General features: G+C 30.8%; 103 protein-coding genes, 1 tRNA gene, 1 pseudogene and 1 riboswitch (2 of these 106 cut by a window edge). Of the genes and pseudogenes, 55 read left to right on the top strand and 50 right to left on the bottom strand.

Annotation, left to right across the window (positions count from 1 at the left end):
- Positions 1-523, bottom strand: partial view of an aspartate ammonia-lyase gene (gene aspA, locus GCL60_RS01285; RefSeq protein ID WP_153418047.1) — the beginning only. Its footprint begins 1,325 nt before the window's first position; only the first 523 of its 1,848 coding nucleotides appear in the window; its start codon is at positions 521-523; the stop codon falls past the left edge of the window.
- Between the two features lie 142 nt (positions 524-665).
- On the opposite strand from aspA, the gene GCL60_RS01280 reads away from it, so the two are divergent.
- The 3 genes from GCL60_RS01280 to GCL60_RS01270 all read left to right on the top strand — a co-directional run bounded on the left by GCL60_RS01280 (position 666) and on the right by GCL60_RS01270 (position 3,455).
- The gene (locus GCL60_RS01280) at positions 666-1,649 is read left to right on the top strand and encodes a hypothetical protein (RefSeq protein ID WP_153418046.1); all 984 of its coding nucleotides are present in this window, start codon (positions 666-668) and stop codon (positions 1,647-1,649) included.
- Positions 1,650-1,771: 122 nt separating this feature from the next.
- Positions 1,772-2,800 carry a rod shape-determining protein gene (locus GCL60_RS01275; protein WP_148697668.1) on the top strand — a complete coding sequence of 343 codons (1,029 nt, stop codon included), beginning with the start codon at positions 1,772-1,774 and terminating at the stop codon, positions 2,798-2,800.
- A gap of 43 nt (positions 2,801-2,843) precedes the next feature.
- Positions 2,844-3,455, top strand: a complete 612-nt coding sequence (locus tag GCL60_RS01270) for a hypothetical protein (protein WP_153418045.1) — start codon at positions 2,844-2,846, stop codon at positions 3,453-3,455.
- A gap of 18 nt (positions 3,456-3,473) precedes the next feature.
- Here the strand turns inward: GCL60_RS01270 and GCL60_RS01265 are convergent, their stop codons facing one another.
- The 9 genes from GCL60_RS01265 to GCL60_RS01225 all read right to left on the bottom strand — a co-directional run bounded on the left by GCL60_RS01265 (position 3,474) and on the right by GCL60_RS01225 (position 15,399).
- On the bottom strand, positions 3,474-5,981 hold the full coding sequence (locus tag GCL60_RS01265; RefSeq protein WP_153418044.1) for a DEAD/DEAH box helicase family protein: 2,508 nt from the start codon (positions 5,979-5,981) through the stop codon (positions 3,474-3,476).
- Between the two features lie 15 nt (positions 5,982-5,996).
- Positions 5,997-7,898, bottom strand: a complete 1,902-nt coding sequence (locus GCL60_RS01260; protein ID WP_161998029.1) for a site-specific DNA-methyltransferase — start codon at positions 7,896-7,898, stop codon at positions 5,997-5,999.
- Between the two features lie 216 nt (positions 7,899-8,114).
- The gene (locus GCL60_RS01255; protein ID WP_153418042.1) at positions 8,115-9,161 is read right to left on the bottom strand and encodes an NAD(P)-dependent alcohol dehydrogenase; all 1,047 of its coding nucleotides are present in this window, start codon (positions 9,159-9,161) and stop codon (positions 8,115-8,117) included.
- Positions 9,162-9,282: 121 nt separating this feature from the next.
- A complete protein-coding gene (locus GCL60_RS01250) occupies positions 9,283-10,071 on the bottom strand; it encodes a type 2 periplasmic-binding domain-containing protein (protein ID WP_153418041.1) in 789 nt (262 codons plus the stop codon).
- A 138-nt stretch (positions 10,072-10,209) separates the two neighbouring features.
- A complete protein-coding gene (gene mnmE / locus GCL60_RS01245) occupies positions 10,210-11,697 on the bottom strand; it encodes a tRNA uridine-5-carboxymethylaminomethyl(34) synthesis GTPase MnmE (protein WP_161998028.1) in 1,488 nt (495 codons plus the stop codon).
- 92 nt (positions 11,698-11,789) lie between these two features.
- Positions 11,790-12,917: a Jag family protein gene (locus tag GCL60_RS01240; protein ID WP_153418039.1), complete on the bottom strand. Its 1,128-nt coding sequence runs from the start codon at positions 12,915-12,917 to the stop codon at positions 11,790-11,792.
- Between the two features lie 99 nt (positions 12,918-13,016).
- On the bottom strand, positions 13,017-14,741 hold the full coding sequence (yidC, locus tag GCL60_RS01235) for a membrane protein insertase YidC (protein WP_153418038.1): 1,725 nt from the start codon (positions 14,739-14,741) through the stop codon (positions 13,017-13,019).
- Positions 14,742-14,773: 32 nt separating this feature from the next.
- Complete coding sequence (yidD, locus tag GCL60_RS01230) at positions 14,774-15,007, bottom strand: membrane protein insertion efficiency factor YidD (RefSeq protein WP_153418037.1); 234 nt, start codon at positions 15,005-15,007, stop codon at positions 14,774-14,776.
- The gene (locus GCL60_RS01225; RefSeq protein WP_153418036.1) at positions 15,004-15,399 is read right to left on the bottom strand and encodes a ribonuclease P protein component; all 396 of its coding nucleotides are present in this window, start codon (positions 15,397-15,399) and stop codon (positions 15,004-15,006) included. The genes yidD and GCL60_RS01225 overlap by 4 nt, the downstream gene beginning before the upstream one ends.
- Positions 15,400-15,417: 18 nt before the next feature.
- Between GCL60_RS01225 and GCL60_RS01220 the strand changes: the two genes are divergently transcribed.
- The 3 genes from GCL60_RS01220 to GCL60_RS01210 are packed head-to-tail and all read left to right on the top strand — an operon-like array spanning position 15,418 to position 18,464.
- A complete protein-coding gene (locus GCL60_RS01220) occupies positions 15,418-16,659 on the top strand; it encodes a FecR domain-containing protein (protein ID WP_153418035.1) in 1,242 nt (413 codons plus the stop codon).
- 23 nt (positions 16,660-16,682) lie between these two features.
- Positions 16,683-17,759 (top strand): hypothetical protein, encoded by a 1,077-nt coding sequence (locus tag GCL60_RS01215; RefSeq protein WP_153418034.1) that lies wholly within the window; start codon positions 16,683-16,685, stop codon positions 17,757-17,759.
- Positions 17,760-17,819: 60 nt separating this feature from the next.
- Positions 17,820-18,464 (top strand): hypothetical protein, encoded by a 645-nt coding sequence (locus tag GCL60_RS01210; RefSeq protein ID WP_153418033.1) that lies wholly within the window; start codon positions 17,820-17,822, stop codon positions 18,462-18,464.
- Here GCL60_RS01210 and GCL60_RS01205 read toward each other — a convergent pair.
- The 3 genes from GCL60_RS01205 to GCL60_RS01195 form a co-directional block, all read right to left on the bottom strand.
- A complete protein-coding gene (locus tag GCL60_RS01205) occupies positions 18,461-18,676 on the bottom strand; it encodes a hypothetical protein (RefSeq protein WP_153418032.1) in 216 nt (71 codons plus the stop codon). The genes GCL60_RS01210 and GCL60_RS01205 overlap by 4 nt on opposite strands.
- Before the next feature lie 66 nt (positions 18,677-18,742).
- Positions 18,743-20,389: a peptide ABC transporter substrate-binding protein gene (locus tag GCL60_RS01200; protein WP_153418031.1), complete on the bottom strand. Its 1,647-nt coding sequence runs from the start codon at positions 20,387-20,389 to the stop codon at positions 18,743-18,745.
- Between the two features lie 148 nt (positions 20,390-20,537).
- Complete coding sequence (locus tag GCL60_RS01195; protein ID WP_153418030.1) at positions 20,538-20,939, bottom strand: TraR/DksA family transcriptional regulator; 402 nt, start codon at positions 20,937-20,939, stop codon at positions 20,538-20,540.
- A 220-nt stretch (positions 20,940-21,159) separates the two neighbouring features.
- On the opposite strand from GCL60_RS01195, the gene mmsA reads away from it, so the two are divergent.
- From mmsA to GCL60_RS01175, 4 genes are all read left to right on the top strand, one after another.
- A complete protein-coding gene (mmsA, locus tag GCL60_RS01190; RefSeq protein ID WP_153418029.1) occupies positions 21,160-22,638 on the top strand; it encodes a CoA-acylating methylmalonate-semialdehyde dehydrogenase in 1,479 nt (492 codons plus the stop codon).
- A gap of 18 nt (positions 22,639-22,656) precedes the next feature.
- Positions 22,657-23,904: a GTP cyclohydrolase II gene (locus GCL60_RS01185; protein ID WP_153418028.1), complete on the top strand. Its 1,248-nt coding sequence runs from the start codon at positions 22,657-22,659 to the stop codon at positions 23,902-23,904.
- Complete coding sequence (locus tag GCL60_RS01180; RefSeq protein WP_202613981.1) at positions 23,897-25,141, top strand: DUF1688 family protein; 1,245 nt, start codon at positions 23,897-23,899, stop codon at positions 25,139-25,141. The genes GCL60_RS01185 and GCL60_RS01180 overlap by 8 nt, the downstream gene beginning before the upstream one ends.
- Positions 25,142-25,519: 378 nt before the next feature.
- The gene (locus GCL60_RS01175) at positions 25,520-26,317 is read left to right on the top strand and encodes a DUF3626 domain-containing protein (protein ID WP_153418027.1); all 798 of its coding nucleotides are present in this window, start codon (positions 25,520-25,522) and stop codon (positions 26,315-26,317) included.
- Positions 26,318-26,324: 7 nt separating this feature from the next.
- On the opposite strand, the gene GCL60_RS01170 is transcribed toward GCL60_RS01175, so the two are convergent.
- From GCL60_RS01170 to GCL60_RS01160, 3 genes are all read right to left on the bottom strand, one after another.
- Positions 26,325-26,684 (bottom strand): TlpA family protein disulfide reductase, encoded by a 360-nt coding sequence (locus tag GCL60_RS01170; RefSeq protein ID WP_153418026.1) that lies wholly within the window; start codon positions 26,682-26,684, stop codon positions 26,325-26,327.
- Between the two features lie 12 nt (positions 26,685-26,696).
- On the bottom strand, positions 26,697-27,692 hold the full coding sequence (locus tag GCL60_RS01165; protein ID WP_153418025.1) for a hypothetical protein: 996 nt from the start codon (positions 27,690-27,692) through the stop codon (positions 26,697-26,699).
- Positions 27,693-27,871: 179 nt separating this feature from the next.
- The gene (locus GCL60_RS01160; protein WP_153418024.1) at positions 27,872-28,189 is read right to left on the bottom strand and encodes a hypothetical protein; all 318 of its coding nucleotides are present in this window, start codon (positions 28,187-28,189) and stop codon (positions 27,872-27,874) included.
- Positions 28,190-28,245: 56 nt separating this feature from the next.
- On the opposite strand from GCL60_RS01160, the gene GCL60_RS01155 reads away from it, so the two are divergent.
- The 5 genes and pseudogenes from GCL60_RS01155 (at position 28,246) to GCL60_RS17395 (ending at position 31,495) form a co-directional block, all read left to right on the top strand.
- Positions 28,246-29,043 (top strand): hypothetical protein, encoded by a 798-nt coding sequence (locus GCL60_RS01155; protein WP_153418023.1) that lies wholly within the window; start codon positions 28,246-28,248, stop codon positions 29,041-29,043.
- A gap of 45 nt (positions 29,044-29,088) precedes the next feature.
- The gene (locus tag GCL60_RS01150) at positions 29,089-30,378 is read left to right on the top strand and encodes a gluzincin family metallopeptidase (RefSeq protein WP_153418022.1); all 1,290 of its coding nucleotides are present in this window, start codon (positions 29,089-29,091) and stop codon (positions 30,376-30,378) included.
- Positions 30,375-30,962 (top strand): hypothetical protein, encoded by a 588-nt coding sequence (locus GCL60_RS01145; RefSeq protein WP_153418021.1) that lies wholly within the window; start codon positions 30,375-30,377, stop codon positions 30,960-30,962. Before GCL60_RS01150 ends, GCL60_RS01145 begins: the two co-directional genes overlap by 4 nt.
- An 89-nt stretch (positions 30,963-31,051) precedes the next feature.
- Positions 31,052-31,330, top strand: a pseudogene (locus tag GCL60_RS17495) (RNA recognition motif domain-containing protein); the annotation flags it as partial.
- A 24-nt stretch (positions 31,331-31,354) separates the two neighbouring features.
- The gene (locus GCL60_RS17395; protein WP_237639039.1) at positions 31,355-31,495 is read left to right on the top strand and encodes a hypothetical protein; all 141 of its coding nucleotides are present in this window, start codon (positions 31,355-31,357) and stop codon (positions 31,493-31,495) included.
- Positions 31,496-31,571: 76 nt separating this feature from the next.
- On the opposite strand, the gene GCL60_RS01135 is transcribed toward GCL60_RS17395, so the two are convergent.
- The gene (locus tag GCL60_RS01135) at positions 31,572-32,063 is read right to left on the bottom strand and encodes a hypothetical protein (protein WP_153418019.1); all 492 of its coding nucleotides are present in this window, start codon (positions 32,061-32,063) and stop codon (positions 31,572-31,574) included.
- Positions 32,064-32,180: 117 nt separating this feature from the next.
- Here GCL60_RS01135 and tmk point away from each other — a divergent pair, with 117 nt between their 5' ends.
- The 12 genes from tmk (at position 32,181) to cspE (ending at position 47,082) form a co-directional block, all read left to right on the top strand.
- Positions 32,181-32,837 carry a dTMP kinase gene (tmk, locus tag GCL60_RS01130; RefSeq protein ID WP_153418018.1) on the top strand — a complete coding sequence of 219 codons (657 nt, stop codon included), beginning with the start codon at positions 32,181-32,183 and terminating at the stop codon, positions 32,835-32,837.
- Complete coding sequence (locus tag GCL60_RS01125; RefSeq protein ID WP_153418017.1) at positions 32,834-33,676, top strand: hypothetical protein; 843 nt, start codon at positions 32,834-32,836, stop codon at positions 33,674-33,676. Before tmk ends, GCL60_RS01125 begins: the two co-directional genes overlap by 4 nt.
- A gap of 63 nt (positions 33,677-33,739) precedes the next feature.
- Positions 33,740-36,214: an alpha-glucan family phosphorylase gene (gene glgP, locus GCL60_RS01120; protein ID WP_153418016.1), complete on the top strand. Its 2,475-nt coding sequence runs from the start codon at positions 33,740-33,742 to the stop codon at positions 36,212-36,214.
- Positions 36,215-36,267: 53 nt separating this feature from the next.
- On the top strand, positions 36,268-37,683 hold the full coding sequence (locus tag GCL60_RS01115) for a glycosyltransferase (protein ID WP_153418015.1): 1,416 nt from the start codon (positions 36,268-36,270) through the stop codon (positions 37,681-37,683).
- An 11-nt stretch (positions 37,684-37,694) separates the two neighbouring features.
- Positions 37,695-39,026 carry a glycoside hydrolase family 57 protein gene (locus GCL60_RS01110; protein WP_153418014.1) on the top strand — a complete coding sequence of 444 codons (1,332 nt, stop codon included), beginning with the start codon at positions 37,695-37,697 and terminating at the stop codon, positions 39,024-39,026.
- The gene (locus GCL60_RS01105; RefSeq protein WP_153418013.1) at positions 38,954-40,831 is read left to right on the top strand and encodes a glycoside hydrolase family 15 protein; all 1,878 of its coding nucleotides are present in this window, start codon (positions 38,954-38,956) and stop codon (positions 40,829-40,831) included. Before GCL60_RS01110 ends, GCL60_RS01105 begins: the two co-directional genes overlap by 73 nt.
- A gap of 24 nt (positions 40,832-40,855) precedes the next feature.
- Positions 40,856-41,845 (top strand): ABC transporter substrate-binding protein, encoded by a 990-nt coding sequence (locus GCL60_RS01100; protein ID WP_153418012.1) that lies wholly within the window; start codon positions 40,856-40,858, stop codon positions 41,843-41,845.
- Between the two features lie 527 nt (positions 41,846-42,372).
- The gene (locus tag GCL60_RS01095; protein WP_419964826.1) at positions 42,373-42,966 is read left to right on the top strand and encodes a substrate-binding periplasmic protein; all 594 of its coding nucleotides are present in this window, start codon (positions 42,373-42,375) and stop codon (positions 42,964-42,966) included.
- 136 nt (positions 42,967-43,102) lie between these two features.
- A complete protein-coding gene (locus GCL60_RS01090; protein WP_153418010.1) occupies positions 43,103-43,843 on the top strand; it encodes a substrate-binding periplasmic protein in 741 nt (246 codons plus the stop codon).
- 141 nt (positions 43,844-43,984) lie between these two features.
- Positions 43,985-45,886 (top strand): tRNA uridine-5-carboxymethylaminomethyl(34) synthesis enzyme MnmG, encoded by a 1,902-nt coding sequence (gene mnmG, locus GCL60_RS01085; protein ID WP_153418009.1) that lies wholly within the window; start codon positions 43,985-43,987, stop codon positions 45,884-45,886.
- Between the two features lie 144 nt (positions 45,887-46,030).
- On the top strand, positions 46,031-46,756 hold the full coding sequence (locus tag GCL60_RS01080; RefSeq protein WP_153418008.1) for a substrate-binding periplasmic protein: 726 nt from the start codon (positions 46,031-46,033) through the stop codon (positions 46,754-46,756).
- A 107-nt stretch (positions 46,757-46,863) separates the two neighbouring features.
- Positions 46,864-47,082 carry a transcription antiterminator/RNA stability regulator CspE gene (gene cspE, locus GCL60_RS01075; RefSeq protein WP_153418007.1) on the top strand — a complete coding sequence of 73 codons (219 nt, stop codon included), beginning with the start codon at positions 46,864-46,866 and terminating at the stop codon, positions 47,080-47,082.
- Between the two features lie 4 nt (positions 47,083-47,086).
- Here cspE and GCL60_RS01070 read toward each other — a convergent pair whose 3' ends face one another.
- Positions 47,087-47,779: an MBL fold metallo-hydrolase gene (locus GCL60_RS01070; protein ID WP_153418006.1), complete on the bottom strand. Its 693-nt coding sequence runs from the start codon at positions 47,777-47,779 to the stop codon at positions 47,087-47,089.
- Positions 47,780-47,881: 102 nt separating this feature from the next.
- Complete coding sequence (gene thiD, locus GCL60_RS01065; RefSeq protein ID WP_153418005.1) at positions 47,882-48,709, bottom strand: bifunctional hydroxymethylpyrimidine kinase/phosphomethylpyrimidine kinase; 828 nt, start codon at positions 48,707-48,709, stop codon at positions 47,882-47,884.
- Between the two features lie 35 nt (positions 48,710-48,744).
- Positions 48,745-48,850, top strand: a riboswitch (TPP riboswitch).
- 152 nt (positions 48,851-49,002) lie between these two features.
- On the opposite strand from thiD, the gene thiC reads away from it, so the two are divergent.
- The 7 genes from thiC to GCL60_RS01030 all read left to right on the top strand — a co-directional run bounded on the left by thiC (position 49,003) and on the right by GCL60_RS01030 (position 56,848).
- Positions 49,003-50,658 carry a phosphomethylpyrimidine synthase ThiC gene (gene thiC, locus GCL60_RS01060; protein WP_153418004.1) on the top strand — a complete coding sequence of 552 codons (1,656 nt, stop codon included), beginning with the start codon at positions 49,003-49,005 and terminating at the stop codon, positions 50,656-50,658.
- Positions 50,659-50,677: 19 nt separating this feature from the next.
- Positions 50,678-51,775 carry an FAD-dependent oxidoreductase gene (locus GCL60_RS01055; RefSeq protein ID WP_153418003.1) on the top strand — a complete coding sequence of 366 codons (1,098 nt, stop codon included), beginning with the start codon at positions 50,678-50,680 and terminating at the stop codon, positions 51,773-51,775.
- Positions 51,763-51,975, top strand: a complete 213-nt coding sequence (thiS, locus tag GCL60_RS01050) for a sulfur carrier protein ThiS (protein WP_153418002.1) — start codon at positions 51,763-51,765, stop codon at positions 51,973-51,975. Before GCL60_RS01055 ends, thiS begins: the two co-directional genes overlap by 13 nt.
- Positions 51,976-52,746: a thiazole synthase gene (locus GCL60_RS01045; protein WP_153418001.1), complete on the top strand. Its 771-nt coding sequence runs from the start codon at positions 51,976-51,978 to the stop codon at positions 52,744-52,746.
- Positions 52,747-52,760: 14 nt separating this feature from the next.
- Positions 52,761-53,408: a thiamine phosphate synthase gene (locus GCL60_RS01040; RefSeq protein WP_153418000.1), complete on the top strand. Its 648-nt coding sequence runs from the start codon at positions 52,761-52,763 to the stop codon at positions 53,406-53,408.
- Positions 53,395-54,486: a HesA/MoeB/ThiF family protein gene (locus GCL60_RS01035; protein WP_153417999.1), complete on the top strand. Its 1,092-nt coding sequence runs from the start codon at positions 53,395-53,397 to the stop codon at positions 54,484-54,486. The genes GCL60_RS01040 and GCL60_RS01035 overlap by 14 nt, the downstream gene beginning before the upstream one ends.
- Positions 54,487-54,628: 142 nt before the next feature.
- Positions 54,629-56,848 (top strand): hypothetical protein, encoded by a 2,220-nt coding sequence (locus GCL60_RS01030; protein WP_153417998.1) that lies wholly within the window; start codon positions 54,629-54,631, stop codon positions 56,846-56,848.
- Between the two features lie 61 nt (positions 56,849-56,909).
- Here the strand turns inward: GCL60_RS01030 and GCL60_RS01025 are convergent, their stop codons facing one another.
- The 6 genes from GCL60_RS01025 to GCL60_RS01000 are packed head-to-tail and all read right to left on the bottom strand — an operon-like array spanning position 56,910 to position 61,839.
- Entirely contained in the window at positions 56,910-57,839 is a 930-nt protein-coding gene (locus tag GCL60_RS01025; protein ID WP_153417997.1) for a chemotaxis protein CheV, read from the bottom strand.
- Complete coding sequence (locus GCL60_RS01020; protein ID WP_153417996.1) at positions 57,836-58,288, bottom strand: chemotaxis protein CheW; 453 nt, start codon at positions 58,286-58,288, stop codon at positions 57,836-57,838. The genes GCL60_RS01025 and GCL60_RS01020 overlap by 4 nt, the downstream gene beginning before the upstream one ends.
- On the bottom strand, positions 58,285-60,030 hold the full coding sequence (locus tag GCL60_RS01015; protein ID WP_153417995.1) for a chemotaxis protein CheA: 1,746 nt from the start codon (positions 60,028-60,030) through the stop codon (positions 58,285-58,287). Before GCL60_RS01015 ends, GCL60_RS01020 begins: the two co-directional genes overlap by 4 nt.
- A 30-nt stretch (positions 60,031-60,060) precedes the next feature.
- On the bottom strand, positions 60,061-60,435 hold the full coding sequence (locus GCL60_RS01010; protein ID WP_153417994.1) for a methyl-accepting chemotaxis protein: 375 nt from the start codon (positions 60,433-60,435) through the stop codon (positions 60,061-60,063).
- Between the two features lie 14 nt (positions 60,436-60,449).
- Positions 60,450-61,184 (bottom strand): oxygen-binding di-iron domain-containing protein, encoded by a 735-nt coding sequence (locus GCL60_RS01005; protein ID WP_153417993.1) that lies wholly within the window; start codon positions 61,182-61,184, stop codon positions 60,450-60,452.
- A gap of 10 nt (positions 61,185-61,194) precedes the next feature.
- Positions 61,195-61,839, bottom strand: coding sequence for a hypothetical protein (locus GCL60_RS01000; protein ID WP_153417992.1), 645 nt, complete (start codon positions 61,837-61,839; stop codon positions 61,195-61,197).
- Positions 61,840-62,110: 271 nt separating this feature from the next.
- On the opposite strand from GCL60_RS01000, the gene GCL60_RS00995 reads away from it, so the two are divergent.
- Complete coding sequence (locus GCL60_RS00995) at positions 62,111-63,364, top strand: protoglobin domain-containing protein (protein ID WP_161998026.1); 1,254 nt, start codon at positions 62,111-62,113, stop codon at positions 63,362-63,364.
- Positions 63,365-63,381: 17 nt separating this feature from the next.
- Here GCL60_RS00995 and GCL60_RS00990 read toward each other — a convergent pair whose 3' ends face one another.
- Both GCL60_RS00990 and GCL60_RS00985 read right to left on the bottom strand, forming a co-directional pair.
- Positions 63,382-63,825 carry an acyl-CoA thioesterase gene (locus GCL60_RS00990; RefSeq protein WP_153417990.1) on the bottom strand — a complete coding sequence of 148 codons (444 nt, stop codon included), beginning with the start codon at positions 63,823-63,825 and terminating at the stop codon, positions 63,382-63,384.
- A gap of 102 nt (positions 63,826-63,927) precedes the next feature.
- A complete protein-coding gene (locus GCL60_RS00985) occupies positions 63,928-66,984 on the bottom strand; it encodes a hypothetical protein (RefSeq protein WP_153417989.1) in 3,057 nt (1,018 codons plus the stop codon).
- Positions 66,985-67,322: 338 nt separating this feature from the next.
- On the opposite strand from GCL60_RS00985, the gene GCL60_RS00980 reads away from it, so the two are divergent.
- Positions 67,323-68,819, top strand: coding sequence for a hypothetical protein (locus GCL60_RS00980; protein ID WP_153417988.1), 1,497 nt, complete (start codon positions 67,323-67,325; stop codon positions 68,817-68,819).
- A gap of 80 nt (positions 68,820-68,899) precedes the next feature.
- On the opposite strand, the gene GCL60_RS00975 is transcribed toward GCL60_RS00980, so the two are convergent.
- The 8 genes from GCL60_RS00975 to GCL60_RS00940 all read right to left on the bottom strand — a co-directional run bounded on the left by GCL60_RS00975 (position 68,900) and on the right by GCL60_RS00940 (position 75,545).
- Positions 68,900-69,988: a mandelate racemase/muconate lactonizing enzyme family protein gene (locus GCL60_RS00975; RefSeq protein ID WP_153417987.1), complete on the bottom strand. Its 1,089-nt coding sequence runs from the start codon at positions 69,986-69,988 to the stop codon at positions 68,900-68,902.
- A complete protein-coding gene (locus GCL60_RS00970) occupies positions 69,985-70,308 on the bottom strand; it encodes an HU family DNA-binding protein (protein WP_202613980.1) in 324 nt (107 codons plus the stop codon). Before GCL60_RS00970 ends, GCL60_RS00975 begins: the two co-directional genes overlap by 4 nt.
- 78 nt (positions 70,309-70,386) lie before the next feature.
- Complete coding sequence (locus GCL60_RS00965) at positions 70,387-72,303, bottom strand: Lnb N-terminal periplasmic domain-containing protein (protein ID WP_153417986.1); 1,917 nt, start codon at positions 72,301-72,303, stop codon at positions 70,387-70,389.
- A 2-nt stretch (positions 72,304-72,305) separates the two neighbouring features.
- A complete protein-coding gene (locus GCL60_RS00960) occupies positions 72,306-72,815 on the bottom strand; it encodes a DUF3015 family protein (protein ID WP_153417985.1) in 510 nt (169 codons plus the stop codon).
- A 188-nt stretch (positions 72,816-73,003) separates the two neighbouring features.
- On the bottom strand, positions 73,004-73,501 hold the full coding sequence (locus GCL60_RS00955; RefSeq protein ID WP_153417984.1) for a DUF3015 family protein: 498 nt from the start codon (positions 73,499-73,501) through the stop codon (positions 73,004-73,006).
- A 98-nt stretch (positions 73,502-73,599) separates the two neighbouring features.
- Positions 73,600-74,088 (bottom strand): DUF3015 family protein, encoded by a 489-nt coding sequence (locus tag GCL60_RS00950; RefSeq protein WP_153417983.1) that lies wholly within the window; start codon positions 74,086-74,088, stop codon positions 73,600-73,602.
- A gap of 108 nt (positions 74,089-74,196) precedes the next feature.
- On the bottom strand, positions 74,197-75,048 hold the full coding sequence (locus GCL60_RS00945) for an MnmC family methyltransferase (protein WP_153417982.1): 852 nt from the start codon (positions 75,046-75,048) through the stop codon (positions 74,197-74,199).
- Positions 75,039-75,545 carry a Fur family transcriptional regulator gene (locus GCL60_RS00940; protein WP_161998025.1) on the bottom strand — a complete coding sequence of 169 codons (507 nt, stop codon included), beginning with the start codon at positions 75,543-75,545 and terminating at the stop codon, positions 75,039-75,041. Before GCL60_RS00940 ends, GCL60_RS00945 begins: the two co-directional genes overlap by 10 nt.
- 125 nt (positions 75,546-75,670) lie before the next feature.
- Here GCL60_RS00940 and GCL60_RS00935 point away from each other — a divergent pair, with 125 nt between their 5' ends.
- The 10 genes from GCL60_RS00935 to GCL60_RS00890 all read left to right on the top strand — a co-directional run bounded on the left by GCL60_RS00935 (position 75,671) and on the right by GCL60_RS00890 (position 87,882).
- On the top strand, positions 75,671-76,231 hold the full coding sequence (locus GCL60_RS00935) for a ZrgA family zinc uptake protein (RefSeq protein ID WP_161998024.1): 561 nt from the start codon (positions 75,671-75,673) through the stop codon (positions 76,229-76,231).
- Positions 76,228-76,911 carry an ABC transporter ATP-binding protein gene (locus GCL60_RS00930; protein WP_153417979.1) on the top strand — a complete coding sequence of 228 codons (684 nt, stop codon included), beginning with the start codon at positions 76,228-76,230 and terminating at the stop codon, positions 76,909-76,911. Before GCL60_RS00935 ends, GCL60_RS00930 begins: the two co-directional genes overlap by 4 nt.
- The gene (locus GCL60_RS00925) at positions 76,908-78,176 is read left to right on the top strand and encodes an ABC transporter permease (RefSeq protein WP_153417978.1); all 1,269 of its coding nucleotides are present in this window, start codon (positions 76,908-76,910) and stop codon (positions 78,174-78,176) included. The genes GCL60_RS00930 and GCL60_RS00925 overlap by 4 nt, the downstream gene beginning before the upstream one ends.
- Positions 78,173-79,129 carry a metal ABC transporter substrate-binding protein gene (locus GCL60_RS00920; protein ID WP_153417977.1) on the top strand — a complete coding sequence of 319 codons (957 nt, stop codon included), beginning with the start codon at positions 78,173-78,175 and terminating at the stop codon, positions 79,127-79,129. The genes GCL60_RS00925 and GCL60_RS00920 overlap by 4 nt, the downstream gene beginning before the upstream one ends.
- Positions 79,130-79,151: 22 nt before the next feature.
- Positions 79,152-79,823: a metal ABC transporter ATP-binding protein gene (locus tag GCL60_RS00915; protein ID WP_153417976.1), complete on the top strand. Its 672-nt coding sequence runs from the start codon at positions 79,152-79,154 to the stop codon at positions 79,821-79,823.
- Positions 79,824-79,892: 69 nt separating this feature from the next.
- Positions 79,893-80,732 carry a metal ABC transporter permease gene (locus GCL60_RS00910; RefSeq protein ID WP_153417975.1) on the top strand — a complete coding sequence of 280 codons (840 nt, stop codon included), beginning with the start codon at positions 79,893-79,895 and terminating at the stop codon, positions 80,730-80,732.
- 10 nt (positions 80,733-80,742) lie between these two features.
- Positions 80,743-82,236: a lysine--tRNA ligase gene (gene lysS, locus GCL60_RS00905; RefSeq protein WP_153417974.1), complete on the top strand. Its 1,494-nt coding sequence runs from the start codon at positions 80,743-80,745 to the stop codon at positions 82,234-82,236.
- Positions 82,237-82,288: 52 nt separating this feature from the next.
- The gene (polA, locus tag GCL60_RS00900; RefSeq protein WP_153417973.1) at positions 82,289-85,189 is read left to right on the top strand and encodes a DNA polymerase I; all 2,901 of its coding nucleotides are present in this window, start codon (positions 82,289-82,291) and stop codon (positions 85,187-85,189) included.
- Positions 85,190-86,047 (top strand): twin-arginine translocase subunit TatC, encoded by an 858-nt coding sequence (gene tatC, locus GCL60_RS00895; RefSeq protein ID WP_153417972.1) that lies wholly within the window; start codon positions 85,190-85,192, stop codon positions 86,045-86,047.
- A 380-nt stretch (positions 86,048-86,427) separates the two neighbouring features.
- A complete protein-coding gene (locus GCL60_RS00890; protein WP_153417971.1) occupies positions 86,428-87,882 on the top strand; it encodes an autotransporter outer membrane beta-barrel domain-containing protein in 1,455 nt (484 codons plus the stop codon).
- 111 nt (positions 87,883-87,993) lie between these two features.
- Here the strand turns inward: GCL60_RS00890 and GCL60_RS00885 are convergent, their stop codons facing one another.
- The 9 genes from GCL60_RS00885 to ccsA form a co-directional block, all read right to left on the bottom strand.
- Entirely contained in the window at positions 87,994-89,388 is a 1,395-nt protein-coding gene (locus tag GCL60_RS00885) for a TIGR01777 family oxidoreductase (protein WP_153417970.1), read from the bottom strand.
- Between the two features lie 80 nt (positions 89,389-89,468).
- Positions 89,469-89,786, bottom strand: coding sequence for a Grx4 family monothiol glutaredoxin (grxD, locus tag GCL60_RS00880; protein ID WP_153417969.1), 318 nt, complete (start codon positions 89,784-89,786; stop codon positions 89,469-89,471).
- 37 nt (positions 89,787-89,823) lie between these two features.
- Complete coding sequence (locus GCL60_RS00875; protein WP_153417968.1) at positions 89,824-90,078, bottom strand: BolA family protein; 255 nt, start codon at positions 90,076-90,078, stop codon at positions 89,824-89,826.
- Positions 90,079-90,106: 28 nt separating this feature from the next.
- Complete coding sequence (locus tag GCL60_RS00870; RefSeq protein WP_153417967.1) at positions 90,107-90,616, bottom strand: hypothetical protein; 510 nt, start codon at positions 90,614-90,616, stop codon at positions 90,107-90,109.
- A 110-nt stretch (positions 90,617-90,726) separates the two neighbouring features.
- On the bottom strand, positions 90,727-91,473 hold the full coding sequence (locus tag GCL60_RS00865; RefSeq protein ID WP_153417966.1) for a uroporphyrinogen-III synthase: 747 nt from the start codon (positions 91,471-91,473) through the stop codon (positions 90,727-90,729).
- A 13-nt stretch (positions 91,474-91,486) separates the two neighbouring features.
- Positions 91,487-92,584: a hydroxymethylbilane synthase gene (hemC, locus tag GCL60_RS00860; protein WP_153417965.1), complete on the bottom strand. Its 1,098-nt coding sequence runs from the start codon at positions 92,582-92,584 to the stop codon at positions 91,487-91,489.
- Positions 92,585-92,612: 28 nt separating this feature from the next.
- Positions 92,613-93,992, bottom strand: coding sequence for a glutamyl-tRNA reductase (gene hemA / locus GCL60_RS00855; RefSeq protein WP_153417964.1), 1,380 nt, complete (start codon positions 93,990-93,992; stop codon positions 92,613-92,615).
- A 10-nt stretch (positions 93,993-94,002) separates the two neighbouring features.
- Positions 94,003-95,052, bottom strand: a complete 1,050-nt coding sequence (locus tag GCL60_RS00850) for an asparaginase (protein ID WP_153417963.1) — start codon at positions 95,050-95,052, stop codon at positions 94,003-94,005.
- A gap of 24 nt (positions 95,053-95,076) precedes the next feature.
- The gene (ccsA, locus tag GCL60_RS00845; protein WP_153417962.1) at positions 95,077-95,928 is read right to left on the bottom strand and encodes a cytochrome c biogenesis protein CcsA; all 852 of its coding nucleotides are present in this window, start codon (positions 95,926-95,928) and stop codon (positions 95,077-95,079) included.
- Positions 95,929-96,049: 121 nt separating this feature from the next.
- On the opposite strand from ccsA, the gene GCL60_RS00840 reads away from it, so the two are divergent.
- From GCL60_RS00840 to GCL60_RS00830, 3 genes are all read left to right on the top strand, one after another.
- The gene (locus tag GCL60_RS00840) at positions 96,050-96,436 is read left to right on the top strand and encodes a J domain-containing protein (RefSeq protein WP_153417961.1); all 387 of its coding nucleotides are present in this window, start codon (positions 96,050-96,052) and stop codon (positions 96,434-96,436) included.
- A gap of 69 nt (positions 96,437-96,505) precedes the next feature.
- Positions 96,506-97,984 carry a M20/M25/M40 family metallo-hydrolase gene (locus GCL60_RS00835; protein WP_153417960.1) on the top strand — a complete coding sequence of 493 codons (1,479 nt, stop codon included), beginning with the start codon at positions 96,506-96,508 and terminating at the stop codon, positions 97,982-97,984.
- Between the two features lie 76 nt (positions 97,985-98,060).
- The gene (locus tag GCL60_RS00830; protein ID WP_153417959.1) at positions 98,061-99,050 is read left to right on the top strand and encodes a hypothetical protein; all 990 of its coding nucleotides are present in this window, start codon (positions 98,061-98,063) and stop codon (positions 99,048-99,050) included.
- Between the two features lie 166 nt (positions 99,051-99,216).
- Here the strand turns inward: GCL60_RS00830 and GCL60_RS00825 are convergent, their stop codons facing one another.
- Positions 99,217-101,202 (bottom strand): alkyl/aryl-sulfatase, encoded by a 1,986-nt coding sequence (locus GCL60_RS00825; protein WP_153417958.1) that lies wholly within the window; start codon positions 101,200-101,202, stop codon positions 99,217-99,219.
- Positions 101,203-101,673: 471 nt separating this feature from the next.
- On the opposite strand from GCL60_RS00825, the gene GCL60_RS00820 reads away from it, so the two are divergent.
- Positions 101,674-103,809, top strand: coding sequence for a hypothetical protein (locus GCL60_RS00820; RefSeq protein WP_153417957.1), 2,136 nt, complete (start codon positions 101,674-101,676; stop codon positions 103,807-103,809).
- A 49-nt stretch (positions 103,810-103,858) separates the two neighbouring features.
- Here GCL60_RS00820 and GCL60_RS00815 read toward each other — a convergent pair whose 3' ends face one another.
- Positions 103,859-104,530: a lysophospholipid acyltransferase family protein gene (locus GCL60_RS00815; protein ID WP_153417956.1), complete on the bottom strand. Its 672-nt coding sequence runs from the start codon at positions 104,528-104,530 to the stop codon at positions 103,859-103,861.
- A gap of 230 nt (positions 104,531-104,760) precedes the next feature.
- On the opposite strand from GCL60_RS00815, the gene GCL60_RS00810 reads away from it, so the two are divergent.
- The 5 genes from GCL60_RS00810 to GCL60_RS00790 all read left to right on the top strand — a co-directional run bounded on the left by GCL60_RS00810 (position 104,761) and on the right by GCL60_RS00790 (position 112,797).
- Positions 104,761-106,296, top strand: a complete 1,536-nt coding sequence (locus GCL60_RS00810; protein WP_153417955.1) for a tetratricopeptide repeat protein — start codon at positions 104,761-104,763, stop codon at positions 106,294-106,296.
- A gap of 54 nt (positions 106,297-106,350) precedes the next feature.
- The gene (locus tag GCL60_RS00805; RefSeq protein ID WP_153417954.1) at positions 106,351-108,174 is read left to right on the top strand and encodes an acyl-CoA dehydrogenase; all 1,824 of its coding nucleotides are present in this window, start codon (positions 106,351-106,353) and stop codon (positions 108,172-108,174) included.
- A 221-nt stretch (positions 108,175-108,395) separates the two neighbouring features.
- Positions 108,396-109,397: a C1 family peptidase gene (locus tag GCL60_RS00800; protein ID WP_153417953.1), complete on the top strand. Its 1,002-nt coding sequence runs from the start codon at positions 108,396-108,398 to the stop codon at positions 109,395-109,397.
- Positions 109,398-109,655: 258 nt separating this feature from the next.
- Entirely contained in the window at positions 109,656-111,038 is a 1,383-nt protein-coding gene (locus GCL60_RS00795; RefSeq protein ID WP_153417952.1) for an O-antigen ligase family protein, read from the top strand.
- A gap of 148 nt (positions 111,039-111,186) precedes the next feature.
- The gene (locus tag GCL60_RS00790) at positions 111,187-112,797 is read left to right on the top strand and encodes a hypothetical protein (RefSeq protein ID WP_153417951.1); all 1,611 of its coding nucleotides are present in this window, start codon (positions 111,187-111,189) and stop codon (positions 112,795-112,797) included.
- 159 nt (positions 112,798-112,956) lie between these two features.
- On the opposite strand, the gene GCL60_RS00785 is transcribed toward GCL60_RS00790, so the two are convergent.
- The 4 genes from GCL60_RS00785 to GCL60_RS00770 all read right to left on the bottom strand — a co-directional run.
- The gene (locus GCL60_RS00785; RefSeq protein ID WP_153417950.1) at positions 112,957-113,628 is read right to left on the bottom strand and encodes an O-methyltransferase; all 672 of its coding nucleotides are present in this window, start codon (positions 113,626-113,628) and stop codon (positions 112,957-112,959) included.
- Positions 113,629-113,721: 93 nt separating this feature from the next.
- Positions 113,722-113,797, bottom strand: a tRNA-Phe gene (locus GCL60_RS00780).
- 66 nt (positions 113,798-113,863) lie between these two features.
- Complete coding sequence (locus tag GCL60_RS00775) at positions 113,864-114,877, bottom strand: TadE/TadG family type IV pilus assembly protein (protein ID WP_153417949.1); 1,014 nt, start codon at positions 114,875-114,877, stop codon at positions 113,864-113,866.
- Positions 114,874-115,343, bottom strand: partial view of a hypothetical protein gene (locus tag GCL60_RS00770; RefSeq protein WP_153417948.1) — the 3' end only. The gene runs 661 nt beyond the window's last position; 470 of the gene's 1,131 nt are visible here — the last part of the coding sequence; its start codon lies beyond the right edge, outside the window — the gene reads right to left on this strand; the stop codon is at positions 114,874-114,876. The genes GCL60_RS00775 and GCL60_RS00770 overlap by 4 nt, the downstream gene beginning before the upstream one ends.

Here is a 115,343-nt window from a genome sequence, read left to right as displayed (position 1 = left end):
CACCATAATAAGCTTCGTCCGAAATTTCTCTATCACCTAAAAGATCATGTTCATGGCGTTTTTTACCAGAACCATAGCCAGAAAAATGGACGTTTCCATGGCTTGCCCCGCGTGAAAGTTTATTAAAAACAAATGTCCCAATATTCATTTGAATTTTACAAGAAATATCTTGATGTTCTTTCATTAATTTTAGAAAATTTGCTCGTGATAGAATCACCATTTCAACATTAGTTACCGCAATGGATTTTGCTTTATGAAGGGTTCCTTCTTGAAGCAGAGCGGCTTCCCCAAGAAACTGACCTGGACCATATATTGTTGTTGGTTCTTCAAAATCATAGGTTTGAGCCGATACTTCAATACGACCTTTTAAAATGAGACGAAGCTTGTCTCTTACTTGTCCGGGTGTATAAATGGTGGCACCCTTTTTAAAGGTTAAGTGTTCAAAATATTTTGAAAGGGTTTTAATTTCTTTCTCTGAAAGGCTTGAAAAAAGACTAAAATGTGGAAAAAAAGCAAGATCCATGGCAATAATTCCTCCATATATGGATTCATTTTGTGTTACACCTATTTTATAGCGGTGACAATGGGAGTACTTGATGCTACATCCCTATAGTTGATTAAGAATAAAAATACTAATCAACTCAATAAGATATGAGGTTATCCTTTTGGCTTTTCGCGAAACAGAAATTCATTATTCCCTTTGGCTTTATCCTGAAAAAAAGGATAATTTACAGTATATTGTATTAATTTCTGTTCTATTTCACGTTCTATTTGGCTACTTTTTATACTATTTTAAACCAAATGAAAATCAATTAAAAGAGATAACAAGCTCTACAACGCCAAACAAACCTCCTATTCATATTCAATTTACAGATGGACAAATGTCTAGTTCATCTCCAATTAATGAACATTCCAATAAAAAATTAGGGACAAAAAATATTCCTAAAAATCATTCTGGAGGTGTTCTTGCCGATAACAATCCAAATTCTAAAAGCAAAACTTTTGTCCCCGAAAGCTTAGTTTCTCCAGACAGAGAAGCTAATAAAAATCCTTTTATTTCTAAGAGAATTCCTACAAAAAATAATAAGGATGAAACTATTTCTCTTCCTAAAAATATTCAAAAAAATACTAAAAACGGTTTAGATTCCTTTTTACCAAATTCAAGCTCGGCTTACATAGATGAACTCCGTAAAAGTACTCAAAAACAACAAAAAATTGAAGGCGATAGTGGTGACATTCCAATTGTAGGAGATGACCTCACCCCTAGAAATGGTCCTAAAATTATGGAACGTTATTCTGTAAAGGATTTAGGGCTTTATCAATTTAGTCAAGAGTTCAAAGAAAAATTTTCAGGTATATGGAATTCTCATGAAAGATGGGTTCCACCAAGTTCCCCACTACGCCCAGGAGATATCGTGTATTATAAACTTTATATTAAAGGGGACGGATCCCTTCAAAAGTTCGAAAACCTTTCTCACAAAAGGCTTCCAGAAAAGGATTTTTCAGCAGTGGATAAAATGATTGAAGAGGTTGTATCACAAGTATTTCCTATGACGGTACCCCCTCGATTTGCTCAAAATATGGTGACAGAAATTGTTGCTATCCAGGTAGTAGGTACAAACAGTCCTGTTCAATATTCTTTTCAATAGAGTAAAAATTGGTTTGTTTTGATAGAATAACCGTTCTCAAAGTGATACCTTTTTTGATATAGCATGAATTAAACTTTGAATGCACTTAAGTTCATTCTCTCCAATTTCCCTAGGGAGGATCCATGTTTGATTGGTTTTTTAGGCTACTTTCCCACGATTTAGCTATAGATTTAGGAACTGCCAACACTTTAGTTTATGTTAAAAACAGAGGGATTGTGGCAAACGAACCGTCGGTAGTTGCTGTTCAACGTGACTCCCGTGGACTTCGTACTGTAAAAGCAGTTGGTAGAGCAGCAAAAGAAATGCTTGGAAGAACTCCAGGTACAATTGAAGCTGTTCGTCCAATGAAAGACGGCGTGATTGCCGACTTTGAATTAACGGAAAAAATGTTAAGTTACTTTATTGGTGTTGCTCATAATCACCGATCTCTTGTTAGACCAAGAGCCGTTATTTGTATTCCATATGGGATTACAGAAGTAGAAAAAAGAGCTGTTCGTGAATCTGCTGAATCTGCAGGATGCTCTTCTGTTTACTTAATTGAAGAACCTATGGCAGCATCTATTGGAGCAGACTTGCCCATTCATGAAGCAAGCGGAAATATGATTGTAGATATCGGCGGCGGAACAACAGAAGTCGCGGTAATATCTCTATTAGGTATTGTATATTCAAAAAGCGTTCGTGTTGGTGGTGATAAAATGGATGAGTCCATTGTAAATTATTTAAAACGACGTTTTAACGTATTAATTGGGGAAAGAACGGCAGAACAAATTAAAATTGCAATTGGCTCTGCTTATCCAGAAGAAGAAATTCGCACCATGCAAGTAAAAGGTCGTGACCTTGTTGCCGGAATACCAAAAACAATTGAAGTAACAAGCGAAGAAATTCGCGAAGCAATGCAGGAACCCGTAAATGCAATAGTAGAAGCGGTGCGCCTTGCTCTTGAAAAAACACCTCCAGAATTAGCAGCAGATATAGTTGATAAAGGAATTGTTTTAGTAGGGGGAGGAGCTCTCATTCGAAATTTGGACGTTTTATTACGTGAAGAAACAGGACTTCCTATTGTTGTTGCTGAAAATCCGTTAACTGCAGTTGTACTTGGCTCGGGACGCGTTCTTGACAATCCTGAACTTCTCAGAGAAGTTACTTTTTAAATAAAAAATATTTTTTTATTTTAAGTAACTTTTTGAGGTTTCCATGTCTTCTATTTTCACTGCAGCACAAAGAAGATCTCTTGATAGAATTTCAGGTAATTATTTACATTTTTTAGATCAAGAATCCGATTTTACTTTATCAGATGTATTTTCTTTAGGAATTCTTTTAACCCAAGCAACTCAAAATAGCAAAAGAAACAAACAACTCATAGAATATTATAAATCGGCATATTCTATAACTTGTGGAGCTCTTCATATTAAAAATCCGGAATTATTTTTAATTCGCATATCAAATAAAACAAATTCTGAAACTTGGAATGATTTTTCCGATTTCAAAGCGGTTTGGTATCCTAAATGGTTTACAAATCAACTTGAATTAAGAAAAAATATTTTTCTTTTTGCAAGTGAAGAAATTCAAAAAAATACTCCCGACTTTTGGGGAGAAACCTGTTCCGATGAAAATGTTAAAAAAGATCTTTTAACTGTTAAATCTGCATTTACTCAAATTCATGTTGGGGTTTTAGCTGTTGTTCTAAAAATTGATGCTGCTTTAGCATCACTAATAGGATGGCCAACAGGGAATCATGTATCGTGGGAAATATTACTTGAAAAATATCATTTTCCTAAAATTCCAAAAATAGAGAAAACAATTTAATTAAAATTGTTTTCTCTATTAACATAAACTCAAAATCGTAGAAATAAATATATTTATAAATTTATCTGGATTTTTTAAAAACATCAATTTTCTATCTTCCGTTAATCCTTTGTAAATATCAAAAATACTATGCCTAGTTAAATTTGTAACTTCAGATACTTTTTGCAATAAATTGATATATGGATGAATTATTTCAGTTGTAACTAAATTGTCTTCTTCTTTTAAAAAAGAAGACAATGAGTTAAATTCTAAAAAATTTGAATAGGTTAATATTTTTCCATTTTCAAACAAAATAAATGAACTTTGATCATGATTATTAAAAATATCTTTTAATTTAAAACCTAATAAATTTTGATCATTTAAATTATATGAAAGACTTTCACCAATTTTTAATTTTATAAATAAAGGTTTTTTATCATTTATATCTTTAACTATTTTTATTTTAACGCAATCAATCTCAAATTCATGTAAATAGAGATAATAATTTTGATAAAAAATAACTCCTCTCGATTTTGGAATATAATTATCAGGAAAATGAGTTAAATTTAATTTATCTATACATTTTTGTATAAATAAATCCATATTATTAGTAAAATTGAATTTTTTTTGCTTAGCTTTTAAATCGAATTTTTTCTCATTTGATATATCCTTAACTTTATTTTCTTTATCATTATGAATTACCGTTTTAGCAAAAAAAGTAAAACCTTCTTCTTGATATTCTCTTTGAAGATTATCTGCATATTTTTCATAATTTTCGTTTGCAACAATTGTAAGACAATTTGCTATTTCAAAGTAGGGGTCATCTTTTATAATTCTTTTTCCTGTTTGATCTATACATAAACGAAGCCCTCTTCCAATTTCCTGTCTTTTTTTTATAGTTGATTTTGTCTGGTTTAAAGTACAAATTTGAAATACATTTGGATTGTCCCAACCTTCTTTAAGTGCAGAATGAGCAAAAATAAAGGAAACTGGACTTGCAAAAGAGAGTAAACTAGATTTATCTTTCATTATTAATTCAAATGATTTCTTGGATGCCTGTCTTTGCTCTTTTGTCCATTTTTCTTCATTTAGTTCTATATATTCTTCCGAATTTTTGATTTGTCTTTTTGCAAAGTAAGATGCTTGAATATCATTTATATTTAAATTTGAAAAATAAGAAGACTTATATTTTAAACTTTCATATTCTTCTTCAAAAATATCTTTAATGATTCCATTTTTATTATTTTCTTTAATATAATTTGAAACTTTATCCACAAAAAATAAAGATAATACTTTTATACCTCTAGTAAATAATTTATTTTGTTTTTCTATATGGGTCAATATGGTTTGTCTAATTTGAGAACGAAACAAATATTCAATGGAAGAAAATTTGATCGCATCTTTAAAGAATTTTTGTCCATTTTCAAATAAAATATATTCTCCATCTTCACCAATATATATTTCTTTTACTATATAATTATTATCTTTATATTCATAATAATTTGATTTCAAATAAAGATCGTCTCCTTGGTTTAATAATATTTCTGCTTCTTTTTTTTCTCCATTTTTCAAAATATTCAAGCATAAAATAAAAGCCGTAATTTTATTATGAATTCTTTTTGCTTCTTTTAAAACAATAGATCCATTATTTTTTAAATTATTTTCTAAACCTATTACTTCTATTCTTTTAACTAATTTATTATGATAAGCTTCAAAAGGAGATAATTTAAAAAGCAAATTTGGAAAATGCTTATGTGTAGCGCTATACCTCAGAACAAATAAGGGTTTTAAAGAGCGAATAGCTTGACTATTTTTTTCAGTTCCAAATTTAGTTTGAGGCTCATCTAAAATAATAATTGGTCTTGTTTTCTGAATAAATTGATAAGGTAGCTCTTCTCTTCCAAAAATATACCCTTCTTTAAATAAATTATTATAATTTACTTTATTAAATGAATCTAAAGAAATTAATAAAACGTCTATTCCATTTGAATTAAAAGAAAAATTTTTAATTTCATTTTGTTTATAAAAACCATCATAATGATACAAAGTTAAAATTTCATTATTGTATAAATATTTAAAATGCTCCTCCATAGCATTAAATGCTTGAATAACACCTTCATAAATAGCAATACTAGGGACAACAATAATAAATTTTTTGAAATTATTTTTTTGCTTTAATTCATAAATTGTTCTTAAATAAACATATGTTTTACCTGTACCCGTTTCCATTTCAACAGTAAAATGCGGACAGGAATGTTTCTCATTTAAACTTGGTGATAAATCTTCTAAAAGATTACCTTCATCATAAAATACTTCATTTGAAGAAGAAATTCCATTTCGAATTTGAACTTCCATTATATTTTTTCTTAAAACTTCATCACTCATATCTAAATTTAATGGATAATTAGAATATATGTCATTTCTATGATAGTATTCATATAATTTTTCATTGTTTTCAATTTGATTAAAAACATCAACTACTGCACAAATTGCATTTATTTGATGAGGAAGATTAGAGTCAAATTTTAATTTAATTTCATTAGTCAAAATTTTCACCCTTTTTTATAGAGTTTTTATCTTAAATTTATCAGATAATCGAATCTTAATATCATCTCTTTTATAAAGAGCTTTATCTTTTAAAATTAAAATAAATCTATTATCAATATCAGATTTTTCTAAATTTAATAACTCAAATTCAGTTTCATAATTAATTTTATCATCAAAGCAAATAAGAAGTTCATGAAAACACCAATTCGAACTAATTCTATAAAAAATATTATTTATAATTTTCATTTCTTTTTTAATTTTACTATGTAATGGAAATCCTTCTTGCAAAATAATTTCCCAAATAATATCTTCTTCTATTCTATTACTTTTTAATGTTTCTTGGTAGTTAGAAAATAAATTTTCTAACTCACTTAATGATTCTACATTTTTATTATCAAAATTTTTAAAATTTGTTTCTTTCAATGAAAAACATTTAAATCCTAAATCTGAATTTTTAGTTTTTGAGAATTCAGAATGACTTGTAATCTTTTTAATTGCCTTATTTATTCTTTCAATTGTGAGTTCAGAAATTGTTTCATATTTACTATTTATACCTTTAATTTTTAAGGGAATTTGAATTGATATACAATTTATTGAGAAATCTTTAATAGAATTTTCATATAAGACAGAATGAAGAGTTGTTCCTGAGCCCGCAAAAAAATCTAAAACATAATCATTTTCTTTTAAATTACATGCCTTAAATATATACTGCATCAGCCCAATTGGTTTAGGATTATCAAAAACACATTTTTCATTTTCAAACAACGAATAAAGCTCTTCACTCCCTTTTTCATTATAACAATCTGAGTTATCTAATAAATCACTTAATACCTTCTTTTTTTCAAGTTCTTCATCTAAGACTTTTCTTCTGAATCCAAAATGTTTTGTAATAAAAATAGATTTATTAATAATTTGTTGATTTACTCGCCAAGGAGCATTCACTTCTACATCATTTTGTAAAATGCCATTTTTAATAATAAGTTCATTTAATAATTCAAACTTAAATGAACGAACAGAATATTCACCTGCTTTATAAACTCCATCATCACATTTTGCCTGTATCCCTTTATAAAGTGTTCTATTTGTTAATTTATTGCCTTCATTAAAAACAGGTCTTGTGCCATCAGAAACTTGCTCTACACTTAATATTTCTGACAATTCACCTTTTGAATAAATGACTAAATAATCACATAAGTCTGACATGGTTTTTGATAAGAATGTAGACTTTCGAGAAGCTCTTCTTTTAATCACTCCACAAAAGTTTCCTTGACCAAATATTTCATCCATTAAATGTCTTAAATTATGTATTTCATTATCATCAATAGATATAAAAATAACACCGTCTTCGCATAATAAATTCCTAGCAAGTTCTAGCCTTGGGTACATCATAGACAACCAATTTGAATGAAAACGTCCACTTGCTATAGGATTTGATGTCAGTAATTGTCCATTTTCATCTGCTTGTTTCGTTTTTTTATAGTAATCATTTTTACCTTCAGAATATTTATCGTGATATATGAAGTCATTACCTGTATTATAAGGAGGATCTATATAAATAAGTTTAATTTTATTTGCATATGATTTTTGTAATAGTTTTAAAACCTCTAAGTTTTCACCTTCAATAAAAATATTTTTTGTATTTTCAATATCAACACCACAGTCTTTTAATAGAGATAAAGTTCCTTGCGTTTGTGATCTGGAATTTTCTTTTGCTTTTTTTTTACCAGGCCAAAATAAGCCATAAAACTCATTATTTATTTCATTTTCCTCATTACTATTATTACATAATTCTTTTAATTTTAATATATCCAAGTTTCCGTCTGAAAATATTTCAGGAAAAATTTCTTTTAATTTTTTCTTTTTTTCTTCAATGAAATTTAAACTTTGAACTCTTATTTTTTCATTATTTTCTTTCATAATAAGATCCTTTTTCATTTCATTATTTAAGAGCAATTTCTAATTTAGAATAGATTTAGCTCTTTTCATAACTTTAGCTGAATTTTAAGTTATATCAACTAAATAAAATTTTAAAATAGTTAAATATGTTTTAAATACATACTTATTATAAAAATTTTAAAATGAAAAATAATGATAAATTAAAGATTACCTAAAAAGATTTTTGATAATGATTATTTATTTAAAAGATTTCATATCAATGACAAAACGATAACGAACATCTCCTTTAACAACACGTTCATAAGCTTCATTTATTTTTTCCATAGAAATTAATTCAATGTCGGATGAAATATTATGTTTACCACAAAAATCAAGCATTTCTTGGGTTTCTTTTATGCCACCTATCAAGGAGCCTGCAAGCCTTCTTCTGCGAAAAATGAGAGGAAATATGTTTAATGAATTGGGTTTTTCAGGAGCACCAACCTGCACCATGGTTGAATCTAATTTTAATAAATTTAAAAAGGGAGTCAAATCAAGATCGGATGAAACGGTATTTAAAATAAAATCAAATTTATTTGCATTTTGATTAAGCATATCAGGCTCTGAGGTATTAATATAATGTTTAGCACCTAACTTAGTAGAATCTGATTTTTTATTATTCGAACGGCTTATTACAGTCACCTCAGCTCCCATGGCTACAGCTAACTTAACAGCCATGTGACCTAATCCACCAAGTCCAATAATGGCAACTTGATCTCCCTGCTTTACTTTCCATTGGCGCAGTGGAGAATACGTTGTTACTCCTGCACATAAAAGCGGTGCTGCTTTATCTAAAGGCAAATTTGCTGGAATTTTTAAAACAAAATCTTCATTCACCACAATTTGTTTTGCATACCCACCATATGTTTGCGTTTCAGAGCCTTTTAATTTGCTATTATAAGTAAATGTACTTCCATTATCACAATATTGTTCTGTTCCATTTTTACATGAAAAACAATTTCGGCATGAATCCACCATACAACCAACACCCACAGAATCCCCAACTTTATACTTTGTTACAGCAGGTCCAACTTCAGTTACTTTACCAACAATTTCATGTCCAGGAACTACGGGATAAATAGATCCACCCCATTCATTTCTAGCAGTATGAATATCAGAGTGACATACACCACTATAATGAATTTCAATTTGGACATCATGATCGCCCGTTTTTCTATTTTGAAATTGAAATCTACGTAATGGCTCATTTGATTTAAAAGCAGCGTAAGCTTCTATTAATGGCATAATTAATTTCCTTAAATAAAATTATGTTTATATTTCTATTTAAAAAAGTACCATTTTTTCATTCAATCAGCAAAGAAAGGATTTTTATTATTTTTTACTTGAGAAAAATTAAAATGAGTTATTATTGAGAATAATATTTAGAAATCAATCCAGAAATAAGCTCTTTATTATTAAAAACATTTTTTATTTCATTCCAAAATAATAATTTATCTTTATCAGAAAGTTTCGATTTTTTAGAAAAAGGAACGTAATATGATTTTTGTACATAGAATTTTTTATGTATTTTTATTTCATTTGAAATCTTTTGAAATTTTTTCAAATCTAATAAATAAGCAAAATGTGTGATCACACTTCCTTCTTTATCACGAATGAGTTTTTGAATATTTATGGTGTCACTTTTACTAACTTCCAAATCATTTTGAAAAATAGTTTCTAATTCATTAACAATGGAATACCCTCTAGAAACCCTAACTGGTCTTGGAAGTTGTTTGGGATCTCCTTTGTATTCAAAACGATTCGATTTTAAAGTAATAATAACGTAACCAGAACAGGCAACCTTATAAAGTGAAGAACAAGGTTTTTTTTCTTTTGCTCCAGAATCTGGAGGATAATCAAGAAATAATGCCCGATCTGTTCTATATGATGCATTTAAAGCTGCATCCATTTCACCTTTTTGAAGCATAGAAAAGCATCTGTTCCAGGGCATAAATTCAAATTTAAAATCAACATCAACTTTTTGTTTAAAGTTATTAATTGCAATTTTTAATACATCAATACTAACATTTGTATTTGATTTACTAGAATCTTCTAATCTCAAATCATTTGCACAAATATGTAATACTAATTTATTAGAATAAACTTTTGTATAAGACAAAAAAATCACTAAATAAAGTAATATTTTAAAAAACATTATTATAATCCCAAATTTAAATAGATATCTTTCTATAAAGATAACTTTTTTAATAAAAAAAATCAAATTAAAATAATTTAAACAAATACATTATTGGTAAGCTAAGAAAATAATAAAAAAAATAATTTAGATTATCACTTATTTACCAATACAAAAAGTTGAAAATATTTTTTCAAGCACATTGTCTAAATGAATCTCACCAACAATCTCTTGAAGAGATTGTCTTGCATGATTGATAATTGATGAAATTTTTTCAGGAAAATCTCTTTGTTTAATTAAATTAACAGCATCGTCAATGCATTTTATTGCAATTTCTACTTTATTTTTTTGTCTCATAGAAATTAGTGCTGGATTTTCATTTTTCGTCAACATACCTGTTAATTCTTCATGTAAAATTACAAGATGCTTTGATAATAAGTCTGTATTTTCTGTTGAAGTAACAACAATATTTGAATCTAAACAAAAGCCAAAAGGTTCAGTTCTAAATTCAGAAATACAAGATTTAAAAATATTTTCAATATTTTTAATAATTTTCTCATTTAAAAGATCTTTTTTACTAATAACAATTAATATTTTTTGGTCTTTGCTTAATTTAGCTTCACTTAAAAAAGCTTTAATTTCAAACTTAATAACGTCTGAAATTTTTTCATACTCAATATTTTCAAGATTTATAATAAAACAAATAATATCAGCAATACTTGCCGTTTTTAAACTCCGTTCAACCCCTATTTTTTCAACTGTATCCGTTGTATTTCGAATACCTGCCGTATCGATCAAAACAAAATCTTTATTTTGTATTACTAATCTATCCTCAAGAACATCACGAGTGGTACCAGGAATATTAGTAACAATTGCTCTTTCGTAACGTAATAATGCATTATATAAGCTTGATTTTCCTGCATTAGGTTTACCTAAAAGAGCAACTTTTACTCCTTCTCTTACTTTAAGACCTGTCGAATAGGTATTTAATAGCGCCTCTAATTTAGATTTTGCTTCTTCCATTTGAGGTAAAAGAGAAGATGGATTATAATCACCAACTTCATCGGGTGCAAAGTCGATATGTGCTTCTAAATAAGATAACATTGATATTAATTGATCACGGATTAATTCTGTTTCTTTAGATAAAACGCCTTCAACTGTATTTCGGGCAAGTTGAATTCCACCTAATGTTTCCGTGTGAATAAGCTGATTAATTCCTTCGGCTTGTGCTAAATCCATTTTTCCATTTAATACTGCCCTTTGGGTAAATTCCCCTGGTTCAGCATCACGCATTCCAATTGAACGCAATAAACTTTGTAATTTAGCAGAAATTAATGGATTCCCATGCACTCCTATCTCAATGATATCTTCACCAGTATAACTTTTAGGAGCTGGAAAAAAAGTTATCATAACATCATCAATTAAATTTAAATTTTGATCTTTTAAATAAACATAATGAGAAATAGCTTTTCCATTTGATTTTTGTAATAATAAATCAATATTTAAATTTTCATTTTGATTTGAAGGTTTATATACATATTTTGATATTATTTCAAATAAATTTCTTCCAGATACTCTATGCAAATGAATTGCACTTCTTTGTGAAGTTGAAGCTAAAGCAAAAATTGAATCAAAATTTGAACTCAAACCATATTTCCTTTTAATTTAAGTTTATAATTAAAAAAAATTTAAACCTTGCTTTTGTGAGTAAATAGCAAGGTTTTTACAAGAAAATATAATTAATTTTCTTTATTAAGGACTGCATTTTTTTTCACATTAACTTTTTTTAATTCATCTTCATCAGAAGATTCATTATAAGAAAAAGCCCCCACTCTCTCTCTATTTTGTTTAGTAACAATATTTTGATTGTTTCTTTTTTTATGTGGTTTCTTTTTAAATTTTGAAGGGACAGATGAATTTGATTCATTTTTATCTGTTGAAGGTGCTTTGTTTCCATTATTATTTTGTTGGGCTAAATTTTGAACCTTATTATTTTGTCTTTTTTCTGTTGAATAAATAACAAGTCGTCTTTTATCCCCTGTACCTACACTTCGAGTCGCTACACCAACAAAACCATCAAGAGCAAGATGAATCACTCTACGCTCTTGGCTACTTTTTGATGACAAAATAACACTTTTACCTGTCTTCTTTACTTTTTCAGCTAAAGTTCGAGCCATTCCAATGAGACGTTCTTCGCGTTTTTCAGAAGACTCTCCTGCATCAAGAGTAATCCTTGTTGAAATATCTCCTAATTTTTTTTGAGCTACTCTTTTAAAGACGTGTTCAAAAGCTAAAGATAATTTGTCACTTTTACTTAAATACTTTTCAATTTCTGGATCGGATACACGAACAACGGTTTCATTATCATGAATAATTGTTTCAATGTTATCCTGGGAAATACCAAATGCAGCAAAAAATAATTTATTATAATGATCAAATAATTCTTCAACACCTTCGCTTTCCATATTTAAAATGGAACGATTTATTTGTGCATCAGGACGAGTTGAATGTCTTTTTAAGGAATGACTTTGTTTTTCATTTTGTTGAATTTGGTAAGATTCTTTTTTTATAGCTGTTTCTTTAGAGTCTTTTTTTGTATTTGTAACAGGAGAAAGATTAGGTTTAGATGAGTTACTTTTTACTAAGGTTTGTCGCACAACTTCTCTAGCAGCAGCTTGGAGATCTTCTTTTACTGTTTCGACCCATGCTTCAATGCGAATGGAACGAGAAAATAGCCTAGAAAACAATCCAGCAGAAGGTTGTTGAATTACATTATAACAAAGCAAATCCTTATTAGTTGAAAAAGACTTAGCAGCTTCAGATAAAGCCTCCTCTAGAGTCTTTCCCGTAAATTGCCTTTTATCCATGAAAACTCCATATTTTGGATTATATTAACAACCTCAGATTATGAAAATAAAATGAGGTCATGATTGAGTCTTATGAAAGACCCATAGATTAAGTTTACTTTATTTTGCAGAAGCTTTCTTGTAATGACGTGTCAGGAACGCCTGCCTAATCATTGAGATGAGGGTATTCGTTATTACATAAAGAGCTAATCCCGACGGATAGAAAACCATGAATACTGAAAAAAGAATAGGAAGAAATTTCATCATCTTAGCTTGAGTCGGATCCATTGAAGGCATTGGCATCATTTTTTGATAACCAATCATTAAAAACGCCATAAGAATTGGTAAAACAAAATAAGGATCATGCTGAGTTAAGTCTTTAATCCAGAAGAAAAAAGGAGACTGACGTAAATCAAAGGTATGTCTCAAACAAGAATCTAGTGCAAAAAACACAGGGATTTGTGGCAATAATGGCAAACATCCGCTTAATGGATTTACACCGCTTTTTGACATTAATGCCATTGTTTCTCTTTGTAATGCTTGCTTATCTTCTTTGTATTTTTCCTGTAAAGCTTTCATTTGAGGTTGAATTACTTGTAACTTTTGAGCTGAAGCATAACCTTTAATTTGGAGTGGCAAAAAGATAATATTAATTAAAATTGTTAAGATTATAATTGCAATACCCCAGTTATTAACAAGTCCATGAATAAAATAAATAATATGATACATAGGACGTGCTATAATTTTAAAGAAACCATAGTCAATCGTTTCACTTAAATGGTACTGATCAAAATCTTTTAAAATGGTTTCATTTTTAGGACCAATATAAATTTTGTAATTATAAACAACAGACTGACCAATCGCAAGATTGACCGGTTGTTTTACCCAAGCTTGATAACCTGTTTGATCAACTTGCGAAAGCGCATCTTTACCGTAATTAAACCCTGTTCTCATAATTTCAAAACCAACAGGCATTTGATTTAATGGCATTACTGTATTCATCCAGTATAGAGAATCAGCTGTCATCCAACTAAAAAAACTTCCAGACTCATTTAAAAGAGTTTTTGGGCCTGCAGATTCATCAAAAGGAGTAAATTCTCTCAAAACTTTTCCATCTGGTAAACGAACTGCTGCTGAGTGGTACTGTGGTGGCACGGAAGAAAACATTCCGCCATGATTTTTATTGTCCGATGTCGCTCCTAACTCAAAATCAACATTGGTATTTTGAGGAGACTGTGAAATATTTTTAATGATAATTTGTAAATCACCACTATAATTTTTATCTGAGAATTTAAAAACCCTAGTAATCTCAAGACCACCTGCTCTTTGCACAATTTGCAAATCACCTTGTGGGGTTTTAGAAATTCCTGCAGGCTGCTCACGGAGATCTAACGTCCCTATACGGAATCCATAAGCTTTACAAATATAATAATTTTGAACGACAGAAACGGGAGACGGATCGTCGTAAGCAAGCTTTTCACCTACTAAACTGTTATTCCCAAGACAGCCACCAACAGGAGTGAATTCAAATGTTGCATAAGATTTTTTTATGATTAGATCAGCAGGATTTGCAACAGTTAGAGGCTGTAAAGCCACTTCCTTTTCAGGAACTGGTAGAGAGGTAGCCTGACTTTGAACATTAGAAGCGATACTTGTCGTCGCCTGAGGAGTTGCTGCCATAGATTCATTTGGTGAAGTATGGTTTTTGGGCTGAGTTGCTTTTAAATTATTTTGACGTTCATTCATTTCTTGTTGTTGTTTTTGAGCATAATGATTATTAACAGCAAAATACCCACCAAATAAAACGAACAAACCTAACATAAAACCAATTGTTTCTTTTTTCACTTCAAAATCCCGTTCATTACTTTGTTAAAACTTTAAGGGAGATCAACTCCGCCTCTATGAAAAGGATGGCACTTGCAAATTCGGACAGTTGTTTTGCCAAAACCTTTTAATGCACCATACTTTTGAAATACTTCCAAACTGTATTGAGAACAACTTGGATAAAACCGACATCGTGAGCCAAGTGCTGGAGAAATACACTGCTTATAAACCTTGATCAAGAAAACGAACAAAAGAACAACAAAATCGTTCCATTTTTTTAAACTCATAGTTTTGCTTCCAAATTTGAACAGCCTCTTGATATAACTTTTTGCATCGCATTTTGAACCGCGGTAAGAAGATCATCCCAATCAGCCTCTAATACACTTCTATTTGCCATAAATAGAACCTGAATTTCAATACCTAATGGCAATTGAGCTGTTTTAATATAATGCATAAAAGCATATTTTAATCTTCTTCTCGCCCTATTTCTTTTTACAGCTCTTTTATGCACTCCTTTTTTTGAGGTAACAACAGCAAAATTTAATGAGCCTTTTTCATCTTCTGTTTTTTTAAAAGACATATAAGTTAGAAAATAAGTTGTCCTATATTTTGATGCATTTGAATAAAATTCAGCAAAATTTGTTATTTTAGAAACAGGATAAAAAGAGGGAATTATCATTTTAAGGTGTCGTCCTTTTTGGCACTAATTTCACATTTAAAGCAAGATACTGGTTATGCTCTAAATATAGTCATTCATCCGATTCAAAGGAAAAATATGGTTGCAAACATATACGCCCAAAATCGAAGAAACACTTTTTCCAAACTATTAAGGCTTATATTACTGTCCCTTTGCATTGCAACATTTGTTTTTCCTTTCTCCTGTTTTGCGCAAACTTCTGAGGGTATTGGCAAATTAACAAACGTGATTGGTAAAGTTGAAGTTGTCCGTTCTGGCAAAACCCTAACAGCTGAAAAGGACTTTGTCTTACAAGAAACAGACGAACTTGTAACCTATGACAAAACAGCGCTCAAAATCACTTTTAATGATGGAAGTAATTTAATGGTATTTCAAAATGCACGCATTAAATTAGCAGAATTCAAAATAAAAGCCAAAGCAGAAAACGTAAATGATGTTAAATCCGCAATTGATATTGTAAAAGGGAAAGTACGTTTTTTTGTCAAACCTCAAGAAGAAGCAGATTCTGGGACAGGAAAAACGGACGCCAAATTTAAAACCTCAAACTCCGTGATGGGTATACGTGGTACAAGCGGTTTTATTGATGCTTCCGTACCAGGAAACACTCAAATTGTTGTTACTACAGGAACGGTTCAAGTAACAAGTATTGCGGATCCGAGTAAATCTGTTGTTGTACCTGCAAATTTATTTACCGAAGTTGTTGGGAATAAATCACCTACTGTTCCTAAACCTGTACCACCTGCTGTGTTAAATAAACTAAATGCAGATGCGGCAGCTGTAGATCCAAATTTTAAACAAAATGAATCAAAAATTAAAAATAAAAATCAACAAAATAATAATCAACAACAAAATAATGAAGGCAAAGGCAAACAAGGAAATGAATCTGGCTCTACGACTCCAAATGGCTCTTCAGGAGATCAAAAGACAGTAGGAACCTCTTCTGGATCTGCTGAAATTAATTCAGCCGTAACAGACCAACGTAAACAAATATTTAATCCCGATGGAACAAGCACAGTAATTAGTACAAATTCAAATTTAAACGATTTACTTGTTACTCAAGGAAATATTTCTGTAAGACCAACTAGCTATGGAGATATTGATCCAATTAAAAATTCGCTGCAACAGGTAACAGATATTACAAACTTAATTAACAGACAAGTCAATTCAATTATACAAACTGTGACAACATCACAAACACAAAAAACAGTTAATATTAATGTCAGTAGTCCAAGTTTACCTTAACAGTAACAGGAAAAAAAATAAGTATGAAGACAATTATTAAAGATGCAAATATTCATCTAAAATCAATTGAAAAAAACTCAAGAATAATTGAAATTTTAAAAGCATCTCTTAATTTAAATTCACAAGATGAATCTGTTTCTCCTCTTCAAAAAGATTTTTTAGCTATTGAAATTGCGTATTCTTATAGACACTTTGGCTTTAGTTTATTTTCAAAAACTAGTCTTGAATTTATTGTAAAAGAAATGACAAGATTATCAGGTGTTAACCATAATTTTATAAAAAATTGGCTCGCCATTACAGCAGATTTAATTTTGCAGGAAGTATCTGTCGAAAAAAAAGAATCTTTATATGAAGAAAATATTTTGGAAGAAATTTTTGCTCATGATTTTGTAAAAAGAATTTTTTGTTCCGAACAAGAAGAAGATTATTTAACCGGAATGGCAATATATCCAAGTGAAACCGTAGAAAAAATAAGAGAAATATCAAGAAGTAAAATTGCAAAATTAACTTCAAATGATAAAAACAATTATGATGACTTTATTCTAGAAAATAATGAATTTTTCTTAGATGAATTTCCATATATAAAAACATCTATTTTTAATTATTTAAATCAATTACAATCCGATCCATTATCATTGTTATCATGGAGATTAGAATCTTTTATCAGTTTTATTGAAAAATATAATGACTTTATCTTTATTTTAAAAGAAATCAATTCTGAGAAAAAATTTGATTCCAAAAAAATTATGGCTATAGTTTCTTTATTAGTCCCACATAGTGATGATACTGGTAATTTATTATTGCCTCATTCTCCAATTACAGCATCACAAATCTCAAAAATTTTTTCTCCCGATTTTAAATCAGAAAAATTTCAAGTTGATATTTTAAAAAATTGGATTAATCCTTCTCCAGGAGAAGGAATTAAAAAGGACATAGAAAATTTATTAGAAACAGGTGTCGATTTTGGGTTGTTTTTTAAAATACCTAGTGGAAATAAATCTTTTTCATATGGATTAAGTGAAAACGGTTTGAAAATTATCAAACCATTTCATAAAGTTTTAACAGATACTATTCTCTCAAGTTCTATTGACCAATTATAAATGGAATATTAGTTTAAGCAAATTGAATAGGATTATCCTATTTTAAGCTTGAGGTTTAGTATGCCACGTCCTGTTATTGATCACTCTGAAACAAATGAATATTTTACTATAAAAGTAACAAAACCAAGTCTTCGGTATATAGATTTTTTCTTAAAACTAAAGTCTGCAGCAAAACTTATTGATACAGGTTTTTATCCAAATGCTAAAGAAATATCTGAAACTCAAGGAGCATTTGAGGCCGTAAGACACAAATTAAAATTAGATTATAACGATGAATCTATAGCAATTCTTGTGGTAGGTGATGGGTATAATCCAAGAACAGGATATTATATAGCAAATATGACTAAGTGGACTATTTTTTCAATTGATCCGGCAATGGAAAGAGATTACAATAAAATACTTGAGAAAATAAATGATAAAAAAAATATAAATATTATTGCTAAAAAAATTGAAGACTGTTCTTTAAATTTAAATTCTTTTCAAAAAATCGTTTTATTATTTGTACATTCACATGCAAGTTTAAAAGAAACAATCAACTCTATTCAAATAAATCCCAATTCAGAACTTCACGCGGTTTCTATGCCTTGCTGTTTTGATGATGATTTAGGAATTCCTTATGATATAACTTATGATGATCCATATGTTATTTCTGTTCACCGTTCTTTATTTATTTATAAAAATATAATGAGACATTTTGTAAATTAATTATTAAATGCTTTTGAAATTGCATCAATTACTTTTTCTCTATCAATAGATTTTTTATTTGATTGATCGTCTTCATCTTCGGGATACAATTTTAATTCTTTTTGTATTGCAACAAATAGTGAAGTTTTTTTACTAACTTGAATTGATAAAATACCAAACCAAATCACTCCAAAAAATATAAATATAGTAATGTATTTAATTAATCCGCCCATGCTTTTAAACTCCCAGAATAATATCGTGACTAAAGTTTAAAAGCTTAACGTCAAAGGAGTGACTCGTTATCTTTGTTCATGTTCTTTTATATATAACTCAAAGGATTGGGTGGAGTCTTGTGGGTTTTTTCCAGTATAACCGCCAACATGTTTTTTAACCAAGTGAGTAGTAACAGCAGAATATAAAGGAACAATAGGATAAGAATTCATCATTAAAGCTGATGCTTCTTCAAGAATTTTTTGCCTTTTCTTTAAATCTAGTTCTTTTGTCGCTATTTTTAATAGTTCATCATATTTTGGATTGTTATATTTTGAAGTATTCATTTCACTACTAGATCTTGATAAATCTGCAAATGTATTCGCATCATTATAATCCGCTATCCATCTATTCCAAACAACATCAAATTCACCTTTATTTCTTGAATTTAAAAAGACTTTCCATTCTTGATTTTCAGTAACAGCATTTACTCCTAAAGTTTGTTTCCACATAGATGCAAGAGCTAAAACTAATTTTTTACTATTATCATTTGTATTATATAATATTCTAATATTTAAAGGCTTAGCTGCTGAATATCCAGCTTCTTCATATAATTTTTTTGCTAATTGAATTCTTTCTTGAATAGATTTATCACTCCAATCATATTTAAATTGATTGTAATTTTTTGTTCCAATAGCAACAATATCATACAAAGGTTTTTCACCTCTCATTGTTACTTTTTTTGTTATGACATCACGATCAACCACAAGTGATAATGCTTTACGCAATTTAATATTATCTTTAAAAGGTGGTTTATCTAAATTAAAACTAAACCAATAAGAAGTTAAAGCAGGGTTTGTTTTAACTTCGTCAGTTAGCTTTCTTTTTAAAGAATCGTATTTATCCATAGGAATTTCATTCGTAATATCTATCTGACCTGATTCATACATTTGTTCTTCAGATGTTAAATTTTGAGTAGGATAAAAATTAACTTCTTCAATTATCGTTTTTTTCGCATTCCAATAATTTTGATTTTTAACCAATGTGATTTTGTCTCCAACTTTCCAATACTTTAAAGTATAAGGCCCGTTTGAAACTAAAATTCCAGCTTGAAAAAATTGATCTTTCTTTTTATCCATTGCATTTTTATTTGCTGGTACACAGTTACTTAAAGTTAAAATTTCAAATAAATAGGGAGTCGGTTCATTTAAAGATATTTGTAAAGTATAATCGTTTAAAGCAACCACACCAAGCTTATTTAAAGGCTCTTTTCCTGCATTTATTAATTCTGCATTTTTAATTGAAGATACAATAAAGGCATAAGAAGATGCTATTTTAGGATCAACGAGTCGCTGAAAACCATATACATAATCATGTGCAGTAATAATATCTCCATTTGACCATTTTGAATTTTTTCTAAGATGAAAAATATAAGTCAATCCATCTTTACTAATTGTCCAATCTGTAGCTCCCGCTGGCCTTAATATTCCTTGAGCATCATAACGAACAAGACCTTCAAAAAGATCTAAACCTACATTTGCAGCTTGAACATCTTCTATTTTTTGAGGATCAATAGTTGGGATTTCGGCTCCATTTCCACGATTTAAAACTTGATTTTTAGATAACTTAATACCATTTGGTAAGTCCGCTGCATAAGAGAAATTTGATAAACTTAAAGTTAATGGTAGATATAATAAATAGCTTTTATTTAACATTTTTTTGAAATTATGAGACATTAAAATCCCCTTATGAATTGTTTTATAAATGAATGAATTTTGAAAATATCACTAATGTAAATGGCAGTCCAGAAAAGAAATGTTTCATATAAAAAAAACCTCTAAAGAGAAATCCCTTTAGAGGTTTATTAAATACGAATAAATAAAATCAATTTGCTCTTCTTCCCCTTTCAAGATCTTCTTGATGGCGTAGAGAATAGAGAGCCCAAGGTTGTATTTGCAAACGTTTAAATCCGATTGGATCGCCCGTTCCTTCACATAGTCCATAGGTTCCATCATTGGCTTCAATTTTTCTTAGAGCTTTTTCAATTAAAGCAATTTTTACTCTATCAGCTTCTGCAAGTTTCATATTTACTTCTTGATCTGTTTCAACAGATGCTAAGTCGGTTTCATCAGATATATCATCCCGACTTATTTCATAGGCTCCTTCATTTTTACGTGCAACTTCTTTTGCATAGAGCTCATCACGCAATTTTGTAAGTAAAGTTTTGAGTTGACTTACTTCCGCTCGAGTCAGCTCTTGTGGTTGAGAAGGCATTTTAGGCGGCATCGTTTTTTATTCTCCTACACAACACTGATACCAAAAATAACGTTGGTATGACTTTATTGGATGCAAATTAAAACATCAAATGTCTGAATTCGCCTTTTTATTAGTGGGCTGAATTTACCGCACCGGAAAATTGACATACACTAAATTCTCACCAATAGTCTAGGGATAGTACGCATACTCTTTTTGTTCAGCAAAGCCAAGGAAAAAGGATAAAGATCTTATGTCCTCTTCAAGCACAAGCCCAAAGATTGTAGAATGCCTTAATTTTATTGAAGGAAAATGGGAGACTCCCGATGAAAAATTAGGAGTTATATTAAGCCCTTTTAATGGAAAAACAATTGCAAATACTTACCGAAGTTCTTTTAAAACAATTGATAAAGCAGTTCAAACTTCAAAAACAGCACAAAAAGAATGGGGGCAACTAAGTTATCGTGACAGAGCCCTTGTTATGAATCAATTTAAATCATGGCTTCTTGATAACATGCCTATACTGTCACAAACAATAAGCAATGAGTGCGGCAAACTTCCCGAAGAAGCTCGCGACGGCGTTTTAAAAGGAGTTGAGATCATTGAATTTGCGATAGGGCTTCAAAATAATGATCCCCTTATCAAAATGATGGTCTCAAAAGGCATTCAATGTGAATACAGAAGAGAACCTTTAGGAGTAGTTGCTGGTATCACACCAAGTAATTTTCCCGCAATGGTACCCATGTGGATGATTCCTATAGCCATCATGGTTGGGAATGCTTTTATCTGGAAGCCTTCCGAGAAAACAGCAATGACTTCGCTTCTAATTGCAAATGCTCTTAAAGAATGTGGATTACCCGATGGGATATTAAATGTAGTTCAAGGCGATAAAGTAACAGTAGACGCTCTTTGTGATCATGAAGACATAAAGGCAATTGGATTTGTTGGTTCTTCTCCTGTTGCAAAATATGTTTACACACGATCAACGGCAAACGGAAAAAGAGCTTTAACGTTAGGGGGTGCAAAAAATCATATTTTTTTAATGCCAGATGCTCAAAAAGAACTTGCCGTGGATGGAATTTTATCTTCCTTTTCAGGATGTGCTGGGCAACGCTGCATGGCAGCAAGTGTATTATTGTCTGTTGGAGAAACCGACTCCCTTATTCAAGAAATAGCAAATAAAGCAGCAAAGTTTCAAGCGAGCAAAGATATAGGAGCGATTATAACGAAACAATCTTTGGATCGATTAAAAAATGCAATTGAAAAATCTTCATCTGAAGGTGCTAAAATTCTTGTAGATGGACGTAAGGTAACAGTACCAGATGAACTTTCAGGCGGTAATTGGCTTAATCCAACAATATTAGATCATGTTGATCCTCAAAGTTATTCTGCTAAAGAAGAATTATTTGGCCCTATTTTATCAATCATTCGTTGCAAAAATTTGGAACAAGCTATGAAAATAGAAAATGCAAATCCTTATGGAAATGCCGCTTCTGTTTTTACATCTCGTGGAGATATCGCGGAATATGTTTCTGCAAATGCAAAAGCGGGAATGATAGGAATAAACATTGGTATTCCTGTACCAAGAGAACCTTTTTCTTTTGGCGGAATAAATCTTTCTAAATTTGGACATGGAGATATCACTGGTGATGGTGGTATAGAATTTTGGAGTAATCGTAAAAAAGTAACAACAAAATGGTTTCAAATCACCAATCAAAATTGGATGTCCTAAAAGAATTAGGAGTAAAAAATGACAAGTAATGGTCACGTATTATTAACTTCACATCCTGCAAGTATATTTAAACACGCCGCCCCTCTAAATTGGGGAGAAGCAGACCCATTATTAAGAGGTCCAGTTGTTGCATCTTTAACAACCCGCGAACATCGAAATTCCATAGGTACACATAGTGGAAGTTATACCGTTTATCGTGCCTTAGCAAATGCATCTGGCGCCTTAACGATGGAACATAAACCAGATTTAACAAATACATCTCCAGTAATAAATATTGGCCCTTTTCCATCTTGGGAAGACCCTGAAAAAATAGTAAGCTTAGACCCATGGGGAGCAAAAGTTGGCGAAGTTTTTAAATCTTTTTTTGAAAAAGGTTATGACATAAGACCAACTATTGCAATAACTACTGCACATATAAATATGCCAGAAATCTCTCAAGCAATTGAAGCCGGTAGACTTCATATAGATGATAAAATCATATCTAAAAATAAAGACGTTTTAGTAACAAAAGCGGCTATAGATCCAGTGTGGTATTTACCAGGAATTGCAAAAAGATTTAACGTCTCAGAAGGTGATTTAAGAAGAGTTTTATTTGATCAAACAGGCGGCATGTTTCCAGAATTAATTACACGCCGCGATCTAAAAGTGTTACTTCCTCCAATTGGAAGTACCAGCGTTTATATTTTTGGAGATGTAAAAAACGTTTCCGATCTTTCGAAAAAATTAACAGTTCGAATTCATGATGAATGCAATGGTTCCGATGTTTTTGGTTCCGATATTTGCACTTGTAGACCTTATTTAACCCATGGAATTGAAGAATCCATTCGTACCGCACAAGAAGGCGGTTCAGGATTAATTGTTTACTTTAGAAAAGAAGGCAGAGCTCTTGGTGAAGTAACAAAATTTTTAGTATATAATGCAAGAAAACGCCAAGAAGGTGGTGATAGTGCCGCCACTTATTTTCATAGAACAGAATGTGTTGCTGGCGTTCAAGACATGCGTTTTCAACAACTCATGCCAGATGTTTTGCATTGGTTAGGAATTCAACGCATTGATAATCTCGTTTCTATGAGCGATATGAAATACAATGCAATTGTAGGAAGTGGAATTGAAGTTGTTAGAAGGGTTTCTATACCAGATGAATTGATTCCGCCCGATGCTCAAGTAGAAATGGAAGCTAAAAAAGCCGCCGGTTACTTTACAGAGGGAAAAACAAAAAGTGTCTCCGAACTTAAAAAAGTGAAAGGGCGCAAATTAGATGAATAAGCTTATGAATGACTTTAGCGGTGATATTCACGATATCGAAAATATTTTTTCTCCTTTAACAATTAGAAAAAAAGCTCATGAAATATTTAATTTAGCCTTATCTGGCAATACCAACTTTATTGTTCATATGGATAAATTAGATGAAGTTTCTAAATTTGTTACTTCTGTTACTTTAGAAAATTATCCCAATTTAAATATCCCTTTTCATTCAAGATGGAACCATTTCAATGTGGGAAATTTTGATAGATTAACAGAATTAAAATTAGCCCTAACTCGTTTCACAACAAATCAAAGAACAAAATCTAAATTAGACCTGGTTGTTTTAAGCGTTTTATTAGATGCAGGGGCAGGTATTCGTTGGCGATATTCTGAAAAAAATACAGGAAAAGAATACACACGTTCTGAAGGCCTTGCTGTCGCAAGTCTAAGAATGTTTTTATCAGGATTATTTTCTTCAGAAAAAGAAAATCCTTATCAAGTAAATGCAGAACGTTTAAAATCTCTTACTTTAGAAGAATTTGCACAAGGACTTCAAGTTACCGAAAAAAATTCTTTAATTGGAATGGAAGGCCGTTTAAAACTTCTTCAAAATTTAGGAGAAACACTTTTAAAAGACAGCGATATTTTTGGAAGTGAAAATCCTCGTATTGGAAATATGCTCGATTATTTACAAGAAAAATGCCCAACAGGGAACGTAACAGCGACACAAATTTTACGAACAATTCAGCAGGGATTAGGATCTATTTGGCCAGGAAGAGCTTCTATCAACCAAATTAATTTGGGAGATGTTTGGTCATACAAAGCTTTAGGAGAAGGAATTTCTTCCTTGGTCCCATTCCACAAACTTTCTCAATGGCTTTCCTATTCCTTATTTGAACCTTTAATGGAAGCAGGATTTACCATTTCTCATATAGATGCCTTAACAGGACTTGCTGAATATCGTAACGGTGGATTGATTATTGACACAGGTTTAATTACTTTAAAAAATAAAGATGAATTTGAAAAATTACATCATCCTGGCGCGCCTTTAATTGTTGAGTGGCGCGCCTTAACTATTGCTTTACTAGATGAAATAGGAAAAAAAGTAACAGAAATGTTAGGTAAAAAATCTTCCGATTTTCCTCTTGCTCGCGTTTTAGAAGGTGGAACTTGGTGGGCAGGAAGAAAAATTGCGGCTCAATTAAGAAAAGACGGAAGCCCTCCTCTCAAAATTGAAAGTGATGGAACTGTTTTTTAATTGAAGCTTAATAAGTATCAATATTATTCTATATTTATATTTATTTTACAAGCTTCACAAAAATAGACCACGTTAAATATTTATTAAAAAATATATATTATTATCAATAATATACAATAAATTCATACACAAATAAATAAGTTCATTGATAAATTAAACATTTAGTGATATTTAATCTAAATGTTATATTATATTTATTTGATTATTGGAGATAATTTATGACATTAAACAAAGAAAATCATTCTACTTACGCAAAAATATTTCAAAAAAATATTTTAAAAAAATATTTTAAAAAACGTAGATGACAGATGTACTCTTAATCAAAAAATAAATTACGAAAAAGCTTTTAAACGAGTTCGAGGATTATGCAAAAGCGACATGGAAGCTAATGAATTAATTTCTAAAATTATTAATGTTTTACAAAATTCAAGACTAACAATAAATTTTAATTCTTCCAAATTAGATTTTACAAGCCTTCTTAAAAAAGGTGAAATTTACAATTGTTTTCGTTTATCAGGCAGGCCAAATGATTTACCAGCATATAATGTTGGAAGAGACTCTATTGAAAATTCCGCTTTTCAATTAAACAATTTGACGGATTCTCCTTATCAAAAATTAGCTGTCACGGGTGGTTATAGTAACTCTTTTAACCCATTAAATAGAGATTTCCAGGGAATAAGTAGGCCTATCTATGCTGCACTCGATTTTTTAGGATATAAACATGGTGGCGCATCTCATTATGGAAAATCTTTTTTTGTACTAAATGATTATGTAAAACACGTTTGCACTTATTCACCTTTTGATATTTATGGAAATCGATTCAACTCAGATTATAATAAGTTGTGTACTTTTTTTAGTTTTGAAAACTTAATTGCAAACTGCCAAAACGATTTTTTTGGCTATAATTGTTTTAAAAGTTTAATAAATAAAGCAAATAACACAAACGCACCTATTCATAGTAATTATGGAAAAGGAGCTGAAGGTAATTATATTGAATCCCATATACATGGCCAAGTTAAAATAGAGACAGATATAAAAAATATATATATTTCTAAAAGCGAGCTTCAAGAAATATACCCAAAAATAGATATGAATCAAAATTTAAAATTAATTAAAGAAGTAAATAGTAAATTTCCAAGAAAATCAAATCAAGATTTTATTCTTTTCACAGATTAAATTTAATTTAAGGTTCTATTATTTTTTTGGGTACGGACTTCACATTATATTTTTTAGCAATTAATCTATCTTTATCAAAAATACATTTATGATTAATTTTTAAAGACTTTAATGCAATATCTCCTTTCCCAACAGAATCAAAGGTATTAATTAAAATATAATTTTCATTTAAATCATTTTTTATTTTAAGCAATTCTTCTTTACAATCAGAGCACCATGATGAAAAAAATATCAATTGAATATTTTTTTTTCCATGAACACTTTTTATAAAGCTATCTAAATCGACAACCTCACATAAAGCATAAGAAATACTTGAATTTAATAATAAAATAAGACTTAAAAATTTTAAAATGAAATTATATTTCACAATATACCTTTTTTAAAAAAATGTTCTTTCATAAGCAACTAAAGCTGAGTTTGAAGTCGTTTGATTTGAATTTGTATAAGGTCCCAAATTTCCATCATAAGCGCCACCAATTGTATAGGTAAATCTGAGAGTATCCAAATCTGTTACGTTAAATTTAGCAAGGAAAAATGCAGAATTTGATTGAGCTGGAGAAATTGTTTTTGATGTTTGATTTCCAGCAGAATTTTCTAAATAAATTGTTTCTTCACCAATATAATCGAGAATCATACCTGCCTGAACAGAAAATTTATAATCTGTAAAAGCATGACCCACTGTAAGAACAGTAGTGTATTGTAAATCACGAGTACGTTTTACTTGATTGATTCCACCACCAAAATCATTGCCTGGAGTTCTATTAAAAGAATAGGTGATTAATTGACTTGCACCAAATTGAATCATAGGCATTCCCCACCAAAAATCAATTCCTCCATTTGTTTGATGAAAACCATTGCCTACAGTATCAACTGCGCCACCATCTCGATCAACCATATTTTTTGCTAATCCAGGTTTGTATCCAGCCATTAATTGTATTTGAGGACGATAAATATTATCCATTCCCATATTCACTAAATTGTATCTTCCAGAAAGAATAGGATCGCCTAATAAATACTTAGTTTTTGTGCCATTTGCATAATTCATTGAATCGGCAGGGCCTTCATTTTGAATCACAGATCCTGTTAAAGTAACAAAAGAATTTTCACTCGTTCTATAACCAACAGCAAGAGTTAAGGTTTTTCTTGAAGTCAACATTTTATTTGCTGTTCTTGTTGTTGCTGAAGCTCCATAGCCACCATAATTCATGTACCCAAAATTCTGAGATATTCCTAAATACATTTTTAAATTTTCATTTGGATTTAAAACAAGTGGAGCGGTTGCACTTGATCCACAAGAAGAACAAGCAAATGAACTTTCTGAAATAAATCCTGTTACTAAAATAGATCCTAATACACTTATCTTTTTTAAATTCATTACAAGAAACCCTTACATGACAATAATAGAATATAAATATAATAATAAATTTAAGTCATTATTATACTGACATCCTTAAGTATGAGTTCTTTTCATAAATTTCAATAAAAAAAGATGAAACAAATTGTTGCGGCAGTTGGCTATTTAAAAACTAAGTCGTGATATTTAAAAGACTAAAATTATTTATCTTCTGGAAACGAACTGCTAAATGTATAGTTATAGACCGTCATATTTTCATTAAATCGAATTGTAAAATCTTTTGTTTGGCTTTCAGAAAAAAGGGAATACTTATAATATCCATAAGAATACGTTTTCATTCCTGAATCATAACCAACACGATAAGGTGGGCCAAATGCTTTTTCAATTTCGGTTTTTGTTGTAACATTCGGTTTGATCCAATTTACAACACTTGGAAATTGGTTTCCAACTGTTAAGCATGAAGTTGTTGTTAAAGAAACAGCTACAAGCATGTTTAAATATAAAGTTTTTTTTAGCATAGTTCTGAAACTCCATTAACTATAATGTTTATCTTCTTTACAAAGGTAGATTCCAATTGAAACAAGTTACACTTTTATGTTTCTTAACATTCTTTATAACATTTTCTGCCCACGCTCAAAGAGGAAGTGACTTTATTGAGCAAACCCCTCCGGTAGAAACTCCTTTAGGTTTTTTTTCTGGTTACTTTGACACGGGAATGGTCCCAGAAAATCGTTTTACTTTTGATCTGCCGCTCACCGGATTTGATTATGGAATAACAGACAATTTCACTATAGGAACAAATACAGCATCAACCCTTGTTACTTCATTTACATTTAATCCTTTTTTATTTTTAAAAGCAAGATACCGTTTCTTTAGTAACAAATCTATAAGTTCAGTAATAACTGGTTACTTAGGATATTTTTTAATTCCTTCTTCAAGCAGTACTCCAGAAAACACAACTTGGTTAATCAATTTTACAAATAATACATCCTATTTTTTTAACTCAAATAATATTTTAACATTTCATTTTAATACTCTTAATTTTAGTTCTCAAAATGGTGATTCTAATGATAAAAAATATTTTAAATTATCATTGAATGCCATTGCATTTGGTTTGGGTTATCAAACTTTTTTTACAGATAGATTTGGTATAGAAGGACAATTTTTATATTCTCCTTACTTTAGCATTTCATATGACGATCCTGGACAACAAACTTCTCTAGATTTTAACACAAACACACAATCTATTCCTTTTTTTGTTCGTATATTATTGAATTATAAAACAGGGAAAGAATCAAATTTAAATTTTGGTTATTGGAATTTTACAAATTTGGTTTCAGGCCCTTGGCTGGGATGGCAAGTTTTATTTTAAAAAATTTAAATATGAAATAAATTATTTTTAAAGGAGAATGAAACCTTGGTCCAAAAGAAAAAATTTTTTAAATTATTTATTATTTGTACTTTATTTGTATTTATAAATAACTGTACAAATCAAGATAAGGCCCCTGGCCCACCTTACACTGCTGAAGTCTTACAAATGAATAGCATGACTTCAACCCAAAAACGCTCTGAAGCACCAACATTTAAATTTGATAAAGCAACTTTTACTTGGTTACAGGATCTTAACTCTTTAAATGGAAATTATTTTAATTTTGTTTTTGGCGGGATTTTAAAAGCAAGTTATGTATCTGGATCAATTGTCTCAGCAAAAAGTTTCGAGCAGTCCAAAGATTTAAATTTAAGATATAATGTTAAAAATGGTGTTGTTGTTCCAAAAGATTATTCTACCTTAGCTATGCTTTCTTCTTATTATCAGTTTGATGTTGTTGCAAACAATATCCAAACTATGACTGGATATTCAATGGACTCTATTTTTTCAAAATATGGAAAAATTCGTATCTTTTTTGAACCAAAAATTATTCTAGAAAGCGATGGCAGCACAATTCAATCCTCTGGAAAATTAAATGCGGCCTATGTGCCTGGAGCACATCAATTTATCATGTTTCAAAGATCAAATTTAGAAAACATTCCCCTTGCCGCAAATTTACAAGTAATTGCTCATGAATTTGGACATTCTATTTGGGAATTGGCATTTGATAATGGGAGCACCCCTGATTGTGACAGATTAAACCAGGAATATGTTATCCGTGGATTAAATGAAGGATTCGCAGATATGAATAGTTATACTTTAACAGGAAGTACAAATATTCTTCAAAATAGCATCGATTTTGGTAACGGAGGAACTCAAAGAAATTTTTCTACCATCACGTTTACTTATGACAACATCACAGGAGGAGTAGCAGATTCATCTAATTCCACCTGTGAACAAAGTTTTTATTGTATTGGTACTTTATTTGCCAATGCTCTATTTAATGCTCAAAAAAACTTAGGGTATGATCAAACTTCTTTATCAGGAAGTTTGGCTCGTGGTGCTTTTATGACTTTAGTGACGAATGCCATTAAAACAACAAAAAGTAACATGAGTAATTTACCAAGCAGTAGTTTAATAAAATTTTATGACTATTGTAAACCTAGCCCAGGAGACAGCAATAATTCCGATTACAACGGCCTCATTTTAGGATCTTTTTTTAATTCCTTTTTAACGCAAATAGGATCGGGGGCAACACAAACTCAAATTTGCACTCAATTAAAAGCAAATTTTGGATCTGTTGGTTTTCCAAGCACTTATCGTGTGGGTTGCACATGAAAAAACGAAAATTTTTATATTTATTTTTTATTTTTCTACATTTTTTTATAGCTAAAGTTGCTTTTGCCGATAAAAAAAACTTTCACTTAGCAGTGGGAGGCGGCGCTAGTTTTTATGTTCGGGAAGAATACGGAGAAACTACATTTAAACAGATTGCTCCTGAAATTGTCACATATGGATATCTCCCTCTATACAAAAGCATTTGGTTTCGTCCTGGCTTTCGAATGAATTATTCGTGGCAACAGCCTGACATGCCTAAGGCTTTGAGAATTGAAGAAAAAGATTTTAGATATTCTTTGGAAACAGGAATTTTATATGACTGGGTTGTTATTCCAAGCTTAAGTTATTCATTTGGATATATTTACAGACAAACAAAATTTATAACTCAGTACCCAATTACCTATGCTGTGGATGACATTTCAGGGACTGAAAATATCCCTTTTTCTCAATTTCAATTAGGTTTAGGATTTCCAATACTTAAAGGATTAATTGTTTTTGAACCCTTTATTCGATACATAATAGTGCAAAACGACAAAAGATATAAATGGGGTTACGGCTGCGAAGCTACTTTTTTAATCTTTTAACTAATTATTACGACTGATTTTTTCTACTGCAACATTTTTCTCTTGCAAGTAAACACGTTCCGTGAAACACTCAAGATTGAGAATACTCCGTGCGTCTTGAAAGTTTTCAGAGCCACCGATTGTCTCAAAGTTTTACTGTTCGATACAACGCGTGGCATGGGGCTTTTGTGTTTGATCGGCACGTGTACAATTCAACTGGAGATCCTGTGGGTACCAAGTTATACGTAGGCAATTTGCCTTTTTCAGCAACAGAGAATGATATCGCAAGCCTTTTTGAAAAAGCAGGCAAAGTAGCTTCTGTTCGCGCTGTAATGGATCGCGAAACTGGCCGTTTTAAAGGTTTTTGTTTTGTCGAAATGGAATCAAAAGAAGATGCTGATAAAGCAATCGAAATGTTTAATGGTAGTGAGCTAAACAATCGCCCTATGGTTGTTAACCCAGCACGCCCTCCAGAACCACGCAACAACCGTGGCGGATTTAACGGCGGCGGACACCGTGGTGGTGAGCGTCAAGGACGTCCACCTCGCTATTAATCAGCACAAAAGCCAAATTTTTTGATTTTTCATGAAATTGGATAGCCTAGTTATGTCTCATAACTAGGCTATTTTTTTATCCTACTTTTGAATAGGGTTTATCCTGTAACAACCATTTTTTCCATGTTTCTACAGTCTTAATAAACTTTTTATCTTCTTGGACTTTAGCCAAATCGGCAAGCCAGCCTCCAATCATTTTATCTTCTTGATGCACTTTGACGCTCTTTTTTAGGGGTTTGTATTTAATTTTATAAAGCTTTGTTGGGACTTCACCTTCATAAAAAGATGCCAAAGCAAACTCAGGCGGAACTCCAATTTCTTTTGCAAGCAAAGTAGAAATACAGCGAATGACTTCTGCTTGTGAAGCATTTTCACTGCCTTTCGCCGTAAGCTCATCAAAAGAATAAACGACAGCTTCTGCTAGATATTTTTCTAAATTTTCCACATCATGAGCCATAACCACTGGTAATGCATAGCTTAAAAACCCTCTCCAAAGTTCTCTATCACGGGCATGAGAAGAGTCGGAATAAGCTGAGACACCTGTTAAATCAAGATCTAACTTTTCCATGAGAAAGACCTCCATCAAATTCTATTTTCCACTTCTCTCCCTTTCGGTCATGTTCTATGTTAGCTAAGCGTAGGGGATTGCCCCTCGGTAAAAACTGCATTTAACCAGGGAACACAAATGGCATTTATAGTATTTGAAGGTGGCGAAGGTGTTGGGAAAAGTACTCAAATAGAACTTCTTTTTACAGCCATAAAACAACTTGGCATTCCTTGCACCTCAACTCGTGAACCTGGTGGCACGCCCTTTGCCGAAAGCATTCGCTCTTTATTTAAGCAAGTTAACACGCATAATGACGCCCCTCTTCCGCTCACAGAACTTTTGTTGGTATCTGCGGCACGAGCGCAACATATTCAAAAAATCATTCAACCCGAGCTTAAAAAAGGCCATTTTGTTTTATGTGATCGATTTTTAGATAGCACATATGTTTATCAATGTATTTTAGGCAATATTAATAAAGATGTTGTTGATAGTATTTCAAAACAAATTATTGATAATTTAATACCCGATCTCACATTTGTTTTTATTGCTGACCCAAATACAGCGGTCAAACGCATCCACAGTGAAAAACAACGACAACAAGACCGTATGGACTCCCAACAAAAAAATATTCATTTTTTAATTAAAGATGGTTATCTTAAAATTTTAAATACACCATTTACTTATCCAAATGGTAAAGTACCAAAAAGAATCCTTATCAATGCAAATTTATCTATTGAAGAGATTTTTAAAGAAATAAAACAATCTATTTTGACTCATTTAGGAATTACATTATGAATTCATTTGAAGAGTTCATTAAAAACATTCAAGATTACAAACATCACGCCCTACTCTTAGTTTGTAAACAATTTGAAAATATGAGTTTTCCAGAAGAGCATTTTAAAACACTTGTGAAAGAAATTTCAGGAGTCGCGCTTTTTCAAACAAATGATGTTTCTCTTTTTGATATCGCCGCTAGTCATAATGATATTTTTATTGCTGACAGAACACGCAAAATTTTACGAATAGAAGACTTAGCTAAAATCAAAGAATTGGTTCTTTACCAACCCTCAGAAGGAAAAAGACGTTTATTTTTCATTGAAAACTGTGAAAGAATGAATACAAATTCAGCAAATGCTCTTTTAAAGTCTTTGGAAGAACCTCAAGCAAAATCAATTTTTATCCTCACGACAAAAAATCTAAGTCTTGTACTTCCCACAATTTCGAGTCGCTGCCAAAAAGTTTTTATTCATTTTAAAGAAATTTCGAAAAAAAGCATTCTTGATAGCATCTCTCAAGAAGATTTTAATTTAATAAAGTTACAAATAGATTCCTTTAAAAATTTCATGCCAAATCTTGTAAATTCACTTCAAGAAAAAGAAACCAAAACCGTAACTTTAAATGAAATAAAAAGTGTTCTTGAAATATCAGAAAAACTCTCAAAAGAATATCAAGCAAATTTATTGCAAGACTTAATTGTTTTGGCTACAAATGAAAGATTAAAAAAAGACCCTTCTTTTCTCGTTATTGCAAAATCTATTCTCGCCAATGTAACAGAATGGAAAAATGCAGAAACCCTGAATCCATCTAGTCAATTATGGTTAAATAGAATTTTCTTAGGTTACAAACTGAATTAGAATAGTTGCAATTCTCTAAATTACAAGTCAATATTTATTGGCAAAAAAATTAGGGGAATATAAATGCGTACTATTCAACTCCATATTCGATCGTCATTACCAAAAAATTTAGAACCACTCTGGGATCTTGCTCGCAATGTTTGGTGGTCATGGAACAGCAACGCTATTAATTTATTTAGAAGAATAGATCCTCAAGAATACGAAGCAAGTGGTCCTTGTCCTTTAAAGTTATTAAATACACTACCCTCATCTACTTGGGAAAATTTAAAAGAAGACAATGGTTTTTTAGAACATTTAAATGAAGTTTATAATGAGTTTAAAAATTATTTAGAAAATGGCGTTACAAAAGTAACAGATTATAATCCTGCAAATAAAATTGCTTATTTTTCAATGGAATTTGGTTTACATGAAAGCATTTTATTGTATTCAGGAGGGCTTGGCGTTTTATCAGGAGATCATTTAAAAACAGCAAGTGACCTTTGCCTACCGCTTGTTGCAGTTGGGTTATTTTATTCTGAAGGTTACTTTAGGCAAAATTTAAATAGTGATGGCTGGCAAAATGAAAATTATGATCCAAATGATCCTTTTTATTTACCAATGCAACTTGTTACAGAATCAACAAATAAACCGTTATTAATAGATGTAAATATTGCTGGTGAAACTGTTTATTCACAAATATGGAAATTAAATGTTGGAAGAATTCCACTATTTTTATTAGACACAAATGTAAGAGAAAATTCATATGAGAGCAGAAATATCACATCAAGACTATATTCTGGTGGACAAGAGTTACGCATTCAACAAGAGATTGTTTTAGGAGTTGGAGGTATAAAAGCTCTCCAAAAACTAAATATATCGCCCGCCGTATATCATTTAAATGAAGGACACTCTGCTTTTTTAACATTAGAAAGAATTTCTCAATTTATTAAAAAAGGATTAAATTGGCAAGAAGCATTAATTGCAACTAAAGGAACACAAATATTTACAGTCCATACACCTGTTCCAGCAGGCAATGATGCTTTTCCAATTCAAATGTTATCAAAATATTTAGGAAATATTTTTGAAAAATATGGAATTTCAGATGAAGAGTTTTATAATTTAGGGCGTTCGCCAGACAATCATTCTGAATTTTCTATGCCCGTTTTTGCGTTAAGAACAAGTGGACACCGAAATGGAGTAAGCCAACTTCATAAAAAAGTTTCTAAAAAAATTTGGAAGCCATTGTGGCCAACACTTACTGAAAATGAAATTCCTATTAATGGAATTACGAATGGAGTTCATACACGCACATGGTTGTGTAATGAGCTTGTTGAGTTATTTGATTTTTATCTTGGCAAAGGATGGGACGCAAAATTAAATGAACCAAATATTTGGAAAAGAGTCGAAAACATTCCTAATTCTGAACTATGGAATGTACATCTTAACAGAAAAAGTCGTTTGATATCTACAATACCTAAATCAGAACTATCAGCAGAATATTTAACCATAGGTTTTGCTCGACGTTTTGCGAGTTATAAAAGAGGTCATCTTATTTTTAGAAATATTGATCGCCTAAAAAAAATATTATTAAATTCGGAAAAACCAGTTCAACTAATAATTTCAGGAAAAGCACATCCTGCAGATAATTTAGGAAAAGAAATTATTCAAAAAGTGGTCAAATCAATTCAAAATGAAAAATTAAGCAGTCGAATTATTTTTCTTGAAAATTATGACATGCATATTGCGCAAAAACTTGTGAGAGGCGTTGATGTTTGGTTAAATACACCGATTCGTCCTTTAGAAGCTTCAGGAACGAGTGGTATTAAAGTAGCCTTAAATGGTGGATTAAATTTTTCCATCTTAGATGGATGGTGGGATGAAGCCTTTGATCCCGATCTTGGCTGGAGTATAGGAAACCGGGAAGAAGTTTTAAATGAAAACAATCGTGATGATAGAGATGCAGTTAGTTTATATGACACATTAGAATATGAGATTATACCTCTTTATTATAGCTCTAAAATACCTACAGAATGGATTGAGAAAATGAAAAAATCTATTTCTGTATTAACTCCAAAATTTAGTGCTCACAGAATGCTTGCAGACTATATTTCTAAATCCTATTTACCAGCAGCAAAATTTCACGAAAATTGGTCCATTCATTCTGATGGGCAAATTGAATCCTTAAAAAAACATATTAACAATGTCCAATTTTTAAAAGAAAAATGGAAAGAAGTTCAAATTACAAGAACCGAATTAAAACCATCTGACACTGTAATTGTAGGAGAAAATGTTTCCTTACAATTAGAAATTCATTCCCCATTCCCTGAGAATTGGTTAGAAGTTTCTTTAGTTCTTGAAAATTCGGATAATATGTATGGCATAAGTGATAGAAAAGATGTTAATTTAGTTTTTGTTGAGACAGATCCCACGCATAATCAATTTATTTATGCGATAGATCTTGAGACAAAAAATCCAGAAATTAGAACATATACAATTCGAGTTTGTCCAAATCCAATAATTTTTCCAGAACATCTTGATTTAGATTTAGTAGCAAGATAATTTTTTTAATCATTTAACGTTACATTAAATAATGATAACAAACGGCGGAATTCATGAAAATATTAATGCTAGGTTGGGAGTATCCTCCAATGATTTCTGGAGGATTAGGTACAGCAACTGAGGGATTAATTAATGGTTTAATAAAAATGGGCAATGAAGTAACACTTATTTTGCCTTATTTTCCACATCTAGTTAAAATACCAGGATTGAAAATTGTTAGCCCAGAAAATCCCTTTGTTTTTGAAAAAAATGAAAAATTAGAAATTCAAGAAAATTTAATAATTAAAAAAACGAACGATTCCATCACCGCTGTAAATGAAACATATAATGAAATTAAAAATTCAATACAAGAAAAATTAAATGCTCATAAAAATTCTCACTATAATTATAAAATAGAAAACAAAGAACTGTCTTTTTCTGAAAAGAAAAAAATTGAATATAATTTAAAAAAAATACACGAATGCATAATTAATCTAAATGAAAATAAAGAAAATCAAAACAACAGAAATATAGATTTTTCATTTTCAAGAGATGCTTCTATAAATGAAAAATGTTACATTGTTGGTCTATTAGCTTTAGATGTTTTAAGTAAAGATGAAAATTATCAAGTCATCCACGCAAATGATTGGATGACTTTCACAGCAACTCAAATGATTCGAAATAAATACCAAATACCCATAGTTGCGCATATTCATTCTACTGAAATTGACCGATCTGGTGAAATAAATAATAATAAAAATATTTTAGAAATTGAAAAAATGGGCGTGTCAATTTGTGATATTGTAATTGCAGTTTCAGAATACACAAAAAATTTATTAGTAGAAAAATTTAATATTCCTCCTGAAAAAATTAAAGTAGTCTATAACGCGAACAATTATCAGCATGTTCAAAAATTAAATGAAAAAATAGAACCTGTTTTAGAAAATTCAGAAGAAGAAATAAAACCTGTTGTAACTTTTGTAGGAAGAATTACATTTCAAAAAGGTCCATCCTATTTTGTTTTAGCAGCAGAAAAAGTTTTAAAAGAAAACCCAAATGTTATTTTCAAAGTTGTTGGTACTGGAGATCTACTTCCTGCAATGAAACAATTAACTTGGGAACTTGGCATTCATAAGAATTTTCAGTTTGAAGGATTTTTAAATTCAACAGGAGTTCAATTAGCGTTACAAACTTCAGATTTATTTATTATGCCGAGTGTCTCTGAACCTTTTGGGATAGTAGCTTTAGAAGCCATTGCTCAAAATATACCAATCATAATTTCAAAACAGTCCGGCGTCTCCGAAGTTCTGCATCACGCCATGAAAGTTGATTTTTGGGATATTGATCTCATGGCAGACAGAATTTTAAGTATTTTAAAGTATAGTCCTATGAAAAAAGAAATGATCACAAATTCTATTCAGGATTTAAATGATAGAACATGGCTTCATTCTGCCCAAACACTTATTTCCGCTTATTCCGAAATTAATTGAAAGGATCTTAAATGGTAGCGATTTGTTTTTACTTTGAAGTTCATCAACCATTTCGTATTAATCATTATAGAATTAAAGATATAAGTAAACATAATTCATATTTTAACGACTCTTCTAATAAAAGTATTTTTGAAAAAGTAGCAAAAAAATGTTACTGGCCAGCAGGACTTTTGTTAGCATCATTATTAAAAAGACATCCTAATGATTTTAAAGTAACGTTTTCAATGTCTGGAACATTTTTAGAGCAATGTGAATTATACGACCCAAAACTTTTAGAGTTATATCAAGACATAATTTCGTTACCTAATGCTGAAATCATTTGTGAAACGTCTCATCATAGCTTAGCAGCCTTGTGGGACGAAGAAGAATTTTTTTCACAAATAAAAATTCAAAAAAATAAATTAAAAAAATTATTTAATGTAGAACCTAAAGCTTTTAGAAATACAGAATTAATTTATTCAGATAATATTGGAAGACTAATTCATAAAGCTGGATTTCAAGTATGTTTACTTGAAGGTTGGGAACCGTTTATTCCCGAAGGCTGGAATACGCATCATGTTTTTCATCATCCTGAAATATCGGAACTTAAATTATTGCCTAAAAGCTATAAATTATCTGATGATTTAGCCTTTCGATTTTCAAACCGAGGTTGGGAATCTTGGCCATTAACTGCAGATAAATATCATTCCTGGCTGGAAAAGCTTTTAGATGGGAACCATGAATTTATAGGACTCTTTATGGATTATGAAACTTTTGGTGAACACCAATGGGCTGATACGGGAATATTTGAATTCCTAGATCATTTTGTAACAAATATGGCTTTTGATTCACGTTTTCAATTTATGACAGTCAGTGAAACGGCACAAAATTTCTCTTCACGGGCACCTATGAATGTCGATCGTCCACTAAGTTGGGCGGATACAGAAAGAGATATTTCAGCTTGGTTAGGTAACAGAATACAAGAGGATGCTATTCAAAGAGTTTATAAATTAAAAACAGAAATCATGTTACTAGATGATAAAGAAATAATAGAAGAATGGCGTAAATTATTAACAAGCGATCATTTTTATTACATGTGCATTAAATGGTCTAGCGATGGAGATGTGCATAAATACTTTAGCCCTTTTGACAGCCCCTACGAAGCCTACCTCGATTATGTCAATATACTAGAAGATCTTGAAATAAAGTGTGCTGAAAAATTAAGAATTAAAAATTTAGCACAAAAAAATATTGAAATATTGAATAAAGAAACAGCTGGAGAAAATCTAGAATGCGAGAAAACTACTCAAGTATCACCGCCTCGGAAAAACTCCTCGCCTGCCTCGGTGAAGATGGTCAACTAAAGGGCTTATTTTGGCCCTTTAAAGATAGTAGACATTCCCATTTAAATTTTTCTATTTGTGGATTAGCTATTAATGGGGAAAGTATTTGGCTAGATCCTGCACGCGATCAAATTCAATTTTCTTTTTGCCCAAATGAAAATATTATTATCGTTTCTTGGGAATTAAAACATCCAAAATACAGTGGAATTTTAATTCGAAAAAAAAGTCTAGCAATTCATTCTTCATTTATTGAAAAATGGGAACTCACAATTCCAATAGAATATGCATCACATAAAATAAATTTATGGCTATTATCTAACTGGAATATGCATTCAGAAAAAAGATTTCAATCGGTATATTCAGAAACAGGCGAAGATATGATTTTTGCTTTTTCAGAAAATTTTTGGGTTGGAATTGGTGCCTGCAATGGAGCTTGTTACTCTCATTTTCAATCTGTACGAGCTATTCAAAGCTCTAGCAGTGAGTCTTTAGGAGAATTAGTAGATCATTTTTTATCGGAACCCAATAAATTCAGAAGAATTGAAATGGGAAATGTTTATGCTGCTGCTTGTACTCAGCCTCTTGTATTTACAAAATCAATTGAAAATGACTTGTTGTATGAAGGCGAAGTTTCCATTTTTTACGGATTTGGAAATAATCAAGAAGAATTAGAATATAGATTGTCAATGTATTTTGATAATTCTGCATTAGAAAAAGAAGTTAATGAAACAATTCAAATTTTAAAAAATAACTCTCCTATTAAAATTTCCAATTTACCATTGCCACAAAAAAGATTTTTATTAAAAGAAATATCATTAAAAGTTTTAAAATCGTTAATAGACGAAAATGGCGGAATTATCGCCGCTCCCGAGTGTGATCTCGATTTTCAACATAGTGGTGGCTATGGGTTTGTTTGGCCTAGAGACGCCGCATTTTGCGCTTTAAGCCTTATGAAATGCAATCAGTTTAAAGAAGCAAAATCTATTCTTTTATTTTTAGCCAAAGTTCAAAGTCATCATGGCGATTTTTTTCAAAGATACGATTGCCAAGGAAATAAAGCCCCAAGTTGGTGTGAGCTACAGGCGGATCAATTAGGTCTTGTTATTACAGCTATGATTGAATATTTAAATTATGAAAAAAATGAAGTTTTATTGGATTCTATAAAAAAAGGGATTCAAAAATTAGCTAATGACTTCTCTGAAAAAGGCTCCTTAGTAAACAGTTTTGATCTTTGGGAAGAAATTTATGGCTTACATTTTTATGCACACGTTACAGCTTATGGAGCACTATATCGTTCCTTAAATTTATTTCCTGATCTTCAAGATCTTATTCATTCCGGTTTAAAATCTTGCAAAAATTTTTGTTACCATCACTTGTATGTGTCAAAACAAAAACGCTTTGCAAGAGCGGTAGATCCACATAATAATAGAGATCTTCAAGCGGATATTTCATTATTATCTTGTATTTTCCCTTTTTCAGAATTTCCAATTGAAGATAGTATAAAGTTATCTATTTTTGAATTTTGTTACGATAAATTAACAACAAAAATGGGAACGTTAAGATATGAAAATGATCATTATATTGGCGGAAATAGTTGGGTCTTAGCAGGTTTTTGGATGGCACAAGCAGCAAGAGAATTATCTAAAATAGAGCCGCACTTTGCTGATTTGTCATTTGATATCTTTAAAAAAACAATGAATTCCTCAAATGAAGCAGGTTTTTTTTCTGAGCAAATTGATTCAAACACAGGAAAGCCATTATGGGTAATGCCTCTTGGATGGAGCCATGCTTTTTTTCTTTGGGCAAACGAAGATTTTAAGAATTAAAAAAATATGAATTAAGGAGTGTTTATGAAAAAAAGAAAAAATACTTTTTTTATTATATGTTTCCTTTTTTTTACTTTCCAAGTATTTGCCGGAGAAAAAGATATTGTTGTTGTTGAAAGCTACAGCCAAAAAATTCAATGGGATGTAGATTATGCAAATGAAATTAAAAAATCATTAGGTAACGATTACAAAATTACATTTTTTGAAATGAATACAAAAGTATTGCCTCCTCAAGAACATCAAGGAATGGGAATAAAAGCTATAAATTTAATTTCTAAAATAAAGCCTACTTTAGTTATTCTTGGGGATGATCCTGCTTTAAAATTTGTAGGACCTCAACTTGAAAAAGATCAAATTCGCACAGTTTACTTAGGGATAAACGATAATCCTCGAATTTATTTTGATCAAGAACCAAAATATGTGACGGGCGTTTTAGAGCGTCCCTTGATCAGAAGATCTGCCGCTTTTATTAAAAAAATAATCCCACAAGCTAAAAAGGTATTAATTTTATTTGATCATGCTAGAACATCGGAAATTGTCTTTAAAGATTTTTTTGATAATCAATCTTCTGTTTCATTTTCAGATATTAAATATGATATTTTTCTTTTAAATAAATTTTCAGATTGGAAAAATTTAGTTATAAAAGCAAATAAAGAATACGATGCTATTATTATTGGTCTCTACTTTTCATTAAATGAAAATAATAAAAATGTGAATCACGAAGAAGTATTAAAATGGTCATCAAAAAACTCAAAAAAACCAGTTTTTGCTTTTTGGGATTTTGCTGTAGGAAAAGAAAAATCATTAGGAGGACTCGTCATAACAGGCACTAGTCAGGGAATAGCGGCTGCAGAAGTAGCACAAAAACTTTTGAAAAACTCACAACTAATGCCAAACTCAATTTATCCAATTTATTTACAAGAAGGAAAATTTATTTTTAGTAAATATGAGTTAAAACAAAAAAACATAACTTTACCCGAAAGCATTTCAAATGAAAGCATATTTTTAGAATAGCTCATAAATTCATATTATAAAATTATTCCATATACTTTTAATGCAGAAAACGACAATACTACAGGTAAATATAATATAATGTAATATAATAAACTCATAAATTACCTCTTAAATAAAAATAATATGAATTATATAGTTACAATAAATATCAAATAATTTAAATTGGATAAAAGTAATTGACGAATATTTAATCTTTTTTTAACTTAATTTTAATCTTATTAAATTTAATGCTTCAAAAGCTAAATAGGCTGCCGTCATTTTTTTTACATGCCACTTTTTATAATTTATTTAAAATATTTCATTATTAATAATAAAAGAATAATTGTTTAAATTTATAAAATAGAATGGAATTAAAATTGACAAAAGCTCACTTATTTTACGTTTTTATCTTATATTTGATAAATTTTTTCATTTTTCACAACGCAGAAGCTTTTACCTTTGATAACATAGAAGTCTTTACGACGGATAAGCTTAATCCAATAGTTATAATTAATAAAAATAAACTGGAAGGAATAAGTGGAGAATTTTTGGCTGAATCAACCAAAAATCAGGTAAAAAATTTAAATTTAAATGTACTTCCTTGGCCTAGGGCACAATCTGAATTGCAAAAAGTGAAAAATAGTTTAATTTTACCTTTATCAAGAACTAAAGATCGAGAAATTAAATACAAATGGGTTTCAAAAGTATTTGATGACCCTGTCTGCGTATTTACTTCCCGACCTGATATTATTGTTAAAACAAAAGAGGATCTTAAAAAACTAAAATCCATTGGAATCATACGAAGCGGTTCAGAAGCAGAGCATCTAAAAGATTATCCTCTAGAAGATTCTATAGATTTAAATGAACTTGCCGTAAAATTAAATTTGCATAAAGTCGATGCCGTTGTATCAGGATATTCGGTAACAAGCTATAATTGGAAAATGAATAATTTTGACCCATCCATTTTAAAATGTGCCCTTATTGTTTCTATAAATCAGCAATATATAGCAGCTTCTTTAACTAGCGATGATAATTTTGTATCCACTTTGGCTAAAACAATGGAAAAATACAAAACCACAGTAGAATATAAATCTTTGTTAAAAAAATATAACGTAAGCTCTGAAAATAAAAACACAAAATAAAAATATTTAGAACTCTATAAATTCTAAAAACTTTTATTAATTTTTGTGTCATTTTTTTTTCATAACATAAAATTTTATTGTATTTATGCTAGAATTGATAAAAATTTAGTGCACGTAACTTTATGAAAGGAAGTTTATGTATTTTACAAAAAATTTCACAAAATTTTTGTTTCTTTGTTTTTCAATTTTGTTAACTCCACTTTCTTTTGCTGCCAATAAACTTGTTTTAGTTACGGAAAACTATCCACCATTTAATATGGAAGAAGGTGGAAAAATTGTAGGAATGTCGACAGATGTTATGAGAGAACTTCTAAAAAGAGAAAAAATAGAGTATTCACTTGAACTTTTTCCATGGGCAAGATCTTATAAAATGGGATTAGAAGAAAAAAATACGGTTGTTTACTCAACAACAAGAACTCCAGAAAGAGAAGCTCTGTTTAAATGGGTTGGCCCTCTTGTTTCCAATGACTGGGTCTTTTTTGCTAAAAAAGGCAGTACTATAAAAATTAATAGCTTGGATGATGCCCGTAAATACTCAGTGGGTGGTTACAATGAAGATGCCATCTCTGATTATTTGCTAAAGCAAAATTTTGTAAAAGGTAAAAATATTCAACTTGCTACAAATGAAAAACAAAATGCTTTAAAATTAGAAGCAGGTAGAATTGATCTTTGGGCAACTGGATCCCAATTAGGACCATGGGTTTCTAAAGCGGAAAAAACAGGAAAAATAGTTCCACTTTTTACATTTAAAAAAGCAGAAATGTATGCCGCTTTCAATAAAGACACAGATGATGCTTTAATTAAAAAATTAAATGATACTTTAGATAAAATGAAAAAAGATGGTACAGTAGGAAAACTTTTTGATAAATATAAATAAAGAAATTCAGTCCTTCCTAATATGATTCCTCTCGTCTTTTTAATAACCCTTGTACCGTAACACGATTACAGGTAATACAACTGAATCTAGAGTCTGCTATCTCAGGGGCTCCGATTTATCTTAGTAATTACAGGGGTTTTTATGCGTTCACTAAACTATGATGTTGTTGTTGTTGGCGGTGGTCATGCGGGTTGCGAGGCAGCCCTTGCTTCCGCACGCATGAATAAAAAAACACTGCTCATCACAATGAGTATAGATCGCATAGGACAAATGTCCTGTAATCCTGCCATTGGTGGTACAGCTAAAGGACATTTAGTAAAAGAAATCGACGCTTTAGGTGGCGAAATGGGTGCTGCTATTGATAAAACAGGCATTCAATTTCGAGTATTAAATAAAAGCAAAGGTCCTGCTATTTGGTCGAGCCGCGCTCAGGCGGATATGGATCTTTACCGCAGTTATATGCGTAAAACACTTGAAGACACCCCAAATCTAGATATTTTACAAGATACTGTCGCTTCCTTAATCATTGATAACAATGCCGTTGTTGGCGTAAATACTTCACTTGATCAATCTGTTCATTCCTCCTGTGTTATCTTAACGACAGGAACTTTTTTAAATGGTTTGATACACATAGGTGAACGACGCATAACGGCAGGACGTGCTGGCGAACCTGCTAGTATAGAACTCGCTCAAGCTCTTAAAGATTATGGCTTTCAAGTAGGAAGAATGAAAACGGGGACAACCCCTCGTCTCGATGCTCGATCCATTGATTTTTCAAAACTAGAACGTCAAGATAGCGATCCTGACTTTGTTCCTTTTAGCATGCGAACAAAAGAAATGAACCAAAAGCTTGTTCCTTGTTACATTACACATACAAATGAAAAAACACATGAAGTTATCCGCAGCCACATGCATTTATCTCCATTATATAGTGGAATTATAACGGGGATTGGCCCTCGCTATTGCCCCAGCATTGAAGATAAAGTTGTAAAATTCCCAGAAAGAATTAGCCACCAAATTTTTATTGAGCCAGAAGGCTATCAAACACACGAAATTTATCCAAATGGAATTAGCACGAGTTTACCAATTCATGTCCAAGAAGCCTTTTTAAAGACAATAGCTGGTTTTGAAAATGTGATTATCATGAAGCCAGGGTATGCTATTGAATATGACTATGTTCAACCTACAGAGTTACACCCTACCCTAGAAACAAAAAAAATTGCGAATTTATATTTTGCGGGACAATTAAACGGCACAACGGGTTATGAAGAGGCTGCCGCTCAAGGTTTAATTGCAGGAATAAATGCTGCTTTAAAAGCAGATGGAAAAGCTCCTTTTATCTTAAGCAGATCAGAAAGCTATATTGGCGTTTTAATTGATGATCTTACAACTCTTGGAACAAATGAACCTTATCGTATGTTTACAAGCCGTGCAGAAAATAGGTTAAAATTAAGAGAAGACAACGCTGACGCCCGTCTTTCTGAATATGGAAAAAAACTTGGGCTAATAAATGAAGAAATCTATGTTGAGTTTAAAGATCGCATTCAAAAAATGGAGTCTGAAAGAGCACGCATCAAAGGAATTTGGTTAAATCCAACCCCTGAATTAAATGCAAAGTTAACTTCATTCCAATTACCTGAAGTCTCAAATAATGTAACGTTAGAAGCTTATTTAAAAAGACCTGAAACAAATATACGTAATTTAAGAGAATCAGGTCTAATTTCAAATTATGATCTTCGTATTTTAAGATGTCTTGAAATTGAAGTAAAATATGATGGGTATATTAAAAGAGAAGAAACTTTAAGTGATAAATTAAAAACATTTGATCATGTTTGGATCCCAAAAGAATTTAATTATGCTAAAGTGAGTGGCCTTTCTCGTGAAGTTGTAGAAAAGCTAAAACGTCATAATCCAAGTACACTTGGCCAAGCATCTAGAATTAGTGGAATCACTCCAGCAGCTGTTACATTATTACATACCATGATTGACAGAGAAAGAGTGATTAAAAAGACAAAAGAAACAACTATAGAACACTCCTTATAAGGAAAAAAGAGATTCTTTTTTCCTTTTTTTAATTGTTTATTTTCATATTGCCAAAAAATTATCTCATTAAAAATTAAAATATGATAAATTAAAGTCTATATTATAAATCAAATATATTAACTTTATCAAATCTATTGGTGATTCATGAAAAAATTAATTATTAGACTATTATTATTATTATTTACTCAAAATTCGTATTCACAAAATCAAGGCAATATTGATATTGCTAAAATCATGTATACGGAAAATCAAATATTAGGATCAAAAATTCTGAAAGAAATATACTCAAAACTAAATATAAATGTTTATTTTATAGACTTACCAGGTTTTAGAGCGATTGAAGAAGTAACACAAGGAAGAGTAGTAGGTGAAGTCCATAGACCTTTTTCCTTTGGAGAAGAGCATCCTATGCTAATTCGAATCACACCCGCAATAAATTATATGCAACTAAAAGCATTTTCAAAAAATAAAAGCATAAAAGTTGATGGCTGGAATTCTATTTCAAACTACAGAATTGGCATAATAAAAGGTTCTGTCTATGTTGAAAAAGCAACAAAAAATATGCCAAATGTATTTTCTGTGAATACATTAGAACAATTGATAGAAATGAATTTAAAAGATCATATTGATTTATTTATTACCGATGAATATAATGCATTAATTATTTTAAAAAGATTAAAACAAAGTGATAAAATTAAACCTTTATCTAAACCCTTAACAGGAAGAATAGATTTATATCATTATATAAATAAAAACTACAAAGATATAGCAGATAAAGTTCAGGTTGTAGTTGAAAAAATGAATAAAAGTGGAGAATTGGAAACTTTAAATAAAAAATTGAGAATAGAATCTATCAAAAATGCAAAATAGTTTATTCCATTTTTCTATTAAAATAAATTTTTAAAAAATGAAAATCGTTTACAAAACAAATCATTTTATATATACTGATTACAGTATCATTTGGAGGTTCGAAAAATATGGATAGTAGTGCTAAAATAAAAGGAACAGTAAAGTGGTTTAACGAAACTAAAGGATTTGGTTTTATTACACCTGATGATGGCTCTAAAGATGTTTTTGTTCACTTTTCAGCAATCAATAGTAACGGCTTTAAATCTCTTGCTGAAGGCCAAAAGGTCGAGTTTCAAATTCAACAAGGACAAAAAGGCCCTTCTGCTGTGAATGTAGTTCCCATGTAAAAAATCATTCTAAACCACCTAAAATATTTGCAGGCACGGACTCACTTATTTTTTTTGGTGGTGGCAAGTTCCATGAATTCAATTCTTTTTCAAAATCATCATAATTTGTTAGCTTAATCATTTTATTTAATAACTTTTCTTCTTTAATATTTGAAACAAATCGGTTGTTATAGTCATGCCCTGGATAAATTAATGTATCTTCATGTAAACTTATAATTTTTTGTAAAGAAGAATACATTTCTTTTATACTTCCTTGCTGAAAATCAGTTCTTCCACAAGAACCTATAAATAAACAATCACCCGTCATTAGACGATTATTATCAAATAAAATAGAAACAGAATCTTTTGTATGCCCCGGAGTTTCAAAAAATTGAATTGTATAGCCACCAATTTTTCTAGAATCTTTATCATTTACTCGAGTTACTTCATAGGTCGCATCCGAAAGTTTTCCTACAATCACTTCCGAAAATGGAAAATGTTTTTTAAGTTGCATAATAGCAGTTATATGATCTGCATGCGTGTGTGTCTCTATTAAATATTTTAAATTCCAATCATTTTTAAATAACAATTCTTTATATTCATTCACATTTTCTCTTACAGAATCTATTATTGCGACTTCTTTAGTTAAGGAATCGCCTAAAATATAAGTATAGGTTGAAGTTGTTGGATCTTTTAATTGCCTAAATATTATGCCCATATAAACTCCTCGCCATTTTAAACTGTAACAGCAATATATAATGGAATTATCTAACTGGCAAAAAGAATTTATATTTTTTATTTTATCATAATAATTTTTAAACTAGTCTTGAAAATGACAAACAGGCCCCATTCCATTTCCAATCTTATATAAAGATCCTTTTAAAAGTGAGTTCGATATATATTTTTTAGCAAATCGAAAGGATTCTTCTACTGAAAAACCTTTTGCTAAATGAGCAGTAATGGCGGACGAAAACGTACATCCTGTTCCATGTGAATTTTTAGTTTCTATTTTATTGGATTCTAGCCAGAGAATTTTCACTTTTGAGTTTTCGCGCATTGCCAAACAATCAGGAGAAACCGATGAATCATGAAAATGCCCTCCTTTAATAATTACAGATTTAGGACCCATGGATAACAATTCAATGGCAGCATATTTCATTTCATTTAATGAATTGATTTTTTTTCCTAAAATAATTTCAGCTTCAGGTAAATTAGGAGTTAAAATATCTGAAATTGGAAATAAATTTATTTTTAATTTATCTAAAGCACCATCTTCAATTAATTTAAAATTATTTTTAGAAAAGATAACAGGGTCTAAGACAATATTTTTACAAGAATAAGATAATAATTTATCTGTAACAATATCAATAATATCTTTCGAAAAAAGCATACCTATTTTAATTGCATCAAATCCAATATCGCCTAATACACAATCTAATTGAGAGATGATAATCTTTTTTGGAATTTCATGTATATCATAAACCCCTAAAGTATTTTGAGAAGTAACAGCTGTTACGACAGAAGCTCCATAGCACTTAAATTCATGAAATGTTTTTAAATCGGCTTGAATCCCTGCTCCTCCTCCCGAATCCGATCCTGCAATTGTTAAGGCTTTATCATAATACTTATAGTCGTCTTCGATTTTCATGACTAGACATCCTAAAAAATTAAAGTTATAAAATTCTTGATCACCAGAGGAGCCCTTACAGGGCTGAGATTGCTATTTCAGCTAAACTCTTGGAACCTGATCTGGATTATGCCAGCGTAGGAAGAGTGATAAGTTTTGTTTAATAAAGCCTTACATAAACATTTTAAAAATTTTGGTTTTCATGCAGCGCAAAAGCAAAATTTTTACCTAAAATCAATTAAACACATCTTTGTTTTCTTTTCCATAATTTTAGCTGGATTTCCAAAAAATTTTTTAAATAAAGGAATCACCAGGTGGAAATTTTTGATAATTTTAATCCAAAAGAAATTTTTAAAGACCAGCCAGAAAGCAAAAAAAATTATATTAATGGAACGATTTATAACAATATAAAAGTTCCTATGCGTGAAATAAAAATTTTAGGAAATAAGAAAAAAGATCAAGAAAAAAAATTATATGTTTATGATTCTTCAGGCCCTTACTCAGATGAAGATACCAATATTAATATCAAAGAAGGACTACACCCTTTAAGAAAAGAATGGTTATTAAAAAGAAAACCAATTCATGGTTCTACGAGTCAAATTTCTTATGCAAAAAAAGGAATTATTACAGAAGAAATGGAATTCGTTGCCATAAGAGAGTCTCAAAAAAATGAAATTTTATTTGAAAAAAACTTAGAAAGAGAAAATCGTTTAAAAAGCAGAAATAAACATTTTACAATTCCTGAAATCATTACTCCAGAATTTGTCAGAAAAGAAATTGCTTCTGGAAGAGCTATTATTCCCTCTAATATAAATCATCCCGAAGTTGAGCCCATGATTATTGGCAGATCTTTTTTAACAAAAGTAAATGCAAATATAGGAAATTCGGCAATTCATTCTTCAATTGAAGGAGAATTAGAAAAGTTACTATGGTCTCTTCGCTGGGGAGCAGATACGATAATGGATCTCTCTACGGGAAAAAATATTAAAGAAACAAGAGAATGGATCTTAAGAAACTCACCAATTCCAGTTGGAACAGTTCCGATGTACCAAGCATTAGAGAAAGTTGGTGGCAATATTGAAGATTTAAATTGGAATGTATATCGAGATGTTATTATAGAACAAGCAGAACAAGGAGTGGATTACTTTACAGTGCATGCCGGTATATTGTTACCTCATGTGCAATTAACAAAAAATAGAATGACAGGAATTGTCTCTCGTGGCGGTGCCATTATGGCAAAATGGTGCACAACACATCATAAAGAAAATTTTATTTATACCCATTTTAAAGAGCTTTGTGAAATCATGCGTCATTACGATATTTCATTTTCTCTTGGTGATGCACTTCGCCCTGGCTCCATTGCAGACGCAAATGATGAAGCCCAATTTGCAGAACTAAAAACCCTTGGTGAACTTACAAAAATAGCATGGAATTATGATGTACAAACAATGATTGAAGGACCTGGTCATGTTCCTTTACATTTAATTCAAGAAAATATGGAAAAACAATTTGAATATTGTCATGAAGCTCCTTTTTATACGCTTGGACCTCTAACAACCGACTTTGCTCCTGGATATGATCATATTACAAGCGCAATTGGTGCCGCTGTGATAGGATGGTATGGATGCGCTATGCTTTGTTACGTTACACCAAAGGAACACCTGGGATTACCCAATAAAGATGATGTAAAACAAGGACTCATCGCATATAAAATAGCTGCCCATGCTTCGGATCTTGCCAAAGGACATCCCGCAGCACGAAGTAGAGATGACGCGTTATCATATGCTCGTTACCATTTTCACTGGGAAGACCAATTTCATTTATCATTAGATCCTGAAACAGCTCGCAAACATCATGATGAGTCTTTACCAGAAGAAAAAAACTTACATACACCTTATTGCTCTATGTGTGGTCCTCGATTTTGTTCTATGAGAATCAGTTCTCAAATTTATGAAGATAAAAAGATATAAAAAGAAAGAGGTAACATAAGTGAAAATTGGAATTATAGGTGCTGGTATTATGGGGCGCCTTATAGCAATTGAACTTCTAAAAAAGAATTATCCTATTTCACTTTTTGAAAAAGATGACATTTTATCAAGCCATTCTTGCGCAGCTACAGCAGCAGGAATGCTTGCACCATGGTCAGAAGCAACGGAATCTACCGATTTGGTTTTTGAATTAGGATTGTACTCATTAGATCTTTGGCCTGAAATATTAAACTCTATAAATTCGAGTGATCTCTTTATGAGAAATGGAACAGCTCATTTAGCTCTTTATAGAGAAAAATACAAATTAGACAATGCCCTAAGTCGTCTTAAAATGAGAAATATAAATATTAATTATAAAGAAATAAATGATTTAAACAAGGAGCAGTTGATTGGTAATTATTCCGAAAATTACTCAGCTGGATATTATTTACCAAATGAAGCAAGCATAGATCCAAGAGCATTTTTAGAGCGTAGTAATTTATTTTTTAAAAAAAATAATTTAAATTTTTTTGCAAATACAAAAGTAAACCATTTTAGTAAAAATAAAATATCTACAAACGAAGGCAATTATGAATTTGATATTGTTATTAATACAACGGGAATGGGATGTAAAAAAGAATTTAAGGCAAATCTCAATCTTTTAAGAGGTGTGCGTGGCTCTTTATTACTTGTGGAAGCCCCCCTTGTTAATATTCATTCTATTATTCGTTTAATGCATTTACGATATCCTGTTTATATTGTCCCACGAGGAAATCATAAATATATTATTGGTGCAACCAGTCATGAATCAGAATGTATAAAACCCATGACAGTGGAATCTTTATTGGAATTATTAAGTGTAGCGACTCATTTTGATAAAGGATTTTTAGAGGCTCATATATTAGAACAAAGAGTAAATTTAAGACCTACTTTTGAAAATGGATCACCACAAATTCACAAAATAAACGATGTTTATTACATTAATGGGTTATATCGAAACGGAATTACAATTTCACCAGCAATAGCAAATATTTTTTGTAAATATTTAGATGATTTTAAATTTAAAAATACAAATAATAATATTGATAAATATTTATTGGAGAAATTATGGATAAATTAAAATTAAAAATAAATGGTGTAGAAAAATTTTATGATAATGAAATTTATTCTATAAAAAATTTACTAGATAAGGAAAATATTAATATCCAAGGTGTTGCTATTTCTTTAAATCGAGTCTTTGTTCCAAAGAATAAAATATCAAATATCGTTCTAAAAAACAATGATGATATTGAAATTGTTACACCTTATGAAGGAGGCTAAATGTTAAATTTATATGGTGAAAATTTTACTTCACGTTTTCTTATTGGAAGCGCCAAGTATACCTCACTTAAAGTTTTAAAAGAATCTGTTATGGCTTCAAACTCAGAAATTATTACAGTTTCTTTAAGAAGACTTTCACCAAATGTATCTGAAAAAAATACATTTTGGGAAACCATAAAATCATTAAATTTAAAAATACTACCTAATACTTCTGGCTGTTACCAAGCTAAAGATGCTGTAACAACAGCTCTTATGTCTAGAGAAATATTTGAGACAAATTGGATTAAATTAGAAATATTTGGAGATAGTCTTACCTTACAACCTAATCCCTATGAATTACTAAAAGCAACAGAACAACTTATAAAACAAGATTTTTGTATTTTTCCTTATATGACAGAAGACTTAGTGATTGCAAAAGAACTTGTTAACTTAGGTTGTAAAGTTTTAATGCCTTGGGCCTCTCCCATTGGATCTGGAAAAGGAATTATGAATCCTTTTCATTTAAAGATTTTAAGAGAAAGATTTCCTGAAATTAAAATTATTATTGATGCAGGACTAGGAGCACCAAGTCATGCTGCTTATGCATTAGAACTTGGAATGGACGCCGTACTTTTAAATACAGCAATTTCAGACGCTCATGACCCCATTGAAATGGCAAAAGCATTTTCCTTATCCATTCAAGCAGGTAGAAAAGCTTACTGCAGCGGTTTAATTCCTCAAAATGATTTTGCTATTTCAAGTTCACCCATCATAGGAATTCCATTTCAATAAGGAAATTGTTGTTCATGCTTTTTGAAGAAAAACAAAATATGAAACTATATCCCATTGCGGATAGCTATAGCTGGATAGTAAAATTAATTTCGTGGGGTGTAAAAACAGTTCAATTAAGAATTAAATTAGATCCTCTGACAGAAAATAATAGTCTTCAAAAAATCGAAAATGAAATTAAAAATTCAATACAATATTGTCAAAGTCATAATTGCCAGCTTTTTATCAATGACTACTGGGAAATTGCTTTAAAGTATAAAGCTTTTGGAGTTCATTTAGGGTATGAAGATTCATTTCATGCAGATATATCTTCTCTTCATAAAAATAAAATTAGATTCGGTTTAAGTACGCATGATACAAATGAATTAAATTATGCCTTAGAATTAAACCCTTCTTATATTGCATTGGGGCCAATTTTTCCTACAAAAACAAAAGAAATGAAATTTTCACCTCAAGGAATAGAAAAAATAAGTATATGGAGAAATAAAATTCCAAAAAGTATTCCTTTAGTTGCTATTGGTGGGATTAAATTAGAAAATGCACATGAAATTTACATATATGGTGCGGATAGTATTTCTATTATTCATGATTTTATGAGCTCATCATGTCCTGAAGAAAGAATAAAAGATTGGCTAAATATGGCGAATAATAATGAATTTAAATAAATACTCTAGACAAATAGCTCTTCCTTTTATTGGCATAGAAGGCCAAGTAAGTTTATTTCAAACTAAAATTTTAATTATTGGAGCAGGTGCATTATCACATAGTTCTTCTATTTATTTAACAACAAGTGGAATTGGACATATTTCGATTATTGATTTTGATATTATAGAAGAATCGAACTTATCACGTCAAATTTTTTTTAGACAAGAAGATATTGGAAAGTATAAAGCTGAAATACTATCTAAAAATTTAAAAAATTATAATAAAGACCTCAATATTAGTTTTTATAATACAAAATTTACCGAAAATATTTTTAATGAAATGAAAACAAATTTTGATATTATTTTAAATGCTAGTGACAATTTTGAAACTAGAAAAATAATAAATACCATAAGTTTAAAATATAATATACCATGGGTTGATATTGGAATCTTTCAAACTAAAGCTCACTACTGTTTATTTAAGCCAGGATATGGCTGTTACCATTGTTTATTTCCAGATATTATTGAATCAAATGAAAATTGTTCTTTAATGGGTGTACTCAGTCCTATTTGCGGCATAATGGGTTCTTTTGCAGCAAATGAAATTATTAAGTTTATTATTTTAAATCCTAATTCCAAAATTAATCACTATTTTAATTTTAATTTTATGGAAAATACATTTAAAGAATATTATTGGACTAAAAATTTAGAGTGTGAATTATGTTGTAATTATAAATATTCATTAGAAATAAAATCGAAATTAAAAAAGGATCAATATGAAATTAATTTTGAACATATATTAAACAGAAATGACAACTATTTCATTATTTATTTAGATGAAGATTTTAAAAAAACAAAACAATACTTAACTTTAAAACAACAAAGTATACCCTTTATTCAAAAATCTATTTATCATTTTTTTGATAATAATAAAATTGAAAAACTAGCTAATAAACACTATTTTTATAATAAAAAATTAATTTTAATCTGTAAATTTGGGATAAAAAGCAAAACAGCTTGTGATATCCTTAGAAAAAATAAATTTCATTCCTATTTCTTAAGCAAGACCCAAAAGCAAAGTATCTTAAATTTAGACTAATTCTAAAAATATAATATTTAAATTGATATTTCTAAAACATTAATAACATTAATAAATAATATTAAACATTTAATTCTAAATTCTTTATTGACAAAACCGATAAGGATAACAGTTCATAATCATAACAACTTAGGAGAAAATTATGAAGAACTATCCTTTTCAATCTCAAAGTAAAAGGTCTTTATCAATAAAAACATTATCGTTTTTATTGACTCTTTTTCTACTCTCTTCTTGCTCTAAAGGAGGAGGTAGTGGTGGTGGTAGCGATTCTCAAAATGCCTCAGCCAATGTTGTAAATGAAAATCCAGCATCAAATATGCAAAATTATTTGCTTATTGGTGCTAAAGGAAGATCAGAGACGGGATCTGTCTTTAAATGCAGTCTAGATGGTACAGATTGTGTTGAGTTTTTAGGTGGAAAAATAGGTCTACCTAGCTCTCCTGAATTAAAGTTACAAAATGACGATTCCTTTGGTTCAAGTATTTCAGCAAATGATAAATATATTTTTATTGGATCTAATTATAAAAATGGATTTGATCAGTACAACAAACCAGCAGCAAAAAATCCGAATGGCGCTATTTATAAATGCGATTTAAATGGTAAAAACTGCACAATTATTGCAACTGATTCCTTAAAATTAATTACAAATGATAACTTTGGTACAAGTTTATTTGCAACAAAAGACGCGATTTATACTGGTGCCATTGGTAGAGACGGCGGTACTCCATCACAAACAAATTTATATGATTTTGGTGCTGTTTTTAAATGCGACAGTGAAGGTGCAAATTGTACTGAATTTATTGCAGGTAAAAATGCAAATAGTACGATTAAAAAAGATTTAAAAGTAAATGATCATTTAGGTACAGCAATATATATATCAAACTCTAATATTTATATTGGTGCAAAAGATAAAAATAATTTTAATGGCTCTGTTTTCAAATGTGATTTATCAGGCCAAAATTGTATTCAGTTTGATACAGCGCCTTTAAAATTAATTACAAATGATAATTTTGGTGTGAGTTTGTCAGGGAATGAAAACAATATTTTTATCGGTGGCATTGGTAGAGATAGTGGTCAAACAAATGTTCCTGATTTATACGATACAGGATCTGTATTTCAATGCGATTTAAATGGTAAAAACTGTCTAGAACTTCTTGGTGGCCAAAACCAAACAAGTCGAAAAGCACTTGGACTTGCTGTCAATGACAATTTTGGATCTAGTATTGCCGTAATTGGTGATAGCATTTACATTGGCGCGATGAATAGAAAAGATGTTTCTGGCAAAAGAACTGGTTCTGTTTTTAAATGTAAAATTGATGGAACAAATTGCAATGAGCTCATTGGTGGCAAATCTATAAACTTGAATTCATCAAATACTCTGAGCTTAAAAGAAGGTGATTTATTTGGTTCTAGCATTACTATTGTTACTTTACCAAAAACAGAAACTGGGTTTATTTTAAGAGATATTTATAAAACAATAGCAAAATCTTCTTATAGCCTATTTAATAGCAATGTTACACCTGTGTTCAGTGCTCAAATAGCTACTGCTTGCGATTCCTCTGAAGTAACTAACCAAGAATTGAATCCAGATTCAAAAATTTTAAAATTAGCAAAAGACAAAAACTGTAAAATATCCATTACAAGCTTAAAATTAGATAAGGAAGAATTAAAGCCTACAGACCCAAGCACAGCGCTTCAATTTTCTGTGGATAATGATAAAAAAACATCTGCATTAGATAAAGCGGTATTATATACTTCAACTTCTGGGGCAAAATATTATTTAAATATTACTTCTAATAATCCAGGAACATTTGTTATTGGAGTAACAGACTTAGAAAAAAGATTTACTGCTTCAAACTTTAATTTTGTAAGCTTTGATTTAATTTACGATGGAAAAACAAATGCACCATCTGTATTAGACAAAACAAATTACTATAAAGATAAAGTACCAGCAAGCCATTCAATTGGTTATGTATTACCTAACTCAAAAGAAGACAAAGCTCATACCATTACTTGGGGTGGCGATACAGGAAAAAACCCTCCAACATTTAATATAAATATTCATAACTTAACTGACTCAAGCACAAATCAAATTACTTTAGTAGGTAACAGTATTCCTGGAAATTGTCCTACATACACAAATTGGCCATTAACAACTGCTGTTGGAATTGCTTGTGGTCCTGAAGCAAGTGGTAATTTCTCTAAAGGATTTACAGTTAAATTTGATCCTGCTTTAAATGCTTCTTTAGCCCCTGGAAAATATGTGGGTGGTTTTCACTTACAAGCAATCGACTGGCATGATCCAAATATATTTCAAAATATTGTAATCATGTTAGATATTACAATTCCAAAAAAACCATAAACCTTTTTAATAATCAGAAATTGGCCTCAGAGTTTTAACAAGCTCTGAGGTTTTTTATATATTAATTTTTATGAAATAAATTTATAATAGATTGATATAAAGTTTCTTCATTAAACTTTGTTATCATATCTCCATAGCCTTCACCCATTAAATCTTTGCTAAATTCTGGGTTAGAAATAGAGGAGTGAAATAATATAGGCAAACTTGAATTTTTATGAATAGATTTAAACTGTTTTATCATTTCTATTCCATTCATATTAGGCATTTCAATGTCCGTTATCACAAAGTCATATTTATTTGCATTTTTAAGTAATAAATCTAATCCTATTTTTCCATCTGCAGCCAAATCTAATGCCATTTCATATTTTTCAAAAAACTTTTTGGCTAAGAGCTGATAGACACGAGAATCTTCAACAACAAGGCCTTTTTTTCCCTTTAAAATGTGATTATTTTCTTTAAATTCACTAGAAACACTTCCAATATTTAATCCAATATTTGAAATGTATCTCTCTATATCAAATACATAACGATAATAGTCTTTTTCATTCAATAAACCACTTACAAAAAAACTGTTACTTTGTTCCCAGATTTCGGGAATAGGCTGTAAACTTGCATTTTGTACTGTTTTTATTTTCTTAGTGAAATCTACTATAATACCTATATAAATGGAAAGAACATGACAAACTATGATTCTTTTTTTTGTCTGCTTTTTTTTATCTACGGATTTTACTTGAGATTGAGTTAAATCATTATTTTCTACCAGTTTACTTAATTCAAGAACGGGGACAGGAATGCCCTGCATGTCTATCATATAAACAAAGGGAGGCATAACCCCTGGAAGAACAGAATATTCACCGACTTCAATAACAGCAGCAATTTTTTGAACATTTAAACACATATGAAGCTCTATTTCTTTATTCACTAAAGAAAAAGGGAGAATAATAATACTTCTCTCATTTGCATTGTTAATGATTTGCTGATTCTCTATCATGCAGTTTCCTTAAATAAGTTTTCAAAATTGCTTTCGTCAATATAAAATGATGGAATACCGTTTAAATTAATTGTTTGACCTGCAATTAAAAATTTAGATTTTTGAGTACATTTATGAACTTTATCTGTTTTAATTGCATTTAATTTACCTGTTTCAAATTCCAAAATAATAATTTTAAATTTATCTTTTTTGTTAAATGAAAAATTTTTATCAAATTGAATTAAAGGAATAATTTCCCCTCTCACATTTAAAATTCCAATATGATTATTTAATTTTTCTGGATAAGGAGTATAATCAATAGACTCTAATATTTCGTGGACATTTTTAATATCAACTGCATAATTTTTATCACCAACATGAAAACGAATAAGTGTAAATTGATCGATATCTTCTAAGTTTTTTTTATCTATTATTAATTGATTTTTTTTAATTTGATTGATGTCTATCATAATTCACCACTTTTTTTATTTACAATCATATTCGTATTTTTTTCACAGTATTTGTTTAGTGAAATTAAAAATGTTGGTTCTCCTGTTGCTAAAATAGAAATTCCTGAAACATAATTAAATTTGGGAGCACTAGATGGATATTCTTTTACAACAATTTCTGCATTTTCTAAAAATTCTCCAATTTGAACAGCAATTAATTTTCCTGTTTGGCCAATAATACAAATAGATAATTTCTCTTTTTGATCATAAAAATCAGATTCTTTTTTTAGATGCGAAAACAAACCATCTTCAATATTAATGCATTTTATAAATTCATTACCACGTTTATAATATCTCTCATTCCCATTTTGAATAACTTCTTTTGGATTTATTTTTTTTAATTCTAAAACTTCACTATTTAATATAGCAAATTTAATATTATTTGCTTTTGCAATGATAACAGGAACAACAGACATACCTAAAGGAAGTTTGAGATTAAATTCGGTTCCCTTGCCTATTTCTGTTTTTATCCCTAAATTTCCACCAATACTTTCCACATAAGTTTTTACTGCATCCATCCCAATTCCACGACCAGAAACATCACTCACTTTTTCAACAGTACTAAAACCAGGTAAGAAAATAAGATTGATTATTTCTTCTTTTGTCTGCACATTACTTACATTTAAACCTTTTTTTATTGCAGATTTTAATACATTATTTTCATCTATTCCTCTACCATCATCACTGACACATAAAATAGCTTCATTTGCTACTATTTGAATTTCAAACTTAATAACAGCCTGAGGATCTTTGCCTAAGTTTATTCTTTCTTGTTTTGTTTCAATTCCATGATCCATGGCATTGCGAGTTAAATGAATAAGAGGTTCCGCAAGAGAATCAATTATTTTTTTATCAATTTCGACATCTTCTCCTTCAATTTCAACACGAATATCTTTATCAGAAGAAGTTTCTAAATAACTGCGTATTGTCTTTTCCATTCTGCGTAATAAACTTTTAATAGGAGTCATACGCATCGACATAGAAATTCCTTCTAACTCGCCAATACTTTTTCGGAGCGAATTATCGAGAATTTCCCAATCTTGGAAAAAAAGGTCTGAATAAACACCTTCTGCAGCGTATTTTTCAACCAAATAACGCATTTGATTTCGAATTAAAAATATTTCCGAAATAACATCAAAGTTTTTTTGAAGCCTATCTGTTGGAACTCGAATATAATCATTCATATTTTTTGAATTTTTATTTTCTTTAATTTCCATTTTTTCTAAATTATTTGTTTCTTTATTTTTATTTAGGGCTAAAGATTTTGGTTTTTCTTCCTCTTTAGAAAAAATTTCCATTTCTTTTTTTTCAACACTAGCTTCTACTTTTTCAAATATTTCAAAATCTTTTTTTTCTTGAGAGGGATCGGGTTCTTGGTAAGGGCTAACAACTTCACCTGAAATTATACTTTCAACATAATCAAAAAACTTAATAATTTTATCAACAGCGCTTTTGTCTACTTTATTTTCATTATTTTTAAATTCTAAAAGCGAGGTTTCTAAGTCATGAGAATATTTTCGAATATCATTATAGCCTATTGTTCCTGCATTTCCCTTAATAGTATGTATGACTCTTAAAACATCTTTAAATTTTTCAATTTTATTTTCTGATAATAAAAAATTATCTAATGAGTTGCGACTCCGTTCAATTAGGTCGGTTACTTCTTCGTTAAATATTTGTATAAGTTCATCATTAAATTCCATATTATTTCCATAAATAGGAAAGCGTTTTTATTACTTTTTTTCCATTGACATTTTAATCATTTCTTTTGTTTTAATTAAAAACTCTCTTAAATTTTCAAAACCATCTTTAAAGGAATCAACAGCAGTCTCTATCTCAGAAATAGAATCTTGGGTCTTTTCTGCAAGCCGAGCGACCTCATCTGCCACAACAGCAAAACCTTTTCCAGACTGCCCCGCACGTACGGCTTCTATTGAAGCATTTAGTGATAAAAGATCGGTTTTTGTTGAAATATCACGAACCGTAAAAACCATTTTTTCAATTTTATTTAAAGCTACAGAAAGCTCTTCTACATTTTTTTCAGATGCCATAAAATTAGTTAAAATGGTATCTAATTTATTTTCATCTAATAAAGCTGCGCCACTCATAAATATTTCCTCATTTATTTTGCTTTTCCTACTTCTAGTTCTTCAATCCAATTTAAAAAATTATGAACATTTTCTCCCGTAAAGACAGCGCCATGTTGTGGACAAAGCATTTTTGGATTTAATTTTCGAACACGACTGACCCATCTATTTTTGGCTTCATTTGAAGGCATCCATCTTTGATGAAATTTTTCCATATACTTTATGTGTTCTTTAAAATCTTCTACTATGGTTGGATAATCCACAGGAACTAAAGCTGCTCCCATATCACCAGAAAAAAATATTTTTGATTCCGGATCAAAAAAATGAAAATTACCAGAAGAATGGCAATAGTGGGCAGGCACAAATTCAAATCTTTTTTGATTAAATTCTAATGGCCCCCCTTCATCTGGTAACGAAACAAAGTTCTTTACATATTCACCACCAAAATGTGCAATAAATCCAGCCCAAAGCCAGGATAAATAAACTTTTGCATCGGGTGTTAAGCCTAGCCATAATTGAAGTGAAGACATAATATCAGGATCTTGGTGACTACATAAATAGGCTTTGATATTTTTAACATCTAAAATTTCTGAGATTGCCGTTAATACTGCTGGAAAAATTTCAATCCCACCTGGATCTAATAATATAGCTTCATTATTGACAATAATAGCGTACTCATTGGTATCAATAACACTGTTTTTCTTTTGTGGGTCACGTCCAAACATAACCCATTTGCAGTGATTATCTTCATAAAGAATTTTTGTAAGCATAATTCCTCATTTAATAATTTAAACTAATTACTTTAACTAAACGTGATATTTTTTTTAAAATTAAAAACAATTTATCTATAGATGAAATTGTTATTTCAAATGAATGATATAAACTCTCACTCAAGGTTTTTATAGCTGAATAAGAAGTACCTTCTAGTTGTATTGCTTCAATAAGTAAACAGTTATAAACACCAAATAATTTATATTGAAGTTGTAAAATTGATTTTAAGAATGATTTTGTTTGATAAACATGAGTTATCAATTCTTTAATTGTCTTATATTCTAATTTTCTTAATATTTTTATCTTTTCATCAATAAATAGAACATTGTTTTTTAATGACTTACTACTATTCACTAAATGATATTTATTATTCATCATATCATTTGACAATATTTTTAAAGTTAAATTTAAAATAGAATTGACTTCATTTCTATTTTTAAGAATAAAACTTTTCATTTTTTTTGAAGAAATAGCGATATGATTTGAAATTTCAGTATAGACACGAATCGACTTTCCTGTTTGTCCCGCTGTCACAGCCGCATTCATTGCGATTTCATTTAAATTTTCAGCTTCGACATTTAAATAATTAAACTCCTGCCGTAAGTCTGCCAAAATATTAAATAATGATTTTAAGTTGCTTTCAAAGTTTGCCATTGAAACCTTTATTTCAAAAAATTTATCTCTTAGTATGTCGTAAAAATAGTTTTTTTATTAAATGACGTGCTTTTGGTATGTCAAAGAACAACTAGGTAAAATTTAAGCAGAGTAAAAGTAATTCCCCTCGAATGCAACACTCTAATAATGCTTTATTTTTAAAATTATTATGAAGACATGTCAAATAAATTTCTATTCAATAGCAATATTAAAAAATGATATCATTAGAATTATCTTTAAACATGATATCTCTTAAGAAAGAATGATTACTATGCTAGATATAGAAGGTTTTAATCTATTTATAAAAGACTACTTTTTAAACAATAAAATTGAAGATCTTGAATTCGCTTTAAAGTTTGACGATATTAAAAAAAATAAAGCTAAAAAATTAGCTCCTATAATTAAAGAAAATATTGATTATATCATAAAAGAATTTTATGAATATAATTTAAATAATGACAAAATCAAAAAATATTTTAAAGGGCACGCTGAAATAGAGCGTCTTATGAAAGTAAATCAAAAATACTTTGAATATATTTTTTCAGGCCCCTTTGATATTGAGTATTACAAAGAAAAAATTAAAATAGGTTATATGCATTATATAAGATCAATTCCGAATGATGCTTATTTAGCTTCTCTTGGTAATTTAAATTCAATTTTAAATAAATTATGGCAAAACAAATTTACGGATGTCATCGAATTATTTGAAGCTCAGTCGATTACAAGTGATTTATTATTTATTGAAATTTACTTTACGGTAAATACTTATTATACTTTTATAGAGAAAAAATTGTCTGATGAAAAAACAAAAATGAAAGAAATTCTTGACAACATGCAAGATTGTTACTTTATTATTAATAAAGACTTAATGACAAGTGATGTTGTTTCTAAATCTTGTTTGCATATTTTTAATAATGATATCTCGGGTAGAAATATCATAGAAGTTTTTGATGAGCTTGAAGTAAGTAAAAAAGATATTTTTATTTTATCCATTAAACAATATTTTGAAAATATTTTTAACTTGGAATCTATTTTTAATATGCTTCCCGGAACAATTGAAGTAAAAAATAAGACTATAAAAATGAGTTATACTCCTATTTTAGATTCTGATAAAAAACCTCACAAAATTATAATTTGCTGCAGTGATATTACGGAGCATATTAAAAAACAAAAATTTTTAGAGGAGTATCATACAAAAAATTTAACAATTATTGAAATTATCAAAAAACGTACTGAGTTTGATCAAATATTAAAAGAAATTGCAGTTAAAAATGTTACTTTATTAGATTGCGATGATATTACTATTGGAAAAAATATACTATTTGAATACAAAAATTATTTTTCTAAATTTGCTTTATCCAATATTGCTACATTAACACACAATTTAGAATTAGAACTTTTAGAAAAAGAAAAAAATGAGAAGTTTAATGCCAAAGAATTTTTTTCTATTTCTTGCTGCATGATTTCAGACCTATTAAAGAAATTTTTAGAAGAAAATTATGAAATTTTGGGGATTCCGAGTTGAAGCAATGAGAAAATAATTCACTTTATAAGTATTTGCTCCCCCTCTAATGCTAAAATATTTTCATACAGTTGTTTTGGATGTTTACTTTTTTTCTTTTCAGCAAATGAAAATGAAACAATTTTACCTTCGCCCTCAGCGGCTATTTTTTCATATTGATGGCTATAAATAGAATATTTCATAAGATAATAATCTTCCCCTAATTCAAACACCTTAGTGCCAATATGAATTTTGTCAGGGAAGGTTAAAGGAATTTTAAATCGGCATTGCGTCGATGCTAAAACAGGGCCTATTCCATAAATTTTCATAACATCAAACAAATTTATTCTATGAAAATATTCGAGACGAACATTCTCAAAGTAACGAAAATAAACCGTATTATTTACATGTTGAAAAGCATCCATTTCGCCCCAAACAACATTTTGCTCAATATTTACTTTATATTCATCAAAAAAAATTTTCATTCATAACCTCATTGTGAAGGAATAAAAAATAATATTAAGTTAACAGAATTTGAATAAAAAAAAACACCTCTTTTAGATTAAGAGGTGTTTTGTTAAGAAAGGTTAATTACTAGCTTTTGATGATTCTTTTGCAGAGCTATCCATCCAAAGAGTAAAGATATCGGTTGGAGTTAAAGTATTTCTCTGAGCAGTTTCATCATATTTTCCATTTACAATTGCGTCTTTTTGAAAGGCTGCATCTTGTAATAGAGTTCTATTAAACAAAGGAATATTTGTATTTGAATCGGCATTCATTAAATAACATATTCCAGTAACTTTATTTTCAGGTTTACAAGGTAATTCAGTAGAATAAAAATTATCTACTTTGTTCACCAATTTATAGAAATAATTAAACGAAGTAAATTGTGCCTTAATATTGCTTTGTGAAGCTGGAACAGGTTTTTTATTTTCAGGGTTAAAGGTTTGATTCCCATAAAGTAACGCATTTGAAATCGTTACCTTGGCATTTGCAAAATTTGAGCCTAGCAATGATACACTAATCAAACGACTTGTCCGAACAGCTGAATCTCCATGAGAAAGAAGCCCATCTCCAAATGAAGATAAAGGATGATTGCCAAAACATTTTTTTACGGTTGTATTATAATTTGCCGCAAAAGAGCCATCATAACTCTTTTCTTCACATATACTGCCATCTAAGGTTTTATCTCCTAAATTAACTGCATAAAAACTATTGTCTGGCTGAAATGCAAATAATTGAGAACCAAGTGCAGGCACTTGTGAACTTGTTAAAGGATTTTTTGCAAGTTTTTGTTCACCATATACAGCATCAAATACGGAATCCATCGCTGTTTTAGCTATAACCGATTGAGTGTAAGGTACCACGGAATCTTGCGTTGAATGCATAAAGATAATGGAGCCAGGAGCTGTTTTTCTATAAGATAAAATATTTTCTTGAATTGCCTTAAGAGATTTTTCTAAAATTGGTTTTTGTTCAGCAATTAAAGCTTGATTATCTGTAATTAATTTAATAGCAGAACCAATTTCTGCCAATAAAGCAGATGGTGTAAGTTGAATAGATGAATCTTGCTTATTTAAAGCGGATAAAGATAGAACAATTAAATAATTTATTAATAATTTAGAATCGGTTTCTTTTAATGTTGTCATTAAGTTTAAAATAGCTGCCGATTTATCTTCAGCAGAACTAAACAGAACTTTTAAACCTTTTTGATCATCTGTCATATTTTCTAATATACTATTAAAAGAGTCGAGCTTGGCTAAATTGAACCCCTCTTCCCCTTTATCTAAAATATTTGCAATTGAACAATCTGTTTTTGCACCAACTTTTAAATTTGCCATGATATTGCATTTAGCAGAATTTGGATCAACAGATTTATTTGATGCTTCAAAAATATAATTTATCAATGACTTATTTGAACTATTATTTGAGATATCATTAGTACTAATTTTATCTAAATAGTTGAATAAATACTTAATTGAATTATCCTTACCATCTGGTAGTTTATCAATACTTGCTTTTTGATAAAATTTTCCGAATTCTTTATTAAAAATTGTTTTTATTTCATCATCTATCATTCCCATTTTTATTGAAAATAATTTTCCAATAAAAGGTAAAGAAACACTCCAATTTTGCATTGCAACGGAAGTGTATGGTGCGAGATAAGTAATATCCGAAGAAGCAACCCATCCAACTAAATTATTTAATTGATCTTTATCTTGTCCCACAGGAGTATTAATATAATTTGTAAAATATTTATTCTTTTTAAGATCGGGGATCATAGGCAAAGCATTTAAACTACTTGTATCATAAATATTACCACTAATTAAATTTTGAGTGATAATTCTAAAACTGCCCACTAATAAAGATGAAGGAGAATAAAATAAAGCGGCAGAACTAAATAAAGGAGGAAAAATAAGATTATCCATATCTAATTTATCTAAGCCAGATGAAAAAACACTTTTTAATAAGACACCAGAACGACCAACAGCGGCTAATAATGTAGAACCACCACGACTATCTGATACACCAATTGTTTTAGGTCCTGCTAAATTATTAACGATTGAATTCATATCTAACGTATCTGAATAGGGTAAATAAAAATCTAATTTCTTTAGATCACGAGTAAAGTCAGGATCTATTTGACCTGTTTTTATTTTATCAATACTTTTATTATCTTTTAAATAAATTCTAAAAATCGCATTATGCAACCCTAAAAAAGCATTTACATCATTATCTAAAGGCGATTTTTCACCTTCTGGATTTACCGCTGGATTAATAACTTGATAAGAAGCATCGCCACAACTTCTTACAAAGTTATTTTTTGCTGAACCACCAATTGTCGTAATAGAACAAATAGGTTCTCCCGGAAAACTAGGAGCCGCAACAATTCCTTTGGATAAATTATTTTGCAGAATGGTTGCCATATTTCTAAATGAAAGACCAGCATCACCACCGTGTGCATACATAATTAGAGGTAACTTTTCACCAACTGGTACGTTATTTGGTACAGTAACAATGGCAGAATATTTTTGATCGGAACCATTTAATTTATAAGTAAGAACATATGCTGTTCCTTTGGCAGATTCCGTCTTATCAACAAAACCTTCTTTAGTAGAATAAATTTCAAATTCTGAATTATCATTTAAACCACTTAAAGTTTTATATCCACTCAAGTCTTTATAAGAACCTGGGGTTGTTACTTTACCAGTTTCATCAGTTACATCGCGTTCAAAATAAGGAATAGAATTGACTATATTTTTATCCGAAGTATGTTCTTTAAATCCAGATTCTTTTAAAACATCGGCAAGTTTTTTCACGCTGACAATTTCACTTGCTTGCGTTTTTGGTGCCATTTCTTTTACATATTTTTCCACTAAATTTGTAACGTCATTATACTTGTCACCACTAGGATTAAAATGAGTTGGTGCCTGTTTTAAATATTCGACAATTCCACTTTTATTTGTAGCAAGAACCGCTTGATCACAAGTTTGAATACCAACTTGATTTGCAAATGCATCCCATTTAGCACAATTTATTTTACTATCTGTCTGCATATCCGTATTGCCTTTAAAGTTACATCCGACAATGGACAAGACCGATAAAAGACTTGATGCTGAATAAACAATACGGCGTTTTATCATATTAAAGATACCTCTTAAATTAGACATAGAAAATCAATAGAGTACTAAATTACTCTTTGATTATAATTTTTAAAATTGTATTGCGAGGAGTTCCTCTAATATACTCCGCTCCAACCCTTCATCTCTCTCTAAGATTCTTTAATAGTTGGCTTATTGTTATAAGTATACTTTAATATTAATTTTGGCAAGTCTCAAAAAAAAATTGTTCGAGTTGCATAAAAAGTTTTATGATGCTAAGAATTTTAATGTATTTACCTATCCTCTCTCTCTAATTTAAAATGGTAGGCTTGCCACCTAGATTATATGATACTTAATTAAAAGCATTTAGAGGGACATATATGCTCAATTTTAAAAATAATTTCTTTGCTTCACCCATTTTAAATAAAATGAATAAAACTTTTCCTCTTTTTGCAATATTAAGCTCTGCTTTATATCTAAATGCAAACGCCCAAGATAAAACATTAAATAAAGAAATTTTGTTAGCACAAAATGAAGAACAAAAAAATCATCAAGAAAAAATAGATCCTACCCAAGATGTTGCGGGTGGTCTTGGTGAAAAAGGGTATAGTGCCCCAAAATACGCTGTACTACCTACTGGAAAGACCTTACCTAAAGGAATTTTTAAAATTGATACGGCGCTTGTTTATAGTTTTGGAAATCAGGGATTCGATAGTAATGGGAGTCAAGTGGATAATGGTTTAACCTATAAACGTTGGATAACAGGAGCTCAAATTCAATACGGGCTATCTAATTCTGTTTCTTTAGGAATAGGAATACCATTTGTTACTTCTTATCAACTTGGTATGAACGGAAATACAGTAGCAGCAAACTCTGAATTATATCAAAAATATTATAATCACGTATTAAATGATCTTTCATCAAAACTCTCTCAAGTTAGTGGTGGCGCATTATGTGGAAATAACACAACACAAGCAAGTTGTGCCAATTATATAAATAGCGGCGGCTCCATTCCAAATACATTCTCACTGCCAATCACTTTACCTACGGGTGAAACAATTAATATTACTTCTGCAAGCTCAATCAAAGATCAAATTAGAAATATTTTATTAACAGCTTCACAACCAACAAATGGAGCAACAGGATTAGGTGATATTCAAGTTGGAGTTTTATGGAGTATTATTTCAGAGGAATCTCCATTAAGACATGTTCCTTTATATTTTTCTTTAGGTGGTGGACTTCGTATACCAACAGGAAAATTTAATATCGTAACAGCAATGAGAGCCACTGGTGGTGATGGTACTTTAATTACAGGTGGTGGTACTTATGATGCCATTCTTCGTTGGAATTTAGACTATGTTGCTGTCCCAGGCCTTATTTTAAGTTGGCAACACGTAGCTGAGTATTCTATAACTAAAGCCGATTTAACTAGAACGAGTATGCTCGATAATACTTCTTCAAATACAGAAAATCCAAATGCATCAGGTGGTGATGGACAAGGTAACACTCTTACCTTTTCGAGAAAAGGTCTTCATCATATCGGATTTTTACAAGCAGCATGGGGGCTTGGAAATATTTCTGAAAGTTTAAAATGGTCTGGTTTATATACACAAGCTAAATATAATATTGCTGCAAAAGCCTATTTAAATGGACAACCAATATATACTGTGGGTGATCAGTTTTATTTAGGAGAATCCTCAATGCACCCCGATCATGGTTATGAACAATATTATTCTGCTTCTATTGGGACAAAAGTAAGTGGGTTACCTTATAGAATTCCCGCTGAATTCACTGCCGAATTTGAATATCCATTTGCAGGTTACAACCGCATGGTTTCCCCTATGAATGCAAAAGGAACTTTTACGTTTTATTTTTAATAAATAGAACGTAATTTTTTTTAATTCTTTTGAGTTTAAAATTCTCATTTTTTAATAACTAAGTTATTTTATATCTCAATTTATAAATATTGAACACCTATAATATCTTTAATTCCAAGACCTGCTGTTTCATTTAGAGTCAGAACATTTCCATCTAAAGAAACACCACCAATGACAGGATTTTCTGCAAGCAAGGCAGGAGGATCTAAATCACAACGAACAATCGATTTTTTTGCTGCCGCAAAATGAGCAGCTGCTGTAACAGCAACTTGGCTTTCTAACATACAACCCATTAAACACTCGATACCCGCCGATTCCGCTAAATTTAATATTTTTGTTGCTTGGTAAAAGCCACCCGCTTTTGCCAATTTGATATTGATGAGATCGGCTGCTTTTTGTTTACATATTTGAAAGGCATCATAGGGAGAAAAAACGGATTCGTCTGCTAAAATATCCGTTGTTACGTTTTGGGTAACATATAAAAGATCTTCGATGTGTTTTGCTTTTACAGGTTGTTCTACAAATTCTATATTTAAACCCAATTGTTCTAATTTATGAATCATGCGGACAGACTCTTTTGCTCCCCAAGCCTGATTGGCATCGACACTTATTTTAATTAGATTTCCTACTGCAGCACGAACTGCTTTAACACGATCTAAATCATAATTTGGATCTACCCCAAGTTTTAATTTTAAATCGGAAAAACCATCTTCTAAAGCAACAAGCGCGTCTGCAACCATAACATCGGGAGGATTGGCGCTAATTGTAACAGATGTAAAAACAAGGTTACGATAGCCACCAAAAAATTTATATAGTGGTAAATTTAAGGATTGAGCATAAAGATCATAGATAGCCATGTCTATAGCTGATAAAGCAGAAGTATTATTAACCACAGAAGCATGAAGCTTACTCATAACACATTCGATATTTGTAAGTTCAAGACCTATTATTCTGGGTTTGAGTTCATTAAGTATACAAGAAGAAATGGAGTCGAGGGAGTCACCCGTAATCGCAAAAGTAGGAGCAGCACTACCAAAACCAATTAACCCAGATTGGGTAATTAATTTTACAATGATGTCTTCAGCAAAATAAACCGTTCTTAAAGCCGTTTTAAAAGGCCTTTTTAGAGGAATTTTAATTTTGCCGATTTTGACATCAACAATTTTCAACCTAAACCATCCACACGCTGACGAAGTTCAAGTCCTGTTTTCCAAAATGGAAGTTTCTTTTCTGGAACCTCAATTCTTTCTCCTGTTTTTGGGTTGCGGCCATCATAAGATTTATATTTGCGCACAGTAAAAGCGCCAAAACCGCGAATTTCTACACGGCCATCCTCTGTAAGAGCTTCAGAAATCGTATCAAAAAACATATTGATAAGTTCTTCAGCTTGAGGGGAAGTAACATCTGCCTTTGAAGAAAGGATTTCGATTAGTTCACTTTTTACCATAAAAGGGACTCCAGTCAAAACGTGCAATGGGAATGGGATCAATAAAGATCCCGCTTACAGTATATGAAATAATCATTCTCATAGAAATGAAAAATTTTCAAAGTTTTGGCACCCAAAAATTTAAAAAAAATGCCAGTAAAAACCCAATCCCGTCTGCCAATCATAATTTATAAAATTATATTTATAAAATATTTTACATTCAAAGTTAAAAAAAGGCTGAAAAGAGAAAGAAGACTCTGACAATAAATGATCACGCCATGAGTGATATAATACAGAGTAACGTTTCATCCACTCAATACGAGATGAAAACATCGAAGATTCATTTGTCTTAAAAGTAAATCCAGAAAAAGTACCTGCAGATACTTCAAACGCATTTTCATTTTGGTAAGCAAAGTCTACTTGAGGAAGAAAATAGAGCTGAATGGGCTCCCATAATGCAGACGCTCCTGCTCCCCCTGATAAAGAATATCTTACACATGATGAATTGTAGCCTAACTTATCGCAGTCATAATCCTGTTCCATTCCCAATTTTAAATTCCATGAGACCGGATATAAAGGAGGGTTTAATGACGGTATAGAAATAATATTTACAAGATCTAATTTTTGTATAAAAAATTGTTTTGAATTCGCTTCATAACGTAACGTTGTATTCAGCAATTCAATTTGTGCTTCTCTCGAATAACCCGTAGAAGGACTTTGTATATTATGCAAGACGGGACTTATTTCTAAATCAAATGAATTTCCTGAAAAATAGGAGTGTGAATAAGATGTTCCTATCCGTCCCCCAGGTAAACCTTTTTCAGGACGATCTGAATCGGGAGGCTCTATTTTTAAGGGACTAGATACAATTCCTATAGAGGCTCTTGCTAATAATAGTTGTTTTCTAAATAAGGGATATTTTTTAGACTCCTCTGTTCCTGCTAAATTTTCTTTATAGTCAATGTACTCAGAAACGGCATCTAAAACTTTTGAAGCACTTATTTTAGAATAATTTTCCTTTAAATCTGAAAAATCTTTTTTTTGATCCAAAATAGAAGCAAATAATTTTTTTTCATCATTATCTAACAAAGCGTAACGGTAGCGAAACCTTTTTTCGGAAGATGGCCTAAATGTAACATTTTTAATCAAGTTCGGATAAGAATAAACAACTCTTAAAGTATCAGACGGGTTAACCCATATCCAAAAATTTTTAGCAAAATTAAAATCATCATTTGCCGTGTCTAATAAAGCTAATAAAATATAGGAACAATTTTCGTCTATATAAAAGTAATCTATTCGATTGTCGCCAACTTCCCAAAGACTCAATACCATATTCATAATCTGTTCTTTGCTTAGATTTAATTCATATTCCCAAAGATCCCGACTTTCCGAGTTGTTATATTCTTGTACCTTTATTGAATAAGGTAACAAACTAAATTTGCCCTCAAATAGCCCAGTTAAGCCTTTAAAAGTATAAAAAATCATATTTTCTGTATCAGGATTCGCTGCAAAATTGATACCCGAATCCGTTAATGGATCATTTGAATTCACTATTCTTAAAAATGTATGACCAAACATACTTGAAGGATTATTAATATAAAAAGACGAAAAAATAAGCACAGCCCCATTCGGATTCACGAATTCAAGCCACTTCTCTAAATTGCTGCATTTCGTAATAGGTATAGTATATTTATCATCGTCTAAATATGATTTAAGCCATTTTAATCTTCTTGGAAATTTACAATGCGCTGAATCATTATTTTCAACCCCTGAAAAAAAAGCTTTAATTGTTGCTTCCATTTCAGACTGTAAATTTACTTTACCTTCCTCTGAAAGATAAAAATCTTTCCCATCTACAATTCCTGTTGGAGCACTAAAATATTTATTTTGATAAAAAAGTATTTTTCGCCATTCTGATTTTTGAGAAAGAGATAGCTTACGCGATTTTTCTATAAAATAGTTTTCTGCACTTTGTAAACGAGAATCTTCCAGAGCAGATAGGAATAAAGGGTAAAAAAATAATATAGCAATTAAAATTTTCTTTATTCCGTTTGCCAAAGCTAACTATTACCAAGATTACAAGATTTAGAGAGTTCAGAATTTTTTAACATTTCTTGATTTATATTATTTACAATTTCTTCTGCATTATTAGATGTAAAAATAGAGCTATAATGGTCTTGTGTATAAGCACCAAACTCAGCATAAGAACTTGATGGACAACCCACAACAGCTGCTAGACCATTCACAGTTGAACCGTTACCTTGAGCAATTTCTCTTTGAAGTGTGGAAAGGTTAGCATTAACATAATCTAGTTTCATAGTATTATTGGCTTGTTTTGCAACTCCAGATCCACAATTAGAAGTACCAGAAGTTATTCCAAATGTTTGGCTCCATAATGTTGCATTCGTTGTAGAAGCTAAAATTTGGCTGCCTCTGCCATTATCTTTAAAAACAACTGAACCCAGTCCACAGCCAGCAATTCCAACATCAGCTGAAGCACTAAAAGTAGCAGTACTTAATAAAGATGCTAAAACTAATCCTAAATATTTTTTTGAAACTAAAAATTTCATTGAAAAACTCCATTTAAGCAATAGTAAAGAACGACTTCCGTCTTTGACTGCAAAAAATAATACAGATAAAATTGAAGCATTCAATAGCGAATAGGATATTTTTTTATTTTTTAAGATTTTTATCAATAAAATATTAAATTATGTGTGAAATAAATATTTTTTAGGAGGTATTGCTAAATTAACAAAATTCAAATTTGAATGAATTTACATTCTCTAGAAAGATTCTGATTTTTCTCAACTTCTACCTTTATATTTTGTAAAACTTCTTTTGCATCTTGAGCAGAAAATATCTCATAGTATTTTTCTTGAGTATAAGCCCCAAAACTTGGGAAACTTGAATTTTCACAACCAAGAGTAGAAGCAAGACCATTTAAACTTTCGCCACTACCTTGTGCAGCTTCTCTTTGCAGAGTTGAAAAATTTGCGACAACATAGTCTTCTTGTTTTTGAACAATCCCAAATAATCCAGGAGCACAATTTGAAGTCCCTGTTGTAATCCCAATAAATTGTGAACTTGTTAAATGATTTGTCGTCATAGCTAAAATCTGCTTCCACCACTCATTTCCTTTAAAAACAACAGAACCAAGCCCGCAACCAGCAGAGCCTACAGCATGAGCACGCGAAGCAAGTAAACAAAAAGCACCTACAATAAGGACAAAAAGAATATTTTTCATAAAATTTTTCATTTTAACCTTCCCAAAATTTATTAAATTTAAAATAGGAGAACTCAATATAGATTGTAATTAAAGAGTATAAAAAGAAAATAATTATGTCAAAAAAACAACTAGATATTAATATATTTACAGTTATGCACTAAAATTTCATTTTTTTGAATTAAATTTTTTATATTAAACAAAACATTTTTTGCATTTTGTGAAGTAAAAATTTCAATATAATTTTTTTGAGTATAAGTACCAAAATCTAGAAAATACATTTGATCACAACCCAGCCTATAAGCAAGCCCAAATAATAATTCACCCGTTCCTTGAGCTGCTTCTTTTTGAATAGAAGATAGATTAAATTCAATATATTCTTCTTGATTTTCAACTACACCAAATATAGCTGGCGGACACCCCGATGTTCCTGATGTAATACCAAAAGCTTGAGATCCTGTAGCTTGATTTGTTGTTAGTGCAAAGATTTGCTTCCACCACTGCGATCCTCTAAAAACGACCGAACCCAAGCCGCAACCAGCAGAACCAATAACAGCATTTGCATTTGAAATATAAAATACAAAAACAATAATACTTACTAAAAATGAAATATTTTTCACAAAACATTAATCCCTTTAAAATAAAATTTAAATTGAAATAGAAACATTTATTTAAATTATTAAGGGAAAAACAGAAAAAGAAAATTTCAATGTCAAAAAGTACGTAATTTAGAAATAGGACCATTGCGAATGATTATCAATCAAATTCACAATTTTTTCTTTATTCTCTTCTTTTTCTGCTAATGAAAATTTTGCTTCAGAACGAAGAAATGTTTTTTTCCATTCCAAAGACAAGGGCTCTTCTAAATCGTGAAAAAGCTTAGTTGCCATAGTTGATTTTGATTTTTTACCACTTAATGGACCAAATCCAACATATAATCCAGAAGCAAACATTATAGCTCTTATACATGTTGCTGAAGAATAAGTAATCATTTTGGCATTGTGTGATAAATGTAAATTTAAATTTGAAAATATTTGATAAGTCCACAAATGTGGATGACTTGCTGGAGAAAAAAAATCGTAACAAACAACATCAGCTAAAGGATAAGTTCCTTTGGGTTCTAAAATTGTTTTACAAAAATCTCCTTCAATAAAGTTCCACTCAAAAATACGACCATCTTGCAATTTATGAACAAAATTATTTTGAGAAAGACAAAGAGGTAACAGCTCCATAAATTCATTTACATAAGAAAATAAATGAATATTTTCTTGAAGAGCAATCAAACCTTCTTTTTCTAAATCAAAACTCACAACGGTTAATTTTTTAATATTTTGGTTTTTCAAAAAAGATTGATACATTGCAATTAGTTGAGCACCACAACCCATTCCTAAATCATATACGACAAATTCTTCACTTACAGCATTTAAAATATTTGATTGATTTACATATAAATGAATAGCTTCTTGATAGGGACCCACTTGTCCATGAAGAATTTCATTGGTTTCTATATGCTTAAATGTTGGAATACCCGAACAAGTATTTGCTAAAATATATTTATTTCCTTGCTGTTTTAGCGACATTGTTTACATATCCCGTCTATTTGAAACATTTGTTTTATTGGTTCAAATTGAAACTTTTCTTTTACATTTTCAAATATTTTATAAATTGGATTCCAGTCCATATGGATTTCGTTTACTTTACTGCATTTAATACAATTTAAAATAATATGATTTGAATTATGTTCACAACGAGTGGTACAAGATAAATAATCACCAGAAGGAAAAACTTGATGAACTAAATTTAATTGACTAAAAGTCTCTAATATACGGTATACAGATACTTGATCAATTTTTATTTTATAATCATTTATTAATGAGTCAAAAATACTTTTTGGAGATAAGGGAACTGTCGTATTTGCTAAACATTCGATTAAAGCAAGACGAGATTTCGTTATTCTAAAATTATTTTCTTTTAAGGCATCAAAAGCGAGTTGCTGAAATGATTTACCGCTACATCCATCACCATGATGATGATGGGGTATTTGAAATTCAACTTTATAATGATCATCTGGTTCCACGGAGTGAATCCTTTCAAAATAGAAATGACAAGCATCTATTGCAAATTTTTTGCATTTATGCAAGACTCTTTTTTTAAGATAATATTTCATATATTATCAATAACTTAACAGTAATGAGGCACAACATGCTTAAGAATTCTTTAAGATTATGCTTAATTTCAGCATCCATATTTTTATTACAAAATACTTATGCTCATGGAGCTCACAATCATGGTTCTGCCAAAATCAATTTGGGAGTTCAACAAACAACAGCAACTATTCAAATGGAAATGCCGGCCGTGAGTATGTATGGGTTTGAACATGAAGCAAAAACACAAAATGATAAAAAAGCGGTTTCTGAAGCAGTTGAAAAATTAAAAAAGAATATCTCACAAATAGTTAAATTAGATTCCGCACTAGGTTGTACATTTTCTCCTAATAAAATAGAACCCTTTGTAAAAGACGAGGATGGAGATGAAGACAATATGAAAGATTCAAAAACAAAAAATAAAAAGATAGAAGGCGAACACGGAGATTTTAGAGCCGAATTTAATATTAAATGCCAAAAAGACATTACTGGAAGTAAAGTAACTTTTCAGTTTAAACCATTTTTTCCAAACATAAAACAAATTGATGCCCAAGTATTAAGTAATTCCACTCAATCCGCATCAAAAATAACGAACGATAAAGGTTTTCTGCAGTTATGAACGATATCATAAATTTAAAAAATTTAAAATATTCTTATAAAAAGAACTCTCCCGTATTAGACATTGAAAATTTAAATGTAAAAGAAGGAGAAAAATTATTTTTATACGGCCCAAGCGGTTGTGGTAAAACGACTTTCTTAAGCATTTTATCAGGAATTCTTCCTGCATATGACGGATCTCTCAAAATTTTTAATACCGAATTTATTGGATTAAAGCCCTCTCTCAGAGACCAGTTGCGCGGTAGTGAAATGGGTTATATATTTCAATTATTTAATTTAATACCCTATTTAAATGTTTTAGATAACATTTTATTGCCTTGTAAAATAAGTCCTTTAAGAAGAAAAAATTTAAGTTTACAAGAATTAAAAGAAAAATGTGTTGAATTAGCAAATAATTTAAAAATTGGAAAAATTTTAAATAAAAAAGTAACAGAAATTTCTATTGGTCAACAGCAACGAGTTGCTGCTGCCCGTGCTTTAATTGGTTTTCCTAAATTAATTATTGCTGATGAACCAACAAGTTCTCTTGATGCAGATAATCGAGAACAGTTTTTAAAAAATCTTTTTGATCAATGTGAATCACAAAACACAACTTTAATATTTGTAAGTCATGATAAAGATCTCAAAAAGTTTTTTTCAAATCATATTTATTTACCCGAAATTAATAGAGTTAAATCATGATCATCCTTCTAAAAATAGCATTTCAATCGCTTTTAAATAGAAAAATGACTTTTATTTTAACCGTGTTTTCAATTGCTTTAAGCATCATGCTCTTTCTTGGAATTGAAAGAATAAAGCTAGGAGCTAAAGAAAGCTTTTCAAATACAATTAGCAAAACAGATTTAATTGTAGGTTCCCGTGGAAGTGGCATTCAACTTTTATTATACACCATCTTTCATATGGGAAATGCAACAAATAATATCTCTTGGTCTTCTTACGAAAGCATAAAAAATAATCCTGAAGTGAGTTGGACAATTCCTTATTCCTTGGGAGATAGCTATAATGGCTTTCGAGTGATTGGAACCGATCAAAATTTATATGAGCATTATCGTTTTTTCGGGGATAAAAAAATAGAGATATCCGAAGGAAATGTTCCAAATGATGTATTTGAAACGGCGATTGGATTTGAAGTTGCAAAAAAAGAAAATTTAAAAATAGGCGATAAAATTTCGTTAACGCATGGCATTAGCGATGGACCTGGTATTCTCACTCACAAAGATAAACCTTTTACTATTGTCGCTATTCTTAAAGAAACAACAACACCTCTTGACCGAGCAGTTTATATTACGTTGGAAGGAATGGAAGCCATTCATATTGATTGGGTAAATGGATCTCCTGCACTGCCAGGTAAAGAAACACCACAAAATCAAATTAAAAAAGAAAATATTCAAATTGGCCAAATTACTTCTTTTTTAGTTGGTGCCGAATCTCGCATTAGCGCATTAGGTTTACTTAGAGAAATAAATAATTTTAAAAAAGAACCTTTAATGGCCGTTATTCCTGGTGCCGCTTTGAGCCAACTTTGGGAAACTATTTCTTATGCAGAAATAGCTTTTCAAATTATTTCTATTTTTGTGATTATGATTGGCATTATTGGAATGATGGTTTCTATCTATACTTCTCTTGAAAATAGAAGAAGAGAAATGTCCATTCTTAGAGCAATTGGTGCCAGTTATAAATCCATTGTTTTTTTATTAATTTCAGAATCTTTTATTATAAGTTTATTTGGTTGTTTTTTAGGATATATTTTATGTTGTGGATTTATTAAAATATCACAGCCTATTATTTTAAATAAATTTGGAATTCTGATTCCTTTTTTAAATTTACAGTCTACAGAATATTTATATCTTATCATCGTTATTGCTATTTCTTGTATCATTGGGATTATTCCTGCAATAAAAGCTTATAAAAACTCTTTAAGCGACGGATTGAGTATCAAAATATGAATAAATTTTTATTATCTAGTGTATTTTTTATTTCTTTTTCTTTTATGTTTCATAATGTTTCTTTAGCAAATGAAAAAATGAGTCAAATTAAAATTGAGACCACAATTCCTTATTTAACCGATCTTGTAAAACAAGCATCTTGTTATTCTAAATCATTTCAAATAGAAAATATTATTTCTGTTGGAAGCGATCCTCATACCTTTCATATGACGCCTTCAAATCGTATCGCAATTGCAAAAGCAGATGTCATTATTTCTATTGGTTCTGGCTTAGAACCTTGGATATCTAAAATCCAAAAAAATAAAAATCAAACTTGGTTTACGGTAACAGAAAATATGTCGCTTACCAAACTGGATGGCGGTCATACACATTCACATGACCACGATCATAATCATGACCATGAAACTAAAGAACATAATCATTTAGAATATGATCCCCATATTTGGCAATCTCCCAAATTAACAAAAGAAGCTCTCCTAAAAATTTCTAATTTATTAATAAAATTAAAGCCTGATGAAGAAAGATATATAACAACATGCACACAAAATTATATTCATAAAATGGAAATGGAAATAAAAGAATTAAAAAAACAAATTGAAGCTATTCCAGTAGAAAAAAGAGTAATTGCCACAAATCATGATGCTCTTGGTTATTTTGCAAACGAATTTGGTTTCAAAATAAAAAGCATCGTTGGATTGTCAGATGAAGCTTCTCCGACACCCGCACAGCTAAAAGACATAATTATGCAAATTAAAAAAGAAAACATTACGGCACTATTTCTTGAATCAACAGGAAATATGCGTAATATAAAAACCGTTTCTAAGGAAACAGGCGTTAAAATTGGTGGTACACTTTATAGCGACTCACTTGGTACGAAGGGCTCAGGCGCAGAGACAGCACCTGAAATGTGGAAAACAAATGTCAGCACTATTTTAAATGCCCTAAAAAAATAGTCTTTCATTTTTTAGGAAATATATGAGCTACTTAAGCTGGAGTAATTTGGTTGTCGGTTATCCAAATAAAAAATCTCTTACAAATCCATTTTCTGGTGAAATTACTTTTCCTGGAATTTATGCCATAGTAGGACAGAATGGTTGCGGAAAATCCACATTACTTAAAACATGGCTTGGATTAATCAAACCATTAAAAGGCTCTGTGTTGTTTCATGATGCCCCTATTCCAACTGCACATAACATATCACAAGGCATTGCTTATGTTCCTCAATTTCATGCTGTAAATCGTTACTTCCATATTTCCGTTTGCGATTTTATAAAACAAGGAAAAGGGCCTCATTATCATTTCACTCAAAATGATCACCAAGAAATTATAAATTTACTTTCGGAATGGCAACTTTCAGGTTATGAAAACCGAAGTTTTCATGAATTGAGCGGCGGCCAAAAGACTCGTGCCATGATTGTGAGAGCGATTATTTCTAAACCTAAAATGCTTTTTTTAGACGAACCGCTTGCTAGTTTAGATGTTTGTTGCCAACAACAATTAATGGATACACTAGAAGAACTTGCCCAGGAACATAAAGTTTGTATTTTTATCGTAGATCATCATCTCGAAAATTTTAAAAGTTATATTACAAAAAAAATTAGCTTTACTCGAAAACATGATCAGGAAATATCTACAGTTGTCTTGTAAAACAATTTATAAATATTTTTCTGTATTATTTTTATGATTTAAAAATCAAATTTAAAGGCCTTTATTTTTATGTTTCAAGAATTCTCTAACTTAATACAAATATTTCAATACAGTTTTGCACAAATAGCACTAGTAGCAACAATATTAATTACTATTATGTGTGGAATTTTAAGTCCTGTTGTTGTTTTAAAACAACGAGCTTATTTGGGTGATACTTTATCACATCTTGTATTTCCAGGAGTTATCATTGGCATTCTTTTAGCAAAATTTACCGATTTTCCTTTTTGGGGTTGTATTTTAGTTGGAGCCATTTTTACAGCACTTTTAGGAACATTTATATCTGAATGGATTTTAAAAACATTAAAAATTCCACCCGATGCGTCTGCCGTTATCTGTCTGACCTCTTTTTTTGCTATTGGAATTATAGCAATATCCAGCAATAAGGACACAAGAATCGATCCTGAAAGTATTTTATTTGGAGATGTTTTAACCCTTTCTTGGCGAGATGTCTCCGTACTTGCGATCGCTCTTATTCTAGTTTCTATTTCTATTTTATCATTAAAAAAGCACTGGGACGCTTGGCTTTCAGACCCCGAGTTTGCAGAAATAGCCGGATTTAAAGTAAAATTATTAGAAAAACTTTTTCCAATATTAATGACGTTTGCTATTCTATCAGGACTTTTTGCTGTAGGGGGGTTGATGATCTCCGCCCTACTCACTTTGCCTACAATTATTTATCAGCCAAGGAGTGTTTTTTCTCCTATAGTTGTTTTATTAAGCTTTATCGGTGGACTCCTTGGCATCCTACTTGCTTTCAGCTTTAATTGGCCCGTAGGACCGAGCATTGTTCTAGTTGGATTTTTTTCTATATTAATAAAAACCCTTGCGGTACGGTTGCAAGAGAAATAAGGGATTTCGTATGTCAGACAATATTTTTGAACTTAAAAAAACAAAATTTCTAGAGCAAAGAGAAAGAGGAAATCTTGGCGACCATTATAATAAAACGCACACCATTTCTGAAGTTGCCGCATTAACAGAAGGTACAAAAGACGTAAGTACAGCAGGACGTGTTGTCGCAATGCGTACCATGGGAAAAATTCTATTTGCTCATATTTATGATTTCAGTGGAAAAGTTCAAATATGTGTTCGTAAAACAGAGGAAGCTCCTGAAGTTTTTGAAGAGTTTGCTAACCACGTTTCTATTGGAGATTTTGTTGGTGTTCAAGGGGAAATGTTTGTTACAAAAACAGGTGAGCTTACTTTACGTGTTGCAAACTGGAAATTATTAAACAAATGTTTACGTACATTACCAGAAAAATACCATGGGATTGAAGACATTGAAACTCGTTACCGCCAAAGGTATCTTGACATTATAATGAATAATGAATCCAGAGAAGTTTTTGCGAAACGTTTTCAAGTTGTAAAAGCGCTACGCCGTTACCTTGAAGATCATGGATATAATGAAGTAGAAACGCCCATTTTACAAACAACTCCTTCAGGAGCTTTAGCGCGCCCTTTTTTCACTCATCATAATGCACTCGATATTGAGTGTGTTTTAAGAATTGCTCCAGAAACTTATTTAAAGAGACTTATTGGTGCTGGAATTGATAAAGTTTTTGAGTTTGCAAGATGTTTTCGGAACGAAGGAATATCGGCTACTCACCTTCAAGACTTCACCATGCTTGAATTTTATGCTTCTTATTCGAATTCCGATTTAATGAGAAAATTTGTTGAAGGCATGATGCGTAACCTTATTGAGAAAATATTTGGTACCGTTAAGGTAACACTTGGTGGAAATGAAATTGATTTTTCTGGCGATTGGCCTGTCATTGAATATTCTGATTTAATTTTAAAAGACTGCGGTATAGATATTAAAAAATGGAATACCAAAGAGTCCCTTGCAAAAGAAATAAAAGCAAAAAATATTCGCCTTGACGACGATATCAATACATTAGGCTGGGCTAATATGGTTGATTCCCTTTATAAAAAAGTTTCTCGTCCTAAATTAATTCAACCTTGTTTTTTAGTAAAATATCCAGTTGAAATGGCACCTCTTGCCAGAAGAAATGCAAAAGAACCTGAATATGTCGACTTTTTTCAATTTCTTGTGAATGGAGTTGAACTTGTAAAAGCTTATTCGGAGCTTGTCGATCCTATCGATCAACGCGAACGCTTTGAAGAACAAATGCAAGCAAGAGAACACGGTGACGACGAAGCAATGCCACTTGATGAAGATTATCTTGCATCCATGGAACACGGTTTTCCACCAATTGCAGGTGTTGGGATTGGCATTGACCGCCTTACTATGATTTTATGTGGCTGCGATAATATCAAAGACACTATTTTATTCCCTTTATTAAGACCAACAAGTCAAGGGATTCCTGACTCAGAAAATTCAAAAGAAACAAAGTAACATTTTTTTATAAAATTAAATCATTTATAAAAAAATGTTTTAGGAAAATATTATGGAAAATACAAAACAACGTCTTTTTATTATTGATGGGATGTCGCTCCTATTTCGTTCCTTTTATGCAATGGGATCGCGCTTAACAGCTCCCGACGGTACCCCAATTGGCGCTGTTTATGGTTTTTTAAAGGTTGCAATTAAAATATTTAGAGAACAAAACCCAACACACTTCGCTATATGTTGGGATCTAAAAGAAAAAACATTTCGCCATGAAGTTTACCCTTTGTATAAAGCGAACCGTGGCGAAACTCCTCCTGAAATCATTCCACAAATTTTTTTAATTCAAAATTTAGTAAAAGAAATGGGAATTCCATCCTTTGCTATACCTGGATTTGAAGCAGACGATGTTGCTGCCACCCTTGCTAAATACTTTGAGCATTATGGTGAAGTATTTCTTGTTACTTCTGATAAAGATTACATGCAAATTGTAAATGATAATATTAAAATGTTTTCTCTTAAAAAAGGAGACGAATATGATATTGTCAATGATGAAAAAGTAATTGATTATTTTGGAGTACCACCAAACCAAGTTATTGAAGTTTTAGCTCTTACAGGCGATGCTGTAGATAATATTCCTGGAGTTAAAGGAATAGGCGACAAAACAGCAGCAAAACTAATTTCCGAATATCATTCTATAGAAAATGTATATGAAAATTTAGATAAAATTACTAATAAAAGAGCAAAAACAGCACTTGAAAATCATAAAGAAGATGCTCTTTTATCTAGATATCTTGTTACAATAAACACTTCTGTGCCCATGAATGTTTCCGAGTTGTCGTTACGTTATACTTATCAAAATTTAAAAACAAGTAAGACAGCAAAAGCACAACTTGAATCCTTGCGAATGCATACTTTAGTAAAAAATATTTATAGTGATACCCCTTCTTCTCAAAAAATTAATCTTGAAAAAAATAAGGATGAAGAAACAAATAAACCACAAACAAATTTATTTGAAGAAAAAGAACATCACGAAAAATTTACTCCAGTAGAGACACAACCAACACAATCTTTATCAAGTGACAATTCTAATTGGAATAAAAAAAATTATTCACTTGTTAAAACAAAAGCACAATTAAAACAAATTTTAAATCGCATAACAGACCCTAAAACTCTTTATTTTGCTCTAGATACAGAAACTACAGGTTTAGATATAATTGAAGATACCCCAATTGGAATATCGCTCTGTTTCGAAGAAGGAATTGCTTATTATATTCCAGCTCATGATACTCATTTATTGGGCGGTACTTTATTAACCGAAGAAAAAAACTTACCTGAGTATTCTCCAAAAGATGTTTGGCAAGGACTTAAAGAAGCCCTTGCTCAAAGAAAAGCACCATTTGCAGCTCACAATTTAAAATATGATCTTCATATGCTAAAAAACATGGGCGTGGAAATTGGAGAAAGCCCTGCATGTTGCACTATGGTGGCAGCCTGGTTAAGCAACCCAGCAGAAGGCGGTTTTAGCTTAGATTTTTTAACTTTAAAACATTTTGATTTTCAAAAAATTCCAACAAGTGCTCTTATAGGTAAAGAAACAGGACGTTCATCAATGCTAGATGTTCCTTTATCTGAATTAACCGAATATGCTTGTGAAGATGTTGATGCTACATTTCGTCTTTGGACATTTTATCAAAATAAGTTAAAGCAAAATGCAGATCTCCAAAAATTATTTTATGATATGGAAATGCCCATTTTATTACTTCTTGCTGAAATGGAAAGAAATGGAGTTCATATCAATTCTGAATATTTAGGTGGATTAACTGCTGAAATACAATCCACTTTAATGAAAATTGAAAATGAAATATTTAGCGAAGTCGGATTCCCATTTAAAATCACGAGCCCAAAACAATTGGGTGATATTTTGTTTGATCATTTAAAAGTTCATGAAAAAATAGGATACAAAGGAAAACTAGCAAGGACCACTCAAGGTTACAAAACCGATGCCGGTGTTTTAGAACAATTTGAAGAACACCCTATTGTTGAAAAAATCCAACATCACCGTGAGCTTTCTAAATTACTTTCAACATATGTTCTTGTGTTACCTAAACTTGTAAAAAAATCTACAGGTCGTGTTCATACCCATTTTAATCAAATTGGTACTGCTACAGGTCGTCTTTCAAGCTCCGATCCCAATATGCAAAATATCCCAGTTAAGACAGATTGGGGTAAAAAAGTAAGAGCCGCTTTTAGTGCATCAAAATCGAATTTTAATATTATTTCTGCAGACTATTCACAAATTGAATTACGAGTTCTTGCCCATATTTCCAAAGATGAAAATATGATTAAAGCATTTAACTCAGGAGCTGATATTCATAGACAAACTGCTGCACAAATTCTAGGTAAAAATTTAGATGAAGTAACAAATGAAGAAAGAAGCAAAGCAAAAGCTATAAACTTTGGAATAATATATGGAATGGGAGCACAGCGTTTAGCAAAACAACAAAAAATTTCTTTAAATGACTCTAAAAAATTCATTGAACGTTACTTTACAAATTTTTCAGGTGTGAAAAAATATTTGGATGACCAAAGAGCTCAGGCTCACGAAAAAGGCCTTGTGAAAACCTATTTTGGACGAGTGCGCCCTATTCCTGCTATGTTTTCAAAAAATCCTTTAGAAGCTAAACTTGCCGAAAATATGGCTATCAATTCACCTATTCAGGGAACAGCCGCAGATATTATGAAACTAGGCATGCTCGCTGTTCATAAAGCCATTGTGCAAAAAAAGTTAAAAACAAAAATTATTTTACAAGTGCACGATGAACTTGTTTTAGATGGCCCAGAAAATGAATACGAAGAAATTCAAAAAATTGTAAAAAAAGCAATGGAGGACTGTGTCTCATTTAAAGTTCCTATGCTTGTGGAAGTCGGTCATGGTATAAATTGGCTGGAGGCAAAATAAATGAGCCGCATGGGATTTAGACCTTTTCAATATGTTTCAACCGCTTTTAACGCTGGACTTCAAAGAAAAGCGAAAAGAGAAGCCGTTTTAAATGGCAATGAAGATTCACAAATGTCTTTATTTGATCATATCCGTGAATTAAGGAAACATGCGTTGCGCGCCGTTTTATGGCTCAGTGCATTTTCTGGAATTTCTTTTTTGTTTATGGAACCCTTAATTCATTTTTTAAAAAAACCTTATGACTCTGTTTTGCTAAATTTAAAACAACAAGGAATTACCCAGAATCTTTCTTCCATAAGTATATTTGAAGTGATTACAGTTAATTTTAAAATTTGTTTCCTTATCGGATTTGCTTTAAGCCTTCCTTTTATGGCACGTGAAGTTTGGAACTTTGTGGCTCCTGCTTTATATGAAAAAGAAAAAAAAATTGCTCTCATTTCTGTTTTTGCAAGTGTCTTCTTATTTTATTTAGGAATTTCTTTTGGATTTTTTTTAATCATTCCTTATTTTTTTTCAAATGCTTTAAGTTGGGCAAGTCAATATGCATTAGTCATGATAACTTATGAAAATTATTTTAATTCTTTAATTACAATGATGCTTATTTTTGGTGCTGTATTTGAAGTGCCTGTCATTCTTTCTTTATTAGGATTAGCAGGAATACTCCCTTCTGAAACCTTAATTAAAAATAGAAAAATTGCTTTTTTAGGATGCTTTATCATTGGGGCTATTTTATCCCCTCCTGATGTAATTAGCTTATGTTTAGTATCTATACCAATGTATTTAATGGTTGAAATATCTATTTATCTTATAAAAAAAATAGAAGAAAAAAGAAAAACACAACTAACAACATCCATATAATTTAGAATGAAAAACTCGAATTAGGTTTTGAATTAAGTTTTTTCAATTTTTAAATCTATTATAATCAAAAATATTCTCTAAAATTTTTAGTAATAAAAGCTTATTTTTTAGCTTCTTTCATATTTAATTCCATTAAAATTCTATTACATTTTTTTTAGATAATTCATTATAAAAGTTTCAAGTATAAAATTAAATTATTAAAATTATTATTTTTTTTTCTTTTCTTAAAAACCACATTGAAAAACAGATTTATTAAAAAAATTAGCAGCCTGGTTGACAAAAAAAACACCCTATCTTATCTTCTGGAAGTCTTAGTTTAGGGTATATATTTGTTTTTTTATACACTCATATACAGCTTGTTACTGCTAAAGGAGTAATTTGTGAAAAAGTCCGTTTTACGTAGTTTAACGATATCTGCTTTATCTCTTGCTGGAAGTACAGCATTTGCACAAGAAAATAAATCAACAGTAGAAAACAAAGAACAAAAAGTAGCTCTCGATGCCGCTGGTACAACGGGTGGTACTTTATTTTCTCAAGATCAAATTGATGCTTTAAAAAAAGAAATGGAAAAAAAAGACGTTACTGAAAATAAAGTAACATTTGCAGGAATCATTCAATTAAATGCAAATACAAGTGACTCTCAAAGAGTAAGTACACCTGACTTACAAGCTAATAAAGTTCGCTTGGGTGTTAATGTGTCTGGTGGAATTGCATCTGGACAAGTTGAAGTTCAACTTCGTGGTAACCAACAAGCAACTCAAACAGTTGCATCCAGTTCAGCAACAACATCAAATGGTGTAACTACACAAACAACTAGTGGTGATAATGGGAACGGAGCAATTACACTTCGCCGCGCTCAATTAAACCTTGACGTATTAACTGTGAAAGCAGGCGAAAATACCTTCACAACTACCTTATCGCTAGGTGGAATTCGTATAGGAAACGCAGACGCAACAACTCCAGATGCTGCTTGGACAACTACTGGTTTTGGTCGTCAAGATGGTGCTTATTTAAAAGAAGCAATGGCTTTTGGAAAAAAAGCGAGTGTTGAAGTGGGCTTTGGTGCCTTTAATAACATAGTGGCTTATGCAAACCCTATTTATCCTTCTACAGGCAATACAACCGGCGGATATTCTTGGTCAGGAAGCGCATCTACAAAACAAGCAAATTGGGAAAGCACTTCATTCAGCCAATCTATTGGTTTTGCTGGTCACTTGGCTGCAAATGTAAATATTGATGATAACCAATCCTTAGCTCTAAAAGGCTTTTTTGGTACTCAAGGAAATTCTCCTACAAACCAAGACTCCAATGGTACTTTAACTCAAGCAAGAGACGTTACACACGTAGAAGCATCCCTTGTTTATAACCATGCTGGTATTTTTGGTAGCAAAGGAAATATTTCTGGAAACGGTTTCAGCGTTTACTATGAAAACGAAAATATCGGAAAAACGAAAACAGCTACAAAAAATTCCAGTGGCGATTTTAATTATACAAACCCAACAACGGACGACTCTCAGACAGCTTACTTACTTGGCTTTGCTTTAGCTGCTGACTCTTCCAATTATTTAACAAATATGATCCAAAAGGGGGATAGATTAACTTATGCTGCTGCTTATGCAATGGCAAATGTAAATTTTGGAAGCACATCCACTTCTCAAAACTATGCAAATAATCAAATCACGGCTTCTGTTGGTTATGCTGTAAATACATTTGAAACTGCGTTTAACTTTGATTATGAAACATCAAATATCAGTAACTACACAGATTCAAATGGTAACGTTAGCAAGAAAAATAACGCTACAAAAACATACATAACAGCAGCATATGCATTTTAATTCTTAAATTAAAACAAATTACTGCTTAAAGTATGAAAAGAAGCCTCTTTTAAAAAGAGGCTTCTTTTTTTATTTATATATTAACTTATAAGTTATGATTAAAAAAACGTTTTAAACACCTAAACAATAAGTAAACGCATCATGCAATTGAGAGTGCAAAAACTCATAACCATTTTTTAATGCTTTAACAGGTTTTGCATGTTGCCCCGATAACAAAAGCTCTCTTCCCATTTCACCAAAAAGAGATTCTACAAAAAGCTCAGGAATTCTTAACGAGCTTGGCCTGTCTAAAGTCTGTGCTAATAATTCTGAAAATTGTTCATTCGTAACTGCATGAGGAGCAACCGCATTTACAGCACCTTCTACTTTATTATTTGAGATGGAAAATAAAATAAGGCCGAGAACATCTGTGATAGAAATCCAAGAAATCATTTGTCTTCCCGATCCAAACGGTCCGCCTAAACACAAGCGATAAGGTGTATACATTTTTTTTAAAACACCACCAGATAAAGAAATAATGGTACCAAATCTTAAGTTAACAACTCTAATACCTGCTTTTTCAGCTTCACGGGATGCCATTTCCCAATCTTTTGCTAAATTAGCAAGAAACCCGCTCCCAAGTTTAGATTCTTCATGTAAAATATCGTCATAATCCCGGCTACCAAAAATCCCAATTCCTGATGCAGAAATAAAAGATTTTGGAAGCGTTTTTAATTGTTTTATAAGAGCATTACAAATTGCAGAAGTAAAATGTACACGACTGTCGATCAATTCTTTTTTTCTTTCTTCACTCCATTTTTGTGCTGCAATATTTTCTCCAGCTAAATGAACAACCGCATCGAGATCTTCTAAAATTTCGGGATTTACAAATTCTTTTTTTTCACTGTCCCAAATGGCAAAGTGATTTGCATCTTCTTCTAACTTATAATTTGTTCTGACAAGCTTAATGACTTCATGGCCTCCCGAAGTCAAGAAAGGAACCAAATTACTTCCTACCAATCCCGAAGCACCTGTTACTAAAATTTTTAGTTTTTTCTTTGAATATTTTGAATGTAAAAACAAATCATATTTTAAAGTTCTATGCCTATAAGTAAACATTTTATTTAATTTCTCATCAATAAATTTATTACCTAAAAAACGAGACAACATTCCTATTGGCAAACTGTATTCAATATGATCTGTGATTTTAGATTTTTTATCATCTATTTTTTCAAATTTGTGCAGATGCTTGAAGAAAGCAAAAGGGCCTTGAATTTGTATATCTTCAAATTGTTTATTTTCAATATAGTTTTGATGTTGAGCTTTAAAAACAAAAGGAATAACACCTAAATTTGTTTTAATGGTAACGGAGTCGCCATCATAAATAGTTCCCTCTTTAGAAATAATTTGGGAAGTCATCCAAGGAGGTAACATTCGCTCAAAAGCACCCGATCGTCTGTGCCATTGAAAGGCCTCTTCGCATGAAACAGAAAGAGAAGAACTTCTTGTAAAAGAATGAAGACGCATAAAAAAAACTCCTGATAAAACCAGATTCTTGAGTTTATCAGGAAACAAACAAATTCAAAACAAATAACAAACAAAGATAATTATTTTTGCAAACCAAGCTTTTCATGCAATTCACCGGATTGAAACATTTCTACAAAAATATCACAACCACCGATAAATTCTCCTTTAATAAAAATTTGAGGAGATGTTGGCCAATTATTCATTTCTTTTAAAGTAGACCATAACTCAGGATCGCTATCCATATCATCGGATTTAAAGGGTCTACCAAGTTCATTAAGAGTACGAATTACCTTTGCAGAAAAACCGCAACGAGGTGCTTGTGGCGAGCCTCTCATATAAACCATGATTTCATTATTTTTTACATCTTCTTCAATTTTTGATTTCCATTGTGAATTCACTTCAAACTCCTACTTTATAAATATAAAATTTTTTATTTTATTTTAATTTTTGATCATTCCATTGTTTCCGGGTTAAGGCTTTAATGGTAAGGGCATGAACTTCACCCGTATCCATTTCTTCCTTAAAGAGATCCATTATCATTCTATGCCTTTTTAAGGAAGCAAGCCCATCAAATGAATCGGATATAACGACAACAGAATAATGATCTGTTCCTCCCGAAAATTCATTTACAAGACACTCAGAATCTGGAATGCCCTCTTCAATTCGATTTTTAACATCATGATTTAACATGAATAACCTCTACATATAGCATGATAAATTAAGGATGCGTTGCTACCACTAAGCGCAATGTTTGGGGCAATGCTCTACACCCACAGACTAAAAATGAACTCAAATAATTTTGAGCCACAAGCTCTGGGTTTACAAGTTGTCCATCATTAACGCAACGCCAAAATATACCAAGTTGCTCATTTTGTTTTGGTTCAAAATCGAAGGATTGAAAATTTCGTTCTGTATCTACATGAACTTGAACAGTACGAACACGAATGATTTTTCCAACTAAAGAAATAATCATTTTATCCCCACCTTTAAGGATAATCAGGCCGGGTCGAGGTTGGCTTATTTGTAAAACCCGAATGGCTTCGTCAGGTTTGGCATCTCCAATGATTTCATTAAAATGCTGTGAATAATTCATCATTAGGTTACAAAGTTCTTCTAAAAAAACTTGAATCGAAAAACTAATCATTTGAGTATGAATAGATTGACTTAAAGATTTTCCTAAACTAACCCTTGCAAGGTTTTGTATCCAGAGCTTTTCTGATTGCTTCATTTTTAGATTACCTCAAGTAAGCCTGTATCATTAGAAATCAGGATTACCTTACACTTAATTTAGGTACCACTCTCCTTAAAATAATAGCGGATCCCTTTTTAAAACTGTCATTAAGAAATATCCCTGTCAATTAAATTTAACTCTAAAAGAACTTTTTGTGCGGATTTTTCCCAAGCTGAAAAGAAAATAAATGATGGTAAGTTAACTGGGCTCGTTACATTAAAAAAAGCCATTAGTAACTTTATAATACTATTTAATATTTGACCAGATCTCGCTTTAAATACAAAATTCGTATTTTGAGTTTGTACTTTTGAAAATATGGAGTTTAAAAAATTTTTGCTTAAATTATCATCTAAATTTTCTAATGTATAAATAGAGATAATATCTGGTGAATAATTCAAATGATCTTTATATTCAAATACAATTTTTTTAGATATTCCAATAATTGAAGTAAAAATAAATAATGAGTGATTTACATTTAATATTTCATTATATTGTTTTAACAAAGGTAAAAGACCATTTTCTGTTTTTGGATAAAGGATCTCACTTGAATTTTTAAGTAAAAAGTCAGGAAGTTCATTGCGTATTGCTTTTGCCGTATTTTTACCAACAGCACCTACATAATAACAGTTTTGCCATTGATTTTTTGGAACTTCATTTAATACATTCAATTTAAACGCAGATACAGCGTGTTTACTTGTAAAGCAAATTGAAAATTTATTGGAAATAGGAGGTTTCCACACAAATGGAACGTGCAAAACTTTAAAGACTGGAAAAAATAAATGAGAAGAATGATAGGGTAGATCTCCCTCAATTCCACATTCGACATAAACTGTCTGGTTATTCAATTTTCTCATTTAAAATAAATTCCTAAAGATTAAAAAAATTTAACTCACTGACCTCCAAAAAGCCTTTTTCAATTAAAATTTCATTAATATTTTTAGCATGTATTGAATGACATAAATTTGTAAAAAATATCGAAAAATTTCCCTTACTTTCTAAAAATAATGATTCAATCTCATTAAGTGAGGAACTTTCCATTTTTATAATTGCTTCTTTATGAACTAAATTACGACCACAAATAATATGTAGATTTTTATTTTCATAATAGACACCAATAGAAGAATGACAATCTCCACCTAAAAGCGCAAGAACCATTCGTTCAAGACCTGCTGCTATACAAGTTTTTTTACAATTTAGCTTATTAAGATATGAAATTAATTCTAAATCATTTTCAATAGCTTCTACGGCTATGACACCTTGAGCAGTTGCTGGTACAAATTTTTCAGTTGGTAGAAAAAACATATTTTCATGATTTAAAAAGCCTAATCTTTCAAGACCTGCTTCAGCTAAAATGATTGCAGAAAACTCATTATTTTTTACTCTTTTTAATCGTGAATCTACATTTCCACGTAAAATTTGTAAATTTAATTGATTTGAAAATATTTTTTTTAACAACATTTGTCTTCGTGTACTTGTTGTCCCAATTTGTTTTTCCATAAACAATTTACTAGACAAAAGAATGGATTTTAATTTTTCAAAATCAATATTTTTTCTTTCACTATCAGTCAATAAATTTAATTTTGTTTCTTGTAAGACATCAGGAGAAAGAATAAGAATATCTCTCGCACCTGCCCTAGGTAATAAAGAAACAATATTTAAACCTTTAGTTTGGGTGACTGGTAAATCTTTCATACTATGAACAGCAACATGTGCTTTTTTAGATAACAGAGCTTCTTGAATTTCTTTTATAAATAACCCTTTACCTGTTGTTAAATGATGAGAATCTTGATTCTCAGTTTGCAATTGAATTTCTGCTAATTGAGATTTTTGCATTTTATCACCAGTTGTTACAATAGGTAATAACTTAGTCTGAACACCCTGAGATATTAGTAATTTTTGAATTGTTTCTGCTTGCCATAAAGCGAGCATACTTTTTCTTGTTGCAATATGAATAATTTGAGACATTAAAAAAACTTTCTAAAAAAGAACAAGCTTAATTGTTCCTTGTGTTCATTTTATTTTTAATGGGGAATTTAAAGACATTATCTTCTTTTTGAATATTTTCAGGCAATAATGGTTGCTCTGAAAGATGAAATAAAAACTCAAGAAGATCCCCAACGGTACTTTCTTCAGTCTCAATTTTAATATTATTTTTTGCTAAATAAGCAGCATAAGAAACAAGTTTTTTTGCTACAGCATCGGATATTACATTAGAGTCTATTTTTTTTCCGTTATTAATATCACGAATATATCTTGTTACTTCATAGTCTACTACATTTTTTACCCAACTATGAAGGCGACCTACGTTTGCAAGATTTTCTTTTTGTTTAGTTGTTATAAGATAGTCTTGAACTTCGGACTCAATTATTTTTTCAGCTAATAAAGCAGCACTTTTTCTACTTTCTCTGTTTTTTTCCATTACTAAATCAAGATCATCAACATTAAATAAAAATAAATTGTCCAAAGAAGAAATATCAGGGTCAATTTTTCTTGGCACACTGATATCAACCATTACAGAAAGTTTTCCATAACGTTTCTTTGAATATTCTTTCATATGATTTTTTTGAATTAAATATTGATTTCCAGATGCAGCAGCAATACAAATATCAAATTCATGAATACGCTGAACAGCATCTTCTAATTCAAGTGGCCAAGCTTGTCCTAGTTCCAATGCTAATTTTTCTGCTTTAGCAAATGTTCTATTGGCAATAAATAAACTTTTTGCCTTTGAAAATAATAAATGTTGTGCGGTGATTCTAGACATTTCACCTGCACCAAAGAGCACAATTTTTTTATCTTCAAAATTATCAAAGACACGAGAAATGATATCTATTGAAGCATGTCCAATAGATATCCCGTTTTTTCCGATATCTGTTTCGGTTCTAATTTTTTTAACTGTTCGGAAACAGCGATTAAAAATAGGTCCTGCTAAACTCTGTACGTATCCAAATTCAGTTGATTTAAGATAGGCATTTTTAACTTGCCCTAATATTTGTGGTTCACCTAAAACCAAAGAATCTAAACTTGCTGTTACTTTAAATAAATGCCTTATTGCGTTTGCATCATAAAAAATATTTAAATAGTTATTAATATGATTTGTTGTTGATTTATTAATGTTAAATTTAGTTTCTTTATTTAACTCAGAAAATACCTGTATAACATGATTTTCATTTACGTTTCCAAAAAAACAAATATCGAAGCGATTGCATGTACTAATTACAACAAATTCAATAAAAATACTGGGAAATAAATTTTTTAAAATTTCATTTATTTTTTCAGGAGTGCCTATTGAAGCCCATTCTTCACGTAACTCAACAGGACACGTTTTATAATGTACTCCGCAATACGTAAAGAAATGGTTTGCTGTTGTCATAGTTTAGCACCTAATCTTTTTTTTCATTTAATAAAACAGGAGTACATTCAAACGCCAATGGTGTTGCAAAAAATTCATGTCTTTTATGAAAAGGAATTTTTCTACCTAACATAACCATAAGTTTTACGCTAGTCGCTTCAAACGTCATATCTAATGATGAAATAGCACCTAAAGCAGAAAATACTCTTCCATTCTCATATAAATCTAAAGCAACTGAACCAGATTCACATTGAGAAGCAATCACAACAGGAATTTCTCGGTCTAACGCCTTTTCAAATAATTCTAACCAATTTTTATTTCCAATAGGTAAATTACCTGCCCCAAATCCTTGAACAATAATACCACTAGTAGAAGCTAATAAGGCATCAATAAAGCTTTGTGAAGGAAGAGCACCAGGTACACATAATAGTGAAGTGATATTCCCATTTGCCAAAGTATTAATAATAGGAGGATGCCTTTTGGCTTCGGGTAAAATTGATTTTAGTACTTTATGATTTAACTTAATATTTACACCAAAGCTTCCAATGATAGGAGAATTATAACTCTTATAAGCATATAAATGCTCATTAGAATACTTTGTAGCTCTGGTTGCTCTATGAACTTTACTATCAAAACAAATTAAAACCTCAGGTATACCATAAGCAGCAAGTTCCACAGCATCGATCATATTTACACGCGCATCACTTCTTAATGCTGTGAGTGGTCTTTGAGATCCTGTAAATACGACAGGTTTTGTCAATCCTTCTAAAAAGTAAGAAAGAGCCGTTGCCGTCCAAGCCATGGTGTCCGTTCCATGGATAATGACAAAACCATCAAATTGAGACCAGTTTTCTAAAATTGCATTGGAAAGCTGGATCCACAAATCAATGTTTGCATCGGAGGAATCGATGTTGCAAACGACATTGAGATCGATATCTGCAAGCGAAGCGATTTCAGGTACCCGTTGTAATAAGTTTTCTAATAAATGAGGTGATTGTTGCTTAGAGGCTGTATGATTATTGCCTCCTAAAACCATTGCAAATGTACCACCCGTATGGAGTATGAGAACTCTTTTTTTCATAATTTAAGTAACTCTTCCCGAATTTTAAAAGTACTGCCAAATTGTACCAAATAATCCCAAAAGCAGGAGGATCATGCCAAAAATTGCCAACTTGGCACCTTTTCTCCCACGCCAGCCCCAAAGACTTCTGCCAAAGATCGTCATCACATACCATCCCCAAACCAAAAATGCCCATAAAATTTTAACAAATCCAACTTGGACAGCTATTTTACCGACAAAAATCAAGGCAAGTCCTGAGAGAAGACTAAAAGTGATGAAGGAAAGACCAATTAGAGAAGAGCGTTCTACCAATTTTTCCAAACCTGAAAGGCTTGTTGGTGATGGGTTTTTCATTAATTTTCTTTGTTTTAATTTTCGATATTCTCTTAAATACAAAAGTGAGGCACAAAAAGCAGCAACAAAAATGGCCTCTCCTAATGCAGCCGTACCAACATGAAAATAAACCAGCCAATCAACAGAGGTCGCTCGATATAAAGGTTTTGGATCGAGAAAAGGTGTAATTGTTACCATTAAAAATATAAGCGCACCAACTAAAAAAGAGAAGGAGGGAAGTCCTTCTTTTCCTCGATCAATGATGATGACAGCAATGGCAAGCACCAAACAAATGGCTGTATAAACTTGGGTTGTGAAAGTATTAATAGGTAAAATAAACTCTAGAGTTGCATAAATAACCGTAAAAACAGATGCTAAAATAAAGAAAACCCGAGCAATAAAATGAAATTTTTCTGAATGCTTTTTATCTCTCGCTTTTAAACTTAAAGTATATCCAAAGCACAAGACAGCAAAACCAAATAAGGCACTCATAGCAATACGTGAGACGGCTTCAAGCATAAAAATATTGCGAATTAAGTTCTCTTGAAAAGAAAGATTTGGCATGTCAGTATTTAATTCCTTTTAATTGAGCTTGAATGCAAAGTGGGGTTCCCTAAATTTCATTCAAACAGCTAAAAAGCATTTCGATCCAATAGACATATAACAGCAGGTGGACGATTCCAACATGGATAACGATTTTATTGATGAAGACCTATTTGAAGCATTGCGAAGAGATGCTGAAAAAAAGAGGTTAAAAAAATTAGAAAAACAAGAACGTCTTGAAAAAAGAAAAATAGCTCTTCAAGAACTTCAAAATATTTTAGAAATAAAACACCTAGAAACGGAAAATGATTTTGATTCTTGTTTACTTGCTGCAAATAAATATAAAATGGGAACAATAGATTGGGCTCTTGCTTTTCTAAATTTATCGGAAATTAATAACTCAAAAGAAATTAGAGATAAATACTTAAAACTTGCACAAAATTGGCATCCAGACAAAAACGCTAAAAACTCAAACGAAGCTATGAAATACCTAAATGAAGCTTGGCAAATATTGAAAAAAAATATATAGTTTTTTATAAATATTATGAGAATATTTAGCATAATATTTATTCAAATCAATCTATAATTGCGAGAAATTATGAACAACATAAACCATACGCATTCTTCAACTTGTGGCTGCAAAAATGAAAAAGGGGATCCCCTTTTTACAACCGCTCCTTCAGCAGCAACTCAAAAAGCATTAAATTATTGTGAAAGTAATTTAAAAAATGAATACGAAAATTTAAAAAAACTTGTTAAAATCCCTAGTGTAAGTTTAAATGGATTCGATGAAAATGAAGTCAAATTAAGCGCAGAAGCAACGGCGGAAACGTTACGTAATGCGGGATTGGAAAATGTCGAAGTCTTAGAACTTTCTAAAGGAGTTCATCCATATGTTTATGCAGAATGGCTTCATAAACCCGATGCTCCTACGTTGTTACTTTATGCACACCATGATGTTCAACCACCTGGACGTGAAGAAAAATGGAATTCGAATCCATTTATTCCTACTGAAAAAAACGGAAGACTTTATGGCAGAGGCACTGCAGATGACAAAGCTGGAATTATTGCTCATACCGCAGCCATTTCTGCATATTTAAAGACAATGGGAGAACTTCCTGTTAACGTCAAAGTTATTATTGAAGGCGAAGAAGAAATCGGCAGTAATAATTTAGCCCAGTTTGTTCGCTCTCATAAAAATAAATTAAAAGCAGATGGAATTATCGTAACAGATTGCGCCAATGTCGACTCTGGCATTCCAAGTATTACAACAGCATTAAGAGGACTTGTTGCCGTTGATATTGAAGTTGAAGCCTTAGATCACCCCGTGCATTCTGGATTGTGGGGAGGAATTTTACCCGATCCTGTAATTGCTTTATCCCATATTTTATCCTCTTTGAGCGATGAAAAAGGAAATATAAAAGTAAAAGGCATTTTAGATGATATAAGACCTTTAACAAATGAAGAAAGAACGCAATTTTCAAATCTTAAAATGGAAAATATTGCTAGAGGTGCTACAGGATTATTAAATGGATTGCCTTTTATTGCTCCTGAATCGGAATTTGCAGAACGTTTATGGCGTTATCCTTCACTAAGTATAAACGCAATTCAAAGTGGTTCAAAAAAACTTGTAAGTAACATAATTCAAGATGCTGCTTGGGCACGTGTATCCATTAGAATAGTCCCCGATATGAAACCTCAAGACATTTTAAATAAGTTAACGAAACACATTGAAATGATATGCCCCCCTGGATTTAGACTTAAAGTAACGTCCGAATCAGCAAGTAATTGGTGGTCAATCGCAGACCCAAAAGCAGATGTATATCAAATTGCGGCTCGCTCACTTGAAAAAGGATACGCTCATACTACCCAATTCATTGGCTGTGGCGCTAGCATTCCTTTTGTTCAGCCTTTATCAGACGAATTCGGCGGCATACCTGCTATTTTAGTAGGAGTTGAAGATCCTTATACAAATGCGCATTCGGAAAATGAAAGTCTTCTATTAAGCGATTTTAAAAAATCGATATTAGGACAAATCCATATGCTTGCAGATTTAGCAAAATACAAAAAAAGCTAAAAAATTCCCTTCATATTCCTATTTTAAATCCGATAATTAAATTAAAGTTTAACTTTAAGAAATTAAAGGATTTTTAATGATCTTAAAAAATTTAAAAATAATTATTCTTTTATATTTTACCTTAAATGTGATTTTAAGTTGTAACAGAGCAAGCGTTACAGGAAGTAATATAAATAATAATGAAGATATAACCGCGCTTTCATCTGTAGATCTCACAGCTATTATTCCTCCTAAAGCGGGATCTAAATTTCTTTATATAGCAAATGGTGGTTTTCCCATATATTGCAATATATCTCAAATCAATGGGAATATTTTAGACTGTAACAATACCGGATTAAATATTGATAAAGCTATAGGGATTAGTATCTATAAAAAATACGCATTTGTATTAAATAGAGGCGAAAATCAAATATATAAATGTTACATTTCAAATAATGGAATGTTAACTTATTGCTCAGTAAATATAATATCTAATTTAATACAAGACTCAAAACATCTGACAATAAATAATGGTTATTTATATATTGGAAATTATGGTTCAGATAGTATTACTTATTGTGAAATAACAGAATTAGGTGATTTAAAAAACTGCAACATGACAGGTTCTAATAGTAACAATGCGTATTCAATTAGAACAAATGAAAATTATATTTATATCGGTAGAAATAATACAAATGCCATAAATGTATGTTCTATATCAACCATAAACGGGCAATTGAACACTTGTAACTCTTCAATCTCAATTAGTCAGCCATGGGGATTTGCATTTCTGTCAGGATATTTTTACGCAACGTCTCTAAGTGATAATGCAATTTATGGAAGTCAAATATCTTCTAATGGGACATTAAAACCCGTTACTCTTAAATTTACTCACCCTATGATCCAAAGTCCGGTTAGCATGACTCAAGATAAAAATAATTTTTATTTATTAACAGCAAATGCTAATAAAGTCATTCAATGTGTTTTAGATAATTCAGGAATGAATTTAAATTATTGTTCTCAGTATGATGGAGATTTAAATCAATTTTCTAACAATGAGTCTGAATTAGTTTTTGTAAAATTTTAGTATTTATTTTTATCAATTAAGAAAGGATTTATATGAATCATTTAGCAAAATCAAAACTAATTTTTTCATTTATCATTTTAATTATTTTATATAGCATTGTCTATTAAAAAAAGTTACAATATAAAAAATATTGTAACTTTTACTTAATTATTCTATTTAACTATTCTCAATTGCCTCTGGGTTTTTTTTCTGTTTTTGGCTCAACAATAGGGAACCAAAATTCAGACTTTTCAAATGCGCCTAAAAAGGTAATTAATTTTTGTTTATCACCCTCGTATTTTATATCCACATTCTTTTGTATTTTTTTTGCAGAATCTTTATTTAAAAATAATTCTTTAAACTGAGAGTTTGTTATTTCAATAGTTCCATTTGCATTTGGATCTTTTTTATCTTTCCAATATAGCAAAACTCCGCTTTGTACAGCAATTAAATAATTGCTATTTTCTCTTTTTATTTGAGCATTATTTGAAATATTTAAGTTAAATTTAAATTCTTCTTCACCTGTTTTTGCGGGGTTTAAATGAACTGCCATATAATCTAAAAACATTTCAGTACTCATACCATTTATGATATCAGAAGAGGTTGTAGTTGGGGCATTAGCACTATTTGGAGTTCCATCTCTGAGCTCTTTAGCACCTGTTAAATAATAATTACGCACAGCTCCAGATTCAGCCTGATATCCAAGTTGCTCAAGAGCATCAGCACCTAAGTAACGGGCATTTTGATTTTTTGGGTTTGCAAATACAAGTTTATTTGTCAAGGTAGCTGCCCAACGATAATCTCCATTTTCAAATGCCTTGTGCGCACTTTCTAATATTTTCTCTTCGCCGATCATTTCTACATATTTTTTTGCTTCTTCAGTAGGTGTATGAGGATCATAGTTTGATGGATTTCCATCCCACCATCCTTGATACAATTGGTAAGTAGCACGGACATTGTGTTTTAAATTTCCATAATATCCACGATTCGTAAATTCCTTCGCCAAGCTATCAGGTAAAACAAAATTTTCTGCAATTTCATGCATAGTCAAACCTTGATTTGCCAAACGTAAAGTTTGATCATTAATATATTTGTATAAATTTCTTTGTGTGTTTAGTTGTTTGACCACACTAGCATTCCCAAACTGAGGCCAATGATGACTTCCAAAAGAATATTGAGCTTCATTTCCCCATAGCTGAATCACTTCATCGATCACTTTAGACCATTTTGCAGGGTTTCTTACTTTTGCGCCCCTCATTGTTAAGGTGTTATGCAATGTATGATTTATATCTTCAGATAAACAAATTGCTTTGTGATCTGGAAAATAAAATAACATTTCAGCAGGAGCTTCTGTCTCTTCGGCCATTAAATAAACAACTTTTACACCGTCTACAGTTTGTGTTACTTTAGCTGAATTTTCATCTATAAGTTTATTTGGCTCCATAAATGAAATGGTACCTTGAGATGTTGCTAATCCAAGGCCACAGCCAACCCCCCCTTTTGCATTGATATCAATTAAATTTCCATACATATAAGATGCTCTACGGCTCATCACATTTCCAGCAAGAATATTTTCACTTAGAGCTTCTTCGCTAAATCCAGCAGGTGCAATATATTCAACTTTTTTGTCAATAACATCTTTTTCATTTACAAGGGCTTTAATTCCCCCAAAATGATCTACGTGGCTATGAGTAATAATAACAGCAGAAACTCTTGTCTTATCTTTTAATTGTAATTTTTCACTTAATGTTTCATTAACTAAATTTAAAGCAGCATTAGCTGTTTCTGTTGAAGTCATTGTATCAATTACAATCCAACCAGTATTGCCAAGAATAAAAGTTATATTAGATAAATCTATATTTCTAACTTGATAAATACCTTCCGTAACTTTATATAATGCTTGTTTATTAACTAATTGTGATTGACGCCATAAACTTGGATTTACAGTTTCAGGAGATTTTTCACTATTTAAAAAGTTAAACTGTTTAAAATTCATAACTACATTATTTTCTTTTCCATAGATAATATCTGCGGGAAAATCTATTTCCTTATTTGCATTTGCATCTTCAATATCATTTATATTTTCAAAAGGCAGATAATCCAGAATTTTTTTATTTGCTTCAATTGTAAATTTAGTAGCGTCTTTTTGCGATTTATTCAAATTATTTATCATAAGAAACCTCATATAAAATAAAATAATTACTAACTCATCAAAAATCCATCCATCTGATAACATAATATAAATTTTTATACAAGTCTGTTAATTTAAATTTTAAAACAACATATTCATAGAATTAAATTATTTATTTTAATTAATATGTAAAAAATAAAATTCATTATATTAATACCAAAATTAAAAATATTAATTATCCTTATTTAAAATGATTAAATAAAATTTACGGATTAAAAATATAGATTACCATATAGAATAAAATACGTACTAATATACTATTCCGTTGATTATTATAATATATAAATAATAAATCTATTTACAGAAAATTATCTTCAATAATTTAATATAATTATTCATTTTATATTAAGACAATTTTTATATTTTTATAATATAAAAATAAGGACTTAATAAAAACAAAATAATTCCGATATTCATAAAGTAATTCGATTTATTAGATTTTCTGGAGGTAACATGCATTTTCCAATCAAAACACAACAAACCATAAAATATAAGTTTTTTATAAGTGCTGTTTTTTTAACAACACTTTTTACTATTTCCTCATGCTCACAAGGTGGTGGAAGTAGTGGCAGTGGTGGTGGAAACTCGCAAAATACCTCTGCAAATGTAATTAATGAAAACCCACCACCAAATACTCAAAATTATTTATTAATAGGTTCAAAAGGTCGTGGCGGCAAAGGTGCTGTATTTAAATGTAATTTGGATGGTACTCAATGCGCGGAGTTTATTGGAGGCAACATCCCTTTTATTTCATCTGAGCCAACAGCAAAAAGCATTAAGTTAACTAAAGGCGATAATTTTGGCTCAAGTATTTCAGGTAACCAAAATTTTATTTATATTGGCTCAGAAGGAAAAAGTGGACAAAATCAATATTACAAGCCCGATTCAACTTCTCCTAACGGAACAGTTTATAAATGCGACTTAACAGGAAAAAATTGTATTCAATTTGATACAGATACCATGAAATTAATTACAAATGATAATTTTGGTAGCAGTTTATTCGCAACAAAAGATAAAATTTATATTGGCGCTCCCGGAAGAGACAGTGGCGATACTGTACCAACAATGTCAGCAAACTATAAAGATGATATTGGCGCAGTATTTCAATACGACTTAAATGGCATCAACGCATCCGAGTTTATTGCGGGCAAAAATCAAACAAGCAAAATTAAATCACAATTAAATAGACTAGATCACTTAGGAACAAGTATATTCGTTACAAATTCTAATATTTTTATTGGTGCTAAAGATAAAAATGGAGGAAATGGTGCTGTTTTTAAATGTGATTTATCTGGAGATAATTGTGTTGCTTATAAAACAGACAATTTAAATTTAATCACAAATGATAATTTTGGAACAAGCTTATCTGGTAACGGAGTTAATCTATTTGTGGGAGCTATTGGGAGAGATAGTGGATCAACAAGCCAATCCAACTTATATGACACGGGTAGTATTTTTAAATGTGATTTTAATGTTGGAAATTGTATCGCTTTTTTAGGTGGCCAAAACCAAGAAAGTAGAAAACAGTTAGATTTGTCTGTGAACGACAATTTTGGATCCAGCGTTATCGCAACAAGTGATTCCATTTATATTGGAGCAATGGGAAGAAAAACAGATGCAGATAAAAGAACAGGCGCTGTTTTTAAATGCAACATTGATGGAAGTGGATGCGTTGAACTCATTGCAGGAAAATCAAAAATAAATACAAGTGATAGCTTAGGATTAAAAGAAGGTGATTTATTCGGTTCTAGCATTACTATTGTTAATTTACCAATTTCAGAAGCTTCACATGTATTAAACGAAAATTGTTCCGATCTAAAAGTAATTGCAAATGATGTAATCAACAATACAAAAGTTACTTTATGTAATTTATTAGTTGACGCAAACAAATCAAATTCAAGCTTTGTAAATGCATACAGCAAAATGAATGCAACTACTGTCATTTTAAACGATTCCCAAGGAAGCCTTCGTCAAATAGATTCCAAAACAGGTAGCTACATTGGAGCAGGATCTGTTTATGAATATTGGGGAGTTCGTGACTGGATCAGCAGCAATCCTAATGATGCTTATAATACACATAAAAAAATAGTTGCCTTTGGTGAGATTGCCAATAGCATTCCACAAATTGGAAATATTTGGAAAGGAATATGGGATATTCGTTTTGTAGATGAAAAAGGTAATATTTTAAAAGCTAACTCATTAACAATGGGAACTTATAGTGGCCATAATGCAAACTATGGAATAGAAAAAACATTAGATCCATTTTATGTTGCAAATATCTTCGCCGCTTTTGTTATCAATACAAATGAAAAAGAAAACCTCTACTTCTTAAAAAAAGATGGTAATTATGATATTTTAGACACTGATAAATATAACATTATTGGTAACGGTAAATTAAATGAACTTTTTAATATGCTTCCTCCAAATGAAGTAAATGCAATAAACTTTACTATTAAATTAAATGATAAAATTGCATTATTCAGAAAAACAAATAACAATCAATTTCCAGGATACTATCTAATATCTATCAATGACATTATTCAAAATAACCCAAAAGCTAAAGTAACTTATGTACAATTAGCAGATTAAATAAAACTGATCCGAGTGTTTTTATAATTAATTACAACACTCGGATTTTTTATTTTTTATGATATATATGTGAATATAATTCGGTAGCTCTTTTTTGGACATTTTCAAGAACATAATCCTCATACTTTAGATCATCTTGAATATTTAACTCTTGTTTTTCAGGTATTTTTTCAAAACAAACAGAAATTTCACAAAAAGGTAGTGGTATTAAAAATCGATCCCAGGAGTTCACTCGGATTCCCTTTGGAAATCCAAATATTCTTCCTTTTAATGCATGCGCATGAATAAAAAACAAAGGACCATCTACGGCACGAGCACATCCAATGATTCCTCTTTTAGGGACAAAAGGAGGCCCTTTAGGGCCGTCAAAAGCAACTCCTAAACTTTTACCAAGCTTTCCTGCTTTTTGAAGTTCGAGCAGAGCTTTTTTTCCACCTCTACTTGAAGAACCTCGAATCATTTCAAATCTTCTTTTAATCAGTAACTTTGCAACAAGTTCACCATCACCGCTTAAACTTGATATTAAAACAACGTTGGGACGAACAAGGCTATCCACTCCAACAAAACAAGCTAAAATTGCATTATGAGGGCAGCAGAAAACTACATTTTTACCGTTTTTCCAGAATTCTTGAACTTGCTCAAATCCAGTTAACTTTATTCTCGCTGTTTTTACTAATAACAAATAATAAAAATAACCTAAATAAAATAAAATCCTTCTCATTTTAATCGCTTTCTTGCTTTTTCAAAATGGGAAAAAGCAGTTTACAAGGCATTAACTTATAATTCTTTTACCTGATCTACTCAAGATTCTTAAATAAATTATATAAATCAATAATTACAAATAGTTATCCCATATAAAGTGTCAAACTTAATAAATTCATAAATAAGTCGATAGGGAAAATAGGCATAACTTGCTTCACGGCATTATTAAATGCTGAGGAAGGAATTGGATTGAAAAATAAAATATTATATTTTTCTATATTTAATATATTGTTACTTTCTCACTTAGAGACGTTTAGTAGTGTTAATCAAACTTCAGTAACTAGTAATAAAAAAGTAGCAAATTCCAATATTGAAAATTCTTATAAAATATACCGCGAAGCAAAATCAATTTTAATAAATGCCTTACCAGGCGAACAATTAAAAGCAGAAAAACTTTTAGTTGAAAGTATTAGATTAAATCCAAAAAATATTGATGCTTATATTGAACTTTCCAGATTAATTCAACAACAAGTTTCTCAAGGTTACAGACATCCTTATGAATTGCAAAAAAGTATAGAGCTTATAACAGAAGCAAATGAATTAGACCCAAATAGACCAAAAGCATTATTTGCTAAGGCAGATATACTTTATTATTCTGGTCAACCAAAAGCTGCTGAAGATCTCTATGTAGAAACTCTAACAAAACTTCCTGACCATCTTGATTCTTACATTGAAAAAGGTCGTATTTTTTCTGAAAGAAACCCAAAAGAATCTTTATTAAATATTGAACTTGCTCTAAAAAAAGGGGCAAATACCGATGACATTTCTCAATCTGCAGCCACTGCAATTTCTAGACTATCAAAACCAAATGAATTAGGATTTGCACTAAAAGAGTTCGCACTAAAATACCCTGATCGTTGGATTTGGCACAAAGCAGCATTGGCTTTTATAAATATAAAAAATTATAACGAAGCTACTCTTTGTTTTGAAAAAGCGATTTTATTAGGTAATGATGTTGAATCTCGTTTACAGCTTTCTGTAATGCAATATAGTTTGCAAAATAAAAATAAGGTAGCAATTTATAATCTTAACAAATTAATTACCACAATTTCTAAAAGAAAATATATATCCCCATCTGCTTTATCGCTAGTTTATGCTCATTTATCTATGGCAAATTTTAAAGATAAAAATATAGAAGATGCATCTGTTTCAGCAATATATTCTGCAGAAACAGGAAATGATAATAAACAATTTTATGCATCTTTAGTTTCTGAATATAAAAAATTAAATGCTTTATATGTTTTAGAGGGCTCTTTAAAATATTTGATAAAAGAAGAGCCTGATTATATGTTACCCTATAGCATTTATGGAGAAATATATAGAAATCTCAAAAAATATGAAGACTCTATTGAAATGTACAATAAAGCATTAGCGTTAGATAATACAAAAGATGATCTTTTTGCAGATAGAGCAATTACATTCTATAAAAATTTAGATTATACTAATGCATTAAATGATTTTGAGTCTGCCTTAAAGATACGCCCACACACAGCTATTTATATTTATAACAAAGCATGTATGCTCGCCCTTCTTGGAAAAAAAAGTGAAGCACTTCAAAACTTGAAACTTGCACTTATTGAAGATAAAAAACTAATTGAACTTGCACGTTTTGATTCCGACTTTGCTTCCATAAAATCAGACTCGGAATATTCATCTCAATTTGCATCCCTGATTCTTGACGATGCAGATGATAAATTAGTTGCAACAGATACTGGCTCTAAATAGAGGTTTTTAAGAGTTAACATCTTAGACTAAAAATATTTCTCAGGAGAATAAAGCATGGCTGCGAATAGTTCCTTTATGGTAGATAGAAGAGAAATTGAATTTGTGCTTTTTGAATATCTAAAAATTCAAAAACTTTTTGATATACCTTATTATTCCGATCATTCCATCGAATCTGTTGGTGAAATGTTAACATCAGCTATTACTTTATGTAATCAATATTTAGGGCCTCTAAATAAAGTTGGCGATCGTATTGGATGTACTCATAATAAAGAAACTAAGGAAGTAACAACACCTCCAGGTACAAAAGAAGCTTATAAACAGTTTGTAGATAATGGATTTCTTACTTTATCTGACTCCGAGCAAGCCGGAGGGATTCAAGCTCCAGGAATTATTGCGTCTGTTTTTATGGAAATATTTTCAAGCGCAAACCAAGCTTTTACTATGTATCCAGGATTAACTAAATCTGCCTCCCATGTGATTAATCATTTTGGGGAAGAATGGATGCAAAAATTTTGTATTCCTAAAATTGCTTCCGGTGCATGGACAGGAACCATGTGTTTAACAGAACCTTCTGCTGGAAGCGCTGTAGGAGATCTACGCTCTACTGCGAAACGCGGAAAAGACGGATCCTTTTTAATTAAAGGCGTTAAACAATGGATTTCTGGTGGCGAAAATGATTTTACAGAAAACATTCTTCATCTCGTTTTAGCACGTATTGAAGGTGCACCAGCCGGAATAGAAGGTGTTAGTTTATTTTTAGTTCCTAAATTCCGTATTGATAAAAACTCAGGAAAAATCACAGGAAAGAATGATCTTTATTGTATTTCTCTTGAAGAAAAAATGGGAATTCATGGAAACTCTACCTGCCTTATGAGTTTTGGAGATAAAGACGATTGCCAAGGTTTTTTAATTGGAAAAGAAAATCAAGGCATAAACTATATGTTTCTAATGATGAATGAAGCAAGAATCGGTGTTGGCTTGCAGGGTTTAGGCCAAGCCTCTGTTGCCTTTTTAAATGCGGAAGGCTATGCCAAAGAGCGTATTCAAGGTGTTGATATTTCAGCAAAAAAAGACGCTTCTAATCCTCCCAGAATTGCAATAGTAAATCATCCAGATGTAAAACGTATGTTACTTAGACAAAGAAGTATTGTCGAAGGTATGCGAGCTTTATGTTATACTACAGCACTTATGCATGATGAATCAGAACATTCTACTAATGAAAAAGATAAAAAGAGAGCACATGGGTTTCTTGAATTATTAACTCCTATTATGAAATCTTGGTGCACTGACATGGGATTTTATTCTATTACACAATCTATTCAAACTTATGGTGGCTATGGTTTTACGAAAGATTATCCCGTAGAACAACTCTTAAGAGATTCCAAAATTACCTCAATTTATGAAGGAACAAATGGAATTCAAGCACTCGATCTCGTTGGGCGAAAAATGAGAATGGAAGACGGGCAAATTTTTATGAGCTGGCTTGGTCGTCATGGTTCCTTTGTAGAAAAAAATAAAGAACACAAAGATCTTTCCCAAGAAATGCTTATGCTTGGTGATTATGTCTCTAAAATTGGAAGAGGCGCAATGCACATGAGTGAAATCGCAAAAAAAGGAAATAAACACGCTGCGATTTTAAATGCATACCCATTTATGATGGCTTTTGGTCATACTATAATTTGCGGACTTTTATTAGAACAAGCGGTTTTAGCATGTGAAAAATTATCGAATTCCAATCTTTCTGTGAATGATAAAAAGTTTTATAATAATAAAATTAAAACAGCTAAGTTCTTTACACACCATGTTTTACCAGAAGCAAAATCATTTTTAGCAAGCGTTTTATCTCCAGATATATCATGTCTAGATTTTGAATTTTAATTTTAAATTATATTAATCTAAATCTCAAAGGTTTTAGTTTTTACTAAAACCTTTTTTATTATAAAAAAATAAGAATAGAAAAAAAATTCCTTAAAAATTATTTCACCATTTATCATAAATTATATTGACGAAATTTTTCTTTAAATTTGAAAATAATTGACGAATACAAACACGAATTTTTCCTTTTTGTTCCGTTAACTTATTTATTTAAAGGAGAGCTTATGCGTTCCAAAATTAATTTTAATTTATTAGTTTGTGGTTTTTCTTTAGTTTCATTTCCTTCTTTTTCTCAAGAAATAAATTCAAGTTTAGATTATTTTAATTTAAATGGAACAATAGAAATGAGTTTAGAGCAAAACTCAGAAAACAATTTACTATCAAACTCCGATACGCAATATAAAAAAATTAACTTTATGAAAATAGATCTTACTCAAAAAATGATTGATAAAATTGACAATGCAAATAATGAAATGAATTTAACAGGTGGTGAATATGATTACAGCAAAGGAATAATACGCTTTAGCGATTCTCAAGGAGCTGTGGATCTTGGAATGGCTAATGTTCCTGTACTTGATCAAGGACAATATGGGACATGTGTTACTTTTGCTTCAACGGCTATTCTTGATGCTCGATTTAAAATGGGAGATTATATTGATCAGCAATGCTCTCTTGCTCTTGATTATACATTAGGAAATAGTTATTGGAATGGCGCTTATACAGCAAATAATATTATTCTTCCCTTAAAAAAATACGGAATTATAGCTAAAAATTATTGTTTTGGATATCGTTATCCTTATCCAAATCAAACTGTAAACTTAAATCAATATTATAATACTAGTTTTAAAGGTTATTCCGATTCCATTATCACAAATAATATGAGACCAGATCTAAATGAAATTATCAAAGCTTTAAATTCAGGCTATCGAGTTGCGATTGGCTTTGTTTACAATGGGGATTTTCCTTCCACAATAATAAAAAAAGAAGGTCCTATCGTTTCACAAAATCGTGGTGGACTTTGGGCATGCACCCAACCCGGCTCAAATTATAATCATTGTGTACCAACGAATGCAGGGCATGAGGTTATTGTAATTGGTTACGACAACAATCAAAAACTGCTTAAAATTAGAAACTCTTGGAGCGCAAATATGGGTGACAATGGCGACTATTATATGACTTATAATTTCTTTAATGCTATGGCAACTGATCAGACAGTTGTCCCTTAATATAACATTAATGAAATCTTAAATAAAGAGCATTTTTTAAAAATCCCTCCTTACAAATTTCTCCATTCGGGGTCTTCTTCCCTTTTTTTACAAAGTAGGTCATATAATAAACGATAATTTTGAATAGAGGATGACCTTTTAAAAAATTGTTCACAACTATAGAAGATAAACCCTATTGACCTAGAAAATAAACTAAGTGAATCTTAATATGTTATTTAAATTATAATACTCTTCACAACCCTTTAATAGGAAATATGCATGCTAATAAATACTATATTTTTTCTTTTACCCTTTTTACTATATTTAGGAATTGCATTACAGGGGGCATCCTTTTATTTAATTTGTATTGTTTTACCTTCTCTCTTTTTTATATTAAACAAAAAAGAGATCCCAAGTTTTATTTCGAAAATATCATTATGTTTAATAGCACTCCATATTATTTTTCCAATTACAAATTTAATTAATTATTTTTTCCACGATAATATTTTTCCAAACTTCAAATACATTATTGAATTAAAATGGCCTAGTATTTTACAAAGTAATTTTCCATCATCTCTTTTTATAGGTAGTGTTCTTATTTTAGCACTAACCCACTATAGTAAGAAAAATGTAAATACAAAATTAAAAGCAAATCATGTTGAAATTATGCCTTTAAAATATTTCCTATCTGGTTTATTTCCAGCCTCTATTTTTATTTGTTTAGCTTTAATATATCAATATAATACTGGAATTGATTACCATTCTTTTAAAGGAAAAATTTTGGAAAGTACCGAATTACTAGATAATGGGAAGTACAGAACTAATGGCTTTTATGGTCATCCACTGACAGTTGCAGGAGTTGGGTTAGCTTATGCCTCTTTTACTTGGAGTTTATTATGGCAATCTATTGTAAAAAAAGGCTCTTTATCCATCAACTTTATTTTCTTTAAGCAAAAAAATTATTTGCCTCAAATTTCATTAGCACTAATTACTTTTTGTAATTTTATAATTGTCATTTTAAGTTCAGGAAGAACTGCTGGTGTTGCTTGTGTATTTATGCTTGCATTTGTTCCCTTTATTTTAGGAATAAGAAAAAAACCAATAATCACAACATTAACAGTTTTCGTTGTATTAATATCTAGTTTCTTTATTGTAAAAAAATATGGTTTATTAGAAAGAATCGAATTTACTACAAATTCAATTACACAGTCTCACTCTTTAGACACAGGAAATTATCGTCAATATTTTTGGAAAGTTTACACTCAAATGTTTATTGATAAACCTGTAGTTGGACAAGGTAACTATTGGTTAAAAGCGGGAGTGCGTGAAAATTATTATAACAAAATGGGATACGAAAATCTTCCCGAAAAATACAATGCTCATAATAATTATTTAGAAATACTAGGAAGTGGTGGGCTTCTTGCTGCATTTTGGATACTAACATCTTTAATAATTATTTATATATCTCTAAGAAAAAAATTAAAAGAACAAAAAAAAGAATATAGCGTTTTGCCTTTTTGTTTTTCTATTATGATCTTTTCAAATTTAGTACACGCTCTAACCCAAAATGTTTTTTTTGATTCTTCTGTTGTTTATATATATATATCTTTACTATATGTAGTAATGTGGCAAATTGCTGTTAATGAAAAATTAAAATCATAATCCAATCTCTTATAATATTTTTTAGCTCACTATATTGACATAATTAAATTAACATATTAGTTTGCGATTGAAGTGTCGGCATTTCATATTTTTTTACATAATTTATTTAAAAACAATTTAATATTATATATTATTAGGAGTTTTGCTTATGGATTATAGCAAAAATTTTCGAAAAATACCTATTGCAATTTTGATGGGAGTATCCTCTATTGCATATGCACAAAGTGAAGTGAATTTAGATAAATTTCTTAAAGAATTTCATGAAAATCCAAAAGCCATCATGGATAAAATCCCTACTAAAAAACAAGTATCAGGAAATAAAATAATAGAAACTCAATTTTCAGAAGAAGATATTAAATCAAGATCGTTTGTAGAGAAAAAAGACAAATTTCGTAATACTCTTATGAAAAATGCAAGTAAAAGATCTAGGTCATTTAAACCTTTTTCAGAATACCAAGGAAATGATAATCCTAAATATGTTATAGATAATCCCGCAACTTTTATTGACAATATCAATGCTATTGATGCCAAAAAAATATCATCTTATACATTAACTTTCCAACCTTGGTCTGGTAGCTATTGGCCTCTTTATAAAGGAAATATTACTAATAGATATTCAGAAAACTTACCAGATATGGAAATAAATGATTATGCAAATTATATTTTAAGACAACGCTCAGCAAGCACATTGGTAAGCGAAGGAAAAACAAATTATCTTTCACCAGCTGAAAAATATGATTTATTAATGGGAGACAATAATTATTCATTAACAAATACAATTATTGCCGATGCACAAAGTTACGGAAAATTTGAAGGATGGGAAGGAATTTGTCATGGCTGGGCTCCTGCCGCATACATGCACAATAGACCCGTTCGCAGCGTTAACTTAACAAATGCAGCAGGTACAAAAATTACATTTTACCCATCAGATATCAAAGCGCTTTCTACAATTCTCTGGGCAAATTTAAGTGCTCCAACTAAATTTATTGGAGGCCGCTGTAACCAAAAAAATCCGGCAACAGATTCTAAAGGACGTATTATTAGTCAAGAATGCTTCGATACAAACCCAGGGACATTTCATTTAACTTTAATAAATCAACTTGGAATCAATAACCGCAGTGTTGTGATTGATGCCACATATGATTTCCAAGTTTGGAATCAACCTCTTCTTGGTTATAAATACCGCTATTTTAATCCACAAACTGGTGTCGCCGCATCTACAGCAAAGGAAGCTGCTATTCCAAGATCACAATTTACTAGAGATAAGTTTCCAACTTACAGATCAAATTATGCTGCAAAAATTGTTGGAGTTGAAACCACAATTCAATATATAGGTGAAACATGGCCAAATGCAGCAGCAAAAGATTCACCAAGAAATGATAACGTTATTTCTGTTACCTATGTTTATGACTTAGAATTAGATTCCAGCGATAGAATTATTGGTGGAGAATGGTATCAAAATGCACACCCAGATTTTATTTGGACACCATCAGGAAGTTCCGATGTTTCAACTGGTTTAGTTCCAAATTCAACTACAGCATCATACAATTATAATATTTATAAATGGAATGAAAACCCAACAAGACCCGATCCAGAGTGGACTATTTATTCTCCTTATGCCGCTCAGCGTAAAGTACCACTTGAAAATGTAGTGCGCAGTTTAATTGCTTGGTCTTCTGTTGATGATGATGCAAGAAAAGTTCCCGAAAATTGCCCACAGCCATGTATTCCTAGTACTTATAAATGGCACCGCTATTAATTTCATTAAAAAATCCGACGTAAAATCATTTGTTGGATTTTTTTTATTTTCATCTGATAATATCTAACTTAATATTACATTAAAAAAATATATTTTTAGATTTTTAGCATTCTCTTAAATAAGTAACAAATTTAAACTCAAAACATTTTATGAAGAAGATTACTTTTTCACAGCAACCATCATACCTTCTCCAGTTGGTAAAAAGGTAGTAACAAGCCTTTTATCTTTTACACATTTTTCGTTAAAATTGCGCATAGCAAGTATTAAATTTGCTAATTCTCCTTGTGGGAGTTCTTCATTACCTACAAATCCAAAAACAAAAACGTTATCCGCAATCAGAAGACCGCCTGATCTTAAATTTTCTACCGCCCAATCAAAATATTTTGGGTAATTCGCTTTATCAGCATCGATAAAAATAAGGTCAAAAGGACCTTCACGAACAAGACTTGGGAGAGTATCAAGCGCCTTCCCTATTTTTATTTCAATTTTATGAGAGAGGCCTAAATTTTGAAAAACTTCGCTTGCCACAGCGGCGTGGTGAGTGCTGTGCTCACAGGTATAAAGCTTTCCGTCTTCTGGAAGGGCATTTGCTAAAAATACGGCTGAATAACCACATAATGTGCCAATTTCCACAATTTTTCTTGCTTGAACGGTTCTAGCAAACACTTCTAAATTACGACCGTCCGTTGGAACAACCTGCAAAGGAGGCGTTCCCCGTTTTTTCGCAATTTGCATGACTTGTTGTAAATTAGGATCATTGTCTATTTGTAGTAAATTTTCGACATACTGAGAAACAGATTGAGATAAATTAGAATAAGACTTAGGACGCATACATTTACCTTACTTTAAAAGAAGACCACACACTTACTGCATTTAGGTATTTTTAAAAAGGAGATAATAGAAAAAAGAAGGGGAAGTAAAGGATGGTGGCGCCTCCCAGAATCGAACTGGGGACACGTGGATTTTCAGTCCACTGCTCTACCGACTGAGCTAAAGCGCCAACCTTTGGTAGGACTGTGACTAATACACGAATGCAAGATCAGTCAAGCATTCGTAACAAGTTTTTTTAATTTTTTTTATTTGCTGCGTTATTTATCAAAATTTCGCTTCTAAAAGCAACTTCTTTGTTAAATATGATCGAAGAATAAGCAAAAATCAATTCTCGCACCCTATTTTGGGATGCTTTCAAAGCCGTATTCGTATTTGGACAAACCCAAGACTCTACGCCAAGCTCTAAAGCATTGATTATTTGAGATAATTTAGCTGCAAGACAGGCAGGGAGAGCGGGTCCCGTGGGAGCACAAGCAAGTGCCGCCTCTGAATAGCATAATGATATTTGTAACTTAGAAGAATCTTTTGCTGTGCGCGAAAAAATTTTTGCTACAGGCTCTAAAGAACATTGAGGATCAAAAGGCTGCATAAAGCAGTTTGTATTAAAATTACTTCTATCAGGAAGAGATAAAGAAGCTTGCTGTTTCGAAAAGAGATTTCCTTGAGCACTCTGAGAAAAGGATTGAGCCGCATATGCTGCTGCAAATTGCCGATGTGACCAAATAAATTCACTCTGAGGGAAATAAAGCGAATAGCCATAATATGACAGCGGGTCTGCTTTATAATTGGGATCAAACCTGCTTTCAAGATTTTCATAGGCTGAGCTCGAAGCGCATGTCGTCAACTCAAAGCGTCCATTCTCTTTCAGCAAAACCTGGTACAAGGATTCAGAAGAACAGGACCGAATTTGCTCATGCCTTTTAATTGGTTTTTTATCTAAAAAAACACCATTTTTTAAATCCACACTTTTCTTAAAAAAAGAACTAGGATTTAAGCTTTGTTCCGTTTGTTTCTTTATTAAATCGTTCGAGTCTTCTTTTGCACTTGCCCAGTGAGCTTGTTGTTTCTCTTCATAATCAAAATAGGATTCCGAAAGCATAAGAGCACTTTGCGAACTCTCATCACTAAAAATACGCATCTGATTTTGATAAATAAAAATAAACCCTGCTAATATCATAAAAAAGACGGGCAAAATAAAAAGCATTTCAACCAAGGACTGGCCACTTTCATAAAATTTAAGAGATTTCATTTTTTATCAACTTCTTTTGAAATGAGAGATATCCAATTGGGATAAAAAAAGGATTTTATAAAATAATTTTTATTAAAAGCACATTGATCTATGTTTAAAAAATCTTCTTCAAGAATAAAATCACCAAATTGATTTTTATTTGATTGACAATAAAAATAAGGATGTGTAACTCGTACATTTATTATTTTAGAAAAACCAGAAAAAATTTCTTTTTGATCAATTTTTATATTTTGAAAAAAAGGTATTTTTGAAAGATATTTTGAAATTACTGTAAACTTGGAGTTTTCTTCGACAAAACTTCCAGAATGAAAATATAAAGAATTAAAAAATTCTTTATATTTATTAGGATCTACATACCAAATTCCATAATAATCATTATTTAATATTGTGTTAAATGATTTATAGGAAAGAATATCATCAGACTCAGAAGAAAAAATCAACGGTAATTGTGAATTTAAAAAACCAT

The organism is Silvanigrella paludirubra (genome assembly GCF_009208775.1).
Taxonomy (GTDB): Bacteria; Bdellovibrionota_B; Oligoflexia; order Silvanigrellales; family Silvanigrellaceae; genus Silvanigrella; species Silvanigrella paludirubra.
Note: the sequence above shows the minus strand (reverse complement) of the source record. Positions and strands in the feature narration are given on the sequence as shown.

Coding starts and splice junctions, on each gene's coding strand:
- GCL60_RS01205 (WP_153418032.1), bottom strand. CDS start 18,676: ATGGGCGGATTAATTAAATACATTACTATATTTATATTTTTTGGAGTG.
- GCL60_RS01145 (WP_153418021.1), top strand. CDS start 30,375: ATGAAAAAACGAAAATTTTTATATTTATTTTTTATTTTTCTACATTTT.
- GCL60_RS00785 (WP_153417950.1), bottom strand. CDS start 113,628: ATGCGTCCTAAGTCTTATTCTAATTTATCTCAATCTGTTTCTCAGTAT.
- mnmG (WP_153418009.1), top strand. CDS start 43,985: ATGCGTTCACTAAACTATGATGTTGTTGTTGTTGGCGGTGGTCATGCG.
- mmsA (WP_153418029.1), top strand. CDS start 21,160: ATGTCCTCTTCAAGCACAAGCCCAAAGATTGTAGAATGCCTTAATTTT.
- hemA (WP_153417964.1), bottom strand. CDS start 93,992: ATGACAACAGCAAACCATTTCTTTACGTATTGCGGAGTACATTATAAA.
- GCL60_RS00820 (WP_153417957.1), top strand. CDS start 101,674: ATGCATTTTCCAATCAAAACACAACAAACCATAAAATATAAGTTTTTT.
- GCL60_RS01035 (WP_153417999.1), top strand. CDS start 53,395: ATGAATTTAAATAAATACTCTAGACAAATAGCTCTTCCTTTTATTGGC.
- GCL60_RS00875 (WP_153417968.1), bottom strand. CDS start 90,078: ATGTTAAATCATGATGTTAAAAATCGAATTGAAGAGGGCATTCCAGAT.
- GCL60_RS01010 (WP_153417994.1), bottom strand. CDS start 60,435: ATGAGTGGCGCAGCTTTATTAGATGAAAATAAATTAGATACCATTTTA.
- GCL60_RS00865 (WP_153417966.1), bottom strand. CDS start 91,473: ATGAGAAAATTGAATAACCAGACAGTTTATGTCGAATGTGGAATTGAG.
- GCL60_RS17395 (WP_237639039.1), top strand. CDS start 31,355: ATGTTTAATGGTAGTGAGCTAAACAATCGCCCTATGGTTGTTAACCCA.
- GCL60_RS00815 (WP_153417956.1), bottom strand. CDS start 104,530: ATGAGAAGGATTTTATTTTATTTAGGTTATTTTTATTATTTGTTATTA.
- GCL60_RS01025 (WP_153417997.1), bottom strand. CDS start 57,839: ATGATAGAGAATCAGCAAATCATTAACAATGCAAATGAGAGAAGTATT.
- GCL60_RS01045 (WP_153418001.1), top strand. CDS start 51,976: ATGTTAAATTTATATGGTGAAAATTTTACTTCACGTTTTCTTATTGGA.
- GCL60_RS01175 (WP_153418027.1), top strand. CDS start 25,520: ATGGAAGCTAATGAATTAATTTCTAAAATTATTAATGTTTTACAAAAT.
- GCL60_RS00805 (WP_153417954.1), top strand. CDS start 106,351: ATGGCTGCGAATAGTTCCTTTATGGTAGATAGAAGAGAAATTGAATTT.
- GCL60_RS00830 (WP_153417959.1), top strand. CDS start 98,061: ATGATCTTAAAAAATTTAAAAATAATTATTCTTTTATATTTTACCTTA.
- GCL60_RS00775 (WP_153417949.1), bottom strand. CDS start 114,877: ATGAAATCTCTTAAATTTTATGAAAGTGGCCAGTCCTTGGTTGAAATG.
- GCL60_RS01210 (WP_153418033.1), top strand. CDS start 17,820: ATGCCACGTCCTGTTATTGATCACTCTGAAACAAATGAATATTTTACT.
- GCL60_RS01005 (WP_153417993.1), bottom strand. CDS start 61,184: ATGCTTACAAAAATTCTTTATGAAGATAATCACTGCAAATGGGTTATG.
- GCL60_RS00990 (WP_153417990.1), bottom strand. CDS start 63,825: ATGAAAATTTTTTTTGATGAATATAAAGTAAATATTGAGCAAAATGTT.
- GCL60_RS00985 (WP_153417989.1), bottom strand. CDS start 66,984: ATGATAAAACGCCGTATTGTTTATTCAGCATCAAGTCTTTTATCGGTC.
- GCL60_RS01115 (WP_153418015.1), top strand. CDS start 36,268: ATGAAAATATTAATGCTAGGTTGGGAGTATCCTCCAATGATTTCTGGA.
- GCL60_RS01260 (WP_161998029.1), bottom strand. CDS start 7,898: ATGAAAGAAAATAATGAAAAAATAAGAGTTCAAAGTTTAAATTTCATT.
- GCL60_RS01165 (WP_153418025.1), bottom strand. CDS start 27,692: ATGAATTTAAAAAAGATAAGTGTATTAGGATCTATTTTAGTAACAGGA.
- GCL60_RS00935 (WP_161998024.1), top strand. CDS start 75,671: ATGCTTAAGAATTCTTTAAGATTATGCTTAATTTCAGCATCCATATTT.
- GCL60_RS01275 (WP_148697668.1), top strand. CDS start 1,772: ATGTTTGATTGGTTTTTTAGGCTACTTTCCCACGATTTAGCTATAGAT.
- GCL60_RS01255 (WP_153418042.1), bottom strand. CDS start 9,161: ATGCCATTAATAGAAGCTTACGCTGCTTTTAAATCAAATGAGCCATTA.
- GCL60_RS01100 (WP_153418012.1), top strand. CDS start 40,856: ATGAAAAAAAGAAAAAATACTTTTTTTATTATATGTTTCCTTTTTTTT.
- GCL60_RS00995 (WP_161998026.1), top strand. CDS start 62,111: ATGCTAGATATAGAAGGTTTTAATCTATTTATAAAAGACTACTTTTTA.
- GCL60_RS00795 (WP_153417952.1), top strand. CDS start 109,656: ATGCTAATAAATACTATATTTTTTCTTTTACCCTTTTTACTATATTTA.
- GCL60_RS01180 (WP_202613981.1), top strand. CDS start 23,897: ATGAATAAGCTTATGAATGACTTTAGCGGTGATATTCACGATATCGAA.
- GCL60_RS01040 (WP_153418000.1), top strand. CDS start 52,761: ATGCTTTTTGAAGAAAAACAAAATATGAAACTATATCCCATTGCGGAT.
- GCL60_RS00945 (WP_153417982.1), bottom strand. CDS start 75,048: ATGTCGCTAAAACAGCAAGGAAATAAATATATTTTAGCAAATACTTGT.
- yidD (WP_153418037.1), bottom strand. CDS start 15,007: ATGAGTTTAAAAAAATGGAACGATTTTGTTGTTCTTTTGTTCGTTTTC.
- GCL60_RS01110 (WP_153418014.1), top strand. CDS start 37,695: ATGGTAGCGATTTGTTTTTACTTTGAAGTTCATCAACCATTTCGTATT.
- tatC (WP_153417972.1), top strand. CDS start 85,190: ATGAGCCGCATGGGATTTAGACCTTTTCAATATGTTTCAACCGCTTTT.
- GCL60_RS01030 (WP_153417998.1), top strand. CDS start 54,629: ATGAAGAACTATCCTTTTCAATCTCAAAGTAAAAGGTCTTTATCAATA.
- GCL60_RS01080 (WP_153418008.1), top strand. CDS start 46,031: ATGAAAAAATTAATTATTAGACTATTATTATTATTATTTACTCAAAAT.
- GCL60_RS01070 (WP_153418006.1), bottom strand. CDS start 47,779: ATGGGCATAATATTTAGGCAATTAAAAGATCCAACAACTTCAACCTAT.
- GCL60_RS00835 (WP_153417960.1), top strand. CDS start 96,506: ATGAACAACATAAACCATACGCATTCTTCAACTTGTGGCTGCAAAAAT.
- GCL60_RS01185 (WP_153418028.1), top strand. CDS start 22,657: ATGACAAGTAATGGTCACGTATTATTAACTTCACATCCTGCAAGTATA.
- GCL60_RS00980 (WP_153417988.1), top strand. CDS start 67,323: ATGCTCAATTTTAAAAATAATTTCTTTGCTTCACCCATTTTAAATAAA.
- hemC (WP_153417965.1), bottom strand. CDS start 92,584: ATGTCTCAAATTATTCATATTGCAACAAGAAAAAGTATGCTCGCTTTA.
- lysS (WP_153417974.1), top strand. CDS start 80,743: ATGTCAGACAATATTTTTGAACTTAAAAAAACAAAATTTCTAGAGCAA.
- GCL60_RS01200 (WP_153418031.1), bottom strand. CDS start 20,389: ATGTCTCATAATTTCAAAAAAATGTTAAATAAAAGCTATTTATTATAT.
- GCL60_RS01135 (WP_153418019.1), bottom strand. CDS start 32,063: ATGGAAAAGTTAGATCTTGATTTAACAGGTGTCTCAGCTTATTCCGAC.
- thiD (WP_153418005.1), bottom strand. CDS start 48,709: ATGAAAATCGAAGACGACTATAAGTATTATGATAAAGCCTTAACAATT.
- GCL60_RS01105 (WP_153418013.1), top strand. CDS start 38,954: ATGCGAGAAAACTACTCAAGTATCACCGCCTCGGAAAAACTCCTCGCC.
- GCL60_RS01090 (WP_153418010.1), top strand. CDS start 43,103: ATGTATTTTACAAAAAATTTCACAAAATTTTTGTTTCTTTGTTTTTCA.
- GCL60_RS01160 (WP_153418024.1), bottom strand. CDS start 28,189: ATGCTAAAAAAAACTTTATATTTAAACATGCTTGTAGCTGTTTCTTTA.
- polA (WP_153417973.1), top strand. CDS start 82,289: ATGGAAAATACAAAACAACGTCTTTTTATTATTGATGGGATGTCGCTC.
- GCL60_RS00930 (WP_153417979.1), top strand. CDS start 76,228: ATGAACGATATCATAAATTTAAAAAATTTAAAATATTCTTATAAAAAG.
- GCL60_RS01125 (WP_153418017.1), top strand. CDS start 32,834: ATGAATTCATTTGAAGAGTTCATTAAAAACATTCAAGATTACAAACAT.
- GCL60_RS01270 (WP_153418045.1), top strand. CDS start 2,844: ATGTCTTCTATTTTCACTGCAGCACAAAGAAGATCTCTTGATAGAATT.
- GCL60_RS00955 (WP_153417984.1), bottom strand. CDS start 73,501: ATGAAAAATTTTATGAAAAATATTCTTTTTGTCCTTATTGTAGGTGCT.
- GCL60_RS01240 (WP_153418039.1), bottom strand. CDS start 12,917: ATGGATAAAAGGCAATTTACGGGAAAGACTCTAGAGGAGGCTTTATCT.
- GCL60_RS00800 (WP_153417953.1), top strand. CDS start 108,396: ATGCGTTCCAAAATTAATTTTAATTTATTAGTTTGTGGTTTTTCTTTA.
- GCL60_RS00915 (WP_153417976.1), top strand. CDS start 79,152: ATGAGCTACTTAAGCTGGAGTAATTTGGTTGTCGGTTATCCAAATAAA.
- GCL60_RS00850 (WP_153417963.1), bottom strand. CDS start 95,052: ATGAAAAAAAGAGTTCTCATACTCCATACGGGTGGTACATTTGCAATG.
- GCL60_RS01020 (WP_153417996.1), bottom strand. CDS start 58,288: ATGATAGACATCAATCAAATTAAAAAAAATCAATTAATAATAGATAAA.
- GCL60_RS01225 (WP_153418036.1), bottom strand. CDS start 15,399: ATGATAATTCCCTCTTTTTATCCTGTTTCTAAAATAACAAATTTTGCT.
- thiS (WP_153418002.1), top strand. CDS start 51,763: ATGGATAAATTAAAATTAAAAATAAATGGTGTAGAAAAATTTTATGAT.
- GCL60_RS00885 (WP_153417970.1), bottom strand. CDS start 89,388: ATGCGTCTTCATTCTTTTACAAGAAGTTCTTCTCTTTCTGTTTCATGC.
- GCL60_RS01195 (WP_153418030.1), bottom strand. CDS start 20,939: ATGCCGCCTAAAATGCCTTCTCAACCACAAGAGCTGACTCGAGCGGAA.
- GCL60_RS01215 (WP_153418034.1), top strand. CDS start 16,683: ATGAAGACAATTATTAAAGATGCAAATATTCATCTAAAATCAATTGAA.
- GCL60_RS00840 (WP_153417961.1), top strand. CDS start 96,050: ATGGATAACGATTTTATTGATGAAGACCTATTTGAAGCATTGCGAAGA.
- GCL60_RS01000 (WP_153417992.1), bottom strand. CDS start 61,839: ATGGCAAACTTTGAAAGCAACTTAAAATCATTATTTAATATTTTGGCA.
- GCL60_RS01250 (WP_153418041.1), bottom strand. CDS start 10,071: ATGTTTTTTAAAATATTACTTTATTTAGTGATTTTTTTGTCTTATACA.
- GCL60_RS01015 (WP_153417995.1), bottom strand. CDS start 60,030: ATGGAATTTAATGATGAACTTATACAAATATTTAACGAAGAAGTAACC.
- GCL60_RS00790 (WP_153417951.1), top strand. CDS start 111,187: ATGGATTATAGCAAAAATTTTCGAAAAATACCTATTGCAATTTTGATG.
- GCL60_RS00920 (WP_153417977.1), top strand. CDS start 78,173: ATGAATAAATTTTTATTATCTAGTGTATTTTTTATTTCTTTTTCTTTT.
- GCL60_RS00870 (WP_153417967.1), bottom strand. CDS start 90,616: ATGAAGCAATCAGAAAAGCTCTGGATACAAAACCTTGCAAGGGTTAGT.
- tmk (WP_153418018.1), top strand. CDS start 32,181: ATGGCATTTATAGTATTTGAAGGTGGCGAAGGTGTTGGGAAAAGTACT.
- ccsA (WP_153417962.1), bottom strand. CDS start 95,928: ATGCCAAATCTTTCTTTTCAAGAGAACTTAATTCGCAATATTTTTATG.
- GCL60_RS00825 (WP_153417958.1), bottom strand. CDS start 101,202: ATGATAAATAATTTGAATAAATCGCAAAAAGACGCTACTAAATTTACA.
- GCL60_RS00960 (WP_153417985.1), bottom strand. CDS start 72,815: ATGAAATTTTTAGTTTCAAAAAAATATTTAGGATTAGTTTTAGCATCT.
- glgP (WP_153418016.1), top strand. CDS start 33,740: ATGCGTACTATTCAACTCCATATTCGATCGTCATTACCAAAAAATTTA.
- GCL60_RS00925 (WP_153417978.1), top strand. CDS start 76,908: ATGATCATCCTTCTAAAAATAGCATTTCAATCGCTTTTAAATAGAAAA.
- cspE (WP_153418007.1), top strand. CDS start 46,864: ATGGATAGTAGTGCTAAAATAAAAGGAACAGTAAAGTGGTTTAACGAA.
- GCL60_RS00910 (WP_153417975.1), top strand. CDS start 79,893: ATGTTTCAAGAATTCTCTAACTTAATACAAATATTTCAATACAGTTTT.